This is a genomic window from Arthrobacter sp. 10L430 (assembly GCF_056395245.1).
The window spans coordinates 1-86,306 of record NZ_JBFTJD010000019.1 but is presented as its reverse complement, the minus strand read 5'-3'; the positions used below and the strand labels follow the sequence as shown (position 1 = coordinate 86,306).

The following is an 86,306-nucleotide window of genomic DNA, read 5'->3' as shown; positions in this document are numbered from 1 at the left end:
ACGCGCTGGGTGTACCAGCCGAAGGCTTCCCACTTTTCCGTCACGGGTTCGGTGCGCAGCACCGTGTCCGTCTTGCCGTCGGCCTGCAGGGCGTTGATGTCGACCATGGCGGTGAGGTTGCCCAACTGGTGGTGGTGTGCGCCCATGGCGGCTTCCCAGGTGGAGCCTTCGTCCAGTTCGCCGTCGGAGAGGAAGTTGTAGATCCTGGCCGTGGAGCCCTGGTGGCGCAGGCCCAGGGCCATGCCGACGGCGATGGTCAATCCGTGGCCCAGGGAGCCGCCGGAGATTTCCATGCCGGGGGTGTAGGTGGACATTCCGGACATGGGGAGCCGGGAGTCGTCGGAGCCGTAGGTCTCGAGCTCTTCGACCGGGACGATGCTGGCCTCGGCCAGGGCGGCGTAGTGGCCGATGGCGTAGTGCCCGGTGGAGAGCAGGAACCGGTCGCGGGCTTCCCAGTGCGGGTCCTCGGCGCGGAAGTTCAGCTGGTCGGCGTAGACGACGGCGAGCATGTCCGCTGCACCGAGTGCCTGGCCCACGTAGCCTTGGCCCTGGACCTCGCCCATGTTCAGGGCGTGGTGCCGGATCCGGTAGGCGGCCGCCGAGACCCGCTGAAGGCGTTCGGCTGCCGTTTCCCCGGCATCGGCGGGGGCTTGTTCTGGCGTGTGTGTTTCTTGGCTGAGAACCACGATTCTCCCTTTCAGAGGTGGCGGCTGGGCCGCCTGTCAGGCTGCGAGGCCCGGGGGTAGGTGAGGGGCGGCGCGTTAGGCGTCTATGCGTGCGGGGGTGCTTTTGGTGATCTCGTCCGCCAGTTCCCGTTCCCGCTTGCCCCAGGTTTCCCGGGTGGCCAGGGCTGCCCAGAGACCGATGAGGGCGTACAGGCCGAACAGGAGCGCCGGGCCCATCCAGCCGAAGCTGACGAACAGCAGCGTGGTGATGAACGGGGTGAAGCCCGAGACCATGGCGGAGATCTGGTAGGCCAGGCTGGCGCCGGACGCGCGGGTCTTTGCCTGGAAGAGCTCCGGGAACCAAGGCCCCTGGGCGCCGGCGAGGGAGTTCTGGCAGACCGCGTAGGAGATCACGATCGTGGCGATGATGGCAATGAACAGGCCGGTGTTGACCAGCAGGAACATGGGGATGGCGAACAGGGCGGCGAACGCCGTGGACCAGATGTACAGGGGGCGGCGGCCGATCCTGTCGGTCAGGCGGGCCCACGCCTGGGTGGCGAAGATGCCAATGGCTGAGGCGATGCAAAGGGCCACGAGGGTCTGGGTCTTGTCGGCCAGGTGCTGGCTGTTGAGGTAGGAAATAATGTAGGTGATGGACACGGCGTAGCCGGCAGTTTCGGCGATGCGGAGGCCGATGCCCTTCACGATGTTGCGCCAGTCGGTCTTGATGACCTCCACGATGGGGGACTTGACGATGTCGCCGTGGCCCTTGACCTCGTCGAAGACGGGGGACTCGGGGACCTTGGAGCGGATGATGAGGCCGACAACCACCAGCACGATGCTGGCCAGGAAGGGGATGCGCCAGGCGAGCTCGCCGCCAAGCTGGACGCTGAACAGGAAGGTCAGGTTGGCCAGCAGCAGGCCCACGGGGAACCCGGCCTGGACGATGCCGGTGTACTTGCCCTTAGTCTTCCACGGCGCGTGCTCGTAGCTCATCAGGATCGCTCCGCCCCATTCAGCGCCAAAGGCCAGGCCCTGCACGATGCGGACAAAGACGAGCAGTGCCGGAGCCAGCAGCCCGACGGCGGCGTAGGTGGGCAGCAGGCCGATGCAGAAGGTTGCCAGGCCCATCAGGATCAGGGAGGCCACCAGGACGGGCTTGCGGCCGACCTTGTCGCCGAGGTGGCCGCCGATGATGCCGCCCAGCGGGCGGGCCGCAAAGCCGACGCCGAGGGTGGCGAAGGAAGCGAGGGTACCTGTCACGGGGTCGCTTCCCGGGAAGAAGGCGGTTCCGAAATACAGTGCAGCGGCGGTGCCGAAGCCGATGAAGTCATACGTCTCGATGACTGCGCCCACGCCGGAGCCAATGGCAACGCGCCTGGCGTCCTTGGTGCCGTGCACGTGGCCGCGCATTTTGAGAGCTTCATTGCTCATGGAATTTTGTCCCTTTCGATGAGCGGCGAAGCAAAAGCTCCAGCGCTGTCGACTGTTAACACAACTGATACGACAATAGTGACGCAGGTCATGCAGCAATGTCAACAGTCAATGTTGGAGGTTGACTGTTGACATTGTCTGCCTCTACAGTGATTGGCATCACCACTGCAGATTCAGAGGATCAACGCCGATACTCACCTCGTACCGGTTGCCAGCTCTGGACAGCCGCAGCAAGGCAATATCTCTAGGTTTCCAAGGAGCATCATGAGCAACACCATCCAGCGCACCGCCGTCCTCACCGGGGCCACCTCGGAACGGGGTATCGGCATTACCACCGCCCGCCGCTACGCCCGCCAGGGCTGGGCCGTGGTGATCCTGGACCTCGACGGCGAGAAGTCGGCCAAGGTCGCCGCCGAAATCGGCAATCAATTCAACGTCCCCGCCTTCGGCCACGAAATTGACGTCGCCAACGAAGCCTCGGTCACGGCCGCACAGGCCGCCGTCGCCGCCGAGGTGGCTGCGGGCAACCTGCCCCCGGTCGGTGCCCTGGCCAACATCGCCGGCATCACCTCTCCGCTCCCGTTCCTGGAGACCACACTCGAGCTGTGGCACAAGGTCATGGACGTCAACGCCACTGGCACCTACCTGGTCACCAAGGCCTTCCTGCCGGACATGATCGAGAACGGCTGGGGCCGGATCGTGAACATGTCCTCCGTGTCCGCACAGCGCGGCGGCGGCGTCTTCGGCAAGGTTCCCTACTCGGCAGCCAAGGCAGCCATCCTCGGCTTCACCAAGGCCCTCGCCCGGGAACTGGGCACCACCGGCGTCACCGTCAACGCCATCACCCCGGGCGCCGTGGACACCAACATCCGCGTCGGCAGCACGGAGGAGCAGGAAGCGGCCATCAACGCCGGCATTCCGCTGGGCCGCAACGCCACCACCGAGGAAGTGGCCGCCGTGATCACCTTCCTGTCCTCCGAGGACTCGGCCTACCTGACCGGCACCACCATCGACATCAACGGCGGAAGCCACCTCCACTAACAGAGCCGGCGCTTCGGGAAACCCGCCGCGACGTAAAGAAGGCCGTCGCTGTGGGTGCTGTCCCGCCGTTCCTTCCCCGAACAGTGGCGGCCCTCGTACAGGCGACGGCCGCCACTCGATTCCCCGACCGTGGAGAACACATGCCACCGAACCGAGCGACTCCCCGACAACACGTTCACTGGAACCTCCTGATCAACACGGTGGTCGAAATCCGCCTCCATGGCCAGACAATCAGAACAGGTCTTGTCGAAGACGTCATGCCAGACTCCTCAGCACTCTGGCTCGCTGCTGACAGCAACAACCCACGCCAAATATTTGAAGTTAGCCAAGGCCACCAGGTCTGGGTGACACCACAGCAACTCAGCGGCGAGCTCAGCTACCGGATGACAGCGCAACAAATCTACGGAACAACCACCGCGAAACCTTGAGCGCTAATCGCGCCCAGGAAGTGCGAGCGAAAACTTTATTCAGCCTCCGGCTCCGCAGCCGGCTGAACTCCCTCAGCTTGGTCCCGCCCGCCACGAGCCGGATCTCTCGTGCAGCCTCTCCGCCGGCCTTTTCACGACCCGATAATGGACCTGATGCTGGTGCCAGTCGCTTGATGCTGGCGCAACCAGCCACTGGGTGGACAACACCAAGCCAGCTGACCTGATTACAATCAAACTGCTGTCAAATCCACGCTCGTGATCGGCTGTCGGGCCGTGAAAGGATTGAGCCAGGTTAGCGCCGCGTGTTGGTTCAGCCAGCCGGGGCCAGCGGCTGTTAGTTCAGCGCTCACCTGCCATAGCTGAGAAGCAACCGCCTGGTCGTAGCTGGCCTCGGATGTGTTGCGTGGTTTGCGTGAACCCGGCCCTGGCTGAGGAGTCTTGCCAAAACGGATTCCGAGGAAAACGCCACGAATGACGGCAGGAAACAGCCCCTTTTGTGGCCACTCCCCTGCCTGTTTCGGAACGCCGATAATGAAGATTTCGTCAAGCTATGTGCGGTTCCAGCTTCGGCGAAGCCGTTCGGCCGGCAGGGGAGGGGGTCAGGTAAGCGTGGCCTGCCGGAGGTACTGGTACACCGTTTCCTTGCTGATAACGTAGTCGCTGGCGAGGACGGCTTTGGGGACTCCGGTTGCCGCCCGCTGCACCAGCTCGGCCGCCCGTTCCGGTGTGAGAGTCCTTTTCCGTCCGCGGTAGGCGCCCCGCTGCTTGGCCAGCGCGATGCCTTCCCGCTGCCGCTCCCTGATCAGCGAGCGTTCGAACTCGGCGAAGGCACCCGTCACGGAGAGCATGAGGTTCGCCATGGGGGAGTCCTCCCCAGTGAAGACCGACTGTTCCTTGATGAACTCCACGCGCACGCCTTTGCGGGTGAGGCCTTGGACCAAGGCGCGGAGGTCGTCGAGGTTGCGGGCGAGCCGGTCCATGCTGTGCACCAGCACGGTGTCCCCGTCACGGGCGAAGCGCAGCAGCTCCGCCAGTTCCGGTCTAGTCGTGTCCCTGCCCGAGGCCTTGTCTGTGAAGACCCGGTCCAGAACTTGGCCGTCAAGCTAACGTTTCTCGTTCTGGTCAAGGGTGCTGACCCGCACGTACCCGATCCGCAAGGCCAGCGGGGGCCTGGACCGAGGAATCCCGGCGGTCACAGTGAACCGCTTCTGCGCCTCCTCATTGCAGGCCACTGCGATGGCAGCGCAGACTGTGCGTGCGGGCGACGGCGACGCGTTCGGAACCGGAATCTCCAGGTCAGATATGACCAAGCGTGGCTAAACCGGTCGCTCGGTTTCTTATGCACCGAGAGCCCACAGTAGGCTTTGGAGGTTTATTGCGCTCACCCGCTTACTCCCCTCAGATCGTTGGTATACAGCTTTGTCCCGTCCCGCTGATTCGACGGCCGACGTCCGTCAGACGCCTCGCATCTTCACGTGGCCAGCGGCAGTTTTCGGGCCTATAGTGTCAGCAGTTGGCGCCACCATAGTGCCACTGTCTATTACGCAGGAGTCGGGTCTAGACCCGTGGATTAAGTGGATAACGGACGACCTCTACTTCCGCATCGGCATCGGCGCTCTCATCGTAGGACTCCTCTGGACATCTGTTGGAGTGCTTTGGCGTACTCACGAGGCGGACCAGCTCCGGGCGAAGTTGAAGGCGGATGAGGCTGATGTGTCGAAAAAGATATCTGAAGCGAGGGTGAAGGCAAGCGAAGGAATAGTCCATCAGCTGTCCCCGATAGTCCATGATCTCGGCAGCCTCATTGACTCGACAAAGACCAATCACGGCGGAACGCTGATAGACAGGTGTCTCTATGCAGTCACTAAGGTTATTGGCGTAGAGGATGTCCGAGCATGCCTTTACTATCTAGACCAGGTCGAGTCGGACGAGGCTTCATCTACGGACATCTTGAATGCTTTGAACGTGCGCATGCCTCAGGTTGGTCGCCACGATCCGCCGCGGCCGGAGTTCATTCGCGGAGAGGGAGCACATTCGGCTGGCATTTTCGATGTTATCGACACAGGCAAACCACGGCTGGTCCAAGACACGGCAGTTCATAACGACCCGTTGGACTGTGACGACAAGCGCTACGGCACGTTTATGAATGTGGTCGTGAAATTTAAGACTGAGGAGATGGGAGTTTTGTCCGTGGATGCACCCATAGCCGGGAGCCTCACGAGCAATCACGTGCTCCTAGCTGAGATGATCGCAAACATAATAGCTATAGGCATGAGGCGGGAGAAGAAGCGCAACTCCAGCAAGAATCCCCGCCCAGCGCCTGCCACTGGAAACGGCCCTATCAATCCCGCAGTTGAGGGAAGCACATGAGATTATTGGGAATGCAGCGGTTCCACAACGGAGGGGAGTCAGCATGACGAGTGTCCACCACGTCGCTGCCTACATCGTGGAACGTGAACGAAACCTTTCTACGATGAAATTGCAAAAGCTTTGTTACTACGCTCAGGGCTGGCATCTGGCCTGGCAAGGCGAGCCTCTCTTTACAGAGCCCTTGCAGGCTTGGCGCATGGGCCCAGTTAGTCCCGATCTCTATCGTTTTCACCGTGGTCACGCGTCGGCTAGTGCTTGGCCTCAGGGTGACGCCACTCAGCTGTCCGAAGTTCAAAAAAGAACCCTCGATACGGTTATTGACTTCTACAGGCCGTATTCGGGGTTCGAACTGGGAACACGAAGCCATTCGGAACGCCCATGGCTCGAGGCTTGGGAATGGCAGCCAGTCGCGCGCCGAGGTCATGTCGAGATGGATCTTGCCACTATCAAGGAATACTTCCAGTCAGTGGAGCGCAGTTGAGCTAGGCTGCGAGATAGTCAAGTGATCGTCATGTGAGCAACGCACTGGCAACGGCTCCAAGCGTGCGGGCTGACCGCTCCTCGCAGATTTTCCGCTTCTGGGCCGCCCGCGTTGTCGGCTGAATCTATTGAAGGCTTGAAAAGGTGTCCAAAAGTAATCACGCAACCCTAAGTGATAGGGAACTATCGCTTTACTTGACGTAACGCCGGTTATCAGCGCCTCCCGGATTCCTCCACGTGCCCTAACCGATGCGGTCACACCATGCATGGCGAGCAATTGGCTACGGCTGCATGCAGCCTTGCGCCAAGGAGCCAATGTCCGCAGCGATCAGGGCGGAGTTGGCCGGGCGTATGATGCGCGGAAGGTCGCCGATCTGCGCAGGCGTATCACGAGTGCCCATGCTGGCATCGTATCGAAATCACGCCGTGACGCTGAGGGCGTGGGAACCGCAGTAGCACCCTCCCAGGCACACCACCGCCGTCGTAGTACATGGAAAACACGGCGCAATGTTCGGACCCCGCCCGTAGTCTGTTTAGATGCCTCGTTTTGCGCTTGATATTGAGTCCGTGCCCCGCCCCGTCCGTTCGCAGGAGCTGCTGGATGCGGTGAACCATCGGGTCGTCATTGCCGATGGGGCGATGGGCACCATGTTGCAGGGGAGGGAGCTGTCGCTTGAGGACGACTTCCTGGGGCTAGAGGGCTGCAACGAGATCCTCAATGCCACGCGACCGGATGTCCTCGCTGACATCCATGACGCGTACTTCGCTGTGGGAATCGATGCGGTCGAAACCAACACCTTCGGCGCGAACTGGTCCAACCTCTCCGACTACGGCATCGACGACCGGATCGAAGAGCTCGCCCGCAAGGGCGCGGAGATCGCCCGTGACCGTGCCGAAGCGGCAGAAAAAACAGACGGACGCATGCGCTGGGTCCTGGGCTCGATGGGGCCGGGCACCAAGCTCCCTAGCCTCGGGCACACCAGCTACGACTACCTCAAACAGACCTTCGCGTTGCAGGCCGAGGGCCTCATCGACGGGGGAGCGGATGCCTTCCTCATCGAAACGAGCCAGGATCTCCTGCAGACCAAGGCTGCGGTCAACGGCTGCAAGCAGGCGATCGTGACCCGCGGCATCCGGCTCCCGATCTTCGTCGAGGTGACCGTCGAGACCACCGGAACCATGCTGATGGGCTCCGAGATCGGCGCAGCGCTCACCGCGCTCGAGCCGCTCGGCGTCGACGCCATCGGCCTGAACTGTGCCACCGGGCCGGATGAGATGAGCGAGCACCTGCGCCACCTGTCCAAGCAGTCCTCCGTCGCGATAGCCTGCATGCCCAACGCCGGCCTGCCAGTCCTTGGTGCCAACGGCGCGCACTACCCGCTCTCGCCCACCGAACTCGCCACCGCGCACGAGCAGTTTGTGCGGGAATTCGGACTCGGCCTGGTGGGCGGATGTTGCGGTACGACGCCGGAACACATGGCCGCCGTCGTCGAACGTCTTGCGCCCTTCCGCACCAGCGCCGCCGTCACCAGCGGTGGGAGGGGCGCCGACGGCGGCCGCGTTCCCACTGAACGTGAAGCCGGCATCGCTTCCCTCTACCATCACGTGAATTTCGACCAGGAGTCTGCGTACCTCGCCATTGGCGAGCGCACCAACGCGAACGGTTCGAAGGCGTTCCGCCAGGCGATGCTCGACGAGCGCTGGGACGACTGCGTCGACATCGCCCGCGAACAGGTCCGCGTCGGCGCGCACCTGCTCGACGTCTGCATTGACTACGTGGGGCGCGACGGCGTGGCCGACATCAAGGAGGTCGTCTCACGTTTCGCGTCGGCCTCCACGCTCCCGCTCGTCATCGACTCCACCGAACCGCCCGTCCTGCAGGCCGGGCTCGAACACATCGGCGGGCGCCCGGTGGTCAACTCCGTCAACTACGAGGACGGCGACGGCCCGGACAGCCGCTTCGCGCGCATCATGCCGCTCGTCAAGGAACACGGCACCGCCGTGATCGCCCTGACCATCGACGAACACGGCCAGGCGCGCACCACCGAAGGCAAAGTGGCCATCGCCTCGCGCCTCGTCGACGCCTTGGTGGGTGAATGGGGGATGCGCGTCGAGGACATCATCGTCGACGCCCTGACCTTCCCCATCGCCACCGGCCAGGAAGAAACCCGCCGGGACGCCATCGAAACGATTGAAGCCATCCGCCAGATCACCACGAAGTACCCCGGCATCAACACAACACTCGGCGTCTCAAACGTGTCCTTCGGCCTGAGCCCGGCAGCGCGCATGGCACTGAACTCGGTGTTCCTGCACGAGGCCGTGCAGGCCGGCCTGACCAGCGGCATCATCGACGCCGCCAAGATCGTGCCGCTCGCGTCACTGCCGGAGGAACAGCGCAAGGTGGCCCTGGACCTCGTCTGGGACCGCCGCGAATACGACGCCGACGGCAACCTCACGTACGACCCGCTGGCCAGCATGCTGGACCTGTTCGCCGGCGTCGACACCGCAGCGCTGAAGGACCAGCGCGCCGCGGAACTCGCGGCGCTGCCCACCGGCGAGCGCCTGGCGCGGCGCATCATCGACGGCGAAGGCAAGGGCCTTGAAGAGGACCTCGACCTGGCACGCAGCGAAGGCATGACGCCGCTGGCCATCATCAACGATCAGCTGCTCGAGGGCATGAAGGTGGTGGGCGAGCGCTTCGGTGCCGGCGAGATGCAGCTGCCGTTCGTGCTGCAGTCCGCTGAAGTCATGAAGACCGCGGTGGCGCTGCTCGAGCCGCATATGGAGAAGTCGGATTCATCGGGCAAGGGCACCATGGTGATCGCCACGGTGCGCGGCGATGTGCATGACATCGGCAAGAACCTGGTGGACATCATCCTTACCAACAACGGCTATAAGGTGATCAATCTCGGCATCAAGCAGCCGATCGCCGACATCATCGCCGCGGCCGAGGAACACAACGCCGACGTGATCGGCATGTCCGGCCTGCTCGTGAAATCCACGGTGGTGATGAAGGAGAACCTCGCGGAACTGCAGTCCCGCGGGCTCGCGAAGCGGTGGCCGATCATCCTCGGCGGCGCAGCCCTCACCCGCGCCTACGTCGAGCAGGACCTGGCGGGGCAGTTTGAGGGAGAGGTCCGCTACGCGAAGGACGCCTTCGAGGGCCTGTCCCTCATGGAGCCGCTGGTGCAGGTTGCCCGCGGCGCCGACCCCGCAGAGGCGGGCCTGCCCGCGCTGAAGAAGCGAATCCACCGCAAGGGCGGGACGCTCACCCTGACCGAGCCGGAGGCAATGCCCGGCCGCTCCGACGTCGCTTCCGACAATCACGTGCCTTCGCCGCCGTTCTGGGGCACGCGCATCGTGCGCGGCGTCTCGCTCCACGACTTCGGTGCTTTCCTCGACGAACGTGCCACCTTCATGGGGCAGTGGGGGCTCAAGCCCGGCCGCGGCGAGGACGGCGCCTCGTACGAGGAACTGGTGGAACGCGAGGGCCGGCCGCGCCTGCGGTACTGGATGGACCGCATACTCGGCGAGGGAATGCTCGACGCGTCCGTCGCGTACGGCTACTTCCCGGTGGTCTCCGAGGGGGAACAGGTGGTGGTGCTGCACCACGGGGAGGACCGCGACGGCGTCCTCGGCACCGCAGGCCTGCTCGCCCCCGACGGCGGATCAGGCGGTCCGCTCGGCACCGAGCGGCTGCGTTTCGACTTCCCGCGCCAGCGCCGCGACCGGCACCTGTGCCTCGCAGACTTCGTGCGCTCGCGCGAATCGGGGCAGGTGGACGTCCTGCCGGTGCAGCTGGTCACAGCCGGCGGCAATGTCGACCAGGTGACTGCCAAGCTCTTCGCCGGCGACCACTACCGCGACTACTACGAGCTCAATGGCCTGGTCATGCAGCTCACCGAGGCGCTCGCGGAGTTCTGGCACGCACGCATCCGCTCGGAGCTGGGTTTCGCGGCCGAGGAGCCGAAGGACAAGGCAGGCCTGTTCAAGCTCGACTACCGCGGTGCGCGGTTCTCGCTCGGCTACCCCGCGTGCCCGGACATGGAGGACCGCCGCAAGGTAACGGAACTGCTGCGTCCCGAGCGGATGGGCGTGGTCCTGAGCGATGAGCTGATGCTGCACCCCGAACAGTCCACCGACGCGTTCGTGTTCCACCACCCGGAGGCGAAGTACTTCAAGGTGTGAGTTGGTGTCGATCCCTTCCCTGGGTGGATGGAGCCTGGATGGAATGAGCCTGCCCGGCCTGCCTGTCCAGGCTGGAGACCGGCTTCACCCGCCGGAGTGCGGCGAGAATGGCCCGCCCCACCACGGCGATACCGACGATCGTGGTAATGGCACGCAAGGTGTCCCAGCCCGCCGTCGACGTCACCAGCGAGTAGAGCAAGAAGCTGCTGAGGTTGGTGCCCAGCGGCGCGCCCGGCACGTAGGAGATGCCGGTGCCGGCGCCCACCGCGAAGGGCCAGAACCACAGGTTGGTCAGCAGGCCGAACAGGTAGGACGCCAGGATGCCGTAGCCGCACAGCATCCACAGTTCGGCTTTGCCCCGCACCCGCCGGGGAAGCAAGCCGGCCCCCGCGCCCACCCACGCGCAGGCGAAGATCTGGAACGGTGTCCACGGCCCGATGCCACCCCACAAGGCGCTTGAGAGGGCGATGGTGGCGGCGCCGAGGAGCATGCCGAAACGGGCACCGAACGCCCGGCCGGCCAGGATCAGCAGGATAAAGACTGCCTCCACGCCCCCGACGCCGGTGCTCGCCACCCGCACCGCGGAACCTACGGCGGCCAGGACGCCGAGCAACGCCACCGTGTGTGCGGAACGGACCGACCCGTCCATGGAGACAACGACGGCGACGGCGGCGAGCGGCGCAATGGCCAGCGCCGCGTAGGGGAGGGCCGCAGCGGCATCCTCCGGAAGGGCCGCGGCCAGCAAAGGCCAGCAGAATGCTGCGAGAGCCAGAAGGTTTGCAGCTGCGAGAACTGCCAGCTCGACGCCCCGCGGCATCCGGATGCGGCGCCGTCGTTCCGCTCCCGGGGAGTCTGCTGGTTCGATGGCCCGCGGCCTTGGTCCGGTACCCGCTTGCCGGGAAAGCGGGAGAGGCGGTTCAGGTGCATTGGCCGGCACAGAAGAGGGCACGACGCCGTCACTCATCGGCAGGATCCGGGCGCCGAGGCCGTGGGCAAAGTCGAGGTCGTGGGTGGCGATCAGGACCGCCGCTCCGTCGTCCGCTGCCGCCCGCAGCGCTGCCGACACGGCTGTGCGCGCCGCAGGATCGAGTCCGCGAGTGGGCTCATCGATCAGGAGTACCTGGGGGTCGTCCATGGTCTGCAGCGCGATGGCAAGGATCCTGCGCTCTCCTGCTGAGAGATCCCGGGGATGCTCATGTCCAATGGGAATCCGGACGTCTCCCCGCAAACGAGCCAGGCGTGACGCCGCGGGCATTGTGGGAAGCTGGGCACTGCCGGGCGCAGGCTGCCCGCCGTTCTTTCGGCGCGTAAGGCGCCGATCCGCCGCGCGGAGCTCTGCCGCGACGGTATCCCTGGTGAAGAGGTCATCCGAGGCGTCCGGGACGAGGGCGACGCGGCCGCCGTCGACCGTTCCGCCGTCGACAGTGCCTTCACCGGCTGTACCCTCACCCAGTGCGAGCGCCACAAGGAGGGACGACTTTCCGGCCCCGTTCGGCCCCACCAGGGCCACCACTTCACCGCGGTGCAGGGTCAGGGATGCGTCGCGCACCAGCGGTGTGCCCTTGCGGTGCACCGCGAGATTTGTCGCAGTCAGCACGGGCGCGTGCCCGGTATCTGCAACGGGCGTTGGATGCGCAACCGTCGGGGAAGCGGATGGTGCAGCACCCGGCACCAGGCCGCCGTCGTCGATAGTCCACCACGAGTCGGCAACCGGGACGAGCCGCTCCGCCCGATGCTCCGCCACGATGACGCAGACACCGTCGTCGCGGGCGAGGGCGTCGAGCACGGCGATGACGTGTCCGCGTGCCGCGGTGTCAAGGTCGGCCAGTGGCTCGTCAACCAGGAGCAGGGACGGATGCCCCACCACCGCGGCGGCAATGGCCACGAGCGTTGCCTCACCCGCCGAGAGGGTGCTGACATTCCGGTCCAGCAGCGCCGACACTCCGATATGCTGCGCGACCTCCTGCACCCGGGCCTTGGCGGTCGTGGATGCCATGCCGCGCAGCTCAAGCGCGAGGGCGATTTCGTCCCGGACCCGGGTGCTGGCGAAGGCGGCGCGGGGATTCTGCAGTACGACGCCGACGACGCGGGCGGTATCGCGGGGCGGCGCAGTGGCACGGTCCGTTCCGGCGACGCTCACGGTGCCGGAAATTTCTCCACCGTCAACGTGTGAGAGCAGGCCGGCGATGCCTCGCAGGATGGTGGACTTGCCGGATCCCGTCGGCCCGGTGATGACCGTTATTGACCCGCTCGACGGCATGAACCCGGCGACGCGCACCTGCGCGTCGCCGATGCTGAACTGTGCGTCCCGGACCAGAAGCGGTGCCTCGGTACCGCGGCCGGGTTGATGGGCTGCCCGGCTCCCGAAGCCGCGCAACTCCAGGGCCGCGGCAACCCGGCCGGCGTGCTCAAGGGTGCGCTCGAGCACGGGCACAAGGGCGCGGGGTCCGAAGCGTTCGCCCCGCAACCGAAAGGCCAGGCGTACGGAGGCCACGGCGTCGGAGAGCGCCGGGAGTGCCGCCCAGGCCACCACGAGCGTCCGGGCCAATCCCTGCAGGGGGCCGCCGCGGGCCAGGTGCACGAAACCGCGGGCCACGTCCACCCAGGCGTTGAGCAGGCCGAAACCGAGGATCATCCCGGCAATCGGCAGGGCGGACAGGAACGCCTCCCGCAGGCCAGGCGCCGTTACCGGACCGAGGAGGACCACATGGGCGTACGGGGCGGGCAGCGGCACCGCCGGCAGACTGAACAGGACCGGCTCACCAATGCCGGCCCCGTTGAAAAGGATGCGGTAGATGACCCGCGCCGTGATGAAGACGGCGGCGAGAGCCGCCGCTGCGCGTAACGGCGCGGGTCGAAAGGTCATGCCGCGGGTGCGGCCGGTGCGCCGTCCACCGTGTAAAGCAGCTCGAAGCTCTGTCCCGGGCTCACCTTCAGGGTGGCGAGGCCTTCCTGCGCGTATGCCCAGGCGCCGGAGGCCGGCTTCACCCAGAGAGCCCAGTAGGCGAAGGCGGCGGGCATCTTGCCGCAGTCTTCCCGGTACGTGCCGCCCTTGTGGGCGATGTCGAAGTCCGCGGCGGGCACACCGTTCACACGGCACACCAGTTCCTTGGGATATTGGGCAGTGCCCTCGGTCTTCACCTTTGCCTCCTCGAGCACCTTGGAAGCGGGAGTCGCCGCGTCGACTGGCACGCAAACGGACGTGTCAGCGGCAGCCTGCTTCAGGGCGCCCGAATCGACGATGACCTTCACGCCGGCGCAGGGTCCGGCTGCGGCGCTGGATGGAGCCGTTGCCGTCGACGCCGGGGCAGAGGTAGTTGGCTGGGTGGCGGCCGGCGTGGAACAGGCGGCGAGGGTAAACAGGAGACCTGCGGCGGCGAGGGAGCTCGCGGCGGCGGTGCGGATCTTAGTCAAAGTCACGTGTCAAGGGTAGGGCGTTGCTTGTCCGGAACCGGATGCCGTCGCGTTGTGTGACGTTAGGTCTTTCATATGCGCCGGGGCTACCGACGCAAAAGGGCCGACGACGGCGGTAAGGCGGGTGCCGTCGTCGACCCTTCCGGGGGCGTTACTAAGCTTCTGACGCGGCCATCTTGACTGCCAGCGCGTCCTCCGGGGCTTCGGACTGCGCGGCGCCGTACTGCGCGGCGCCCGACGACGGATGTGCTGCGACTGCCGCGGCGTGCTCGGCCAGCACCCCGGTCTGGTGGCGGATCTTTAGGCGGTAGAGCAGGGTCCCGCCAATGATCACGGCGGCCACGAAGATCACGCCGCCCCACTGCAGGTACCACTCGAACGGCGGCACCGAGTTGTAGATCTCCGGCCTCGGCCAGATGAGGTTCAGGGTCATGGCCCCGCCCCAGAGGACCGCCAGGATGTTCACGGGCAGTCCCCATTTGCCCGTTGTGAACCCGGCTTCGGACTGCTCATCCCGCAGCGGCCACTGCTTCAGGAGCCGCTTGCGCAGCAGGGGCACAGTGACCAGGAGGTAGGACAGGTAGATCAGGACGATGCTGATGCTGGACAGGATGGTGAAGATGGCCGGCTGCATGACGTTGACCAGCAGCGGGATGACGGCCATGACACCGATCACGATCGCCGCGACCTTGGGGGTCCTGCGGACCGGATCCACCTTGCTGAGCTGCCGGCTGAACGGCAGGTTGTTGTCCCGGGCCATGGCGAACATCATGCGGATGGCAGCGGCGTGGACGGCCAGCGTGCAGACCACCACGGCAACCACGATGCATGCCAGGAACGCCTTGCCGAATGGTCCACCCAGAACGGAGAGCACGATGTGCTGGAGGCCGCCGTCGGCAGCCCCCACCTGCGGGTCGCCCAGGTCCGGTGCGGCCAGGATGCCGAAGAGCAGGATCAGCCCGCCCAGCAGGAACGAGGCAGTGACGGCGCGCAGGATGGCCTTGGGTGCCGTGCGCTTGGGGTCCTTCGTTTCCTCCCCGAGCGAGCTGGCGGTGTCGAAGCCGTACATGACGTAGCCGGACGCCATGGCGCCGATCAGGAAGACGCCGAAGAAGCCGAGATCGTGGCCCTCGCCGAAGCCGTTGGTTTCGAAAAAGACCTCCGGGCCGCGCACAACATGCCAGGCCAGCGCGAGGATCAGCAGGACGGCCGCGGTCAGCTCCACGAAGACGCCGATGCTGTTGATTCTGGTCATCAGCTTCACGCCGAACGCGTTGATGAGGGTGGAGATGGTGATCATGATGGTGGCCAGCACCACGCCATTCATGGCGAAGTCGTAGGGGCCGGTGCCGTCACCGACGAACTGGAAGCCGGACCAGAGCTGCGGCAGGGTGATCTGCAGGGCCAGCGCCACGGATCCGAGCGCCATGATGGAGGAGAGCAGGAGCAGCCAGCCCGCCAGCCAGGACGAGGTCCCCGACGCGAGGCGCTTGGCCCAGTTGTAGACCGATCCCGCAACGGGGTAGCGGCCGGCCAGCTCGGCGAAACAGAGCGCCACCATCAGCTGGCCGACGAAGACGATGGGCCAGGACCAGGCGTACGCCGGGCCGGCCATGGAAAAACCAAAATAGAACAGTTGGAAGACGCCGGTGAGGATGGAGATGTAGCTGACGCCTGCGGCGAAGCTGGCAAACTTGCCGATGCTCCGGTCCAGGGTCTGGGTGTAGCCAAATTCGTCCATGCCGCTTGAATCAATACTCTTGCTGGGTTCCAAAATGTGAACTCCTAAGTCAGAAAAGTACGCTCGATGCAACCCGCGGCCGCCATTGGATGCGGGTGAAATCAATAGCCTCCGGAACTTGCCTCTCAGGCGAAGGACGGACTGAGCTCCACCTCTTTCCTTACAGCGCCACCGGTGTGGCCGGTGCGGATGAGCTCGGCGCAGCGCTCGCCGATCATCATGACGGTGATGTTGGGGTTGACGGTGACGTGTTCAGGCATCACGGAGGCATCCGCCACGCGCAGACCGGTGACGCCCTTGACCCGCAGCTCGGGATCCAGCGGTGACATCCCGTCGTCGGCCGGGCCCATCCGGACCGTGCCCACCGGGTGGTACACGGTGTTGTGGGTCTTGCGGATGTACTCCCGCAGCTCCTCGTCCGTCTGCGCCTCGACGCCGGGGGATAGCTCGCGGCCGGTCCATTCGGCCATGGCGGGCTGGGCGGCGATTTCGCGGGCCTTGCGGACGCCGGCCACCATGACCCGCATGTCGTGGCCTTCGGGATCCGTGAAATAGCGCGGATCCACCATGGGCTTGTCGCGGAAATCGCGGCTGCGCAGCCTGACGGTGCCGCGGGAGCGGGCGTGCGTGACGTTCGGGGTGAGGCTGAAGCCGTTCTCCGTGGTGGGGTAGCCGTGCCGCAGGGTGTTCATGTCGAACGGGACGGAACCGTAGTGCATCATCAGGTCCGGGCGGTCCAGGCCGTCCTCGGTGGGGGTGAAGATGCCGATCTCCCACCATTGGGTGGACGTTTGCACCATGGGCTGCCTGGCCTCGAACTGGACCACGCCTTCGGGGTGGTCCTGCAGGTTTTCGCCCACGCCGGGGGAGTCCACCAGCACCTCGATGCCGTGCTGGGCCAGGTGCGCTGCCGGGCCGATGCCGGAGAGCATCAGCAGTTTAGGGGAGTCGATGGCACCGGTGGAAAGGATGACCTCGCGGTGCGCGGAGAGCCGGTGGGTCCGGCCGAACGCGGAGTCCACCACGTCCACGCCGGTGCAGCGCTTGTCCGCGTCGAACACCAGCTGGCGGGCGCGGAGGCCTGTGAGCAGTGTGAAGTTGTCGCGGTCGACGATCGGGTGGATGTAGGAGACCGAGCTGGACGACCGGGTGCCGTCCGCGCGGCGGTTGATCTGGAAGAAGTTGGCGCCGTTGATCACGGTGGTGCCGGTGTTGAACTTTGTGCGGGGGATGCCCGTCTGTTGGCAGGCGTCCAGGAGCGCGACGCCGGCAGGATCCACCGGGGGCACGTTCATCAGGTGCACGGGCCCTGAGTCCCCGTGGTGGGGTGCGTCCGGCCCGGCATCCTCATTGGTTTCCAGCCGTTTGTAGAGGGGCCAGGCAGCGTCGGCGTTCCAGCCGGTGGCACCGTACTTGGACTCCCATTCGTCCAGGTCCTCCCGGGGTGCCCAGAAGGCGATGCAGGAGTTGTGGCTGGAACAGCCGCCCATCACCTTGGCGCGCGCGTGGCGCATGAAGGAGTTGCCGTTCTCCTGCGGTTCCACCGGATAGTCCCAGTCGTAGCCGGACTCCAGCAGCTCCATCCAGCGGTCCAGCTGCAGGATTTCGGGCAGGTTGCGGTCATCCGGGCCGGCCTCCACGAGGGCCACGGTCACGTCTGGATCCTCGCTCAGCCGGGCGGCGACGGCGGCACCCGCGGATCCGCCGCCGATCACGACGTAGTCGAACCCGCGCTCGGTGACGTCGTCGATGTTGTCGTAGTGCATCTAGTTCTCCTTGCCGTGGTCAGCAAACCAGCCGGTTACCTGCGGGCTGGTGTTCTGGTAGATGTGCTTGGCTTCCTGGTATTCGGCCAGGCCCGTGGGGCCCAGCTCGCGGCCGACACCGGACTGGCCGAAGCCGCCCCACTCGGCCTGGGGGAGGTAGGGGTGGTAGTCGTTGATCCAGATGGTGCCGTGCCGCAGCCGGGATGCCACGCGCTGCGCCTTGCCGGCATCCTGGGTCCAGACCGCGCCGGCCAACCCGTAAATGGTGTCGTTGGCAGTGACCACGGCCTCGTCCTCGGTGCGGAACGTCTCCACGGTGACCACCGGGCCGAAAGCCTCGTCCACCACCACCGACATTCCCCTCTGGACACGGTCCAGGATGGTGGGCTGGTAGTAGAAACCGCCGTCGTACTTTTCTCCTTGCGGCGCCGCACCGCCGGTCCGCAGCCGCGCACCCTCCTGGATGCCGCGCTGGACATAGGCGTGGACTTTGTCGCGGTGGGCCGCGGAAATCAGCGGCCCGGTTTCGGCGGCGTCGTCAAAGGGGCCGCCCAGCCGGATGTCCCGGGCACGGCGGACCAGCTCGTCCACGAAGCGTTCGGCGATCGATTCCTCCACCACCAGCCGCGCCCCCGCGGAGCAGACCTGCCCGGAGTGGACGAACGCGCCGTTCAGGGCATTGTCGACGGCGGCGTCGAAGTCCGCGTCCGCGAACACCACGTTGGGGTTCTTGCCGCCAAGCTCCAGTGCCACCTTCTTGACGGTGCCGGCGGCGGCCGCCGCGATGCGCTTGCCGGTTTCCAGCCCGCCCGTGAAGGAGACGAGGTCGACGGCGGGGTGTTCGGAGAGCGGGGCGCCCGCCTCCGCGCCGGGGCCGGTCACGAGGTTGGCGACGCCGTCGGGCAGGCCAAGGTCGTGCAGCAGCTGCATTGCCAGGATGCTGGTGGACGGGGTCAGCTCGGAGGGCTTGAGGACGAAGGTGCAGCCGGCGGCCAGCGCGGGCGCGATCTTCCACGCCGCCTGGAGCAGGGGGTAGTTCCACGGGGTGATCAGGCCGCAGACGCCCACGGGTTCGTACACGATTTTGCTGACGACCGTGGGGTTCCCGGCGTCGACCATGCGGCCCGCCTGCTGCCCGGCGAGCCTGCCGAAATACTCGAAGCAGGCGGCAATGTCGTCCATGTCGATGCGGCTTTCGACCATTCGCTTGCCTGTGTCCAGCGACTCGGCGCGGGCGAACTTTTCACGGCGTTCGCGTAGTCCGGCGGCGACCTTGAGCAGGAAGGTGCCGCGCTCGGGTGCCGGCACGGAGGACCAGACGCCGGAGTCGAAGGCTGCACGGGCTGCGGCGATGGCGCGTTCGGCGTCCTCCCTGCCGGCCTCGGACACTGTGGCCACCGACTCGCCGTCGGCGGGGTTGCGGATTGCGCGCACAGCGCCGGAGGCGGCTGGCTCCCATGCGCCGTTGATGAACAGGGTCGATGCTGTCTCGGTTCTTGCGATCCGAACGACGTCATGGGCTGGTGTGGCGTAAGTCATACGAGGGACAGTACTGCACATTGAACGAGTGTTCAATACTTTTCTTGAACAGTTGTTCAATGCTGCTTATGGAGCTCACTCTGCCCGGTTGCCGGTGGTTCAGGACTCGTGAAGCCGGTGATCCTTGATGGTGCGGTCCTGAAGCGGCGCGAAGGCGATTTGCTCCGTCCGGGCGATGCTTCGCTGGATGGAGGCCTCATCAACGCCGAGAAGCGCCGTCAGCCACATGCCGTTTTGGATGACGACAATGTCAGCCGCCCGCTCCCTGCATGCCTCCCATGAAAGATGGGGTTGGGCGTTGGAAACCAGCGCAGCGAGGCCGTCGAGATAGCGGTCGAAGGCCTCGGCGTTGATCTGTGCATAGCCCTCGTCCGCCTGGGCGAGGGCCCAAAGGTGCAGGCGCAGGGACAGATAGCGGGTGGTCAGCAGATCAGCGGCTGCCACTCGCCGCAGGGCCTGGCGCAGCTGTTGCTCCGGGTCTGACGACGGGTCTGGCGCCACGAGCAGAAGGTCGTGTTCGTCGACCCGGCGCAGGGCTGCCCGTATCAGGCTCGTCTTGTCGTCGTAGTAGTAGTTCACCAGGCCGAGCGCGACGCCGGCTTCGCGGGCCACGGCCCGCATGCTCACACCCGAAATCCCATGGCGGGACAGCAGATCCAGCGCCGCCTCGAGAATGCGCGACTGCCTGTCCATTTGTTCGCCGGAGTTCACGGCATTGGTCCCCATCTGGCCAGACTATTGCCTAACCCGTAACGAGTGCACTTTCCGGGGTCGCATGACCTTGCTTCGAAGTCCCGTCCACACGCCAAAAGGCACGAAAAGTTGTAGGCGGTCAGGACGTCGACCGCGTGTCGAACGCCGCTGCCGATTCCCGTAGAAGGCGCGCGACGGTGTCCACGGGCATGCTGGCTGACCGCCGGCGGTCGAACCGTCGCAGGACGATGCGTCGCGTGCCCAGTCCAGGGACGTCCAGGACGTCCACCCCGTCATGGCTGACGCCGCTCAATGCCAAGGTGGGTACGATGGCGACACCCTCCCCCGCCGCGACCAGTGCCAGTGCGGTCAGCGTTTCCTGATATTGATGCACCGTCTCCATCTGGGCACCGATGGACTGACGGAGCCGGCCGAGCACCGCAGCGTTGGCGGCTGAGGAGTCGACACCGAGCCAGAGAAGTGGCAGATGCCCAAGGTCGATGTTCTCTGTAGTGAGCAGGGCGCCCGCGGGAACCACCAGTTTCCAGGGCTCGTCCAGCAGGGGCTCCTCGATCATTCCGGCGGAAAGTGAACGTTGGCCGGCCGTCATCGAATCGAGCTCGACCACAACAGCGTCGAGCTCGCGCTGCCGGAGCAGGCGTAACAAGTCAGGGAAGTCGTCTTCAATCAGCCGGATCTGCAATTGCGGGTACCGGATGCGCCACTCGGGCAAGCGCGGGATCACCACCGTGCGGACAAAGCTGGTGAATCCGCCCACCCGCACCACCCCCGCGACCTTGGCCCCGCCCTCCATGCGGGCGCGGGCGACGCTGAGGGCGCGTTCGATCTCTTCGCCGGCTTCTGCAACGGCCATGCCGGCGGGTGTCAAAACCGAGCCTTTGGGTGTGCGCACCACCAGCGCATGCCCCGTCTCGTCCTCTAGTTTGCTGAGCTGCTGGGACACGGCCGAGGGCGTGATTCCCAGTTCGTCAGCCGCGGCGAGCACCCCGCCGGTGCGGGCGATCGCAAGGAGAACTCGCAGCCGGCGCGGATCAATATCCATGTTAAGTAGTTCTAAACCACATCTTCAGAGGAATGCAATTGAACTACACGCATGTCGTGCTCATAATTGCTTTTGAAAGCCAAAACCAACAGCGGAAATCCAGACTGGCGGTCCAAGCGAATGAAGCCCTCGCGCGGACGGCGGAGCAAACGCTGATCCAGTGATTCAGTCGGCAATGGCCTCTACCAAAACGCCCACCTATAGCCCGCCAGCTCCACTCCGCCCGGCGGATGGCAACCGGGCACCACCCCTGAAAGGACATCATGGAACTGCTGTTTGAAATTTCCGGCTGGGCAGGCGCGGTTGCGATTCTCAGTGCTTTCCTGGCGGTGTCCATGGGGTGGCTGAAGGCTGGCAAGGGCTTCCAAGCCGCGAATCTCCTGGGTGCCTGTGCCTTCATTATCAATGGCGCCTTCCACGAAGCGTGGCCGTCCGTGGTCACGAATATTGCCTGGTTCCTCATTTCCGCAGTAGCGCTTCTTCGCATGCGGTCCGTACAGGATTCGCCGGCGGCCGCTGCCGAGGCCCCGCAGGTGCAGTTTCCTGGCGTCCCTGACACCACCGGCCAACTGGCCATCGTTGAAGCGCCTCGAGCAGCCAGCTTTACTTAGCCAGCTTTTTCTGAGCGGACGACGGCGGGAAGTCCCGCCGTCGTCCGCTTCATCGCCTGCTTCGCGCCTAAACCTGGCTGCGCGAAGGCGCCCCATCCGCTCTCGGGAATCTGAACTATATTCGGACAAGGGAGAGGACCAGATTGCATCGCAGGAACAGGGAGGCGGATCTCTGAATGGCGGGGATGCCACCAGCAACGGTGGAAGTGAGTGACGCAGTCGTCCAGTGCCTCGTCCGGGACCAGCGGCCCGACCTCGGCGGTCGTCCTTTGGCGCGGGTTGCGAACGGCTGGGACAACGCGACCTTCCGGCTCGGCGAGGACCTGGCCGTGAGGCTGCCGCGCAGGGCGGAGGCCGTTTCGCTAATACTGCATGAGCGGCGCTACCTTCCCGACATAGCCCGCCGCTCCCCGGTTGCGGTTCCTGTGCCCGTCCATGCCGGCCGGCCGACGTCGGACTTTCCTTGGCCTTGGAGCATCGTGCGGTGGGTCCCCGGAGCCGCCGCGGCCGACGTCGGTCCGGCAGACCGCGGGCGGGCCGCTGAGGGCCTGGCCGATTTTCTCCGGTCCCTCCACGTGCCCGCCGAAACATGCGTCCCGATGAATCCGTTCCGCGGCGTGCCGCTGACGGACCGTGACGCTGCGGTGGTGGAACGGCTCGGGGACCGCGAACGCTACCCGCAGGCAGCAGCGCTGAGAGCGGTGTGGGCGCGGACCTGTGCTGCTAAAGCCTGGGATGGTCCGGCGATGATGCTCCACGGGGACCTTCACCCGGGCAATATCCTTCTGGCGGACGACGGCTCGCTGGCTGGGGTCATCGATTTCGGCGACGTCGGGGCAGGGGACCCTGCTGTCGATCTTGCGGTGGGGTGGCTGATGTTCGACGCCGGCGCCCGCCGCCGCTTCATGGACGCCTTTGGCCCCGCAGTGGAACGGGACACCTGGATGAGGGCCCGGGGCTGGGCTCTCATCCTGTCCACCGCCATGCTGAGCAACTCCGACGATAATCCGCGGATGTTCGCTGTCGGAAAGTTCGGGATCAGGCAGATTCTGGAAAGCTGACATTGCCTGGAACTCCGAGGCCGGCGTTATTGTCAGTGCCTGCTGTCATGCTGTGCGTATGGAAGGCAGAGCAGTTGCGGAGACGTTGGAGGCCATGCAGGCCTCCCTTGCTGCGTTGGCTGCATTTGCCGGTCGCGGGGCCGGGAACGTGGCCCCGCCTGATGCTGATCCTCTTCAGGACGAAGCGGACGCCTGCCTGGACGGTCTGGCTGAGGCGGGCACCATGGAAGCCATGATGGCCGCGCTGAAAGTGCACTTCGCCGCCGGATACGCCCACGCTGCCGCAGCCATGGCGGCCCCGGCGGTTTCGCCGCAGGAGCGCACGGCCCAGGAAATGGCAGTGACAGCAGAGGTGGCCTGTGTCATGACGGTGAGTGAGAGATCGGCAGCGGCGTTACTGGCGGACTCAGCCACCCTGACCACCGGGTTGCCACTGACGTTCGCTGCGCTGCGGGCAGGGAGCATTTCATGGCAGCACGCGCGGGTGATGTGTGATGAAACATCGGGTCTGGACCCTGCCGCGGCTGCTGCCTTGGAGGCTCATTTCCTGGACCCCGAAGCTCCCTTTGCAGCGCGTGGCTGCCCGGCGGGGGAGCTGGTGCCGGGAAGGTTCCGCGCCAAAGCGCGCAGCTGGCGTGAGCGGCACCATCCCGTAAGCATCGAAGCGCGCCACCGCAGGGGTGCGGAAGGCCGCCGGCTGGAATATGTCCCGGACCGGGACGGCATGGCCTGGCTCTCGGCCTATGTGACTGCGGATGTGGCAGCGGCTGTTTGGTCCCGTGCCACGGAAGCGGCGCGTACCCTGCAGGGGCCGACCGAATCCCGGACTCTGACCCAGCTCCGTGCGGACGTCGCCGCTGACTGGCTGCTGGTGGGGGTGGCGGAAGGAACCCCGTCGCCCAAGGCGCAGGTCATGGTGACCGTTCCGGTGTTGTCGCTCTTGGGCACCGGGACGGACCCGGCCACGCTGGACGGGTACGGTCCTATTCCGGCGAGCATGGCCCGCCGGCTGGTCGCGGATGGCGCCGGATCGTTCCTGCGAGTGCTGACCGATCCGGGCAGGGGAGCGCCGCTGGAGATCGGCCGCACCAGCTACCGGGTTCCGAAGGCGATGCGCCAATGGTTGCGGCTTCGGGATGGACGCTGCCCTTTTCCCGGCTGCAACAACCACTCCTTGGATAATGAAGCGGACCATCTGCTGGCTTGGTCCGAGGGAGGCGGCACCGGCATCACCAACCTGGGCCAGCCGTGCCGGAGGCACCACCGACTCAAACACACCTCAGTGTGGAGGCCAGGTGACGCCACCCGGGACCAGCCGCCAAGTTGGATCTCACCCGCGGGACGCTCCTATCCCAGCGAACAACAGGACTGGGAACCGCCCGACTGGCCGCACGTACTTGCCAGTGCCGCCGGTCCCGGAGAGACCGGGCCACCATTAGCGGTGGATCCGTTGCCTGACTGGGCACTATTCATCGCGGCGTAGGGTTGACTCTCGACGGTCTTGCTGACGTCGACAACCAGCAAAACCTAACCCGTGCCCACCAGAGTGCAGCCACAGCGCGGGGCTAAACCAATGTCGGCGGCGGGGACGTCCCGCCGTCGGCTAGCTCTCCAGCAGCCCGCCGCCGGCCCAGCGCCGGAGCGCGAGCTTTTCTGCGTCGTCGAACTCCATGAGGGCAAGCCGGCACAGCTCTTCAACATTTCTTGTCCACGCGGCAGCGAGGTCCCTGGCCGGCATGTCGTCCGGGAGGGATCCGCCCGCGTACACCACGCCTTGGATCACGAAGTTGACGGCTGAGCGGGACACCGGCTGCCCGGCCGCAACACAGTCGTCCCGGACGGACCGTGCCAGTTCGCTGCGATTGCCCGAGTGCTCGCGCAACTTCGCCTCCAGCGACAGGAAAACCTGACGGAACTGTTCGGACGACAGCGCCGGCACGTCAGTGACCCGGGTGACCTGCTCCTCGATCGCCGGCCGGCCCTCGGGTGCCAGCGCGGAGAGCTCCGGCGAAAACCGCTTGGCGTCCCACACCCAGCCGGGCGACGGCGTGGACGAGTACTGCACGCCTTGGCCGATCTGGGCGATCCAGGCCCCGAACTTGCCGAAGCCGCCCCAGTCGGTCTTGAGCGACGGGTCTGCGGTCAGGGCCCTGTGCGCCGCAACCGCCCCGGTGACCGGGCCCGGCGCAGCCTGCACCAGGGCGCGGACCTCGTCGGCCGCCGCCGTCGCGGATCCTGGGACACCTGGTGCGGTGCGGAGCGGTGCACCAAGTCCGGCAGACGCCACCATGCGGGGGACTCCGGCCGGGGTCCCGTTGAGAATTGCCACGAAGTCGTGGGACTCCACCACGTTATCGGCCATCTCCCGGTACGCGAATGCTACGGCGCCGGCGGCAATGACGGTTGTCATGCGGTCAGCCGCCCGGAACCGCTGGATCAGGGACGTGAAGTCCGCATCCGCCGACGCGATGAAGAATTGCTCGACTTGTGCCGCGCCGGACAGGGCGTCCATCGCGTCCAGCACCAGATTGATGTCGGTGCTGGACTTGCCCCGTTGCGTGAGGGAGGGGCAATCGATCACGCGGAAACCCGCCCGGGTCCAGTACGGCCTATACTTGGAGTAGACCACCGGATTGAGATAGCAATTGCGGATCAGGAAGCGCCGGGATTCCTCACCTGCGCCGCCATCGGCCAACGCTTCCGTCCAATGTTTGGGATCCTCTGCGAATCTCCTGGCCGCGGCCGGGTCCAATGCCATCAGGCCCGTGTAGACGTTGTCGAAGTCAACGAACATCGCGGCGCGGATGCCGGGCCGCCTGGACTGGTGTTGAGGTTCCGTCATCGGCTCAGTGTGCCAGCAAGAGCGGCGGACAGACCAGATGTGTCCCACACTTTGGCGCCCTTTGAACCGTGGCTTACCCCGCTGGCATTCTCGAGGCGTACTAGTAGACGGAACCTTCGAGGAGTTCCGAGAGCCTGCCGGCGGCGCGCCGGAGTTCCGGAACGCCGGCATTGAGGCCGCCTTCGCTGGCTGTCTCGACGGGACTGGTCAGGGCGATGGATTCGCTGGGGCGGCCACCCCTGTTGGGCACGGCGACGGCTACGGACAAGACGCCGGTGGCCCGCTCATCGGCGGAATAGGCGTAGTCGACCCCTGGTTCCGGCAGGCGCGCCCGAAGCTCGTCGGCCGTGAACGTACTGTCTTCATGCCCGGCTGCGATGGCTGCAGACACCACCTGCTGAAGTTCTTCCTCCGAGACCGAGGCCAGCAGGATCTTCCCGGCCGCCCCCACCGTGAGGGGGAGGCGCTTGCCCAGCGGCAGGTCGTAGCGGAGGGGCGAGTCGCCGTCGACGCGTGCCACGAGGATCCTTTCGAAGCCGAGCCTCGTGTACAGCGATGCCGTTAGCCCGGTCTGGGAGGCCACCTGCTGAAGGATCGGTCGCGCGGCCACGACCAGGGGGTCGTTCTCTAGATAGCTTCGGGCGGCAGGCAGGACCGCCGGCCCTATCCGGTAGGACTTGTCAGTCTGGCTGACCATGCCGAAGTCCTGAAGGACGCGCAGGATCCGCAGCGTGGTCGGCAGGCTCATGCCGCAGGCCCTGGCCAGGTCACTGAGGCGCTGTGGCCGCTCCGCGCGTTGCAGTTCGGCGTAGAGCTCCATTGCCCGTGACAGCGAGCGCATGTTCCCGGACTTCGGGCCGTCCTCGGGAGAGCTGGCTGAGTGTGTCGAAGTCACCGTCATTCTTTCATTGTATGTAACTTCCTTGCGCTTGACAGGGCCTGTGTCGCCTGTCACTATTTCTTCAGCCGCAATATTCTTTCATTCTATGAAATGAACTAACACGGAGCGTAAGAAGGAAAAGATGACAATGGAGTCAGTAGTGACCAAACCAAGGAGCACCAGCCGCGTCGCTCCCTCGGTGCTGACAGGCATCGGTGCGTTCACCGCCGTCGGCGTGTACGTCCTGGTCAGCTCGGTCGGCCTCGGCCTGTGGACATCGCTGGGCCCTGGCCCCGGCCTGTTCCCGTTCGCCATGGGAGGGGTGCTGGTGGCCATGTCAGCTCTCTGGTTGGTCCAGGAGCTTCGCCGGCCGAGCGAGAGGTCCGAGGGGATCGACCGGGGGGTAGTGATCGCCGTCGTGGTCAGCCTCGTTGTTCTGGCGTCGGTCATGGACTTGCTTGGCTTCCAGCTGAGCATGTTCCTGTTCCTGCTGTATCACCTGAAACTGCGCGGCGGCCGGACCTGGGTGTCTTCGCTGATCATCGCCCTCGCCGGAAGCGTCGGCGCGTTCTATGCCTTTAACTACGGCCTCAACGTCGCACTTCCCGTTTCGGCATTCGCTCCGCTGAACTTGATCGGACTCTAATCGTGGACACACTCACCGAACTGCTCGGCGGCTTCGCGGCCGCCATGACATGGCAAAACCTGATCTTCGCCTTCCTGGGCTGCCTGCTGGGCACCATCATCGGAGTCCTTCCCGGCGTCGGCCCCGTAGCAGGCGTGGCACTGCTGATCCCTCTCACCCTGAACCTGGATCCGACCGGCTCGATCATCATGCTGTGTGCCATTTTCTACGGCACCCAGTACGGCGGAACCATCACCAGCGTCCTTTTGAACACACCGGGTGAGGCATCGTCGGCGATCACTACCATCGACGGCTACGCGATGACCAAGCTCGGCAGGGCAGGTGCCGCGTTGACCCTGGCCGCGGTGGGATCCTTCGTTGGCGGAACCATCGCCACCATCGGCTTGGTCGCCGCCGCCAAGCCACTCGGTGAACTGGGCCTGCTCGTCGGCCCGCCGGAGTTCTTCGCACTCATGGTCGTCGGCATCTCCCTGCTGGTTGCCTTGGCCGGCAAGTCAATGGTCAAGGCCCTCATCTCCGGGGCCCTGGGCCTGCTGATCTCCATGGTGGGTATCGACCCCGTCGCCGGCGCCCCGCGCTTCACCTTCGGGATGGACCGGCTCCTGGACGGCGTCAGCTTCGTCGCCGTCATCGTCGGCGTCTTCGGGCTCTCCGAAATCCTGTCCTACCGCAAGAACGCGGAGACCCCCTTGGTGCACGCCCCCGGCATGCGCTCACTGCTCCCGACCCGGGCGGAATGGCGCCGCAGCGCCCCCGCCATGGCCCGGGGCACAGGCGTCGGCTTCGGCCTCGGACTCATTCCAGGCATGACCGGATCGGTGTCGTCCCTCCTGTCTTACGCCGCCGAGAAGAAGTTCTCCCGCTTCCGCCACCAACTCGGCAAAGGCGCGGTGGAAGGAGTGGCCGGCCCCGAAACAGCCAACAACGCACACGCCAACGCCGCCCTGATCCCGCTCTTCACCCTCGGCATCCCGGCATCCCCGACCATCGCCGTGCTGATGGGCGCCTTCCTTCAGCAAGGCCTGACGCCCGGACCCAGCCTGTTCACTGAACACTCCGACATCGCCTGGGCCATCATCGCCAGCCTCTTCATCGGCAACCTGCTACTGCTGCTGCTCAACGTCCCCCTGGTCGGCCTCTGGACCTCTATCCTGCGCGTCCCCACTCCCATCCTGACCGCCCTGATCCTGCTGTTCATGGTCATCGGTGCCTACACCATCAACTTCAGCGTCTTCGACGTCTTCGTCATGATCGGCTTCGGACTCCTCGGCCTGGCCCTGAGGAACCTGGACATCCCACTGGCGCCGATGGTCCTCACCCTGGTGCTGGGCCCGCTGATGGAACGTTCACTGCGCGAATCCCTGGAAATCTCCCAGGGCGACTTCAGCGTCTTCGTCAACCGCCCCATCTCCGCCGTACTGATCGGCCTTGGGGTGCTGATCATCTGCAGTCCGCTGCTGAAGTTCCGCAAGCCCAAGGCCCTCACCGAGGACCCCGAAGCCTAACCCTGCTTTATCCCTACGTCCGACTACCTACCAACCCACACCTCTCTTCGAAGGAGAAGACCCTTGTCACGCATAAAAATCACCGCAGCCTTCGCCGCTGCAGCCCTCATCGCTCTCACCGGCTGCGGCGCCAACGCCGGCGCCTCCACCGTCTCCGGGGACGACTTCCCCAAGAAGGGCAAGTCCATCGACCTGATCGTGGCCTTCTCCTCTGGCGGTGCCGTGGACACCGCGGCCCGCCTCGTCCAGCCCATTCTGGAAAAAGAACTAGGCACCAACGTCGAGGTCATTAACAAGCCCGGCGCCGGCGGGCAGATCGGCTACACGGCACTGACCAGCGCCAAGCCCGACGGTTACACCATCGGCGCAACGGGCTCCCCGTCGGTCGTCGTCTCACCCCTGGACCCGGCCCGCGGCGCCAAGTACACCCGGGCCAGCTTCCAGCCCCTCGGACGGCAGGTTGTCGATCCGGCCGTCATCGCCGTGCAGCCGGACAGCCCCTACAAGACGCTGAAGGAACTCCTCGACGCCGCCAAGGCCAATCCGAAATCCATGACCGCCAGCACCACCGGACTGCAGACCGGCGAACACTTCGCCCTGGCCCAGATTCAGGAAACCACCGGTTCCGAGTTCGCCCCGGTGCACTTCTCCGAAGGCGCATCCCAGGCCACCACCGCGTTCCTCGGCAAGCACGTGGATGTCCTGGTCGCCAACGTCAGCGACGTGACCGACCTGACCAAGCAGGGCAAGGCCCGTGTCCTGGGCATCATGACGGCAGAACGCTCACCCTCGCTGCCGGACGTCCCCACCTTCAAGGAATCCGGCTACGACGTCGAAGCGGGCACCGCCCGCGGATACTCCGCACCCGCCGGGCTCCCTGACGCCGTCGCCAAGAAGCTCGAAGCCGCCCTGCAGAAGGCCATCGAGGACCCTGCCGTCAAGGAAAAGATGAGCGCCCTCGGCCTTCAGACCAGCTACCTCTCAGGCGCCGACTACGAGAAGTTCTGGGCCGGACAGGAAGAGGACTTCAAGAAGGCCCTTCCGCTGGTCCAGAAGAAAAACTAGCCCCTCCTCCTGCCGCCACCCACGGAAGAATTCACCATGACAACGCCCGTCCTTGAAGACACCAACGCGGACTTCGCCCGCCCCGACCGGGTCCTAGTCGAGCGCCTCGCCAAGCTCCCCGCCGCCAACATCGGCGACGCCATGGACCGCCTCGGAGTCGCCGACTCAGCCATTCAGGCTATCTGGCCCGGCGCCCGCCTGGCCGGACCCGCCTTCACCGTCTGGACACGCCCGGGAGACAACCAGGGCATCCACCGCGCCCTGAAGCTCGCCCGACCCGGAGATGTCATCGTCGTTAGCGGCGGCGGGGACGAATCCCGGGCGCTGCTGGGTGAACTGATCGGCGAACGGGCCATCAACCTCGGCCTCGCCGGTTTCGCCCTGGACGGCGCGGCCCGCGACGCCGAAGCCCTCGGCGAGATCGGCATGCCCGTCTTTGCCCGAGCCACCACCCCCGCCGGCCCCTACAAGGACGGGCCCTCCCGCTTGGGGACACCCGTCTCCTTCGGAGGTGTCCCCGTCCTGCCCGGAGACATCATCATCGGCGATTCAGACGGCGTCGTCGTCGTCCCCCGGGAACAGGCAGCAATCGTGGCGGAAGCCGCCGAGGCCGTCTTCGCCGACGAAACCGACCGCCGGGCCACCATCGTCGCCTCCCGCCACTAAGCAAGAAAGACACAAACTCATGACAGCATGCACCGTCATCGGTCTCGGAGAAGCAGGGGCAACCTATGCATCAGCCCTGGTCGCAGCAGGCCACAGCGTTACGGGATTTGATCCTGTCGCCCCGTCCACTCCGGCCGGAGTCGTCCGGGCGGCAACCGCCGGCGAGGCCTGCCTCGGCGCGGACATCGTCCTCGTCCTCACCGGGGCGGCCGCCGCGCGAAGCGTGGCCCAGGAATGCCTGCCGGTCCTCCCTGCCGGCAGCTGCTATGCGGACTTCACATCCTCCTCACCCCAGGTGATGCAGGAACTGGGGCGGCTGCCCGGCGCCGCCCTCTTCGCCGACGTCGCCATCCTCGGACCCGTCCCCACCCAGGGTGTAAAGACACCCCTGATGGTCAGCGGCCCCGGCTCACAGGCGGTGGCCCAGCTCCTGTCCCCGCTGGGCGCCGACGTCGACATCGCCGCCGGGGAACCGGGAGCCGCGATGGCCCACAAACTGCTCCGCAGCGTCCTGATGAAAGGCATGGCCTCAGTCGTCGTCGAAGCGGTCACCGCCGGACGGGCCGCCGGGCTGGAAGGCTGGATCCGCACCCAGATCGCCGGGCAACTCGCCGGCGACGGCCAGGCAGTCATCGACAGGTTCCTGACCGGCACCACCAAACACGCCCTGCGCCGCTCCAAGGAAATGCAGGACACCGCCAGCTATCTCTCCGAGCTCGGAGTACCCGCCGAAATGACGGCAGCCTCAGCCACCGCCATGACACGCATGGCCCAGGAAACGGCGCCGATGGCGCCGGCCTTGCGCTGACCCCGGCATCGGGCAGAATCATTTACAGGAACCAACGATGAACCTTCTAGTACGAAATTCCCTGTCAGGAGCAGCAGCATGATCGGCATCTGGGCCCTTGGGGCCTACCTGGCCGTCATCCTGCTCTGGACGACACTGATCAAACGCAGCGTCGGAGAAGCCATGATCCTCGGCTTCCTGGCCGTGCTCCCGTTCACGGGAGCCGCCGCGGCACAGATCGGCTGGTCCTCCCTGTACTCGGCCGCCACGGACGAAATCGTCTACGCCACCATGGCGTTCGTCTTCATGGGATACCTGCTCGACAAAACCGGCGTGCTGGACAGGCTCATCGACCTGCTGAACTCCCTGATCGGCGGCGTCAAGGGGGGCCCCGCCTGGGTGTCCACCGTGGCGTCCGCCGGTCTGGGCGGGGTCGTGCACAACCAGGCTGCCATCGCCGCGACCGTCGGCTCGGTGACCATCCCCTGGATGGAGAAATCCCGGCTCGACAAGCCCTCGGCCGCGACGCTCGTGGCCGGAAACGCCGGAATGGGCATCACCTTCCCTTTCAGTGCCTCCATGTTCGTCCTCGTCGGGTCCGCCACCGTCGGCCCCCTGCTGAACGTCAATTCGCTCGTTCTTCCCCTGCTCATCGGCGGTCTGTGGTGCTTCCTGCACCGGCTGATTGTCACCTGGCTGCTGATCCGCAAGAGCGGGATGACGCCGCTGGACCCCGCACACCGGCTGACTGCCCGGATAGCCTTTGGGCGTGGCTGGGCCACCCTGCTGCTGTTCATTGTGGTGGCCATCCCGCTGATCATCACCTCCGGCGCCATCGCCACGGCACTGTCGGAGTGGACCGGAGGCGACATCACCAAAACCGTCAGCGTCATCGTCTGGATCCCGGTCGTCCTCCTCATCACCGGGGCCCTGCTGGGCAGGAAACAGCTTCCGGGCAGCGGCCGCGCCTGGTGGGCCCTGCTGCGGGAGTCCTCCCCGAGGTTCGGCATTGTGGGGATAACGGTAGTTTTCGCCTTTGCCGGGGCCAACGCCCTCGCCGCCACCGGGCTGCCAAAACAGATGACGGCGCTGCTCAACCAGCTGAACCTGCCCCTGTGGCTCCTCGCGATCCTCATCGGGCTGATCGTCATCGCCGTCGCCGCGCCGCTCTCCGCCACGGCCACGATGGCCGCCGTCGGAACCGTGGGCGTCGCCACCCTCGTTGCCGCCGGCGTCCCGGCGACCACCGCCGCCGTCGCCGTGCTGATCTTCTCTTCCTGCGAAGCGGCGGTTCCCCCTGGAGGCGCGCCGCTCTACGTCGCCTGCGGCATCGCTGATGTGGACCCGCTCAAGACCTTCGCCCGCCTGCTCACCCACTATGCCCTGCCGCTGCTGGGAATCGGCGTGCTGATCATCGTCGGCATTCTGCCGATCTAAAGGAACCAAGACATGCACCAGACCAGACGAGCCATCGAAGCCATCTTCGTCCTGACCCTCGCTGCACTCCTCCTTGGCGGCATTCTGTTCGTGGCAGGCCAGGCCATCGCCCTCACCACCGGCCAAGGCGATTGGCTGGGATTCTTCAACGAATCCATCAAACCCCCGCTGTGCATCGCGGCCTCCGTGTGCGCCGTCGCCGGCTTCCTCCTCAGCTACAAGCACCCCCAGAAACAGGGACAGACACGGCAGGAAGCAACCACACGATGACAAACCCGACCGGCGACGGCACCTACCCGAGGTTCGCCGAACTGCTCGAAAGGGAAGGCCGGCTTGCCGGGACATCCTGGGGATTGTTTCCCGAACCGGACCGCGGAACGCCATCCTTCATCGTCCAGGACACCATCCTGGAAGCCAGGAGCTGCATCAGGACCGGCACGGTCTTCGGCCTCGACTACCCAGCCGACGCCTTCGATCCCGGAATGTCACTCAAACGCAGTGCACCGCGCCACACGATCTACTCCTCCCATCCTGCCCACCGCGACGACTACCTGGACGGGTACTACCTCCAGGGATCTACCCAGATCGACGGACTGCGCCACCGCCGGGCGGACGACGTCGGCTTTTACAACGGCACCCCGGATGACCGGATTAGGGAAGGCACGCCGGACCTCGGCATTCAAGAATGGGCAGACAAACCCATTGCCGGCAGGGGAGTGCTGATAGACCTCGAGGGATATCGCGCCGGCCAGGGTTCTCCCATCGACCATGCTGGAGGCGAACCGCTCGGCCTTGACCTGATCCAGGCGGCAGCCGAGGCCCAGTCCGTCAGCCTCCGGCCGGGCGACATCGTCATGCTCCACACCGGCTGGTGCGAATGGTTCCTGGACCTGACACTGGAGGACAAACAACGGACCCGTGACAGCCGGCGGGCCACCGGCGTCGGTCAGTCACAGGAGTTTGTCGCCTGGGCGTGGGACCACCGGGTCGCGCTCCTTGCCGCCGACAACTTTGCTCTCGAATGCCTACCCCCGGTCCCAGCAAGCCCCTTCCTTAGCAGTGCCCCCCACGACCACGGCATGATGCACCAGCAACTCCTCGCCAAACTCGGCATGCCCCTAGGCGAACTATGGCGGCTCGGACCCCTCAGTCGATACATGAAAAGCGCCGGCAACTGGGACGCGTTCATCAGCATCAAGCCTCTGAACATCACCGGAGGAACCGGTTCACCCGCCAACGCCACCGCGTTTATGTGATTCCGGTTGAAGAGGCAGAGCGCACGGAACTGGACCAATGGCGCGACCTCAGCCTCAGGCCGGGCATCGACGGCTGAGGTGCAGCCGTCAAAGAGTCCTGGACACTCACACCAGCGGCCACGGGTACCGCATGCCGGTGCGGTCAACCGGCAGCACCCTTTCGTGCAGCATGCGCCGCACCCGGCGCTGCAGTGCGGTGACCTCCGCGTCGTCGAGGAGCTCGGCCACCTCGACAGGCACGGCCTCCGCGAGCGGAGCGATGTCCTCGAGCAGGGCGCCGTGGATGGGTTCACCCGCGAAGTCCCAGATCACGGTGCGCAGCTTGAACGCTGCCGAGAAGCACAGCCCGTGGTCTATGCCCCACACCCGTCCGTCATGGCCGCGCAGCACGTGCCCGCTCTTGCGGTCGGTGTTGTTGGCGATGTAATCGAACAGGGCGATCTGGGACAGGTCGCGATGGGTCTCTGGTGCGTCGGCATACAGAGTGAAGTAATGCTCGCTGAAGTCGCACTCGATGAACCACTGAAGCGAACCGATCCCCAACGGGGCGTCCTCGCGAATCACCGTCAGCGGCACGATTCCCCACTCCAGGGCCTCGCTGAGCAGGTACGCCGCGCGTTCCCGACGGTACAGTCCGGGCTCGAAATCGGACAGCGGCCGTTCCCCGGTTTCCGGCTTGTAGACCGCCCGAGCGGAGTCGTCCCCACAGGAGACCTGAACAAGGAACGTCTCGTTGCTGCTGCGCGGGAGGCGTCCGAGCAGCTCGACGCGTCCCGCGCCGAGCAGTGTCACCTCCCGCCCCGACACCCGCTATCCCGCCCTCAGCCCACTGAGGGGTTCCGACGTCGAATTCACCATGAGCACAGCGGGCGCCTGGCCCTCCACATACGCGATGGCCGAAACCGACCCCGGGCTGATGGCGATCCGCTGGAAGAGGTCCAGGTGCGTGCCCAGGGCGTGGGCCACAGCGGCCTTGATGGGATCTGCGTGGGAGAAGCATACGACGACGCCCCCGGCGTGGGCTGCGCACAGTGCCTCGAGCGCCCCGACGATCCGCGCCTGCATTTGCGTGAAACTCTCGCCGCCTGGGAAGCGGAAGGCCGACGGACTGTGCTGCACGGTCTGCCACTGCGGCAGGCCCGCCAGTTCGGCGAGCTGGACGCCGGTCCACTCGCCGAAGTCGCACTCGATGAGGCCGGCGTCCTCTTGCACCGCCAGTCCGGTGCGGGCTGCCGCGGGCTCCGCTGTCTCACGGGTGCGCTCCAGCGGCGAGGAGTAGACGCCATCGACCGGAAGGCCCGCGAGCCGTTCCGCGACCCGGTCAGCCTGGGCCCGGCCCCGGTCGGACAGATGCAATCCCGGGGCCCGCCCCGGCAGGACCTTGCCCGTGGTGGGCGTTTCCCCGTGGCGCACCAGCAGGAGAAGGGTTCTCTGCGGTCCCGACGGTGGTGCCGGTGGTGCCGCCGGCGCTGCTGCAGTCATCAGGATCAAGCGTAGCGGCAGGGGCCCCGACCGGGAATCGGAAGAATTTGCTCGATTCCCCGCACGTTCGAGGACTACCGTAGAGAGGTGAGTGACCGTCCCGATATCTTCACTGTTGGCGAACTGCGTGCAGCCGGCCACGTCCACAAGGACCTGCGCCACGAAATCCGCGACAACCTCCTCGCTGCGCTCGCCGCCGGCCGCGATCCGTGGCCCGGGATGTTCGGTTTCAGCCGGACCGTCCTTCCCCAGCTCGAGCGTGCCCTGATCGCCGGCCACGACGTCGTCCTGCTCGGCGAACGGGGACAGGGCAAAACACGGCTGCTCCGCACGCTTGCCGGGCTGCTGGACGAGTGGTCGCCAGTGATCGAGGAATCGGAGCTGAACGAACACCCGTACGAACCGATCACGGAGCACTCCCGAGCCCGCGCCATCACCGAAGGGGACCGGCTGCGGGTGGCGTGGCGGCACCGCTCGGAACGTTACGTCGAAAAGCTCGCGACGCCGGACACTTCCGTCGCCGACCTCATCGGCGACGTCGACCCGATGCGGGTGGCCGAAGGCCGCCGTCTCGGGGACCCGGAAACCATCCACTACGGTCTTGTCCCGCGCTCCAACCGCGGGATCATCGCCATCAACGAGCTGCCCGACCTCGCCGAGCGGATCCAGGTGGCCATGCTCAACGTGATGGAGGAGCGCGATATCCAGATCCGCGGCTACGTGCTGCGGCTGCCGCTCGACGTGCTCGTCGTCGCGTCTGCCAACCCTGAGGACTACACGAACCGCGGCCGGATCATCACGCCCCTGAAGGACCGCTTCGGCGCCGAGATCCGCACCCACTACCCGATAGAGCTCGACGACGAGGTTTCCGTAATCCGGCAAGAGGGGCGGCTGGTGGCCGATGTCCCGCCCGTCATCCTCGAGATCCTGGCCCGCTATACACGAGCACTGCGGCAGTCCCCGGCCATCAACCAGACCTCCGGGGTTTCCGCGCGGTTCCCCATTGCGGGCGCCGAAACGGTGGCCGCCGCGGCCCTGCGCCGGGCCAGTATGCGCGGGGAGGACGAGGCCGTCGCCCGGATCGTCGACCTGGAGGCCGCAGCGGAAGTCCTCACGGGGAAGCTTGAGTTCGAGTCCGGTGAGGAAGGGCGTGAACAAGGCGTCCTTGACCACCTCCTGCGCACCGCCACCGCCGAAGCGGTGCGGGCGCACTTTAAGGGTCTCGATATGGCCCCACTTGTGGCTGCGCTCGACGGCCACAAGACCGTAACTACCGGGGAACAGGTCACCGCGCGGGAGTTCCTCCAAAACCTCCCGTCCCTTAACGGTTCCCGCCTTTACGACCAGATCAGTGAGCGCCTGGGCGCGAAAAGCGACGGGCAGCGGGCTGCCGCCGTCGAACTTGCATTGGAAGGTCTCTACCTCGCCCGGCGGATCTCCAAGGAGTCCGACGACGAGGCGACGACCTACGGCTAGGTACAGGAGGGGTCATGGGCGTTCACAACCGGTCCTCCAAATACGGCCGGTACACCGGAGGGCCGGATCCGCTCGCCCCGCCGGTGGACCTGGCGGAGGCACTTGACGCCGTCGCCGAGGACGTCATGGCAGGCTACTCGCCCCGGCACGCCCTGCAGGAGTTCCTGCGGCGCGGCGGCCGGAACCGGGAAGGGCTCGACGACCTCGCCCGGCGCGTTCAACAGCGCCGGAGTGAACTGCTTAGCCATCACCGGCTGGACGGCACCCTCAGCGAGGTCCAGAAGCTGCTCGACACCGCGGTGCTGGAGGAGCGCAAGCAGCTCGCCCGCGACGCCATGATGGACAACACCGACCGTGCCTTCCGGGAGCTGCAACTGCAGAACCTGCCCCGATCCACGGCAGCAGCGGTCAACGAACTCGCCTCCTATGACTGGCAGTCGAGCGCCGCCCGGGAAGCCTACGAGAGGATCAAGGACCTGCTGGGCCGCGAAATGCTTGACCAGCGGTTCGCCGGCATGAAACAGGCGCTCGAGAACGCCACCGATGAGGACCGCGCAGCCGTGAGCGAGATGCTGCGCGACCTCAACGAGCTGCTCGGCAAACACCGGCGCGGTGAGGACACCGACGCGGACTTCCAGGAGTTCATGGCCCGGCACGGCCAGTTCTTTCCGGAAAATCCACAATCAGTCGAGGAGCTGGTGGACGCCCTCGCCCAGCGGGCTGCTGCCGCCCAGCGGCTCCTGCAATCCATGTCCCCGGAGCAGCGCGATGAGCTGATGCGGCTGTCCGCCCAGGCGTTCGGCTCGCCCGAACTCATGGGCCAGCTCGGTCAACTCGACTCCAGCCTGCGCGCCCTGCGCCCCGGCGAGGACTGGAGCGGCTCCGAACGTTTCGAGGGTCAGGAAGGACTCGGGCTGGGCGACGGCACCGGCGTGCTCCAGGACATCGCCGAACTCGACGAGCTGGCCGAACAGCTCTCCCAGTCGTACAACGGGTCGCGCCTTGACGACCTGGACCTCGATGCCCTCGCCCGCCAACTCGGACAGAATGCTTCCGTGACGGCCCGCACCCTCGCCGAAATCGAGCGGGCGATGCAGGACGGCGGCTACTTGCGCCGCGGGGCCGACGGCGACCTTAGGTTGTCGCCGCAGGCCATGCGACGGCTAGGCAGGTCGCTGTTGCGGGACACCGCCAGGCAATTGTCCGGCCGGCAGGGGCGCCGCGACGCGCGCGTCGCCGGGGCGGCCGGCGAGCAGACCGGGTCCAGCCGCCAGTGGGAGTTCGGCGACGCAGAGCCGTGGGACGTTACCCGTACCATGACCAACGCGATCCGCCGGACCATTGCCGACGGCGGTGATCCCAGCCGCGGCCTGCGCCTTGGCGCTGGTGACATCGAGGTGACGGAGACGGAGGCGCGCACGCAGGCCGCCGTCGTGCTGCTCGCCGACGTGTCGTTCTCGATGGCCGCCGAGGGGCGATGGGTGCCCATGAAACGCACCGCCCTCGCCTTGCACCACCTCGTCTCAACCCGGTTCCGCGGGGACCGGCTGCAGCTGATCACGTTCGGCCGCTACGCCCAGTCCATGGACATCGGCGAGCTCACGGCCCTTCCGGCCCTGCGGGAGCAGGGAACCAATCTGCATCACGGTTTGCTGTTGGCTGGCCGTTTCTTCCGCAAGCACCCTTCGATGCAGCCCGTCCTCCTCGTGGTGACCGACGGCGAGCCCACGGCGCACCTGTTGCCCGACGGCGAGTCGTGGTTCTGCTGGCCGCCGGACCCGGAAACCATCCGCGCCACGGTCGCCGAGCTGGACCGCCTAGGGCGTGCCGGCACCCAAGCAACGTTCTTCCGGCTCGGCGATGACCCAGGCCTCGAATCGTTCGTCCAGCGTATGGTCCGCCGGATCGACGGCCGGGTCGTTGCGCCCGAGGCCGGGGACCTGGGGGCTGCCGTTGTGGGGGAGTACCTCCGCGCCCACTTCCGCGGCCGCGCCTACGACGACACCGACTGGGCGGTTTAGAACTTCGCCCCGGACCGTCTACGCATGTGCATTGGCAGGAACGACTGAAGGGCCCATATCGCAGGCCGAAGCGGGTTCGCGGTATCGTTCAGCACCCGGCAAGCAGGCGCCGGACTGATGTCCCGTAAATTCCGTTTGGCATCCTCCCGGATTCTGCGAAACCGATGTAATTTGCCCCTGCGCCGATGCGGTTTGCAAAGAACCGATGCTGATTGCTGGTTCAGCGGCGTTGCCCTTGCGCAGGATCCGCAGGAGGCCAGTGACCGAGATGAGGAACCAGACGATGTTGGTCACTACGGAGGGCCAGGCGCCGTGGTAGGCGCCGTTGATGATGAAGGCGAATGAACCTAGGAGATTGCCCACTTGGAAGCGCCGTCCCGTCCGGACCCAGCCCATGGATACGGACAGGTAGGCGGTCAACATCACTGCTGCTCCAGTCCATCCCGCGATCTCGGACAGCACGTCCATGGTTCTCCTTCTGCTTTTTTGTGTTCTTCAGGGCTGGCGGGAGCAATGCCAGGGCTTGAGGGGGTTGCGTGAACGTTATGTTCACTCCGTGAACGTTCAGCTAATTGTGGCACGGCAAAAGGCCGGATTCAACGCCGGCGCCTGCTTACCCCTCGCTTAAAACCTCTTTAACCTGAGGGCGGCCGGTCCGCCTGGCGGCGTGCTTCAGTTCGCCGGCGATGGGCCTGCTCGACCAGTTCAATCATCCACGGACGGTGCCCGCGGTGGAACGCCATCCCTTCAGGCAGTCCCTGGACGGAGGGGACGGAGTTGGCAATATCGATAGTGATGCGGCCACCGCCCAGCGGAGCGTTGGTGATGTGCAGGTCCCCATACGACTCCGGAAGAACGGGATCCATCCATACGCCGCCGGCGGAAACGACCGGGTCATACCGCATCAGGCTGGTCACGAGCTGGATCGGGGCGGTCGCTGCCCAGGCCTGCGGCGAGCACGCCGTTGGATAGGGCACGGGTGTGGCGAGCTGCTCCCGGCTGAAGCCGCAGAACAGCTCGGGGAGGCGGCCGTCGGAGTGCTCGGCCGCATCCATCATGCCGGTGGCGATCCGTTGCGCCTCGGCCACGAAGCCGTAGCGGAGGAGTCCGGCGGCGACGATTGCGTTGTCGTGGGGCCAGACCGATCCGTTGTGGTAGCTGGCGGGGTTGTACGCGCCCATGTCGCTGGCCGAAGTACGTACGCCCCAGCCGCTGAACATTTCCGGGGACATCAGGCGTTCCGCCACCTGCGGGGCCTTGTCCTCGTCAATGAGGCCCTGCAACAGGCAGTGCCCCATGTTCGAAGCGCACGCGTCGACCTGCCGCTTCTTGCCGTCGAGGGCGATGGCATAGTACCCGCGTTCAGGTATCCAGAACTGCTCGTTGAACTGTTTCTTCAGCCGCGCCGCCCGGTCGGCGAGTTCGTTCGCAAAAGCCGTGTCCCCGGCGTCGTACGCCAGCCACGCGCGCGACAGATACGCGACGTAGACGTAGGCCTGGACCTCGCAGAGTGCGATGGGCGGCTCGGCCAAGGTTCCGTCGGCGAAGTTGATGCCATCCCAGGAATCCTTCCAGCCCTGGTTGATCAGCCCCTGGTCATTGAGGCGCTGGTACTCGACGAAGCCGTCGCCGTCCCTGTCCCCGTAGTTCATGATCCACTCCAGCGCACGGTCCGCATGGGGCAGCAGGGCAGCTATGGTATCCGCGGCGAATCCCCAGCGGCTGACCGCCCCGAGCACCATCAGGAACAGGGGCGTCGCATCGACGCTGCCGTAGTAGTTTGATTTGCCGCCCAGAGATAGCCCGCTGGAAACGTCGAGCCGGACCTCGTGGAGGATCTTGCCCGGTTCCTCCTCGGTCATCGGGTCCACCACGGTTCCCTGGCGGTCTGCCAGGGTCTGCAACGTGCCCAGGGCCAGGGACGGGTCCACCGGCATCGCCATTACCGAAGCCCACAGCGAGTCCCTGCCGAACAGGGTCATGAACCACGGCGCGCCAGCGGCCACCACGACACGTTCCGGATGATTGGGGTCCTCGATCCGAAGAGCGCCCAAATCGTCGTAGCTGCGACGCAGGGTCCTTTCTATCGAGCGGTTCCCCATCTGCAGGACCGGAATCTTCGCCACCCAATCCCGTCGGCGCCGGTCCCGGGGGGACAATCCCTCCCCCTCAGAATGGACAAATGCCGTCGCGGAACCGGCTCCCTCGGTGCTGGGCAGCACGGTCAGGACTGTGCTCCAGTGTCCGTGCGACGGGACGGACACCCGGTACGTCACGGTATCCGCCGAAATGTCCGCACCGGGGGCTTGGACAACCACGCCCTTCCGGACGTCCTGCCAGACGCCCCGAACGGTGAGAGCGTCGGCGTCGGCCTGGCGGCTTTCTTCCCAGCGCCGCTGGATCCGTGCCTCTTTGACCTCGAAGAGGTCCGCGAAGTCCGCCTCGATCCTCAGTGCTATTACGCAGTCGGCCGGTTCCAGGGAGTAGTTGCGAACGGTGACCTGCTCCTGGATGCCGGCCCCCACTTCCCGCAGGCGCTCCACGATCAGGGGGCTGTCGGCGTAGCCGTCTGAGCGGGGAACCCGTCCGACAAACAGCGCCCGGTACGGCTCCTTCGTTTCGGCCGCCAGCGGCTCAAGCGGCTGGCCGTCAACCGTAAGGCTCCAGCCCGAGAGGATGCGGGCGTCTTGCACGAAGAGGCCATGGGGATGTTCGGCACGGATGTCCCCGTTCGGCAAAGAAATGCAAAAGGATGAACCCTCGACCAACGTGACCGTCCCGGCCCCCAGCGGGCCGGCCGCCGTATCAGCATTCCACCCAGCCATCGAGGCCACCTCCGAGCAACTAGCGACAGCGTGCCGTCACCTGTGAGTCCTGCGGCTGCCCGCGCCGTCGTTTCTCCGACCGACGCTACGCTTGCTGGCTCCCCCAAGCTAGGGGCTGGCGTCGGTAGTGCTTTGCGAGGTTAGCGTGGGTGACATTGGATGCTGATTTCTCTATTCGCCGTACATCAGACCAAGGAGGAATGCATCCAATTCCTTGCTGACGCTCCGGGAGGATTCGGTGCCGCCGGAGGCATCAATCTCGTCGCCCTCCAGGCATAGGCCCACCCACGGCAGGCACGTTAGCTGAGGGGAGCGACGGTGTGCCTGCACGTCCGTTTCAACCTGGCGCGGGGAAGCAGCAGCCGCGGCGAACGTGCGGACCGGGTGCTTCTGGCCGATGGCGACGGCCCGATGAATGATCGACATGATGTCTTCCTTTCTGACTGTGCCGCGGGGAACGTCTATGTTCTCTCGGCGGACATTTACGGGGAGCGGGGTCTAAGATAATTGAACGTGACGTTCATTTCTCGAACGACTGCGTTTCATTGTGGCATGGCTCACCTTGGGAATCAATGCCCTTCCGGAGAATCCTGCTTGCGCCACCGAACGAAACGCTAGGGTTCTGCAGATCTTGCCAAAATCGGCAGGCAAAATGATTGGAAGAGCTATGCAACTTGAAGGCAAGACCGCCCTGATCACCGGCGGGGGACGCGGAATAGGCCGCGGTATCGTGGACCGCTACCTGGAGGAAGGAGCCCAAGTCGCCGTGGTCCAACGCCAGCCACTCGAGCCCGCCCTCGAGGGGCACCCGGGCCTTCTCGGCATCCAGGCGGACCTGAGCGTCCCGTCCGCTGCAGCTGAGGTTGTCGATGGCACAGCTTCGCACTTCGGCGGCATCGACATCCTGGTCAACAACGCCGGGATCATGTTTGAGCGCAGCGTCTCCGAAATCCTGCCGGCCGAGTGGGATCTGATGATGGCCCTGAATATGCGGGCGCCGCTGTTTCTGGCCCAAGCCGCGTTACCGCACATGCGCCGGCGAGGCGGGGGAAGCATCATCAATATCGGCTCCATCGAAGGTCTGGCCGCCAACCCCGGCCATGCCGCCTACTGTGCGTCCAAAGCCGGCATTCACGGGATGACCCGCGCCATGGCGGTGGACCTGGGTGCGGACAATATCCGGTGCAATGCGATTGCGCCAGGATGGATTGCTTCCGAACTGAGCGAAGCCTACCTGGCCTCCCAGCCCGACCCGGCAGCCGCATACAGGGCCCTGGATCGCCTACACCCTGTGGGGCGCATAGGGCGCCCCGCCGACGTCGGCGACCTCGCCGTTTTTCTGGCAAGCGACAGGTCCAGTTTCATGACCGGGGAGATCATAGTGCTCGACGGTGGCAGGACAGCAAAGCTGCCCCTGCCATTTTGAAGCGGCCGGCACCCGAAAGGCGCGGGTCCTCCAAGAATGCCCGGCCCGCCCGCCCGGCAGGCGTCGTGCCTGGCCTTCAGTCCGCTCCTGGGGCCGCCTTGATGACCAGGGCTTTATCGAGCCTGCAGATCATGACTCTTCCCAGGCCGGCATCCTGGATCATCCAGAAGACGCTGCGGTCTATGGCAATCATGTCTATCCTCCCGGAGATGGCGCTTCCGTCACTCCGAAGCACGCGAACAGCGTCACCCCGGGAGAGATGGGACCAATCCGGTACTGGCCGGGAAGGAAGGGCCGTTCTGCGGGTAAGGTTCCTGGGCCCTCTTGGAGTCACCTTCAGGTCTGGGGAAGCTGATTGCAGTGCTTGATGTCGCATGATGGCCGTCCGTTGGGGCTCGCTCTCGAATCCTGATTCGGCTGATGGGGGCAGTGGGCTTGAACGCGGTCGCCGTTGACGGCACTGCCAGACCGCCCCACATCTCAGGGTGTTCATACAGTGAACACGACGTTCAAGTTACCGTGACGTGGGTAACTCGTCAAGAGCGCGCCACCTTCACCCGATCTGGTTCGCGACTCCGTTGAGAAAACCTCTTGCAAAGCCAGGTGAGTCGCGCCACAATAGGAATACGTTCATAAATTGAACGTTACGTTCAGAAATAAACGAGCCGGGTGCGTTTCCCAGCCGAAAGTTTGCTCCCGTGGAACCCCTGGTTCCCTTCCCGGTCAGTGAGGACCTCATCATGAATGCTCTCCAGCGGACTCTCGTCACCGCCGTCGCTCTTTTCCACCACGCCACTACCCAGCCTGACCCAGGCTCCGGCTCCGCATCACCCGCCGCGGCCGGGGCGGGAGTTATAACCTGCGGCCCCTGGGAAGGGTTGTACTTCGAGGGCAGCGCCTAGCTCCCCCGCGGTACATCGGATCTTAGGACGACAGTCAGAGGTGAAGACATGACCCACTGGCGGCAGAAGCCCAAGCGAAACGACCCCAAGGTGGTCGGCGAGGTCCTCCGCGAACGAAACGAAAGAAGAACAGCTGCCCTGATCGCCTGCATCAGCGAGATGAGCAGGAGGCAGGGTCCGGACGCGGTTACTCATGCCCTGGTTGCTGAACGCGCCGGCGTGCCCGTCCAGTACGTGCAATGGAAATACCCCTCGCGCGAAACGCTCATCGCCCTCGCTCGTGCCTAACCCTGCGGGCGCATCGCTCCCGGAAGCAGGTCAAGGGAGGGGGCCTCAGTTGCGGCCAGGATTTTGAAGCTGCTAGGACAAAGCCTTCGCGACGTCGCGGGCCGCCTGGCGCAGCTGGTCGATGGTGTCGGGCAGCCGGTCCGATTTGAGGCGCTGGACGGGGCCGTTAACCGAGAGTATGCCGACCAACGCACCCGCAACGTCGCGGACGGGGCAGGCGACCACGAAGAGCCCCTCTTCAAGCTCGTCGTCAAGGATGGCGTATTCCTGCTCCCGGACCTGGCGCAGCTCCTTCATGAGAGCCTTCCGGCTGGTGATCGTGTGGGGAGTGTAGGATTCCAGCTTCTCGGGCAGCTCCGTTGCGATTTGCTCATCGCTCAGTTCGGCCAGCAGGACCTTTCCTGTTGCACTGGCGTGTACCGGGTAGGTTCCCCCCAGGTAAAGGTGCGAGACGTTCAGGTAGCGTGAGGCCGAGGCCTCGGCTATCACGTCATAAGCCAACTCACCCCGGACCATGGCGAAGCTGAATGTTTCATTGAGCTTCGCTGCATATTCGTCCAGAACGGGCTGAATCCTGGCGACAGCACCGGTGTAGGGATCGGCAATCCTGCCCAGACGGGCCATCTGCCATCCCAACAGATAGCGGTTGTCGACGCGGTCCACGAAGCCTGTCTGCTCGAGGCTCAGGAGCAGGCGGAAGGCTGTTGGGCGTGTCATCCCCACAGCGTGGGCCAATTCGGTGACGGTGATGCCTTGCCGGTGACGGCCGAGTTCGCTGAGGAGCACGGTCGCCTTGATGACGGACTTGTTGGTCAGGTCCACGGACTCATCGGCAGTCGGCGCTTCGGCTCCTGCCAGTTCCTGCACGTCTGCGCTTCGTTCCGTTGCCATGTCCGCTCCCGGTTCGAGTACTCAAGGCGGGCGGCCTTGTGATGTCGATACCCATCCTATGCTCTTTCAACTAGCGAACGGCGCGTTCAACCGGGGCTTCGAACACCGGCGCTTCCCTGCCACAAATGCGGTATGCGAACTCGTCCAGCCCCCTTTGCCGGTGAGCAGGACCGCGGCCACGCTCTCGGGCAACGGTTCCCGGCTCCGCAGATTGCTGCTGGCTCCAACGACTTCTTCGCTGGTGCTCATGGAACTCCTAAGTTCGTACGTGCCGGGCTTTGCCGGCTGTAGTCCTCGTGTCAGCTCATGACCTTTGCTGCATTGACCTGCCTGGATGCAGCAACGGCGTTGCGGGCCGCGACGGACAGCAGCCCGGTGTCAGAGGCGGTGGGCATGAAGCGGAATCCGAGGGCGGCCATCCTTTCGGAGAGTTCCGGCTCTCCGGTGTAGATACCGGGGGTGACGCCTGCTGCTGTGCAGCGGCGCGCGATGTCCGCGAGGATCCCGTCCGGTCCTTCGCCGGTCAGTTCCTCCAGTGTCACTCCCAGGCTGAGGGACAGGTCGTACGGTCCTACGAAAATGCCGTCCGGTCCGGTGGCGAGAATCTCGTCGAGATTGGCCAGACCGGCGGCTGTTTCGATCATCAGGATGCACAGGGTGTCATCCTGCGGGTTGCCCGTGGCGGGCTTTGGGTACCGGGGGCTTCGGCGGGTTGGTCCGTAGCTGCGGTTTCCGCGCGGGGGGAAGCGGCAGGCGGCTATGAGTGAAGCTGCTGACGCCGCATTCTCCACCGTGGGGAAGATGATTGCGCCTGCACCCGCGTCCAGGATTCGGCCGATGATTCCCATGTCGTGACCGGGAACGCGGACGATGGACGGTACCGAAAACAGGTGCGCAGCTTCGATCAGCGGCTGCATTTCGTGGGTTTCCGGGCCTCCGTGCTGGCCGTCAACGCAGATCCAGCCGAACCCTTCGGCTGCCAGGGTGTCCACGACGGCAGGATCGCGGAAGCTGACCCAAGCCCCGGCATGGATCTCACCGTCGTCGAGGATTAGACGCGGAGTCCGCAGCCCGCTGTTCCGTTCACTTTCACCGTAGATCTTCATTTCTTCGTTCTCCTTGTTGTCAAAGGTTGTTTGGGGCGAATATGCGCTTCGAACGGAAGGGCGCCCTGCCGACGCAAGCCCGGTCAGAGCACCCTTCCGTTCGCGTTTGCGTAGCCGCAGAGTTACTTGACTGCCACCTTGGCCAGGGGTGCTGAGGTGTCGCTCAGGCTCAGGCCTTTGGTCTCCGGTGCCAGGTACTGGGAGATGACAGCACCCAGCACACAGATGCCGGCGGCGATCAGCATCGTGGTTCCCACGCCCAAGCTGTCCACCGACATCGGGAGGATGAATGTTCCCGCTGCTGCGCCGATTCGTGAAAACGCAGTGGCGAAGCCGACCCCGGCACCACGGATTTCCGTGGGAAAGACCTCGCCGGGGTAGACCCCGGTCAGGGCCGTAGAGACGGCGTTGAAGAAGGAGAAGATGATGAAGCAAACCAAGATAACCATCGGCGAGACGTGTGCGAACAGGCCGATGACCACCAATGCGACGGCGGCGATCCACATCGGCGGGATGGACAGCTTGCGGCGTCCGACCTTTTCGATGAGGAACATCGCGGCCAGGGAGCCGGCCACCACCACGCCGTTGAGCAGCAGCGCTCCGGCCAGGCCATCTTCAACGCCCAGGCTCTCAAGCACGATCGGCGCGAAGGTGGCGATCGCGAAGTACGGGGTGACGTTGCAGACCCAGTACATGCACACGAAGATCGTCGCGTTGCGGTATTGCGGGGAGAAGAGTTTGCGGAAATTGGGCTTCTCCGCCTTCTCGTACGCCAGGTCCCTGACGTCTGCTTCCTCCATGAACTCCTGGGCAACGGCGAGCCCCTCCTCAATCCGCCCCTTGCTGATGAGCCAGCGCGGGGATTCGGGGGAACCGAGCCGGAGCAGGAAGACGATCAGGGAAGGGACGGTGCTCATGCCCAGGATGATGCGCCAGTCGGCGTGGATCGATGTGGACAGGTAGTACCCCACGGCGTAGGAGATCAGGTAGCCGACGTACCAAGCTACCTCCTGGAATGCCATGAGCTTGCCCCTCAGCTTGGCCGGAGAGAATTCGACGAGCAACGGCCAGCCGATCGCGTAATCGGCGCCAATTGCCATACCCATGACGAGGCGGATCAGGAACAACTGCCAGGCATCCGCGACGAAGAACTGAGCAGCGGAGCCAAGCAGGAAGATGGCGAGGTCGACGATGAACATCGGCTTGCGCCCGACCTTGTCGGCCAAGTAACCGCCGATGGGGCCACCAAAGAAGATGCCGATCAAGGCAGAAGCGCCGATCAGGCCCTGCCAGGTGGCGGAGAGGCTCAGATCCGACGTCAGCGCCGGCATGACGAGCCCGATGCCGCCCAGGATGAAGCCGTCGATGAACATGCCGCCGGCGATCACCGCGCTGAGCTTGTACAAGAACCGCCTCTTTTGCGGATCCGGGGCGACCGACGACTGCAAAGATGGCCTCGGGGCCGGGGTAACAGGTGTATTCACGATGGACTTCCTTGTAGATCGTGCTATTTCGAACGGGATGAAAGCTCGCCTGCGATGTCAGCGCGGCGGATTTGGGGGGCTGAGTAGTCAGGCCCGATTCGTTCATTTTTCGAACGTCGTGCTCAAAAATATGGCATGCGCCACATCCCGTGTCAATAGCTGTTGCGTAATCTCCCTGACGAAAAAAGAACCCTTGACAGTGAGCTGGCTACCTTCTAAATTGAACGCAGTGTTCAGTTTATGAACGTAGATCCCTAGTTGTCGCCTTGCCAGGCACGAGTCCAAGGAAGCACCGCTGCCATGAAAAATGAACCCCTGAGCCTTTTCGCCTTTGACGTCTTCGCCCCGTCCCATCTGACATCGGGGTCATGGCGCGCTGAGGGCGACCAAGGCTCCCGCTATACGGACCTGCAGTATTGGACGGGCGTAGCGCAGATGCTGGAAAAGTCGGGCTTCGACGGCATTTTCTTCGCCGACAACCTCGGCTATCACGATGTGTTCCGGGGGAACAGTGATGCCGCGCTGCGCGACGCCGCGCAGTTCCCCATCAATGACCCGACCGTGTTGATCAGCGGCATGGCGGCCGTGACGAAGCACCTCACCTTCGGGGTGACCTGCTCGGCGACGTATGAACCGCCCTATCTGCTGGCCCGCAAGTTCAGCACCCTGGACCACCTGACTTCCGGGAGGGTTGGCTGGAACATCGTGACCTCGTACTCGGAGGCCGCGGCCCGCAACCTCGGCAAGGTGCAGCAGCTTAGCCCGGCTGAGCGTTACGACCTTGCCGATGAGTACATGGACGTCGTCTACAAGCTCTGGGAAGGTTCATTCGAGGAGGACGCCGTGGCCCGGGATGCCGAATCGGCTACGTACATCGACCCGGCGAAGGTGCACCCGATCAACCACTCCGGCCAGCACTTCACTGTGCCCGGCTTCCACCTGTGCGAGCCGTCCCCCCAGCGCACGCCTGTGCTGTTCCAGGCCGGGTCGTCCTCCAGGGGCATGGAATTCGGCGGCAAGCATGCTGAGGCCGTCTTCATCCAGAGCACCTCCGTGGAGGGTGCCAAGCGCTCAGTGGCCAAGCTCCGCCAGGCAGTGGCAGACGCGGGCCGCGACCCCCGCGACGTCAGGGTAGTCATCCTGCTCACTGTGGTGGTGGCTCCCACCGACGAAGAAGCCCAAGCCAAGTACCAGCAGGCCGTGGAGAACGCACCAATCGATGGAATCCTGGCACGCTTCAGCGGTTGGACCGGCATCGATATGTCCGAGTACGACTTGGACACCCCCTTGCGGTCCGTTGGAACGAAGGCAGGGCAGTCGATGGTGGACATGTTTTCCAAGGCCGACCCCGACCGGGACTGGACCCCGCGCCAGATCGCCGAATTCCTCGCCGTCGGCGGTACAGGTTCCACGATCATCGGCTCCCCGGAAACCGTCGCCGCAGAACTGCGCCGCTGGCGTGACGAGGCCGACGTCGACGGCATCAACCTCAGCTACATCACCAAGCCCGGCAGCTGGGAAGACTTCATCGAGCTGGCCCTGCCCGAACTCCGCGCCCAGGGAATCGTTTCCCCAGCCCGCCCGGAAGACCAGGAACCGGTAACACTGCGGGAAAAGCTCTTCCCCGGCCACAAGTACACGCTGGACTCCCACCCCGCCACCGAACACCGTACCAAGCACCTGAGCGAAGCCACCCGCTGACGCCCAGCTGAACCAGCAATATCAACGGAGATACTTCAATGACTAAACAGACAGACGTAGTCGTCATCGGTGCCGGTCTTGCCGGCCTCATCACTGCCCGTGAGCTCGGCAACCGCGGCCACAACGTGGTCGTCCTGGAAGCCCGCGACCGTCTTGGCGGCCGCTTGTGGACCGATCGCCGCCTGGGCCAGAACCTGGAGATCGGCGGCAACTGGCTGCACTGGACCCAGCCGCATGTCTGGGCCGAGGTCACCCGCTACGGCCTCGAGGTTTCCCGCGGCCCGCGCTCCGAGGAAACGTTCTGGCTCGCCGGGGACGAAGTGCGCCGCGGCACGCTGGAAGACTTCATGTCACTGATCGACCCCGGCATGACCCGGCTGCTCGAAGACACCATGAAGTGGCTGCCCCGACCGGATGCACCGCTGACGGTGGAGAACCTGGCCGACGTCGACCAGTACAACCTGCAGGAAATGCTGGACAAGCTGGACCTCTCCGAGGACGAGCGGAACGCGAATGAGGCAGCCTGGGTGGGCCACTTCAACGCACCCCTGGACCAGTGCGCCTACGTCAACGCCCTCCGCTGGACCGCCGCATCATCCGGCCATTGGCACCTCATGCACGAGGCCTCAGCGATCTTCCGTCTGAAGAACGGCAACGACACGCTGACCAAGGCGATCGCCGAGGACACCAACGCTGACATCCGCCTCAACGCCCCGGTGACCGCCGTCCGCCGCAACAGCGGGGGAGCCACCGTCACCTACGGCGATGGCCAGGAAATCGAGGCCAAGAAGGTCGTCATCACCCTGCCGCAGAACGTGCTGCACAAGCTCGATGTCCAGCCCGCCCTGTCCGACGGCAAGCTCGCCGCCAGCCGGGAAAAGACCGCGTCCCAGGGCGTCAAGGCCTGGATCCGGGTCAGGGGACCCATCAAGCCGTTCTTCGCCTACTCGGCCCAGGACAAGCCCCTGTCCGTAATCCGCACCGAATTCATCGGTGAAGACGACGCCGTCCTGGTCGGCTTCGGTGCCGACGCGGACCGCATCGACGTGACCGACATCGAACAGGTCCAGGAAGCCATCAAGGTATGGCGCGACGACCTGGAAGTCCTCGAGGTGGCCGGCCACCACTGGATGTCCGATCCTTACGCCGAGGAGACCTGGCAGATCCAGCGCCCCGGCCAGCTCACCAAGTACCACCGGGAACAGCAGGTCAGCGAGGGCGCACTGCATTTCGCCAGCGGCGACATTGCCAACATCTGGGCCGGCTTCTTCGACGGCGCTGTCGAGAGCGGCCTGCGCGCCGGCCGCAACATCCACGCAGAGCTCCAGGAACAGCCATGAGCGCCCCCGCACTCGAAGGTCGTCGGATCGACTCCGACCAATACCGGGCCGTCATGCGGCACCTGCCCACCGGCGTTGCCGCGATCTGCTCCACGGACCCGGTCACGGGGGCCCAAAACGGCATGATCGTGGGAACCTTCGCCTCACTGTCAATGGAGCCCCCGCTGGTGACCTTCAGCGTCACCCACACCTCCACAAGCTGGCCCAAAATTGCAGAGATCGGACGGTTCAGCGTCAGCCTCCTCTCCGATGACCAGCAGCAGGTCTGCCGTGCACTCTCGGCGAAGGGTGAGGACAAGTTCAGCGCCGTGAACTGGTCCGAATCCGGGTGGGGCACTCCACACATCCACGGTTCGCTTGCCTGGTTCGACTGCCGGACCGAGCAGCAGATCGTTGCCGGAGACCACCTGATCGTCGTCGCCAGCGTGCTGGAAATGACGCCCGGCGAGGGAACTCCCCTCATCTTCCACGGCGGTCGCTTCGGAAGCTTCCGTGAAATCGCCTGACCTGCGAAGCCGCCTGATCAAGGAGCACTGATATGGACATCACCCCAGCAACAGCCGCCACCCCCGTGGCCGACATCACGCCCGCCTACTACCGACAGGTACTGGGCAAACTTCCCACCGGCGTCGTGGCCATCACCGGCGTCAACGATGACGACGAAAGACTCGGCCTCGTCGTCGGCACCTTCCAGTCCCTGTCACTGGACCCGCCGCTGGTCATGTTCTGCGTCGACAAGTCGTCCTCCACCTGGCCGAAACTGCGCAAGCTCCAGAACTTCACAGCCAACATCCTCTCCGATGACCAAGTCAGTATCTGCCGGTCCCTGTCCCGCAAGGGACCCCAGAAGTTCGAAGGGCTCCCCTGCACCACAGGCCCCTTGGGAACCCCGCACCTGGACGGCGCGACTGCCTATATCGACTGCGTCGTCACAGCCGAGGTCGTGGTGGGCGACCACTACATGGTGGTCGGAGCCGTGACCAACATGAACGAAGGAACCGGCAACGCCCTGATCTTCAGGGGCGGCAAGTTCGGCCAGTACCAGCCCATCGAAATCCCGGCACCGGAAGTAGCAAGGAGTGCATCATGAACCGACGGGAAACCATTCTCAACGCCTGGAACCGCGCCTGGGGCGACGGGGACCTCACGGACTTCGAGCAGCTGCTCGCACCCGGGTACGTCCGCCGATCCAAGTCAGGCAGTGAAGATTACGCCAGCCTGAGGAAAACCATCGAGGCCACCCACGCAGCCTTCCCGGACACAACCACCGAGATCCTGCACATCATCGAAGACGGAGCCACCGCCGCGATCCACTGGCAGACCCAGGGCACGCATCAGGGTGAATTCATGGACGTCCCCGCGACCGGCCGGAGCATCACCGTTTCCGGCGCATCCTTCCTCCGCTTCGAAAACGACCAACTTGCAGAGGAATGGGTGGTCTGGGATCCACGCGAGCTCCTCTCAGCTCTCGGCATCTGGCACCTGGGACCCGGCAACGCCTAGGCAGAACGCCCACGGGCGCTTACCGACCACGGGCAGCAGCCCCTCCCGCACCGCCGCCCACACATGCTTTCAACCGCCCAGGAGGCGCGACAATGACTCTTCAAGGACATTCCCTCATCGCTGGGGAGACCGTCACCGGCACCAGCGGAACGACCTACGGGATTAACCCCGCCACGAACGAACAGCTGGAACCGGCCTACACCCTCATCAGCGAGCAACAGCTGAAAGCGGCCACGGACGCAGCCACCGATGCCTTTGACTCCTTCAGCACCCTCGAACCCGAGCAGCATGCGCGGTTCCTGGACGCAATTGCCGAGAACATCGACGCCATCGGTGATGAACTGATCGAGCGGGCCTCCACAGAAACCGGGCTCGGCGCCGACCGGCTGCGGGGCGAACGGGCCCGCACCACAGGACAGCTGCGGCTCTTCGCTGACGTCGTGCGACGGGGAGACTTCCGTGGTGTCCGCATCGACCCGGCTCTGCCCGACCGGGCTCCCCTTCCGCGGGCCGACATCCGGCAGCGCCAGATCCCGCTCGGCCCCGTAGCCGTTTTCGGCGCCAGCAACTTCCCGCTGGCCTTCTCCGTCGCAGGCGGCGACACAGCCTCGGCCTTCGCAGCCGGCTGCCCGGTGATCGTCAAGGCACACAACGCCCACCCCGGCACCGCCGAGCTGGTCGGCCAGGCCATTGTCAACGCCGTCCGCGACCTTGACCTGCACCCGGGCGTCTTCTCCCTTATCTACGGCTCGGGTGCGAGCATCGGCCAGGCGCTGGTGGCGGATCCCGCCATTAAGGCGGTGGGCTTCACCGGTTCCCGCGGCGGCGGTACCGCGCTGATGCGCACGGCTGCAGCCCGCCCGGAACCGATCCCGGTCTATGCGGAAATGTCCTCCATCAATCCTGTCTACGTTTTCCCCGGCGCGCTGAACGGGGACGTTGAAACGCTCGCCCAGCAGTACGTCGCCTCCGTCACCGGCAGCTCGGGGCAGCTCTGCACGTCGCCCGGGCTGGTTTTCGTTCCCGCCGGTGAGGCCGGAGACCAGTTCACGGCGGCCGTAACCGAGGCTGTCACGCAGCTTTCCGGACAGACCATGCTCAGCGGCGGGATCGCCTCTGCCTGGGAACACGGCCATAATGCGCTGGAGTCCGCCGCCGACGTCGAGCTGATCGGCCGGGGCAAGGGCGGCCCGACCGCGAACGCGCCAGCCCCCGCAGTGTTCTGGGCGGACCTGGATGTCTTCACCACAAACCCGGTGCTGCATGAGGAGGTCTTCGGCGCCGCCAGCCTCGTCGTCCGCTACAAGGGAGTTGAAGACCTGATCGAGGCCACCCGATTGCTGGAAGGACAACTCACGGCCTCGCTGCACGTGGCCGAGGAGGACTACCCCGTTGCCTCGGGCCTGATCCCTGCCCTGGAGCGCAAGGTCGGCAGGATCCTCATCAACGGATGGCCCACGGGTGTGGAAGTCGGCCACGCCATGGTCCACGGCGGCCCCTACCCGGCCACGTCCGATTCGAAGACGACGTCGGTGGGCACACTGGCGATCAACCGGTTCCTGCGCCCGGTGGCGTATCAGAACTTCCCGGAGCAGCTGCGCCCGGCACCCCTGCAGGATGCGAACCCGTGGAACGTCAACCGGCTGGTCGATGGCAAGCCCGAACAGGCTGGCTAGAAACTTCCGCGCACCTCATGCTTCCGGCCCCGGATAGACCTCTCCCAACACAGAATCATCCGGGGCCGGAAATCCACCTTTACCAGGCAGACAAAGGACTTCATCATGCCAACCATTACGCTCGAAAACATCGCGGACACCCTCCGCACGGCCCGCCTTCAGGGCGAACCGATCGCAGCCCCGACCGAGACGTGGCCGTCTCTTGACGCGGATGCCGCATTCGAAGTGCAAAAGATCAACGTCAGCCACGCCGTGGCCGACGGCGACCGTCTGGTGGGCTACAAGCTCGGCAACATCGCCAAGGTCATGCAGGACGCCTTCGGCCTCGACCAGCCGGACTACGGGCATCTGCTGGCCAGCACCTTCACCTACGAGGGCACCACGCTCGACCGGAATAAGTTCATCGAACCCTTCGTTGAACTCGAGCCCGCATTCGTGCTGAGAGGGCACCTCGGCGGCCGCAACACCACCATCGCAGACGTCATCAATGCCATCGATTACGCTTTGCCGGCGATTGAAATCATCGACTCCCGGGTCAAGGACTGGGCGATCGGACTCCCGGACACGCTGGCGGACAACGGCTCCACCGGGGCCATCATTCTCGGCGGCACCCCCCGGCACGTCACGGACCTGAACCTGCGCGACACACGGGGCGTCCTGCGGTTCAATGACCGGGAAGTTATCGCCGGGACCACCGGCAACATTCTCGGCAACCCGTTCGCCGCCGTCGCCTGGCTCGTCAACCGCCTCGCCGACTACGACGTCGAGTTCGAACCCGGGCAGGTCATCCTCCCCGGCAGCTGCCTGCAGGCAGTCCCCATGAAGGATGCCGGCCGCTGGTCAGGGACCTTCGAAGGCTGGGGCACCATCGAATTCGACGTCTCGGTTTAGCAGAGAGCCGAACCGGTGTGCCCGCCCCTGTACGGGCCGGGCACATCGGTCAGAACCTGCTTCAAGACGGTCTGGCTAGTCCTCGTTTCCCAGCCCCGCTTGCTCCATGAGTTCCGTCAGCCATGGCCGGTGTTCACGGTGGAACGCTATCCCTTCGGGCAGACCCTGAACGGTTGGTTCAGATCCCTTGATATCGATGGTGATGCGGCCGGCCGCCATTGGCGCATTGGTGATGTGCAGGTCACCGTATGAATCGGGGAGTGCCGGGTCCATCCAAAAGCCGCCACGGGAAATGTGGGCGTCGTACCGCATCAGGCTTGTAATCAACATGATCGGCGTGGTCGCTGCCCACGCCTGTGGGGAACAGGCCGTTGGATAGGGCACAGGCTCGGCGACCTGGTCACGGCTGAAACCGCAGAAGAGTTCCGGGAGACGGCCGTCGCTGTAATCGGCCGCCTCGAACAGGGCGGTGGCGATGCGCTGTGCCTCTTCCACGAAGCCGTACCGCATCAGTCCGACGGCGATGATCGCGTTGTCATGCGGCCAGACCGAGCCGTTGTGGTAGCTCGCGGGGTTGTAGGCGCCCATGTCGCTCGCGAGTGTTCGCACACCCCAGCCGCTGAACATCTCGGGGGACATGAGCCTTTCGGCTACCAGGGGGACCTTGTCTTCATCCATGATGCCGTGCCACAGGCATTGCCCCATGTTGGAGGCGCATGCATCGACTTGCCGTTTCCGGCCGTCCAGGGCGATAGCGTAGTAGCCGCGGTCGGGCATCCAGAATTCCTCGTTGAATTTCTTTTTCAGCTGTGCTGCTTCCGCGGCGAGCCGGGCCGCCAAAGGCGCGTCACCGGCGTCGTACGCCAACAAAGCCCGGGCCAGATATGCGCTGTAGGTCAAAGCCTGGACCTCGCACAGCGCGATAGGGGGTTCGGCGATACGACCGTCCGCGAAGTTGACGCCGTCCCAGGAGTCCTTCCAGCCTTGATTGATGAGGCCTTGGTCATTGAGGCGCTCATACTCGACGAAGCCGTCGCCGTCCCTGTCCCCGTAGTCCCGAACCCAGTCCAGCGCGCGGTCGGCGTGAGGCAGCAGTGCGGCGATGGTGTCCTTGGCGAAACCCCAACGGCTAACCGATGCGAGTGTCATCACGAACTGTGGAGTCGCGTCCACGCTGCCGTAGTAGACGGACTTGCCGCCCAGGGAAAGCCCGCTGGAGACGCCGAGCCGGACCTCGTGAAGAATCTTCCCCGGTTCCTCCTCGCTCATGGGATCCACCACGCGGCCTTGGCGGTCAGCCAGCGTCTGCAACGTGCCCAGTGCCAGCGACGGGTCCACCGGTAGGGCCATTTCCGAAGCCGTGAGCGAGTCCCGGCCGAAGAGCGTCATGAACCAGGGCGCCCCGGCGGCCACGACGATCCGCTCCGGATGGGCGGGATCCTCAATGCGCAGCGCGCCCAGATCGTCGTAGCTGCGGCGCAGAGTCCGTTCGATGGAACGGTTGCCTATATGCAATTTGGGAATCCTCGCTACCCAATCCTGGCGCCGACGGTCGCTGGGAGACATCTCACCTCGAACCGGACGAACAAACGACGCCACCGGTGCAGAGCCGTCGACGGTGGGCACCACGGTCAGCAGGGTGCTCCACTGTCCATGTGGCGGGACAACCACCCGGTAGGTCAGGGCCTCCGGGGTGACGTCGGCGCCGCTGGAATAAACGACGACGCCCTTCCGGACGTCCTGCCAGACCGCCCTAATGGTCAGCGAGTCCGCGTCCGCGTGACGGGATTCTTCCCAGTGCCGTTGGACGCGCGCCTCTTTCACCTCGAAGAGATCCGCGAAGTCCGATTCGACGTTCAGGTTTACCACGCATGCGGCTTCGTCCGAGGAGTAGTTCCGGATGGTGATCTCCTCAAGGACCCCGACACCCACTTCCCGCAGGCGTTCCACGATCAGCGGACTGTCCGCGTACCCATCGGAGCGGGGGACGCGGCCAATGAACAAGGCCCGATAAGGTTCCTTCGCCGATGCTGTCAGCGGCTCCAGAGGCTGCCCATTGATTGCCAGGTTCCAGCGGGACAAGATGCGGGTGTCCTCGTGGAAAACACCGTGCGGATGCTCCGGATGGATGTCACCATTCGCCGACGAAATACAGAAGGATGAACCCTCCACCAAAGTAACCGTGCCTGCCCCCACAGGCCCGGCAGCCGTGTCAGCATTCCATCCAGCCATCCCCGCCTCCTTCAACGGTTCAAGACCGGGGCGGCGTTATGCGAGGCTGGGTCCAGCCATCGATCGCCCTTACCCCGTTGGCTAGACGCTACGCCTGTACTGCCTCGGATAATAGGCACTCGGCCCGTCCAACATTGAGCCTGGTCGCAGTCGCGTCCTTCGACTCCTAAGTACTTCTGCTAATTCTCTGTCGCCCACCCGCACACGCACTTCGGGGGCAGCGGAAATCGATTGGTTGAACAGTGGTCGGGAGGGGAGAGGCCGCGCACTGACCAGAAAATGCACTGTAGGGCACCTCGCCAAAACGCAAACGGACGACGGCGGGACGTCCCGCCGTCGTCCGCTGTGTTGACCTTGTTTCGCTCCGATGTAATAAACGCGACTTCCCCGGAAACTAAGCGAGTGTACTCACAACGCATATTGGGGAGGCTCGACAGCTACATGAAAAAGACCATTCGCACCAGAGCAGGGCTGGTAAGTATCGCCGCCGCACTGTCCCTCGCGGTATCCGGCATCCTGCCTGCCCAGGCGGCAGACACACCGCACACCAACTGGAACTTCGCAATCGACTCAACCGCGAATGTGGTTGCTTATGATGGCGCCGGCACTCTCTGGTCCTATTCCTGGATGTCACCCGGGGTGACGCCGCAGCGCAGGGCCATTGGGCCGGCAGGGTCTACGGTCCCGAAGGTTTTCTTCGTTACCAACTGGAACTCTGACGATGCCGGTGTTCCGGATCTGATCGTGCAGAACAAGAACGGCACCCTGACATACCGTGAGGGAATCAGCACCGGCGGGTTCCACGATTACGCGATCGGCACCGGCTGGCAGAACTACGAGATCACCGTAGGCCAGTGGAAGAAGACGGACAAATACCCGTCCATCATCGCCAGGAACAACGCCACGGGTGACTTGTTCCACTACGGAAACCCGTCGGGGAAGGGTCTTTCACCGCGGGTGAGGATCGGCCGCGGCTGGAATGGGCTGTCCTTCAATCTGCTGGACTGGGATAGGGACGGCAACAACGACGTTGTTGCCAAAAATTCCTCCGGGCAACTCAAGTTGTACCGGACCAACGGTGCCGGATCGTTCATCTCCGAACCCCGCGCGACTATCGGCACCGGCTGGAACGCCATGAGCTCCATCCGCGCCATGTCAGGACTCACCGGCAACGGGACGGTCGGCCTGATGGCTCGGGACAGTGCGGGGGTCCTTCACTACTACCCGGCAAACAGGAGCGCTTGGGCGCCGCGGCAGACCTTCACCAAGGGCTGGGCTCTGTACACCATCGCAGGCAACTGACGGCGTGGTGTGTCACGAAGGACTTATTTTGGGACGCCTGCGAGCACTGCCGACGGGCGTCAGGGGCGCTGGAAACATCCCGTATTTAGGCCACGCCCGGGATTTATGGCGCGAATGGGCCTGAGGCGAGGGCGCGGAGAATTCGCCCGGCGTTCTGCAGTGCGTTGGTCGCCTGGGCTGGATCTTTGGATGTGTCTTGGGCCGTGAGGTCCCGCAGCGCTATTACCTTTGACAGGCCTAGTTGGCGGGCTGCTTGCTGGTCCAGGGTCGAGGCGCCAACGACTGCAGCCACCGGGGTGTTTCCTGCGCGGCTGCATACGGCGGAGATAAGTTTGCCGCCTGATGTCTGGTCGTCGAGGCGTCCTTCTCCGGTCACGAGCATGTCGCACTGCTGCGCGTGCGTGTCGAAGCGCAGCAGATCCAGGAAGTAGTCGGCTCCGGAGACGAGGGAGCCGCCCAGAAGGAGGAGGCCGAAGCCGATGCCCCCGGCGCTGCCGGCTCCGGGGATATCGGCGAGGGCGGGCGCGTCGATGTTTGGGATGGTGTTGCAGGCTTGGACGAGGGCGCGGAGGCCTTGGTCGAGCACCGCGACCAGCTCAGGGTCCGCTCCTTTCTGCGGTCCGAAGACGTGCGCGGCCCCTTGAACTCCGCATAGGGGGCTGGTTACGTCGCTGGCACCGATGAGTTCAATTCCATCGAAGTCGAATGCGGTCCTCAAATCGACGTGCGCTATTCGGTGAAGTGAGCCTCCGTCCGGTTCCAGCAGGCGTCCTTGTTCGTCCCGAAACTCCGCGCCGAGGGCGGCAAGCATTCCGGCCCCGCCATCGGTGCTGGCGCTGCCTCCGAGGGCAATGACGATGGTCTTCGGTTCCAGGAGCGCAGCAGCCAGGATGGCTTCGCCCAAGCCCCGGCTCGACGCCGCCAAGGGACGTAACGGGCCCTGCACCGTGGCAAGACCGCAGGTTCCTGCCACTTCCACCACCGCTGTTGTCCCGTCAAAGGCGATCTGGGTGAGCTGCACTTCGCCGTCGGCGTTGTGGACCTCAACTGTTTGCGCCCGTGAGCCGGCGAACACGGCTGCCTCGACGCTCCCGTCTCCGCCATCGGCGAGGGGGAGGACTGTTACCTGGACCTGTGCGTCGGTGGTCAGGGAGTCGATTCCTGAGCGGATGGCTTCGGCGACGCCAAGCGCACTCAGGCAGCCTTTGAACTTGTCAGGGGCGACCAGAACGCGCGTGGCACGGGGTGCGGCGTCACGGGCATGCGGACCGGATTCCTCGCGGGGGCGGCCGGCTGTGAGTTGACTCATGCTGTTTCCTTCAGTGCGGTGTTGGGGAGGGCTATGCGTCGTTGCTGTGTCCAACAAAGTAGACATCACAAAACTCATATTGTCTAGCAATTCACATAATTTTGTCTGACAATCACAAGTGGATGTGCCTAACCAAAGGCGATAAAGTGGCGGGGAAACAGAGGAGTTCCCAGTGACAGCCCAGCCAGCGACCGCGTCCCGCGTCGATGTCATAGCCGATGACATGCGCTCGCGAATTCTGCGCGGCGAATACGTTGGCGATACCTCCTTCACCGAAACGGACGTCGCCACCCGCTACGACGTAGCCCGGCCCACCGCGAAGGCCGCAATAGAAAAGCTTGTTTCCGAATCAGTGCTCGAGCGCAGCACGAACAAGACGGCAAGAGTCATCAAACTCGGGCCCGAAGATGTCCGCGACATCTACTTCACGCGGGCGCGGCTTGAAAAAGCCGTCCTCCTGCAACTGGCGCAGGCACGTTCGGTTCCGGCCGGAGCAATAGCCGCCCAGCGGGAACTCGAACTACTGGACGGCAACTCCGGCTTTGACACCGTGGACCCGGACATGCGCTTTCACATGGCACTCGTGGACAGTATCGGCAGTCCAAGAACCAGCCGCATGTACGGCTCACTCGTCTCCCAGGTCAAACTCTGCATGGCCCAGATCCAGGGCCTCCAGCTCGTCCAGCCCGAACGCATCATCAAAGAACACCAACACCTGCTCGAACTCATAGAAGCCGGCGACGGAGCCGCTGCCAGCAACGTCCTCGACGAGCACCTTAGCCGCCCCAGAGAACGCCTCGTGGCCGCCGTGGGCGGAGTGCCGGGCCCGGAAGCGTTCCGCGACTAAATCCCGGGACTCGCCATCTCCTTCCCTGTTGGAGACGCGAGGGTGCCGGCCCGCCCCTGACGGTCACTTCTGATCCCTGCCGGGTTCACGGCTCACGCCTTCTGAGCGTTGCCAAGTTCGTAGATGGCGTGGTCCAGGAGGTCCCGCTGGATGGGGCGCAGCATGTATGAGCCGTGGAGGTAGGCGTCAATTTCCATGGTTCCCGCGTCTCCGCCGATGCTGAAGTAGTGCATCCATAACTCATCGACATCAAGGTCGGCCTGCCGGAATGCTTTGGCCGTCAGGTCCCGTTGAGCCTCGCCGTCCGAGTCAACGCTCATGGCGTTCGGTCGAGGTCCGTCGTCGGTTCAAGAGTCTCGTGGGCTACGGCGCTAAGAGGGATCTCCTGCGTGCGGGCGCGTGCGATCATGACCTGCAGGGCGGCCCTCTCGCTCACGCGGAGGCGCTCCATGAGCACGCCCTTGGCCATGTCAATCAGGCTCCGGCTGTGCAGGGCGTCCTTCAGTGCGTCACTGAGTTGCTCGGCGCGTTCCCGGGCCTGGAGGTTGGCCAGGATGAGCGCAGCAGGTCCGGCAAGAAGGGACAAGACCTGTTCGCTGCGTTCGTCGAAGGCGTGGGGCACATCTGCATAGACCTTCATCGCGCCAATAGCCTCGGGTTCACTGCGTCCGGTCACGTCCGGAACCAGGAGGGGAACGCTGATGCAGGACAGTAAGCCAAGACGGGCGCCCGCCCTGCTCCATTCCGGCCAGTGTTGATCATGGCGAAGGTCGTCCACCCGCACCGTCTGGGCGCTCGCCCAGGCCGCGAGGCAGGGTCCATCGCCGAGATCGTACTGCAGCCGGTCGGCCCGCTTCACGATGCTGTTGGTGGACGCTGTGCTCGTCGGCCGGCCGTGGGCATCGATGAGCGTGCCTCCGGCGCCGACGCTGCCGGGCAGGCTTTGGTGCGCTGCCTGTGCAATGTTGGCGACGGCCCGGTCAACCACTGGTTCTGTGAGCAGGAGGCCCGTGACCCGAGCGAAGATCTCGGGCAGCTCGCCTGCCATTGGGTGCTTCCGCGTCACTGGCTGGCCTCACATGTCATCAGGGTCGTGAGCATCCCTCTGGAGGGATACGTCCGGCAGGTGCTTCCCATCATAGTGCTGCGCCCTGCAAGGACTGCCGTGGGCTTACTGCTGTGCTTCGTCATCACGTTTCACCTGCTCTGGGAGCTTTGAGCCGTTCAAGATGTCCGTGGCTATCTGCTTCAGTTGTTGTTTGCTGGACCGTGCCATCTCATGCAGAAGAGTGGCAGCATCCTCGCGGCTGCCCCGGGTTTGGGCCATGATGAGGCTCAGGGCGGCGTCAATGATTGCCCTGGACTGCAGCGCCCCGTGCAGGCCTTCGGGATGGATCTCCAGCCGGTGCACCCGAAGCGCCAAGCGGAGAATCCGGGACAGCGGCACCGCATACGATTCCACCGCGGCAATGGTTGCCGCATTAAACGTGTGTGTGCTCCGGGCATAACAATTGAGAGCTGCCGCTGCGTTCGGTCCTGCATTTACCGGAACGGCAAGGACCGATGTGATGCCGTCGTCCGTGACCGCCTGTGAGTACCGACTCCACCGTTCGGACGTTTTGAGGTCCGAGACGAGGACGGTTCGGTTTTCCCGGAGCGCTGTGAGGCAGGGGCCGTCGTCGAATCCGTACTGTCTTTCGTCCATCTGCTTGGCACTGTCGCTGCTGCTGGCCGCGGTGACCGGCCGCCCGTCACGCTCGAGTGAAATCGCGCACAGCATCGGTTCGGGTGCGGCGAGTTTCGAAGCAGAGAAGACCGTCAGTTCAAGGAGGAAATCGTCAAATCCGGGGCTTTCCAGCAGGAGATCCTGCAGTTGTTCCATCGTCGGCGACGGGAGTTGCCCTGGCGCCGGTGGCCGGCCAGACTCAGCGGTCATCGCATGCCTCGATCCACTTGGAGCCGGGTCCCCCGATCCGTCTTTTTTGGCCGGATTCAACGTCCGGGGATGATCGCGGACTCCTTGCGTCCACGGCCATGACGCGACAAACAGGCCGAATACGACCCCGGGAGTCCTGAAGTTGGCTCCGCACTTGGTGATCGCTTCGCCGCTGATTCTGAGCCTACTCTCCATGGACCGCGCAGGAAACAAGTGCAAGCAGGGGCCCCGGAATATCTGCGGCGGCCTGGGCGCCGGAGGCCAGACGTGGAACGCTACATCCGCAGGTCGCGGATGTAGCGTTCCAGGTCGAGTCGCAGGGCGGATTCGGTATCCGGCCTGCTCCGTTTAAGCCGCTGGACGAGCGTTTCGGCGGTGGCGAGCACTTTCCGGCCGTTGTGCGTGAGCCGGATATTTGTGTAGCGGCGGTCGCCGGCGCGTTCTCTGCTCAGGAAGCCAAGCCCCTGGAGTCGGCGGACCACCCTGCCCAGGCTTTGCTTGCTCACACAGAGCAGCGCGGCGAGGTCGGACACGGTGACCGGCTCGAGTTCCGCCACCGACTCCATTATGTCCAGCGAGGCTTTGGTCAAGCCCAACTGCGTGAGGTTGCGGTTGATCTGCAGCTCATCCAGACGGGCAGCGATGCTGAGGAGCCGGTGTGTTGGCCAGCGTTCCGGTCCTGTCGAATGAGCCAGGCTCATGCTGGCTCACGTGTTTTGGACGTGGTCCTTGGCATCCGTGGCGGTCTCTTTGACCTCGGAGGCGGCAGTTTGCCCTTCCTCCTTGACGTGCTGGGCGGCGTCGGTGGCGGTGGCTTTGACGTTTTCCATGGCTTCTTGGGCGGGTTCCTTCAAACCCTGCGCCATGTCCTTGGCTGCTTCGGCCAGCTGCGTGGTGACCGGTTCCGCGGCGGATTTTAGGGCGTCGGCAGCCTCGCGTTCCTTCTCGCTCGGCGGGATCAGCGAGGAGACCAGCAGCCCGGCGCCGAACGCGATCAGGCCGGCGGCGAGAGGGTTGCCCTGGGTTTTGGCGGCCGCCTTGTGCGGGACATCGCCGATGGCCTCGCCTGCGTCGTGAAGGGTGGAGCCGACCGCGTCGGTGGCGTCACTGATGGCGCTTCCGGTGCTGTGGGTGGCGTGGTGTGCGGTGCCGGAGGCGCTGTGAGTGGCGTGTTCGGCGGTGCCCATGACTTTCTCCTTTACTCCGAAAACGGCGTCCTTGACCTTGCTGGTCTGGCGGTGGACGATGTTGGACGGTGTTACTTTGTCGGCCACGGCGTCCACGTTGGTGCCGAGGCGTGCGCGGGTGGCTTCGATGTCGGCGCGGATGGCGTCCGGGTTTTCACTCATCGGTGGTCTCCATTGGGTTTCAGGGTGGGCGGGATTTCCTGGACGGTCTCAACGGTCTGGGGCATGCCCTTGATGGCCTTGAGTTCCTTGCGTCCTACCGATGCGAGGACCGCGGCGATGATGCCCCAGATGACTGCAACGACGACGGCGGACCAGCCGAGGCCCATCAGTTCACCGAGGGCGTACCAGAGGGCGATGGACAGGAACAGGAGCACGAAGTGCCCGGCCACGCCGGCGCCGGCGAGCATGCCGCCGCCCTTGCCGGCCCGGGTGCCGGACTGCTTCAGTTCGGCCTTGGCGAGTTCTATTTCCTGCCTGATCAGGGTGGACAGGTCCCGGGTGACTTCACCCAGGAGATCTCCCAGGGACGTCGAATCCGCCTTGGCATGCGCGGCAGTGGGAGGTGTATCGGGTATCTGGCTGCTCACAGGGGACGACCTCCACCCTCTACGTACGGGTCATCAGGATCGCGCAGGGGAACCCCTGCCGCACCCTGGCCTTCGAAGCCCGGCCGGGCAGGTTCGCCATACACCGTTTCTGCGTAGGTTGTCGGTGTTGCCCGCGGCGCGTCATACAAGGGTGCGCCCGGCGCTGCCGCGAGGCTGTCCGTCACCGGCGGCTGCACGGGGTGCGGCGGCACGGTGCCTGTTGTGGTCCCCGCTGCCGTTCCTGTTGCGGGAGCGCCGGCCTGCAGGCTGCGGCCGAGGCGTCCGGCCAGAAGGCCCGCGCCCGCGGCGAGGAGGAGGAAGGTGCCCGGGCGTCGGCGGGCGAAGGACTTGGCCTCGTCCAGCAGCGAGCCTGGGTCCCGGTTGTCGAGCCAGGACGCCACGGATTCTGAGCGCTCTGCGGCCTGCCGGATGAGGTCCGAGGCCACGCCCTGCTGGTCCGGCGCATCGGCCATGGTTCGCAGCTGGGAGGAGATAGTGCGGATGCCTTCGGCGGCCTTCTGCTGCTGGGTGCCGGCCTGGCTGGTCAGATCGGACTTCGCCTGATGCAGAAGATCGCGGGCGCTGTTCTTAGCTTCGTACGCGACATTGGCAACCTCGGCCTTGGCCGTCTCCGCCACGTTCTGGGCGGCACCGGCAGCCTGTCCGGCCACCTGCGCGGCCTCTTCCTTCGCCACCTCTGTCTTACCGGAGGCACCGCCCTGCGCGCCGGCAGTGCCCGCGCCCGTGGTGCCTAGGCCAGTTGTGCCCGGTCCGGTGCCATATGGGTTCTCGGTCATCATTGCTCTCTTTCCTTTAAGGGGTTAGCTGCTGTTGATGAACCAGCACGCCTGAATAGTAAGCATGGTTACCATCAAATAGTAAGTACACTTCCTATATAGATTGCAAATTTTCGGTACAGACCTCCGGAAGGCTGTCTACCGTGGTTGGAGTCATCATCGCCGGGGCTCTCGGTTCTGATAACCCCACTTCCCACCGGGACCTCTGCCGGCCGCCCCTGGTTTGCCGTCACGTGCAGGTCCTATCGGACCCCGGGACTTGGGGGCCGCGGATAGCCGGGACCAGCAACGACGCGATAATGGCCGGCGGTCCTAAAACCGCGCGCCGGCGACGATTTCCCGGGAGAGCTGGTGCAGCGGTTCGTGCCGCTTTCGGGAAGTTGTGATGAGGGCGGCGAGGGCCTGATCCCGGCTCAGGCGGAAGCGCTCCATGAGGATGCCGGTAGCTGTCCTCACCGCGTCGCGGTCTCCCAGTGCCCGGATGAGCCCATCACTCAAGCGCTGCGCCGAGTCACGTGCCTGGGCGTTGGCAAGCATCAGGGCAGCTGGGCGGGTCAGCAGCTCGATCACTCGTACGGCTCGGGAATCGAACCCGCCTGGGATGGGGGAGTATACCTTCATCGCCCCGATTGCCCCGTCGGGAGTTGACAGCGGGGAGCTGATGACTGAGCGCAATGGCAAATGGGCGATGGCCCGGGTCCAGGCGGGCCAGCGCGTTTCCGTGCGGGTGTCCTCGACAGTAATAGTTGACTGCTGGGCCCAGGCGGTAAGGCAGGGCCCCTGTCCGAGGTCATACTGCAATTGGTCCGCGTCCAGCACCACCGGATCTGTGGAGGCCGTGCTTGTACGCCGGCCCCGGGCATCCATCAGGGTGATGCCGGCGCCGGCGGTTCCGGGGATTGCTTCTACGAGGGCCTGGGCGAGGGCCTGGACGGCTTGCTTCACGGTGTCGTGAGTCAGCAGCAGGTCCGCGATCCGGGCGGTGAGGGCGGCGAGCTCGTCCGCAAGGGGCAGGTCGGCGTCCATCAGAGGTTCCGACTGGGTATTGCGGACGCCCGAACGCGGGCAGGCCTGCGATGCCGTCCCCGTCTCAGGAGCAGGACCCCGGGCCGGGCGACGATGGCTGGTAAGGCGGGCACAGGTGCGATCCTTTCTTAGGTCCGCGGTAGCCGCGCCGTGGGGCGTATGCCGTGCTGGACGGGTGCCCGGTTGACGGCGGTTTTGTTGAGATCACTCTTGAGTCGAGGGGGCCAACGCCCCGGTTAGCCGACGGGCTGAGGCTGTGCCGTCAGACGGCGCAGGGCAAGGTGCCCGCCTCGCGGGCGGGCCTAGTTCTCCACCACAATTATATTCAACGTGAACCGCCCACGCGAGAGTTGGCAGTTGCCGCCCGGCGAACTGCGCCGGCTGTGGTTTCTGCCGCCCCCGCAGGGGCGCGCCCTTGGACTGACCACGGCGTCCGGCGCCCGGCAAGATGCTCAGGGAGGATAATCGGCTTAAGAGCATGTATGCCTGCCAGTAAGGAGCCGTGATGGTAGGACAGGCGCAGGCAGCGGGTGCGCTCGCGGCTGCTGAGGCCGAGTTGTTCAAGGCGCTGGCCCATCCCGCCCGAGCCCGGGTGTTGGGCGTGCTTGCCTCCGGCCCGGCCTCGGTGCCCGACTTGTGCGCGGCCACGGGATTGAAGCCGTCGCATCTGGCCGGCCACCTTACCCAGCTCCGTGCCCAGCACCTGGTGACCGGGAAGCGTTCGGGCGGGCGGCTGCTGTACGGCTTGTCCTTTCCCGAGGTCGCCCGGTTGCTTTCAGCGGCCGAGTCGGTGTTGTCAGCGCGTGCGGCTGCCGAGGCGGATGGGCTGGCCGGCATCAGTGCCCCGGAGGCCGCTGGACAAGACGCAGAAAACGCAGACATCGGTGCCCTGGTGGAGGAGTTCGTTCCGGTCCTGGAGCAGTCCTTGGAAAGGCGTGCCCTGGTGGCAGAGGCTGTGGAATCCGTCAGACTACGGACAGGCCGTAGCTCCGAGGCGGCCCTTGCCATGCTTATGACTGACGCCCGCGAACGGGGCCGGACGCTCGCTCAGGTTGCCAGTGACGCCCTTACCACCGAAGGAACAGAGTGACTGCTGCTCTTGACGATGTGCCCAGCACGCGACAGACTCATTATTGAGGAATTGATCAATTCATTGTTCTTTCAATTCCTCTCCATTGGGGGCCTTCTGCTCGTCAGCGCGCAAAGGGGCCGGACTATCGCGGGGCATTGGGATCACATTGCGATCCGTGCCAGAGGGGCCGCGAAACAGACGGATGGGGGCAGGAACAGTGCTGTTCCTGCCCCTTTCCGGCTGTTCCGTGTCACAGATCGTGCCCACTGCTGCGGGCGGCCCATTGCTTTTCAGCCCGAGGAGCGCCCCATCTTCCGGCGTTCACCTATACAGCCAACGTATCCACACAGCCAACGCGTCGGCTTCGCCTTTGGCGGGACCGTTCCATTCGCCGCCCACCTCCAACCTGGCGGGTGTGCTGTGCGCTGCCAAACCGGCCAACACCGCATTGATGCCCTGCACTTCAGTATCGGAGGAGATGCGGACGTCGATCTTCGCCGTCGCGGATCCGGCCTTGACGATACGCTGGCTGCCGCCGGGCACGAACCCCACATTCAAGGGGTGGCATCTAAGGTATTTCCAATGTTTCTGCAGGGCAGAAGGGACAGGCTGGCTTTGCCTGAGACCTAAACCCAGGCCTGTCTCTTTTGTCCGCCAATCAAAGGCGATTGCGTGCCGTCCGTCATGGCGGGTGGGTAGAACCCAATAGCGACTTCTTGAAGGGGAGAAGCCTTGATAAAGGAATTCAACGCGCTTCGTTGTTCCCTTGAGCGGCATTACTCGCTGCATTCCATACCGCCAGCCCAAACCCGGGCGCCAGGCGGGGAACTCATTTCAACCGAAAACGGCCGGCTTCCCGGTTGATCAACGCCTACGTTTTAGAGTCTCGCCGTCCACTTCCTGATGTCCTCACACGCACCGGCCCGCTCAGAGGGCTCCCCACGGCCTCGTTGACGACGCCGAGCCGAGCCCGGGCCCAAAATCCATTAGGTGACACATGAAAGCCAAGCCTCTGCACGCAACGATACTCATCCCCTTCCTTCTGGCCGGTGGAATGATGGCTGGCGCCGCCTCGCCGGCATCCGCCGCCGGAACAACCTACTTCGTCAGTGCAGTCGGCAGCGACAGCAACACAGGCACATCCGCAACGACCCCCTGGAAGTCCCTCACCAAAGTCAGCCAGGCCGTCCTTAAGCCCGGAGACACAGTCAGCTTTCGGCGCGGCGACACCTTTACGGGAGGCGTCGTAACCGCCCAAAGCGGCACGTCGACAGCGCCGATCACGCTGAACAGCTACGGCACCGGTAACCAGCCGATAGTAACCGGAGGAAAATCCGGGAACTGTTTCCGCATCAACGGCAATTTCACTATTGTGGAAGGTCTGCGCGCGGTTTCCTGCGGCTATGCCGGCTTCAGCGTCGTCGGTGACAACGACACTGTGCGGAATTCCAGCGCGTCCAGCAACGCAGCAGGTCTGAAGGTGAGCACTGGCTCTGATTTCGGCACGTACACAGGAAATGCCCTGACGAACAACAACATCATGAACGTCAACACGCGCGGCACGAACTGCGGAACTTCACAGGCGGTTAATTGCAGCGACGATTCCGGTGCCTTTGGCATATTGATCAACGGCAATGACAATGAGGTCTCCGGCAATACCGTTTCCGGTTCCGCGGCTGCATCCTTCGACTTCAAGCTCGACGGCGGGGCCATCGAAATCTTCAACGGCAACCGTAACAACATCCACCACAACACCGCCGTGGACAACAACGCGTTCTCCGAACTTGGACGGTCATCCGCTGGAACCGCGGACAACAACACCTACCACTACAACCTGGTTCGTTCCACGTGCGGCACCAACTGCGCACAGGCGAAAGGCTTCATCGGCCGAGGGGCCACCACGTCGTTCGGACCGACCAACGGCACTGTCTTCGAGCACAACACCGTCTACCTGACCGGCCCGGACTCCCAGGCCATGGTGTGCCACGCCTCCTGCCCGGCCACCACCGTGATCCGGGGCAACATCCTGGTCGGCGTCAAGAACTCGCTGTGGATCAACGGCTCGGGCTGGACCGAACGCCAGAATGTTTTCAACGGACCCCGGAACTTCACACCGAACAGCACTTCCACGACGGCGCCGGCAGGCTTTGTCAACGCCCCCACGGACCTGCATCTGACGGCCACCAGCCCCGCCATCGACCGCGCCGGCGTGGGCAGCTCACTGACAGACCTCGACGGTGCTCCGGTGGCCCAGAACGGGGACTGCCGAGGAACCGCAGACGCTGACTCAGGCGCCTACGAATACGACTCACCCAACTGCTGACCAGCCTGATCGGAAAGGGCTGCCGGAGTTTCGGGAGGACCCCAGGCCAGACCAAGGGTCCTCCCGATACGCAAGGTATGCGAATGCCGAGGGTAGTCCAGCGGGCTGAAATTTGTCGTCATATCTGGGCCTTCAGTAAGGCGGGAAATGTGTCTAGGCTGTGACCACCAGAGCCAGGACAGGTCTGACCTCGCGTGACGGACAGGGAGTGCATCGATGCTTTCACTTTGGCTGGACCGGGCCCGTTCCTTTACATCTGATCCTTTCGTTCCCAATGCAGAATACGACGCCGTTGTTGTCGGCGCGGGCATCACCGGTCTGGCAACCGCGGTGTTGCTGGCAAGGTCGGGAATGAAAGTAGCAGTCCTCGAAGCAAGAACAGTCGGGGCAGGAACGACAGGCAACACCACGGCCAAACTGACCCTGCTCCAGGGCACCATCCTGTCGGGACTGCGCCGTCAATACTCCCAAGAGATGGTCAACGCGTACGTCGACGCCAACAGGGAAGGGCAGGCCTGGCTGCTGCGCCACCTGGACGACAACGAAGTCCCCTACCAGCGCCGCGACGCCTACACCTATGCCATGACCGCCGAAGGCGACGAAAAGGTGCGGTCCGAGCTTGCAGCGGGTCAGGCAGCCGGCCTCGACGTAGAGGAAACAGGCGACACCGGACTTCCCTTCAGCACGCGCCGGGCGATCCGCCTGCCCGGCCAGGCCCAATTCAACCCCATGGACGTATTGGAGAGCCTGTGCGTCGATCTCCGGGCCCACGGGGGCGTCCTCAGCGAAGGAGTGCGGGTCCGGGACGTCGCTGGCGGGAGCCACCGGATCGTGAGGACCAACGCGGGCGCCATCCGCACCAAACTGGTGGTGCTGGCTACGGGGATTCCCATCCTGGACCGGGGCCTGTATTTTCGGCAGGGAGCCCTCACCCCAGGCCCGTCTGGATGAGCTCTTGGACTGGGGAAAACGCCACTTTCCGGGCGCCGACGTAACCCACTCGTGGTCGGGGGAGGACTACCAGGCGACCAACCTCATGCCCTTCTTCGGCAAACTGCCCCGCGGCGGCGGGAAAATCTACTTCGCCACCGGCTACAACAAATGGGGCATGAGCAACAGCATCGCCGCCTCCCTGGCTATCAGCGCAGAGATTCTCGGCGGCCAGCTCCCTTGGGCCGACACCCTCCACCACAGGAAAACCTCACCGGCTGGAGCTGCCGCCGCCATCAGCTTGAACGCCGACGTCGCTAAGACTCTGGCGGACAGCTGGGCCAAGCTGAGGACCGCAAAACCCGACACAAATAACACGGTCCCGGACGAGGGCTCCGGCACCATCCTCCGGCACGACCGCAAACCCGTGGCCGTGTCCACGGTCAACGGGAAGACCTGCCGTCTCTCAGCTGTCTGCACCCATTTGGGCGGGATCGTCAGCTGGAACGACGCGGAGAAGACCTGGGACTGCCCGCTGCACGGTTCCCGCTTCGCCGCCGACGGCCAGGTCCTGCAGGGACCCACAACCAAGGACCTCCCCGCCGCCCAATAGGCCTCGGTACCTCATCCTTGGGGCTTTAATGTGTGAGCGGTTCGAACGCTTCCGGCCGCTTATGCGCCAAAACGCAAGCGGACGACGGCGGGAGGTCCCGCCGTCGTCGGCTCTTCCGGTTCGCTAGTTGGCGTCCCGCGGGTTCTCTGCGCTGCGCCGCAGTGTAGATGTCCGCAGTGTAGATGTCCGGACTGGCAGGACTATGCGGGCGGCCTGGACGGGGTCCAGGCCGGTGACGAGGGTGCCTCAAGGCGCTCAATCCGATGGGACTCCTGACTGGGAATGGCCTTCCGCCAGAGTCTGGAGTGGCGTTTTACTTCAGTGCGAGGCCGTGCTCGTCCAGCGCATCCTCGATGATCCGGAGCGCCTTCGGACCCACGCCATGAAGTTTGGACAGTTCCGCCCGGGCGACACCGGCGAGACTTTGCAGCGATGTGAAACCTGCCCCGGTTAGGGCACGCGTGGCCGGCGCCCCGATCTTGGGAAGAGCGTCGAGCGGTGACGTTGTCATGGTTGCGCTCAGCTCTCGGTCTTCTGCGGGGCGAGTTCGCCGTAGAAGTAGGATGCTGTCACTCCGCCGTCCATGAGGAAGTCGCTGCCGGTGATGAACGCGCCGTCCTGGCCCATGAGGAGAGCGCCCACCGTGCCGACCTCGTCCGGAGTGCCGCCGCGCCCTGCCGGGGACAACCCGATCATGCGGCGGTATCCCTCGCCTCGGGGGCCGGTCAGTTCATCTTTGGCCAGCGGGGTGAAGATGATGCCGGGGCTGATCGTGTTGATCCGCGCGCCGCGTTTGCCCCATCGGACGGCCTCGGCCATCACGCGGAGCGAGTTGCCGCGCTTGGCCAGCTGGTAAGCGTGAAGGGAGTCTGTGACTTGGTCCGGCTGAAGCATCGGGAGCGCCAACAGTTCGTCGGCCGGCGTGGTCGCGAGAGCTGTATTTTCCTCGGGAGTCAGGGCACCCAGGCGGTGCCCTGACTGCGAAGCGATGACCACGCCGGCGCCGCCGGGGGCGATGACGTTCCCGAATTCCTCAAGCAGCACGGCAGTCCCGTACAGGTCCACGGCCAGGATGGTCGCCGGCGACGCTTGGCTGGGAGAGACACCCGCGGCGTGTATGACGCCGGTGACGTCGCCCAACGCCGTGGCCGCCTCGACGAGGGTATGAATGGACTGGCGCGAGGACACGTCGACAATCATTGTGCTGACCTCGAAACCGGCGTTGCTCAGCACCTCGGCCGCCGCGTCGGCGTTGCCCTGATTCAGGTCCGCCAACACAACCTGCTTGCCCGCGCTGACGCGCCGGGCGATTGCCTGGCCGATCGAGCCGGCTCCGATGACAACAATGACGTCGCCCATGATGGTCTCCTGTTCCTTGGTACTTCATCCACCCTAGAAGCCTTCAACCAGGGACGGGAGGCACTGTGAGTACCTGTATCAACAGTCCCTTCCACCTTGGGATCGTCTCCTGTTGTATGGATGTGAACCTCAGCGAGCCCTTTCCTGGGCCGCCAACAACCTAGGAGCAACAATGACCACTCGCCCCAGCACCGTGCTGGTAGTCGGCGCGACCGGCAGCATCGGCCGGCTCGTCGTCGAGGAAGCGATCCGGCAGGGGCACACCACCCGGGCCCTGGTGCGCAACCCTGACAAGGCCCGGCGGCTGCCCAAGGAAGCGGAGGTCGTCGTCGGGGACGTTACCCGGCCCGAGACGCTGGCCGGCGCCGTGGAGGGGGTCGACGCCGTCGTCTTCACCCTCGGCTCGGACGGCGCCGGCAAGGTCGGTGCCGAGACTGTGGACTACGGCGGGGTACGCAACGTTCTGGCAGCCCTGGGCAATCGGACAGTCCGGTTAGCCCTAATGACCTCTATCGGCGTCACCAACCGCACCGGAGCCTACAACCGGTCCACCGAGGCCCACGACTGGAAGCGGCGTTCCGAACGGCTCGTCCGTGCCACCGGCCTGCCGTACACGATCGTGCGGCCTGGCTGGTTCGACTACAACGGGCCCGACGAACACCGGCTCGTCCTGCTCCAGGGCGACACCCGTCAGGCCGGGGACTCCAGCGACGGCGTCATTGCCCGGCGCCAGATTGCCCAGGTCCTGGTCCGCAGCCTCAACTCACCGGGCGCGGAGCGCAAAACCTTCGAGCTCGTTGCAACCGCTGGCACCGCGCCCGCGGACTTCGAGGCCCTGTTCGCCCCCCTCGCAGCGGATCCCACCGGCGGACTCGACGGCGTGCACGATCAGCCGAACATGCCGCTGGACGGCGAGCAGCAACACGTGCGTGAGGAGCTGCGCGTACTCACGCGCTGACGCCCTGCCCCCTGGCGGTCCCAGCACCGCCCGCCCCAGCTCCGATTCTGGAGAAACGAAAGGAAACACAATGCGAGCAACCATCATGTACGCAGCCGGAGACGTGCGCGTGGAGAACGTGCCCGACCCCGTCATCCAGGATCCGACCGACGCGATCGTGCGCATCGTGAATTCGTGTATCTGCGGATCGGACCTGCATCCCTACCACGGCATGCCTGCCTCCGAGCAGGGTAGCCCGATGGGGCACGAGTTCATCGGCGTCGTCGAGGAGACGGGCAGGGACGTGTCCAGGCTGAAGAAGGGCGACTTCGTCATCGCCCCGTTCGCCTGGTCCGACGGGACCTGCGATTTCTGCCGCGAGGGCCTGCAGACCTCCTGCCGCCACGGCGGGTTCTGGGCCGCCGGCGGCATCGGCGGCGCCCAGGCCGAAGCCATCCGCGTCCCGTTCGCTGACGGCACGCTGGTCAAGGCACCGGTCGACGAGGATTCCGCGCTGCTGCCCTCCCTGCTGACCCTCTCCGATGTGTACGGCACCGGCTACCACGCCGCCATTAAGGCCGGAGTGAACGAGCGGACAACCGTCACGGTCATCGGTGACGGCGCTGTCGGCCTGATGGCGGTGCTGTCGGCCAAGCAACTGGGTGCCGAGCAGATTATTCTGATGGGCCGGCACAAGGCCCGCACCGACCTGGGCATCGAATACGGGGCCACCGACGTCGTCGCCGAGCGCGGCGAGGAAGGCATTGCCAGGGTCCGTGAGCTAGCCGGTGGCGACGGCACCCATACGGTGCTCGAGTGCGTAGGACACCGGCCGGCGTACGACCAGGCACTCGGCGTGATCCGTCCGGGCGGTGTCATCAGCCGCGTCGGCGTGCCGCAGTACGAGGATGCCCCGATCGGATTCGGCAGCATGTTCGGCCCGAACGTCACCCTCACCGGCGGCCCGGCCCCCGTCCGCGCCTACATTGAAGCCCTGCTGCCCGGTGTCCTCGACGGCACCGTGAACCCTGGCAAGGTCTTCGACCGCAGCATCAGCCTCGACGACGTGCCCGACGGCTACCGCGCCATGGACAACCGCGAATCCCTCAAGGTCCTCGTCCGCCCCTAGCGCACGTCGCCCCCACTGCTATCCCCCACGAAAGGAAGACCTCATGGCTACATGGCTCATCACAGGATGCTCGACCGGACTCGGCCGGGCTGTCGCTCAGGCAGTGCTCGCCCACGGCGACAACGCGGTCGTCACAGCACGGAACGTCACCACGGTTGACGATCTCGCGGCCGCCTTCCCCGACACGGCACTGGCCCTGCCCCTCGACGTCACCGACCGGGCACAGATCAGCTCGGTGGTGCAGCAGGCCCGGACGCGCTTCGGGGGCATCGACGTGCTCATTAACAATGCCGGCTACGGCTACCGCGCCGCGGTGGAGGAAGCGGACGACGCCGACATTCGGCAACTGTTCGACACTAACGTTTTCGGCGCAGTGGACATGATCAAAGCGGTCCTCCCGGACATGCGCGCGAAAAGGGCTGGGTCCATCCTGAACATCTCCTCCATCGGAGCGCGCATCTCACCGGCCGGCTCCGGATACTACTCGGCAACAAAGTCGGCCCTGGAGGGCCTGTCCGGATCCCTGCACAAGGAACTGCAGCCGCTGGGCATCAAGGTCACCGTCATCGAGCCCGGCGCGTTCCGCACGGACTTCGCCGGCCGCTCACTCACGCAGTCAGCGACGGCGATCGAGGACTACGCAGAGACGGCCGGGAAACGGCGCAAGGAGAACGACACGATCCACGGCACCCAGCCGGGCGACCCAGCCAAGGCGGCAGAAGCGATCCTGGCGGTCGTCAACAGTGCGAACCCGCCGTCGCTGATAGTGCTCGGCAAAGACGCTTTCGACGCATTTGCCGCCGTAGCCCAGGCAGAGCGCGCCGAGCTTGACCAATGGCGGGACCTCAGCCTCAGCACAGGCGTCGAGGGCTGAGGTACGGGCTGCGGCGGGTCAGCTACGTAAACCGCAGCTCAGAGTTCGATGGCCCAGCCTTCTTGGTAGTCACGGTGGTCTCTGTAGGGGGCTGCCATACACATCAGGACGTATTCGCTGGTGCCGTCGACTTCGCTGCGGATGTCGGTGACGAGCGGGACGTTGGCCAGCATCTGTCGTTTCGCGGCGCATTCAGCGAGGATGCGGCCGGGGTTGAACCATGCGATGTAGACCCGGTCTGTGGCTTTGCATTCGAGGTGACCGGGTGCGTGGTCGGCGCGAGCGTCGAGCACGATTCGTTCGTTGGCGGAGTAGAGGGCTGCGGTGTCGCTCCCGGGTCTACCAAACCATTCCCAGGGCGCAGGTGAGGCGGCCAGCGCGATGGCTTCGTCTTCGGCGATCCGGGCTTCGAGGAAGGCGATGATGTCCATGCCCCAATCCTGCCATCCTGCGGGCACCATTTCTGATGCCCATCACGCCCGTTATCCGCCGGCGGGTTGGAACAATTCGACCACGTTGCCGGACGGATCTTCCCTCAGGATCTGCTGACCGCCCGGACCCTTGACGATGTCGTTCCGGAACGCGAGGCCCGCAGCGCGAAGCCGGTCCACTTCGGCCGCGATATCGCTCACGATCAGGTGGATGCGGTTCCATCCCCCCGGGGCAGGCACCGTGCCATCCGGCATTGACCGCCCTGCCGAGCTGGTTGGCCCGCTCAGCAGGAGCCGCAGCCGGCCGCGTACGACGTCGGCGAATGCCGGTGCGGCCCTCATCCTGAGTGTGAATCCGAGGTGCTTTGTGTAGAAGTCGATTGCCGCGTCGACGTCGTCCACCATGTATCGGACGCTGACCATGTCCGTAAGGTCGCTGGGCATGTCTAGATCCTCTGAACTCGTTTGGGAGTACTCGATTGCGTAAAGCAGGAACTGGATTCGCGTGTTCAGTTCGTCCGCCGTGCGGACGAACACCGGGTAATTGTCCTGGTCGGCAGCCCCTTCGGCCGCCGGGTCGGGGATGCTCCAGTGCACCCTCGCAGGCGGCCCCGGGAAATCGGGGCATACCTCCCGTACGCGGTCGCAAAGGCTGATCACATAGTCGAACCGGTGCTCTGCGAACTCACTCAGATGCTTGGAGCGGGCGCCGCTAATGTCAATGCCGCGCTCACGCATCACGCGTACGGCGTTGGGGTGCAGGTCCTTGGGGTGACTGCCCGCACTGACGGCTTCGATTTGGGAGCCGCCGAGGCTGGCCAAGATCGCCTCGGCCATCTGGGATCGGGCGCTGTTTCCCGTACACAGGAACAACACACGAACGCGTGGCTGAACCGGCTGAAGGCCAGGACCGCCCGCGGGCGGTGTCAGCACAGCGGGAACCAGCCGTAGGCCGGGGTGAAGCGCCGCACCGGCTTCGGCGAGCCGTTCGCGATACAAAGCCAGGTTGAGGCTGCAGTACGTGTCACGTCCGTCGGCCGAGCTGCGCCGCATGGTCAATCAATATATTTTGATTGATTTGCACCGATTTGATGCCGGCCGGTAGGCGCTATGGGGAGAGGCACCAAACGCAGGACGACGACGGTAGGACATCCCGCCGTCGTCCACTTTGCATGCGGTTCTGAGCCCTGTTCGTCGGAAGCGCCCCGGGGTTACGATGCCGTGTGACCTTCACCCACGGCTACGCGGACAACGACGGCCTTCTCATGTACTACGAGGTCCACGGCCGGGTGGTGCCCGGCCAGCCGCCGCTGCTCCTCATCCCGGGAGGCGGCTCCACCATCGGCACCAACTTCAGCGAACTCATCCCGCTGCTGGCCGAACAGCGCCAGGTGATTGCCGTTGAGGAGGAGGGCCATGGCCGCACCCAGCCGACCCGCCGCCCCCTCACCGCCGGGAACTCCGCCGGCGACATCCTCGCCGTTTTGGAGCAGCTCAACGTGGAAACCGTGGATGTGCTGGGATTCAGCGCCGGCGGCCACACCGCCATCGCGCTGGCACTAGGGCATCCCGCCGCGGTCCGGCGCCTCATCGCCGCCTCTACGTTTGTGAGCCGCGATGCCGTGCCGGACGAGTTCTGGGACGGCATGGCGAAGGCCACCCTGGACGACATGCCCGACACCTACAAGGATGCCGACCGCAGTCTCAATCCCGAACCGGGCCACCTGGAGCGACTCTTCGAACTGGACAGCCGGCGCATCCTGGACTTCGCCGGCTGGTCCGACGACGAGCTGCGCACCATCAAAGCCTCCACGCTGGTGGTGAGCGCAGACCGCGACGTTGCCACTGCCGAGCACGCCGCGAGGATTGCCAGCGTCATCCCGGGCGCCCGCCTGCTGGTCATCCCCGGTGGCCACGGCGATTACCTCGGGGAGCTGGCGGCCAGTGCCGGGGACCTCCGGACGATGCATGCCACAGTCCCGTTCCTGCTGCGGTTCCTCGACGACTGAGTCTTGTTGTAGGGGAGCGGCACCCAAAGCAAGCGGACGACGGCGGAACGTCCCGCCGTCGTCCGCTTTGCTGCCCTGCTGGCGGCTTTCTCGAGGCTGCAAAAGGACTCATTTGACGTATATTTTGCATCCAGGCCGGAGAGCAGATAATGTGTGAGCCGTGTCACCCACCAGTGGCACGGCTTATGATCTGCGGCGGGAGAGTCCTGCCGGTACGTTCAGCAGGCGCCGTAGGAGCAAATCCTCCCCAGGAATCTCTCAGGCCCACGTACCGCCGCGGCAAGGCAACTCTGGAAAGCAGTCCGGGAAACCGGGCTCACCGACGGTGCAAGTGGCGCCTGCTAACAGCAGGCAAAGCGGAAACTCTCAGGTCCAATACAGAGCGGGGAGGAACCCGAATCATCGTGGCACTCCAGTGCCACCTGAATTATGGAGTTCCTCACATGACGATCCAGTCGTCCCCGTCCACATTCGCAGACCGCCACATCGGCGCCCGCCGCCAAACAGACATCGACACCATGCTCAAGGCTGTCGGCTACGACAGCGTGGATGGCCTCGTCGACACTGCAGTCCCCGATTCCATCCGCCAGGAAAAGCCTCTCAGCCTGGACAGCGCCCTCAGCGAAGTTGAAGTGCTCGCCGGGCTGCGCAAGCTGGCTTCCAAGAATAAGACGGCCGTGCAGATGATCGGCCAGGGCTACTACGACACCGTCACGCCGCCGGTCATCCGCCGCAACATCCTCGAAGCCCCGGCCTGGTACACGGCCTACACGCCGTACCAGCCGGAAATCTCCCAGGGCCGGCTCGAGGCGCTGCTGAACTTCCAGACCATGGTCCAGGACTTGACGGCACTGCCGGTCGCCAACGCGTCCCTGCTGGACGAGGCCACCGCCGTCGCCGAAGCCGTGTTGCTGATGCGCCGCGCCAACAAGAACAAGACGGCCCGCGACGGCAAGACCGTTATCGACGCCGACTGCCTGCCGCAGACCATCGCCATCGTGCAGGGCCGCGCCGAAGCACTTGGTTTCGAGGTGGAGGTTGCCGACCTGTCCCAGGGCCTGCCCGACGGTGACATCAACGGGGTCGTACTCCAGCAGCCCGGGGTTTCCGGCCGGGTGTGGAACCAGTCCGGTGTGATTGCAGAGGCGAAGGAACGGGGCGCGCTGGTCACCGTGGCAGCCGACCTTCTGGCCCTGACGCTGATTACCCCTCCCGGTGAGCAGGGCGCCGACATCGCCGTCGGCTCCACGCAGCGACTGGGCGTCCCGCTGTTCTTCGGCGGCCCGCACGCGGCCTACATGGCGGTGCGCGAAGGCATGGAACGCACGCTGCCTGGCCGTATAGTCGGCGTCTCCAAGGACAACGCCGGCGTCCCCGCCTACCGCCTGGCCCTGCAGACGCGCGAGCAGCATATCCGCCGCGAAAAGGCCACCTCCAACATCTGCACCGCGCAGGCCCTGCTGGCCATCGTCTCCTCGATGTATGCCGTCTACCACGGCCCCGACGGCCTGAAGGCGATTGCCGAGACCGTCCACAACAACGCCAGGGCCCTCGCCGCCACGTTGAAGGTCGCTGGCCGGGAACTGGTCAGTGAATCCTTCTTCGACACCGTCACGGTCCGCGTGCCCGGCAAGGCCCGGAAGGTCATTACCGCTGCCGAGGCCCGGGGCATCAACCTGCGCTTTATCGATGCGGACACGGTTGGCGTGTCAGTCGATGAGACGACGACGGCGGAGGTCCTCTCCGCGGTGGTCGTCGCCTTTGGCGCCGGTCCGGTGGTGGCGGCCAAGGGTTTCGAACTGCCCGAGACTGTGCTGCGTTCTTCCGATTTCCTGCAGCACCCGGTGTTTAACACCCACCGCTCCGAGACCCAACTGCTGCGCTACATCCGCAAGCTCTCGGACCGGGACCTCGCCCTGGACCGCACCATGATCCCGCTGGGCTCGTGCACCATGAAGCTGAACGCCACCGCCGAGATGGAGGCCATCTCCTGGCCGGAGTTCGCCTCCATCCACCCGTTCGCCCCGGATTCCCAGACCGAAGGCTGGCGGGAACTGATCGGCGGCCTGGAAGCCGACCTCGCCGAAATCACCGGCTACGACCAGGTGTCCATCCAGCCGAACGCCGGTTCCCAGGGCGAGCTTGCGGGCCTGCTGGCAATCCGCGGCTACCACCTCTCCCGCGGCGACGACCAGCGCAACGTGTGCCTGATCCCGGCCTCGGCCCACGGCACCAACGCGGCCTCCGCCGTCCTGGCCGGAATGAAGGTTGTTGTAGTCGCCACGGCGGCCGACGGCACGATCGACCACGCCGACCTCAACGCCAAAATCGAGGCCAACAAGGACGTCCTGTCCGCGATCATGATCACCTACCCGTCCACCCACGGCGTGTACGACGCCGATGTGCGTGAGGTCTGTGACTCGGTGCATGCGGCCGGCGGCCAGGTCTACGTCGACGGCGCCAACCTCAACGCCCTCGTGGGGCTCGCCCAGCCTGGCAAGTTCGGCGGCGACGTGTCCCACCTGAACCTGCACAAGACCTTCTGCATCCCGCACGGCGGCGGCGGCCCGGGCGTCGGTCCGGTCGCTGCCAAGGCCCACCTGGCGCCGTTCATGCCGGGCGACGCCAACAAGGCCGCTCACGAGGCAGGGCATGGTGTGGCGATCTCGGCTTCGCGCTTCGGCTCGGCCGGTGTGCTGCCCATCTCCTGGGCCTACGTGAAGCTCATGGGCGGGGAGGGCCTGACTGAGGCCACCAAGTCTGCGCTGCTCGCGGCGAACTACATTGCTTCCCGCCTGAACGAGTTCTTCCCGGTGCTGTACACCGGCGAAGGCGGACTCGTGGCGCACGAGTGCATCCTGGACCTGCGAGAACTGACGGCCAGGACCGGCGTCACCGCGGAAGACGTGGCCAAGCGCCTGATCGACTACGGCTTCCACGCGCCCACCCTGGCGTTCCCCGTTGCCGGCACGCTGATGGTGGAACCCACCGAGTCCGAGGACCTCGCGGAGATCGACCGCTTCATCGACGCGATGATCACCATCCACGCCGAGATCGAACAGGTCGCCGCCGGGGACTTCACACTCGCGGACAGCCCGCTGCGCAATGCACCGCACACCGCTGCCGCCGTCATCAGCACCGACTGGGCCCGCAAGTACCCACGCGAGCAGGCTGTCTTCCCGGTCCCGACGCTGAAGCAGGACAAGTACTTCCCTCCGGTAGGCCGGATCGACGGCGCGGCAGGGGACCGCAACCTGGTCTGCTCCTGCCCACCTCTTTCCGAGTTTGAAAACTAAGGATTTCTGATGACTGAGAACTACACCGCGCTCTACGAAGAGCACAAGAAGGCCGGCGCCTCCTTCACCGACTTCGGCGGCTGGCAGATGCCCCTGAAGTACTCCTCTGAGCTGGCCGAGCACCACGCCGTGCGCAACGCTGCCGGCCTGTTCGACCTCTCCCACATGGGCGAAGTCTGGGTCACCGGCCCGGACGCCGCAGCCTTCCTGGACTACGCGCTGGCCGGCAAGCTGTCGGCGGTTGCCGTCGGCAAGGCCAAGTACTCGCTGATCTGCCAGGAAGACGGCGGCATCATCGACGACCTGATCTCCTACCGCCGCGGGGAGGAAAAGTACCTCGTGGTGCCGAACGCCGGCAACGCCGTCGTGGTCGCCGCCGCCCTGGCCGAACGGGCCGCCGGCTTCGACGTCAAGGTGGAGGACGTTTCTGCCGAGACGTCCCTGATCGCCGTCCAGGGACCGAACGCAGAAAGCATTCTGCTGGCGCTGGTCCCGGGCGAGCAGCACCCGTTCGTTACGGAGCTCAAGTACTACGCCGCCGTCGAGGTCGAAATCAACGGACAGGAACTGCTGCTGGCCCGCACCGGGTACACCGGCGAGGACGGCTTCGAGATCTACATTCCCAACGAGGACGCAGCAGGCCTGTGGGAGGCATTGCTGGAGATTGGCGCCGGGCACGGGCTCATCCCCGCCGGCCTCGCCTGCCGCGACTCCTTGCGGCTGGAAGCCGGCATGCCGCTCTACGGCAACGAGCTCTCCCGTGAAGGCAACCCTTATGCCGCAGGCCTGGGCCCGGTTGTCTCCCTCGCCAAGGAATCCGACTTCATCGGCAAGGCGGCCCTGAGCGAACTCAAGGCAGCCGGCACCGGCTCCACCACTGGCCGCAAACTGGTGGGCCTCAAGGGCCTGGGCCGCCGTGCCGGCCGCGGCCACTACCCGGTCCTCAAGGAAGGCAACGTCATAGGCGAAGTCACCTCCGGCCAGCCCAGCCCCACCCTCGGCTACCCGGTCTCGATGGCCTACGTCGACGTCGAACACGCTGCGCCGGGCACCGCCCTGGACATCGACCTGCGCGGCAAGGCAGAGCCGTTCGAAGTCGTCGCACTGCCTTTCTACAAGCGCGAAAAGTAAGTCCCGTACCGTCGGGACCGGCATCCTCCGCGTGCTCGGTCGCGTAGACGCCCGCTGAGCGGACGTGACGCTCCCTTAGACGCACGCTTCCGGATGTCGGACCCCGACGGAGCCACCATAAAGGGCGCCTTCGAAAGCCAAGGGTGCTGGGGTGTACGGCCTGCCGCTGGTTGAGCTTGTCGAAACCGAGGCCACAGCAAGCTCGATCATTGGGGGTTGAGCTTGCCGACCCCCGCAGCCGAACCACCAGATTTCAAACGTAAGGAAAAAACATGAGCAAGGTTGTTGCTGAACTGAAGTACTCCGCAGAGCACGAATGGGTTGCTGCTGACGGGTCGGGGCCTGTGGGGATTGGTATCTCCGCCGTGGCTGCCGATGCGCTCGGCGACATTGTGTACGTGGACCTGCCCGAGGTCGGCTCGGCCGTGACCGCGGGGGAGACCTGCGGCGAGGTGGAGTCCACCAAGTCCGTCTCGGACCTTTATGCACCGGTGACGGGCGAGGTTGTCGAGATCAATGACGACGTCGTTTCGGATCCGGCGCTGATCAACAGCGATCCGTATGGTGCCGGCTGGCTGTTCAAGGTCGCCGTGACCGAAGAGGGCCCGCTCATGTCGGCCGAGGAATACGCTTCAAAGAACGGCGGCGAGCTGTGAGCGGGGCAAGCGCTGCAACGGCAACCTTCGAAGCCGTAGCGTCCGCGAGCCTGAACGCCACTCTCGCCGAACTGGATCCGGAGATCGCCGCGAAGATCGACGACGAACTGACCCGCCAGCGCACCGGTTTGGAAATGATCGCCTCGGAGAACCACACCGCCGCTGCCGTGATGCAGGCGCAGGGCTCCGTGCTGACGAACAAGTACGCCGAGGGCTACCCGGGCAAGCGCTACTACGGCGGCTGCGAGCACGTTGACGTGATCGAGCAGCTCGCCATCGACCGGGTCAAGGCCCTGTTCGGCGCCGAATACGCCAACGTCCAGCCGCACTCCGGCGCGCAGGCCAACGCCTCGGTCATGCACGCCCTGATCCGCCCGGGCGACACCATCATGGGCCTGAACCTGGCGCACGGCGGTCACCTGACCCACGGCATGAAGATCAACTTCTCCGGCCGGCTCTACAACGTGATCCCTTACCAGGTCCGCGAGGACGACCACCGGATCGACATGGCAGAGGTCGAACGCCTGGCCCAGGAGCACAAGCCGCAGCTGATCGTCGCCGGCTGGTCCGCGTACGCCCGCCAGCTGGACTTCGCCGAGTTCCGCCGGATCGCTGACTCCGTGGGGGCCTACCTGATGGTGGACATGGCGCACTTTGCCGGCCTCGTGGCCGCGGGGCTGCACCCGTCCCCGGTCCCGCACGCCCACGTCACCACCTCCACCACGCACAAGACCCTCGCCGGTCCGCGCGGCGGCATCATCCTGTCCAACGACGCCGATATCGCCAAGAAGATCAACTCCGCGGTGTTCCCGGGCCAGCAGGGTGGACCCCTGGAGCACGTCATCGCCGGCAAGGCAGTGGCGTTCAAGATCGCCGCCTCGGCCGAGTTCAGGGAACGCCAGGAGCGCGTGCTGGCCGGCGCCCGGATCCTGGCCGAGCGCCTGGTCCAGCCGGACGTCACCGCCAAGGGGATCAACGTGATCTCCGGCGGTACCGACGTGCACCTGGTCCTCGTGGACCTGCGCAACTGCGAGCTCAACGGCCAGGAAGCCGAGGACCGCCTCGCGGAAATCGACATCACGGTCAACCGCAACGCCGTCCCGTTCGACCCGCGCCCGCCGATGGTCACCTCGGGGCTGCGGATCGGCACCCCGGCGCTGGCGACCCGCGGTTTCGGCGAGGCTGCGTTCACGGAGGTAGCGGACATCATCGCCGAGGCCTTGATCGCCGACGCTGGCGCAGACCTGTCCGGACTGCGCTCCAGGGTAGAGGCACTCGCCGAAGCCCACCAGCTGTACCCGTCTGTCGCCAGCCTCGCAGGTTGATCTTGTCCGTCGCTGGTTGAGCTTGTCGAAACCAGCGTCCCCGGCTCCGGGGCTGGCGGGCCCCAGTTTTCACGCGTGCTCGCTCGGACCTCGCTTAGACGCACGCTTTCGAAAACCGCGGCCAGCCGGCCCCTCGGAGGGGCCCGTCGCCTTGGTGACGGGGCAGCGGCGACTGGCCGGGCATCCGGCAGCATGCGTCTAAGGGAGCGTCACGTCCGCACAGCGGGCGTCTTCGCGACCGAGCACGCGGAGGAATCCGGCCAGGCGCCACCCATCCCGACTACATCCCCGCCCGACCACTTACCTAGTTAGGAACCGACAATGGCTGTTGGAGTCTTTGACCTCTTCTCCATCGGAATAGGCCCGTCCAGTTCACACACGGTGGGCCCCATGCGTGCTGCCGCGGTGTTTGCCGAGGAGCTTAACGCTTCCGGAGACCTGGACCGGGTGGCGTCGTTGCGGGTGGACCTGTACGGTTCGCTGGCGGCCACGGGCCACGGCCACGGCACCATGACCGCGATCCTGCTCGGCCTCGAAGGCTTCCACCCGGAGAAGATCCTGCCGGACGAGGTCGAAGAACGGCTGGCGGCGATCGCCGAGACGGGCACGCTGCAGCTGGCCGGTTCCGTGCCGCTGCCCTACGGGGTCAAGGACATGGTCCTGCGTCCGCTGACGATCCTGCCTAGGCACACCAACGGCATGACCTTCACGGTGTCCGACGCGGACGGCGGGGTGCTGCACACCGCCACCTTCTTCTCGGTGGGCGGCGGATTCATCGTCCGCGAGGGCGAGGAGGACGCGGCCCAGCAGGAACTTGAGGAGTCCAAGAAGGAGCTTCCGCTGCCGTTCCGGACCGCCGCGGAGCTGCTCAAGCACTGCCAGAACACGTCGTTGAGCATCAGCGACGTGATGCGGGTCAATGAAGAAGACAGCCGCACCGAAGAAGAGATCCGCGAAGGGCTTCTTCACATCTACTCGGTGATGGAGGGCTGCGTGGAGACCAGCCTCAAGCGCGAGGGGCTGCTGCCCGGCGGGTTGAAGGTCCGCCGTCGTGCTCCCGACTGGCACGAGCGGCTCCTGAAGGAAAGCCGGGACCATGATCCCGGCTTCCGGGACCCGAAGTACTGGCAGGAATGGGTCAACCTGATTGCCCTGGCCGTGAACGAGGAAAACGCCTCCGGCGGCAGGGTGGTGACTGCGCCCACGAACGGGGCCGCGGGCATCATCCCGGCTGTGCTGTACTACGCGCTGCACTTCGCCCCGGGCATGGACCAGGCCACGCAGCAGGACCGCGACGACGTCGTGGTGAAGTTCCTGCTGACCGCCGGCGCCATCGGGGTGCTGTACAAGGAACAGGCGTCAATTTCCGGGGCGGAAGTGGGTTGCCAGGGCGAGGTGGGATCGGCGTCGTCGATGGCCGCCGCGGGCCTGGCCGAGGTCATGGGCGGCACGCCGGCGCAGGTGGAGAACGCCGCGGAAATCGCCATGGAGCACAACCTGGGCCTGACCTGCGACCCGATCGGCGGGCTGGTCCAGGTGCCCTGCATCGAGCGCAACGCGATCGCGGCAGCGAAGGCCATCAACGCCGCCAAGATGGCGCTCTGGGGCGACGGCTCGCACCGGGTGTCCCTCGACGAAGTGATCGTGACCATGCGGGAGACCGGCAAGGACATGAGCTCCAAATACAAGGAAACGGCCATGGGCGGCCTCGCCGTCAACGTCGTCGAATGCTGAAGGAAAGAGAACAATGACACTGGCACCAGAAGGCCGGAAGATGCTGCGCATTGAGCAGCGTAATGCGGCCACCCCGGTGGAGCGCAAGCCGGAGTGGATCAAGGCCAAGGTCCAGATGGGCCCGGAGTTCGTCCAGCTCAAGAACCTCGTCAAGAAAGAGGGCCTCCACACCGTCTGTGAGGAGGCCGGCTGCCCCAACATCTTCGAGTGCTGGGAAGACAAGGAGGCCACGTTCCTGATCGGCGGCTCCGAATGCACCCGGCGCTGTGACTTCTGCCAGATCGACACCGGCAAACCCTCCCCGGTGGATGTGTTCGAGCCCACCAAGGTGGCCCGGTCGGTCCAGGCGATGCAGCTGCGTTACGCCACCGTCACCGGCGTGGCCCGTGACGACCTCGAGGACGAGGGCGTCTGGCTGTACGCCGAGACGGTCCGCAAGATCCACGAGGTGAACCCGGGCACCGGCGTCGAACTTTTGATCCCGGACTTCTCCGGTAAGCCCGGGCACATCGAGGCGATCTGCGATTCGAAGCCCGAGGTCTTTGCGCACAACGTCGAGACCGTGCCGCGGATCTTCAAGCGCATCCGCCCCGCGTTCCGCTACGACCGGTCCCTGGACGTCATCACCCAGGGCCGGAACCTGGGCATGGTCACCAAATCCAACCTGATCC

General features: G+C 65.2%; 78 protein-coding genes, 1 pseudogene and 2 riboswitches. Of the genes and pseudogenes, 44 read left to right on the top strand and 35 right to left on the bottom strand.

Annotated elements, in window-relative coordinates; all coding sequences use genetic code 11:
* The coding region (locus tag AC1DDG_RS15975) for a transketolase (RefSeq protein WP_476876809.1) at positions 1 to 686 on the bottom strand (686 nt) is incomplete at its 3' end.
* 75 nt (positions 687 to 761) lie between these two features.
* Positions 762 to 2,099, bottom strand: coding sequence for an MFS transporter (locus AC1DDG_RS15970; protein WP_476876808.1), 1,338 nt, complete (start codon positions 2,097 to 2,099; stop codon positions 762 to 764).
* A gap of 264 nt (positions 2,100 to 2,363) precedes the next feature.
* Here AC1DDG_RS15970 and AC1DDG_RS15965 point away from each other — a divergent pair, with 264 nt between their 5' ends.
* Positions 2,364 to 3,140 carry an SDR family NAD(P)-dependent oxidoreductase gene (locus AC1DDG_RS15965; RefSeq protein ID WP_476876807.1) on the top strand — a complete coding sequence of 259 codons (777 nt, stop codon included), beginning with the start codon at positions 2,364 to 2,366 and terminating at the stop codon, positions 3,138 to 3,140.
* A 1,027-nt stretch (positions 3,141 to 4,167) separates the two neighbouring features.
* Here AC1DDG_RS15965 and AC1DDG_RS15960 read toward each other — a convergent pair.
* Positions 4,168 to 4,725: pseudogene (locus AC1DDG_RS15960) on the bottom strand (recombinase family protein).
* On the opposite strand from AC1DDG_RS15960, the gene AC1DDG_RS15955 reads away from it, so the two are divergent.
* From AC1DDG_RS15955 to metH, 4 genes are all read left to right on the top strand, one after another.
* Positions 4,697 to 4,888 carry a thiolase family protein gene (locus AC1DDG_RS15955; RefSeq protein WP_476876806.1) on the top strand — a complete coding sequence of 64 codons (192 nt, stop codon included), beginning with the start codon at positions 4,697 to 4,699 and terminating at the stop codon, positions 4,886 to 4,888. The pseudogene AC1DDG_RS15960 and the gene AC1DDG_RS15955 overlap by 29 nt on opposite strands.
* A 207-nt stretch (positions 4,889 to 5,095) precedes the next feature.
* Complete coding sequence (locus AC1DDG_RS15950; RefSeq protein ID WP_476876805.1) at positions 5,096 to 5,938, top strand: hypothetical protein; 843 nt, start codon at positions 5,096 to 5,098, stop codon at positions 5,936 to 5,938.
* Positions 5,939 to 5,981: 43 nt separating this feature from the next.
* Positions 5,982 to 6,419, top strand: a complete 438-nt coding sequence (locus AC1DDG_RS15945) for a Panacea domain-containing protein (protein WP_476876804.1) — start codon at positions 5,982 to 5,984, stop codon at positions 6,417 to 6,419.
* Between the two features lie 536 nt (positions 6,420 to 6,955).
* On the top strand, positions 6,956 to 10,606 hold the full coding sequence (gene metH / locus AC1DDG_RS15940; RefSeq protein WP_476876803.1) for a methionine synthase: 3,651 nt from the start codon (positions 6,956 to 6,958) through the stop codon (positions 10,604 to 10,606).
* Here the strand turns inward: metH and AC1DDG_RS15935 are convergent.
* The 7 genes from AC1DDG_RS15935 to AC1DDG_RS15905 form a co-directional block, all read right to left on the bottom strand.
* Positions 10,596 to 13,472, bottom strand: a complete 2,877-nt coding sequence (locus AC1DDG_RS15935; protein ID WP_476876802.1) for an ATP-binding cassette domain-containing protein — start codon at positions 13,470 to 13,472, stop codon at positions 10,596 to 10,598. The two genes, metH and AC1DDG_RS15935, sit on opposite strands and share 11 nt — an antisense overlap.
* Entirely contained in the window at positions 13,469 to 14,026 is a 558-nt protein-coding gene (locus tag AC1DDG_RS15930; RefSeq protein WP_476876801.1) for a hypothetical protein, read from the bottom strand. The genes AC1DDG_RS15935 and AC1DDG_RS15930 overlap by 4 nt, the downstream gene beginning before the upstream one ends.
* Before the next feature lie 148 nt (positions 14,027 to 14,174).
* On the bottom strand, positions 14,175 to 15,761 hold the full coding sequence (locus AC1DDG_RS15925) for an APC family permease (RefSeq protein WP_476876800.1): 1,587 nt from the start codon (positions 15,759 to 15,761) through the stop codon (positions 14,175 to 14,177).
* Between the two features lie 125 nt (positions 15,762 to 15,886).
* The gene (locus tag AC1DDG_RS15920; RefSeq protein ID WP_476876799.1) at positions 15,887 to 17,527 is read right to left on the bottom strand and encodes a GMC family oxidoreductase; all 1,641 of its coding nucleotides are present in this window, start codon (positions 17,525 to 17,527) and stop codon (positions 15,887 to 15,889) included.
* Positions 17,528 to 19,066 carry an aldehyde dehydrogenase family protein gene (locus tag AC1DDG_RS15915; RefSeq protein ID WP_230120374.1) on the bottom strand — a complete coding sequence of 513 codons (1,539 nt, stop codon included), beginning with the start codon at positions 19,064 to 19,066 and terminating at the stop codon, positions 17,528 to 17,530.
* A 99-nt stretch (positions 19,067 to 19,165) separates the two neighbouring features.
* The gene (locus tag AC1DDG_RS15910) at positions 19,166 to 19,792 is read right to left on the bottom strand and encodes a TetR/AcrR family transcriptional regulator (protein ID WP_230120376.1); all 627 of its coding nucleotides are present in this window, start codon (positions 19,790 to 19,792) and stop codon (positions 19,166 to 19,168) included.
* Between the two features lie 106 nt (positions 19,793 to 19,898).
* Positions 19,899 to 20,822, bottom strand: coding sequence for a LysR family transcriptional regulator (locus AC1DDG_RS15905; protein ID WP_476876798.1), 924 nt, complete (start codon positions 20,820 to 20,822; stop codon positions 19,899 to 19,901).
* 263 nt (positions 20,823 to 21,085) lie between these two features.
* Between AC1DDG_RS15905 and AC1DDG_RS15900 the strand changes: the two genes are divergently transcribed.
* From AC1DDG_RS15900 to AC1DDG_RS15890, 3 genes are all read left to right on the top strand, one after another.
* Positions 21,086 to 21,433, top strand: coding sequence for a CBU_0592 family membrane protein (locus tag AC1DDG_RS15900; protein WP_230120995.1), 348 nt, complete (start codon positions 21,086 to 21,088; stop codon positions 21,431 to 21,433).
* A 206-nt stretch (positions 21,434 to 21,639) separates the two neighbouring features.
* Complete coding sequence (locus AC1DDG_RS15895) at positions 21,640 to 22,494, top strand: aminoglycoside phosphotransferase family protein (RefSeq protein WP_476876797.1); 855 nt, start codon at positions 21,640 to 21,642, stop codon at positions 22,492 to 22,494.
* Between the two features lie 58 nt (positions 22,495 to 22,552).
* Complete coding sequence (locus tag AC1DDG_RS15890) at positions 22,553 to 23,977, top strand: HNH endonuclease signature motif containing protein (protein ID WP_476876796.1); 1,425 nt, start codon at positions 22,553 to 22,555, stop codon at positions 23,975 to 23,977.
* A 120-nt stretch (positions 23,978 to 24,097) separates the two neighbouring features.
* Here the strand turns inward: AC1DDG_RS15890 and AC1DDG_RS15885 are convergent, their stop codons facing one another.
* Both AC1DDG_RS15885 and AC1DDG_RS15880 read right to left on the bottom strand, forming a co-directional pair.
* Positions 24,098 to 25,336: an NYN domain-containing protein gene (locus AC1DDG_RS15885; RefSeq protein ID WP_230120956.1), complete on the bottom strand. Its 1,239-nt coding sequence runs from the start codon at positions 25,334 to 25,336 to the stop codon at positions 24,098 to 24,100.
* Between the two features lie 100 nt (positions 25,337 to 25,436).
* Entirely contained in the window at positions 25,437 to 26,237 is an 801-nt protein-coding gene (locus AC1DDG_RS15880; protein ID WP_476876795.1) for an IclR family transcriptional regulator, read from the bottom strand.
* A 121-nt stretch (positions 26,238 to 26,358) separates the two neighbouring features.
* Between AC1DDG_RS15880 and AC1DDG_RS15875 the strand changes: the two genes are divergently transcribed.
* The 8 genes from AC1DDG_RS15875 to AC1DDG_RS15840 all read left to right on the top strand — a co-directional run bounded on the left by AC1DDG_RS15875 (position 26,359) and on the right by AC1DDG_RS15840 (position 33,578).
* Positions 26,359 to 26,862, top strand: a complete 504-nt coding sequence (locus tag AC1DDG_RS15875; RefSeq protein WP_476876794.1) for a tripartite tricarboxylate transporter TctB family protein — start codon at positions 26,359 to 26,361, stop codon at positions 26,860 to 26,862.
* Between the two features lie 2 nt (positions 26,863 to 26,864).
* Positions 26,865 to 28,367, top strand: coding sequence for a tripartite tricarboxylate transporter permease (locus AC1DDG_RS15870; protein WP_230120962.1), 1,503 nt, complete (start codon positions 26,865 to 26,867; stop codon positions 28,365 to 28,367).
* A 63-nt stretch (positions 28,368 to 28,430) separates the two neighbouring features.
* Positions 28,431 to 29,432, top strand: coding sequence for a tripartite tricarboxylate transporter substrate binding protein (locus AC1DDG_RS15865; RefSeq protein WP_476876793.1), 1,002 nt, complete (start codon positions 28,431 to 28,433; stop codon positions 29,430 to 29,432).
* Positions 29,433 to 29,468: 36 nt separating this feature from the next.
* On the top strand, positions 29,469 to 30,098 hold the full coding sequence (locus AC1DDG_RS15860; protein WP_476876792.1) for an RraA family protein: 630 nt from the start codon (positions 29,469 to 29,471) through the stop codon (positions 30,096 to 30,098).
* Between the two features lie 19 nt (positions 30,099 to 30,117).
* Positions 30,118 to 30,906, top strand: coding sequence for an NAD(P)-dependent oxidoreductase (locus tag AC1DDG_RS15855; protein ID WP_230120967.1), 789 nt, complete (start codon positions 30,118 to 30,120; stop codon positions 30,904 to 30,906).
* Between the two features lie 78 nt (positions 30,907 to 30,984).
* On the top strand, positions 30,985 to 32,322 hold the full coding sequence (locus AC1DDG_RS15850) for a TRAP transporter large permease subunit (protein WP_230120969.1): 1,338 nt from the start codon (positions 30,985 to 30,987) through the stop codon (positions 32,320 to 32,322).
* A 12-nt stretch (positions 32,323 to 32,334) separates the two neighbouring features.
* Positions 32,335 to 32,592, top strand: a complete 258-nt coding sequence (locus tag AC1DDG_RS15845; RefSeq protein ID WP_476876791.1) for a hypothetical protein — start codon at positions 32,335 to 32,337, stop codon at positions 32,590 to 32,592.
* Entirely contained in the window at positions 32,589 to 33,578 is a 990-nt protein-coding gene (locus tag AC1DDG_RS15840) for a cyclase family protein (RefSeq protein ID WP_230120973.1), read from the top strand. The genes AC1DDG_RS15845 and AC1DDG_RS15840 overlap by 4 nt, the downstream gene beginning before the upstream one ends.
* 105 nt (positions 33,579 to 33,683) lie before the next feature.
* On the opposite strand, the gene AC1DDG_RS15835 is transcribed toward AC1DDG_RS15840, so the two are convergent.
* Together AC1DDG_RS15835 and AC1DDG_RS15830 are read right to left on the bottom strand one after the other, a co-directional pair.
* Positions 33,684 to 34,385: an SCO1664 family protein gene (locus tag AC1DDG_RS15835; protein WP_476876790.1), complete on the bottom strand. Its 702-nt coding sequence runs from the start codon at positions 34,383 to 34,385 to the stop codon at positions 33,684 to 33,686.
* Between the two features lie 3 nt (positions 34,386 to 34,388).
* Positions 34,389 to 35,060 (bottom strand): MSMEG_4193 family putative phosphomutase, encoded by a 672-nt coding sequence (locus AC1DDG_RS15830; protein ID WP_230120977.1) that lies wholly within the window; start codon positions 35,058 to 35,060, stop codon positions 34,389 to 34,391.
* 87 nt (positions 35,061 to 35,147) lie between these two features.
* Between AC1DDG_RS15830 and AC1DDG_RS15825 the strand changes: the two genes are divergently transcribed.
* Both AC1DDG_RS15825 and AC1DDG_RS15820 read left to right on the top strand, forming a co-directional pair.
* Positions 35,148 to 36,536, top strand: coding sequence for a sigma 54-interacting transcriptional regulator (locus AC1DDG_RS15825; RefSeq protein ID WP_476876789.1), 1,389 nt, complete (start codon positions 35,148 to 35,150; stop codon positions 36,534 to 36,536).
* A 14-nt stretch (positions 36,537 to 36,550) separates the two neighbouring features.
* Positions 36,551 to 38,557 (top strand): vWA domain-containing protein, encoded by a 2,007-nt coding sequence (locus AC1DDG_RS15820; protein WP_476876788.1) that lies wholly within the window; start codon positions 36,551 to 36,553, stop codon positions 38,555 to 38,557.
* 18 nt (positions 38,558 to 38,575) lie between these two features.
* Here the strand turns inward: AC1DDG_RS15820 and AC1DDG_RS15815 are convergent, their stop codons facing one another.
* From AC1DDG_RS15815 to AC1DDG_RS15805, 3 genes are all read right to left on the bottom strand, one after another.
* Positions 38,576 to 39,025, bottom strand: a complete 450-nt coding sequence (locus tag AC1DDG_RS15815) for a CBU_0592 family membrane protein (RefSeq protein WP_230120988.1) — start codon at positions 39,023 to 39,025, stop codon at positions 38,576 to 38,578.
* Between the two features lie 167 nt (positions 39,026 to 39,192).
* Positions 39,193 to 41,382, bottom strand: a complete 2,190-nt coding sequence (locus tag AC1DDG_RS15810) for an amylo-alpha-1,6-glucosidase (RefSeq protein ID WP_476876787.1) — start codon at positions 41,380 to 41,382, stop codon at positions 39,193 to 39,195.
* Positions 41,383 to 41,553: 171 nt separating this feature from the next.
* Positions 41,554 to 41,808 (bottom strand): hypothetical protein, encoded by a 255-nt coding sequence (locus AC1DDG_RS15805; RefSeq protein ID WP_230120991.1) that lies wholly within the window; start codon positions 41,806 to 41,808, stop codon positions 41,554 to 41,556.
* Positions 41,809 to 42,049: 241 nt separating this feature from the next.
* On the opposite strand from AC1DDG_RS15805, the gene AC1DDG_RS15800 reads away from it, so the two are divergent.
* From AC1DDG_RS15800 to AC1DDG_RS15790, 3 genes are all read left to right on the top strand, one after another.
* Positions 42,050 to 42,808, top strand: coding sequence for an SDR family NAD(P)-dependent oxidoreductase (locus AC1DDG_RS15800; RefSeq protein WP_476876786.1), 759 nt, complete (start codon positions 42,050 to 42,052; stop codon positions 42,806 to 42,808).
* A 740-nt stretch (positions 42,809 to 43,548) separates the two neighbouring features.
* Positions 43,549 to 43,710 (top strand): hypothetical protein, encoded by a 162-nt coding sequence (locus AC1DDG_RS15795; RefSeq protein ID WP_230121067.1) that lies wholly within the window; start codon positions 43,549 to 43,551, stop codon positions 43,708 to 43,710.
* Between the two features lie 48 nt (positions 43,711 to 43,758).
* Positions 43,759 to 43,998, top strand: a complete 240-nt coding sequence (locus tag AC1DDG_RS15790) for a TetR/AcrR family transcriptional regulator (protein WP_230121065.1) — start codon at positions 43,759 to 43,761, stop codon at positions 43,996 to 43,998.
* A gap of 72 nt (positions 43,999 to 44,070) precedes the next feature.
* Here AC1DDG_RS15790 and AC1DDG_RS15785 read toward each other — a convergent pair whose 3' ends face one another.
* The 3 genes from AC1DDG_RS15785 to AC1DDG_RS15775 form a co-directional block, all read right to left on the bottom strand.
* Positions 44,071 to 44,889, bottom strand: a complete 819-nt coding sequence (locus AC1DDG_RS15785; protein WP_230121064.1) for an IclR family transcriptional regulator — start codon at positions 44,887 to 44,889, stop codon at positions 44,071 to 44,073.
* 299 nt (positions 44,890 to 45,188) lie between these two features.
* Positions 45,189 to 45,995 carry an HpcH/HpaI aldolase family protein gene (locus tag AC1DDG_RS15780; protein ID WP_230121062.1) on the bottom strand — a complete coding sequence of 269 codons (807 nt, stop codon included), beginning with the start codon at positions 45,993 to 45,995 and terminating at the stop codon, positions 45,189 to 45,191.
* Positions 45,996 to 46,117: 122 nt separating this feature from the next.
* The gene (locus tag AC1DDG_RS15775) at positions 46,118 to 47,401 is read right to left on the bottom strand and encodes an MFS transporter (RefSeq protein WP_476876785.1); all 1,284 of its coding nucleotides are present in this window, start codon (positions 47,399 to 47,401) and stop codon (positions 46,118 to 46,120) included.
* 378 nt (positions 47,402 to 47,779) lie between these two features.
* On the opposite strand from AC1DDG_RS15775, the gene AC1DDG_RS15770 reads away from it, so the two are divergent.
* From AC1DDG_RS15770 to AC1DDG_RS15740, 7 genes are all read left to right on the top strand, one after another.
* A complete protein-coding gene (locus tag AC1DDG_RS15770; RefSeq protein ID WP_230121058.1) occupies positions 47,780 to 49,180 on the top strand; it encodes an LLM class flavin-dependent oxidoreductase in 1,401 nt (466 codons plus the stop codon).
* 38 nt (positions 49,181 to 49,218) lie between these two features.
* Complete coding sequence (locus tag AC1DDG_RS15765) at positions 49,219 to 50,520, top strand: flavin monoamine oxidase family protein (protein ID WP_230121057.1); 1,302 nt, start codon at positions 49,219 to 49,221, stop codon at positions 50,518 to 50,520.
* Complete coding sequence (locus AC1DDG_RS15760; protein ID WP_230121055.1) at positions 50,517 to 51,026, top strand: flavin reductase family protein; 510 nt, start codon at positions 50,517 to 50,519, stop codon at positions 51,024 to 51,026. Before AC1DDG_RS15765 ends, AC1DDG_RS15760 begins: the two co-directional genes overlap by 4 nt.
* Positions 51,027 to 51,058: 32 nt before the next feature.
* Positions 51,059 to 51,610 (top strand): flavin reductase family protein, encoded by a 552-nt coding sequence (locus AC1DDG_RS15755; RefSeq protein WP_230121053.1) that lies wholly within the window; start codon positions 51,059 to 51,061, stop codon positions 51,608 to 51,610.
* Positions 51,607 to 52,023, top strand: coding sequence for an ester cyclase (locus AC1DDG_RS15750; RefSeq protein ID WP_230121052.1), 417 nt, complete (start codon positions 51,607 to 51,609; stop codon positions 52,021 to 52,023). Before AC1DDG_RS15755 ends, AC1DDG_RS15750 begins: the two co-directional genes overlap by 4 nt.
* Before the next feature lie 92 nt (positions 52,024 to 52,115).
* A complete protein-coding gene (locus AC1DDG_RS15745; protein ID WP_476876784.1) occupies positions 52,116 to 53,699 on the top strand; it encodes an aldehyde dehydrogenase (NADP(+)) in 1,584 nt (527 codons plus the stop codon).
* 105 nt (positions 53,700 to 53,804) lie between these two features.
* Entirely contained in the window at positions 53,805 to 54,590 is a 786-nt protein-coding gene (locus tag AC1DDG_RS15740) for a 2-keto-4-pentenoate hydratase (protein WP_230121048.1), read from the top strand.
* Between the two features lie 75 nt (positions 54,591 to 54,665).
* On the opposite strand, the gene AC1DDG_RS15735 is transcribed toward AC1DDG_RS15740, so the two are convergent.
* Entirely contained in the window at positions 54,666 to 56,822 is a 2,157-nt protein-coding gene (locus tag AC1DDG_RS15735; protein WP_476876783.1) for an amylo-alpha-1,6-glucosidase, read from the bottom strand.
* 441 nt (positions 56,823 to 57,263) lie between these two features.
* On the opposite strand from AC1DDG_RS15735, the gene AC1DDG_RS15730 reads away from it, so the two are divergent.
* Positions 57,264 to 58,124: an FG-GAP repeat domain-containing protein gene (locus tag AC1DDG_RS15730; RefSeq protein WP_476876782.1), complete on the top strand. Its 861-nt coding sequence runs from the start codon at positions 57,264 to 57,266 to the stop codon at positions 58,122 to 58,124.
* Between the two features lie 103 nt (positions 58,125 to 58,227).
* Here the strand turns inward: AC1DDG_RS15730 and AC1DDG_RS15725 are convergent, their stop codons facing one another.
* Positions 58,228 to 59,433, bottom strand: a complete 1,206-nt coding sequence (locus tag AC1DDG_RS15725) for a glycerate kinase (RefSeq protein ID WP_476876781.1) — start codon at positions 59,431 to 59,433, stop codon at positions 58,228 to 58,230.
* A gap of 172 nt (positions 59,434 to 59,605) precedes the next feature.
* Between AC1DDG_RS15725 and AC1DDG_RS15720 the strand changes: the two genes are divergently transcribed.
* Positions 59,606 to 60,280 (top strand): GntR family transcriptional regulator, encoded by a 675-nt coding sequence (locus tag AC1DDG_RS15720; RefSeq protein ID WP_476876780.1) that lies wholly within the window; start codon positions 59,606 to 59,608, stop codon positions 60,278 to 60,280.
* A gap of 92 nt (positions 60,281 to 60,372) precedes the next feature.
* On the opposite strand, the gene AC1DDG_RS15715 is transcribed toward AC1DDG_RS15720, so the two are convergent.
* The 8 genes from AC1DDG_RS15715 to AC1DDG_RS15680 all read right to left on the bottom strand — a co-directional run bounded on the left by AC1DDG_RS15715 (position 60,373) and on the right by AC1DDG_RS15680 (position 65,816).
* Positions 60,373 to 60,600, bottom strand: a complete 228-nt coding sequence (locus AC1DDG_RS15715) for a hypothetical protein (RefSeq protein ID WP_230121039.1) — start codon at positions 60,598 to 60,600, stop codon at positions 60,373 to 60,375.
* Positions 60,597 to 61,328: a GAF and ANTAR domain-containing protein gene (locus AC1DDG_RS15710; protein ID WP_230121037.1), complete on the bottom strand. Its 732-nt coding sequence runs from the start codon at positions 61,326 to 61,328 to the stop codon at positions 60,597 to 60,599. The genes AC1DDG_RS15715 and AC1DDG_RS15710 overlap by 4 nt, the downstream gene beginning before the upstream one ends.
* Positions 61,329 to 61,451: 123 nt before the next feature.
* Positions 61,452 to 62,162, bottom strand: a complete 711-nt coding sequence (locus AC1DDG_RS15705) for a GAF and ANTAR domain-containing protein (RefSeq protein ID WP_230121036.1) — start codon at positions 62,160 to 62,162, stop codon at positions 61,452 to 61,454.
* Between the two features lie 329 nt (positions 62,163 to 62,491).
* Positions 62,492 to 62,917: a MarR family winged helix-turn-helix transcriptional regulator gene (locus AC1DDG_RS15700; protein ID WP_230121034.1), complete on the bottom strand. Its 426-nt coding sequence runs from the start codon at positions 62,915 to 62,917 to the stop codon at positions 62,492 to 62,494.
* 6 nt (positions 62,918 to 62,923) lie between these two features.
* Positions 62,924 to 63,565 carry a DUF3618 domain-containing protein gene (locus AC1DDG_RS15695; RefSeq protein WP_476876779.1) on the bottom strand — a complete coding sequence of 214 codons (642 nt, stop codon included), beginning with the start codon at positions 63,563 to 63,565 and terminating at the stop codon, positions 62,924 to 62,926.
* On the bottom strand, positions 63,562 to 63,993 hold the full coding sequence (locus tag AC1DDG_RS15690; RefSeq protein WP_476876778.1) for a phage holin family protein: 432 nt from the start codon (positions 63,991 to 63,993) through the stop codon (positions 63,562 to 63,564). Before AC1DDG_RS15690 ends, AC1DDG_RS15695 begins: the two co-directional genes overlap by 4 nt.
* Complete coding sequence (locus AC1DDG_RS15685; RefSeq protein WP_476876777.1) at positions 63,990 to 64,790, bottom strand: hypothetical protein; 801 nt, start codon at positions 64,788 to 64,790, stop codon at positions 63,990 to 63,992. Before AC1DDG_RS15685 ends, AC1DDG_RS15690 begins: the two co-directional genes overlap by 4 nt.
* Positions 64,791 to 65,102: 312 nt before the next feature.
* The gene (locus AC1DDG_RS15680; RefSeq protein WP_230121134.1) at positions 65,103 to 65,816 is read right to left on the bottom strand and encodes a GAF and ANTAR domain-containing protein; all 714 of its coding nucleotides are present in this window, start codon (positions 65,814 to 65,816) and stop codon (positions 65,103 to 65,105) included.
* Between the two features lie 505 nt (positions 65,817 to 66,321).
* Here AC1DDG_RS15680 and AC1DDG_RS15675 point away from each other — a divergent pair.
* Positions 66,322 to 66,906, top strand: coding sequence for an ArsR/SmtB family transcription factor (locus AC1DDG_RS15675; protein WP_476876776.1), 585 nt, complete (start codon positions 66,322 to 66,324; stop codon positions 66,904 to 66,906).
* Between the two features lie 303 nt (positions 66,907 to 67,209).
* Here AC1DDG_RS15675 and AC1DDG_RS15670 read toward each other — a convergent pair whose 3' ends face one another.
* Positions 67,210 to 67,665: a hypothetical protein gene (locus AC1DDG_RS15670; protein ID WP_476876775.1), complete on the bottom strand. Its 456-nt coding sequence runs from the start codon at positions 67,663 to 67,665 to the stop codon at positions 67,210 to 67,212.
* Between the two features lie 220 nt (positions 67,666 to 67,885).
* Between AC1DDG_RS15670 and AC1DDG_RS15665 the strand changes: the two genes are divergently transcribed.
* The 3 genes from AC1DDG_RS15665 (at position 67,886) to AC1DDG_RS15655 (ending at position 70,754) form a co-directional block, all read left to right on the top strand.
* On the top strand, positions 67,886 to 69,211 hold the full coding sequence (locus AC1DDG_RS15665; RefSeq protein ID WP_476876774.1) for a hypothetical protein: 1,326 nt from the start codon (positions 67,886 to 67,888) through the stop codon (positions 69,209 to 69,211).
* A gap of 216 nt (positions 69,212 to 69,427) precedes the next feature.
* Positions 69,428 to 70,162 (top strand): NAD(P)/FAD-dependent oxidoreductase, encoded by a 735-nt coding sequence (locus AC1DDG_RS15660; protein ID WP_354962262.1) that lies wholly within the window; start codon positions 69,428 to 69,430, stop codon positions 70,160 to 70,162.
* Positions 70,163 to 70,166: 4 nt separating this feature from the next.
* Complete coding sequence (locus AC1DDG_RS15655) at positions 70,167 to 70,754, top strand: Rieske 2Fe-2S domain-containing protein (protein ID WP_476876773.1); 588 nt, start codon at positions 70,167 to 70,169, stop codon at positions 70,752 to 70,754.
* 313 nt (positions 70,755 to 71,067) lie between these two features.
* Here the strand turns inward: AC1DDG_RS15655 and AC1DDG_RS15650 are convergent, their stop codons facing one another.
* Entirely contained in the window at positions 71,068 to 71,265 is a 198-nt protein-coding gene (locus AC1DDG_RS15650; RefSeq protein WP_230121146.1) for a helix-hairpin-helix domain-containing protein, read from the bottom strand.
* 8 nt (positions 71,266 to 71,273) lie between these two features.
* On the bottom strand, positions 71,274 to 72,113 hold the full coding sequence (locus AC1DDG_RS15645) for an SDR family oxidoreductase (RefSeq protein WP_476876772.1): 840 nt from the start codon (positions 72,111 to 72,113) through the stop codon (positions 71,274 to 71,276).
* Between the two features lie 172 nt (positions 72,114 to 72,285).
* On the opposite strand from AC1DDG_RS15645, the gene AC1DDG_RS15640 reads away from it, so the two are divergent.
* The 3 genes from AC1DDG_RS15640 (at position 72,286) to AC1DDG_RS15630 (ending at position 75,053) form a co-directional block, all read left to right on the top strand.
* Positions 72,286 to 73,071 carry an SDR family oxidoreductase gene (locus tag AC1DDG_RS15640; protein WP_476876771.1) on the top strand — a complete coding sequence of 262 codons (786 nt, stop codon included), beginning with the start codon at positions 72,286 to 72,288 and terminating at the stop codon, positions 73,069 to 73,071.
* Positions 73,072 to 73,141: 70 nt separating this feature from the next.
* Complete coding sequence (locus AC1DDG_RS15635; protein WP_476876770.1) at positions 73,142 to 74,179, top strand: alcohol dehydrogenase catalytic domain-containing protein; 1,038 nt, start codon at positions 73,142 to 73,144, stop codon at positions 74,177 to 74,179.
* Between the two features lie 43 nt (positions 74,180 to 74,222).
* Positions 74,223 to 75,053, top strand: coding sequence for an oxidoreductase (locus tag AC1DDG_RS15630; RefSeq protein WP_230121155.1), 831 nt, complete (start codon positions 74,223 to 74,225; stop codon positions 75,051 to 75,053).
* A gap of 38 nt (positions 75,054 to 75,091) precedes the next feature.
* Here AC1DDG_RS15630 and AC1DDG_RS15625 read toward each other — a convergent pair whose 3' ends face one another.
* Together AC1DDG_RS15625 and AC1DDG_RS15620 are read right to left on the bottom strand one after the other, a co-directional pair.
* The gene (locus AC1DDG_RS15625) at positions 75,092 to 75,484 is read right to left on the bottom strand and encodes a DUF6221 family protein (RefSeq protein WP_230121157.1); all 393 of its coding nucleotides are present in this window, start codon (positions 75,482 to 75,484) and stop codon (positions 75,092 to 75,094) included.
* Between the two features lie 51 nt (positions 75,485 to 75,535).
* Positions 75,536 to 76,537, bottom strand: coding sequence for an arsenate reductase/protein-tyrosine-phosphatase family protein (locus AC1DDG_RS15620; RefSeq protein WP_476876769.1), 1,002 nt, complete (start codon positions 76,535 to 76,537; stop codon positions 75,536 to 75,538).
* A gap of 170 nt (positions 76,538 to 76,707) precedes the next feature.
* Here AC1DDG_RS15620 and AC1DDG_RS15615 point away from each other — a divergent pair, with 170 nt between their 5' ends.
* The 7 genes from AC1DDG_RS15615 to AC1DDG_RS15585 form a co-directional block, all read left to right on the top strand.
* Positions 76,708 to 77,493, top strand: a complete 786-nt coding sequence (locus AC1DDG_RS15615; protein ID WP_476876768.1) for an alpha/beta fold hydrolase — start codon at positions 76,708 to 76,710, stop codon at positions 77,491 to 77,493.
* Between the two features lie 186 nt (positions 77,494 to 77,679).
* Positions 77,680 to 77,777: riboswitch (glycine riboswitch) on the top strand.
* A gap of 1 nt (position 77,778) precedes the next feature.
* Positions 77,779 to 77,884: riboswitch (glycine riboswitch) on the top strand.
* 52 nt (positions 77,885 to 77,936) lie between these two features.
* A complete protein-coding gene (gene gcvP, locus AC1DDG_RS15610; protein WP_476876767.1) occupies positions 77,937 to 80,789 on the top strand; it encodes an aminomethyl-transferring glycine dehydrogenase in 2,853 nt (950 codons plus the stop codon).
* 9 nt (positions 80,790 to 80,798) lie between these two features.
* Positions 80,799 to 81,920: a glycine cleavage system aminomethyltransferase GcvT gene (gene gcvT / locus AC1DDG_RS15605; protein ID WP_476876766.1), complete on the top strand. Its 1,122-nt coding sequence runs from the start codon at positions 80,799 to 80,801 to the stop codon at positions 81,918 to 81,920.
* 272 nt (positions 81,921 to 82,192) lie between these two features.
* Positions 82,193 to 82,576, top strand: a complete 384-nt coding sequence (gene gcvH / locus AC1DDG_RS15600) for a glycine cleavage system protein GcvH (RefSeq protein ID WP_230121167.1) — start codon at positions 82,193 to 82,195, stop codon at positions 82,574 to 82,576.
* The gene (gene glyA / locus AC1DDG_RS15595; protein WP_476876765.1) at positions 82,573 to 83,901 is read left to right on the top strand and encodes a serine hydroxymethyltransferase; all 1,329 of its coding nucleotides are present in this window, start codon (positions 82,573 to 82,575) and stop codon (positions 83,899 to 83,901) included. Before gcvH ends, glyA begins: the two co-directional genes overlap by 4 nt.
* A 321-nt stretch (positions 83,902 to 84,222) precedes the next feature.
* Positions 84,223 to 85,635: an L-serine ammonia-lyase gene (locus AC1DDG_RS15590; protein ID WP_476876764.1), complete on the top strand. Its 1,413-nt coding sequence runs from the start codon at positions 84,223 to 84,225 to the stop codon at positions 85,633 to 85,635.
* A 13-nt stretch (positions 85,636 to 85,648) separates the two neighbouring features.
* Positions 85,649 to 86,306, top strand: a 658-nt coding sequence (locus tag AC1DDG_RS15585) for a lipoyl synthase (RefSeq protein WP_476876763.1), incomplete at its 3' end; no start/stop codon positions are given.

Excerpts from the sequence above, each read along its gene's own strand:
- AC1DDG_RS15790 (WP_230121065.1), top strand. The coding sequence starts at position 43,759 with ATGACCCACTGGCGGCAGAAGCCCAAGCGAAACGACCCCAAGGTGGTC.
- AC1DDG_RS15925 (WP_476876800.1), bottom strand. The coding sequence starts at position 15,761 with ATGGACGAATTTGGCTACACCCAGACCCTGGACCGGAGCATCGGCAAG.
- AC1DDG_RS15970 (WP_476876808.1), bottom strand. The coding sequence starts at position 2,099 with ATGAGCAATGAAGCTCTCAAAATGCGCGGCCACGTGCACGGCACCAAG.
- AC1DDG_RS15650 (WP_230121146.1), bottom strand. The coding sequence starts at position 71,265 with ATGACAACGTCACCGCTCGACGCTCTTCCCAAGATCGGGGCGCCGGCC.
- AC1DDG_RS15760 (WP_230121055.1), top strand. The coding sequence starts at position 50,517 with ATGAGCGCCCCCGCACTCGAAGGTCGTCGGATCGACTCCGACCAATAC.
- gcvT (WP_476876766.1), top strand. The coding sequence starts at position 80,799 with ATGACTGAGAACTACACCGCGCTCTACGAAGAGCACAAGAAGGCCGGC.
- AC1DDG_RS15730 (WP_476876782.1), top strand. The coding sequence starts at position 57,264 with ATGAAAAAGACCATTCGCACCAGAGCAGGGCTGGTAAGTATCGCCGCC.
- AC1DDG_RS15735 (WP_476876783.1), bottom strand. The coding sequence starts at position 56,822 with ATGGCTGGATGGAATGCTGACACGGCTGCCGGGCCTGTGGGGGCAGGC.
- AC1DDG_RS15855 (WP_230120967.1), top strand. The coding sequence starts at position 30,118 with ATGACAGCATGCACCGTCATCGGTCTCGGAGAAGCAGGGGCAACCTAT.
- AC1DDG_RS15770 (WP_230121058.1), top strand. The coding sequence starts at position 47,780 with ATGAAAAATGAACCCCTGAGCCTTTTCGCCTTTGACGTCTTCGCCCCG.
- AC1DDG_RS15590 (WP_476876764.1), top strand. The coding sequence starts at position 84,223 with ATGGCTGTTGGAGTCTTTGACCTCTTCTCCATCGGAATAGGCCCGTCC.
- AC1DDG_RS15850 (WP_230120969.1), top strand. The coding sequence starts at position 30,985 with ATGATCGGCATCTGGGCCCTTGGGGCCTACCTGGCCGTCATCCTGCTC.
- AC1DDG_RS15890 (WP_476876796.1), top strand. The coding sequence starts at position 22,553 with ATGGAAGGCAGAGCAGTTGCGGAGACGTTGGAGGCCATGCAGGCCTCC.
- AC1DDG_RS15920 (WP_476876799.1), bottom strand. The coding sequence starts at position 17,527 with ATGCACTACGACAACATCGACGACGTCACCGAGCGCGGGTTCGACTAC.
- AC1DDG_RS15680 (WP_230121134.1), bottom strand. The coding sequence starts at position 65,816 with ATGGACGCCGACCTGCCCCTTGCGGACGAGCTCGCCGCCCTCACCGCC.
- AC1DDG_RS15625 (WP_230121157.1), bottom strand. The coding sequence starts at position 75,484 with ATGGACATCATCGCCTTCCTCGAAGCCCGGATCGCCGAAGACGAAGCC.
- AC1DDG_RS15685 (WP_476876777.1), bottom strand. The coding sequence starts at position 64,790 with ATGACCGAGAACCCATATGGCACCGGACCGGGCACAACTGGCCTAGGC.
- AC1DDG_RS15670 (WP_476876775.1), bottom strand. The coding sequence starts at position 67,665 with ATGCCGCTCAAGGGAACAACGAAGCGCGTTGAATTCCTTTATCAAGGC.
- AC1DDG_RS15755 (WP_230121053.1), top strand. The coding sequence starts at position 51,059 with ATGGACATCACCCCAGCAACAGCCGCCACCCCCGTGGCCGACATCACG.
- AC1DDG_RS15860 (WP_476876792.1), top strand. The coding sequence starts at position 29,469 with ATGACAACGCCCGTCCTTGAAGACACCAACGCGGACTTCGCCCGCCCC.
- AC1DDG_RS15640 (WP_476876771.1), top strand. The coding sequence starts at position 72,286 with ATGACCACTCGCCCCAGCACCGTGCTGGTAGTCGGCGCGACCGGCAGC.
- gcvP (WP_476876767.1), top strand. The coding sequence starts at position 77,937 with ATGACGATCCAGTCGTCCCCGTCCACATTCGCAGACCGCCACATCGGC.
- AC1DDG_RS15785 (WP_230121064.1), bottom strand. The coding sequence starts at position 44,889 with ATGGCAACGGAACGAAGCGCAGACGTGCAGGAACTGGCAGGAGCCGAA.
- AC1DDG_RS15935 (WP_476876802.1), bottom strand. The coding sequence starts at position 13,472 with ATGACCTTTCGACCCGCGCCGTTACGCGCAGCGGCGGCTCTCGCCGCC.
- AC1DDG_RS15915 (WP_230120374.1), bottom strand. The coding sequence starts at position 19,066 with ATGACTTACGCCACACCAGCCCATGACGTCGTTCGGATCGCAAGAACC.
- AC1DDG_RS15665 (WP_476876774.1), top strand. The coding sequence starts at position 67,886 with ATGAAAGCCAAGCCTCTGCACGCAACGATACTCATCCCCTTCCTTCTG.
- AC1DDG_RS15965 (WP_476876807.1), top strand. The coding sequence starts at position 2,364 with ATGAGCAACACCATCCAGCGCACCGCCGTCCTCACCGGGGCCACCTCG.
- AC1DDG_RS15710 (WP_230121037.1), bottom strand. The coding sequence starts at position 61,328 with ATGGCAGGCGAGCTGCCCGAGATCTTCGCTCGGGTCACGGGCCTCCTG.
- AC1DDG_RS15805 (WP_230120991.1), bottom strand. The coding sequence starts at position 41,808 with ATGTCGATCATTCATCGGGCCGTCGCCATCGGCCAGAAGCACCCGGTC.
- AC1DDG_RS15645 (WP_476876772.1), bottom strand. The coding sequence starts at position 72,113 with ATGGGCGACGTCATTGTTGTCATCGGAGCCGGCTCGATCGGCCAGGCA.
- AC1DDG_RS15635 (WP_476876770.1), top strand. The coding sequence starts at position 73,142 with ATGCGAGCAACCATCATGTACGCAGCCGGAGACGTGCGCGTGGAGAAC.
- AC1DDG_RS15945 (WP_476876804.1), top strand. The coding sequence starts at position 5,982 with ATGACGAGTGTCCACCACGTCGCTGCCTACATCGTGGAACGTGAACGA.
- AC1DDG_RS15880 (WP_476876795.1), bottom strand. The coding sequence starts at position 26,237 with ATGACGGTGACTTCGACACACTCAGCCAGCTCTCCCGAGGACGGCCCG.
- AC1DDG_RS15675 (WP_476876776.1), top strand. The coding sequence starts at position 66,322 with ATGGTAGGACAGGCGCAGGCAGCGGGTGCGCTCGCGGCTGCTGAGGCC.
- AC1DDG_RS15820 (WP_476876788.1), top strand. The coding sequence starts at position 36,551 with ATGGGCGTTCACAACCGGTCCTCCAAATACGGCCGGTACACCGGAGGG.
- AC1DDG_RS15695 (WP_476876779.1), bottom strand. The coding sequence starts at position 63,565 with ATGAGTGAAAACCCGGACGCCATCCGCGCCGACATCGAAGCCACCCGC.
- AC1DDG_RS15910 (WP_230120376.1), bottom strand. The coding sequence starts at position 19,792 with ATGGGGACCAATGCCGTGAACTCCGGCGAACAAATGGACAGGCAGTCG.
- AC1DDG_RS15900 (WP_230120995.1), top strand. The coding sequence starts at position 21,086 with ATGGAACTGCTGTTTGAAATTTCCGGCTGGGCAGGCGCGGTTGCGATT.
- AC1DDG_RS15715 (WP_230121039.1), bottom strand. The coding sequence starts at position 60,600 with ATGAGCGTTGACTCGGACGGCGAGGCTCAACGGGACCTGACGGCCAAA.
- AC1DDG_RS15800 (WP_476876786.1), top strand. The coding sequence starts at position 42,050 with ATGCAACTTGAAGGCAAGACCGCCCTGATCACCGGCGGGGGACGCGGA.
- AC1DDG_RS15740 (WP_230121048.1), top strand. The coding sequence starts at position 53,805 with ATGCCAACCATTACGCTCGAAAACATCGCGGACACCCTCCGCACGGCC.
- metH (WP_476876803.1), top strand. The coding sequence starts at position 6,956 with ATGCCTCGTTTTGCGCTTGATATTGAGTCCGTGCCCCGCCCCGTCCGT.
- AC1DDG_RS15840 (WP_230120973.1), top strand. The coding sequence starts at position 32,589 with ATGACAAACCCGACCGGCGACGGCACCTACCCGAGGTTCGCCGAACTG.
- AC1DDG_RS15885 (WP_230120956.1), bottom strand. The coding sequence starts at position 25,336 with ATGACGGAACCTCAACACCAGTCCAGGCGGCCCGGCATCCGCGCCGCG.
- AC1DDG_RS15905 (WP_476876798.1), bottom strand. The coding sequence starts at position 20,822 with ATGGATATTGATCCGCGCCGGCTGCGAGTTCTCCTTGCGATCGCCCGC.
- AC1DDG_RS15705 (WP_230121036.1), bottom strand. The coding sequence starts at position 62,162 with ATGGAACAACTGCAGGATCTCCTGCTGGAAAGCCCCGGATTTGACGAT.
- gcvH (WP_230121167.1), top strand. The coding sequence starts at position 82,193 with ATGAGCAAGGTTGTTGCTGAACTGAAGTACTCCGCAGAGCACGAATGG.
- AC1DDG_RS15810 (WP_476876787.1), bottom strand. The coding sequence starts at position 41,382 with ATGGCTGGGTGGAATGCTGATACGGCGGCCGGCCCGCTGGGGGCCGGG.
- AC1DDG_RS15765 (WP_230121057.1), top strand. The coding sequence starts at position 49,219 with ATGACTAAACAGACAGACGTAGTCGTCATCGGTGCCGGTCTTGCCGGC.
- AC1DDG_RS15875 (WP_476876794.1), top strand. The coding sequence starts at position 26,359 with ATGACAATGGAGTCAGTAGTGACCAAACCAAGGAGCACCAGCCGCGTC.
- AC1DDG_RS15780 (WP_230121062.1), bottom strand. The coding sequence starts at position 45,995 with ATGAAGATCTACGGTGAAAGTGAACGGAACAGCGGGCTGCGGACTCCG.
- AC1DDG_RS15660 (WP_354962262.1), top strand. The coding sequence starts at position 69,428 with ATGCTTTCACTTTGGCTGGACCGGGCCCGTTCCTTTACATCTGATCCT.
- AC1DDG_RS15700 (WP_230121034.1), bottom strand. The coding sequence starts at position 62,917 with ATGAGCCTGGCTCATTCGACAGGACCGGAACGCTGGCCAACACACCGG.
- AC1DDG_RS15630 (WP_230121155.1), top strand. The coding sequence starts at position 74,223 with ATGGCTACATGGCTCATCACAGGATGCTCGACCGGACTCGGCCGGGCT.
- AC1DDG_RS15830 (WP_230120977.1), bottom strand. The coding sequence starts at position 35,060 with ATGACTGCAGCAGCGCCGGCGGCACCACCGGCACCACCGTCGGGACCG.
- AC1DDG_RS15795 (WP_230121067.1), top strand. The coding sequence starts at position 43,549 with ATGAATGCTCTCCAGCGGACTCTCGTCACCGCCGTCGCTCTTTTCCAC.
- AC1DDG_RS15620 (WP_476876769.1), bottom strand. The coding sequence starts at position 76,537 with ATGCGGCGCAGCTCGGCCGACGGACGTGACACGTACTGCAGCCTCAAC.
- AC1DDG_RS15725 (WP_476876781.1), bottom strand. The coding sequence starts at position 59,433 with ATGAGTCAACTCACAGCCGGCCGCCCCCGCGAGGAATCCGGTCCGCAT.
- AC1DDG_RS15845 (WP_476876791.1), top strand. The coding sequence starts at position 32,335 with ATGCACCAGACCAGACGAGCCATCGAAGCCATCTTCGTCCTGACCCTC.
- AC1DDG_RS15745 (WP_476876784.1), top strand. The coding sequence starts at position 52,116 with ATGACTCTTCAAGGACATTCCCTCATCGCTGGGGAGACCGTCACCGGC.
- AC1DDG_RS15815 (WP_230120988.1), bottom strand. The coding sequence starts at position 39,025 with ATGGACGTGCTGTCCGAGATCGCGGGATGGACTGGAGCAGCAGTGATG.
- AC1DDG_RS15750 (WP_230121052.1), top strand. The coding sequence starts at position 51,607 with ATGAACCGACGGGAAACCATTCTCAACGCCTGGAACCGCGCCTGGGGC.